This is a genomic window from Pseudomonas sp. FW305-96, from assembly GCF_058783825.1.
The window spans coordinates 1-109397 of the sequence record NZ_JBYSYW010000018.1 but is presented as its reverse complement, the minus strand read 5'-3'; the positions used below and the strand labels follow the sequence as shown (position 1 = coordinate 109397).

The window sequence follows — 109397 nt, the reverse complement described above, 5'->3', positions numbered from 1 at the left end:
ACCCCCACCAACCCGCTATCGTCAAGCAATTCATCCGATGACTGGACGTAAGCCCCCCGTGACCCCGCTCATCAAACGCAGCCTGGTAGAACAAGCCGTAGACCAGCTCCGCGCGCGCATCGCTCAGGGCACCTGGTCAGTAGGCCAGCGCCTGCCCACCGAACCAGAGCTGGCCAGCGACCTGGGCATAAGCCGCAACACCGTGCGTGAGGCCATGCGCGTTCTGGCTTTCAGCGGCCTGGTGGAAATCCGCCAGGGCGACGGCAGCTACCTGCGCACCGCCGTGGACCCGCTGCAGGCTGTGCAGGTGATGTCGCGCTGCGCCGTCGAACACGCCCGCGAGACCCGCCATATTCTTGAAACACAAGCCATCGGCCTGGCCGCGTCGCGCCGCACCGACGCCGACCTGCAGGCGCTGCGCGAAGCCCTGCAACACAGCGCGCAGCACTACCACGGCGATGTGGATGCCTATGTCGAATGCGACCTGGTCTTCCACCAGCGCCTGGTGGATGCCGCCCACAACCCCGCTTTGAGCGAGCTGTACCGCTACTTTTCCGGCGTGGTCGGCGCGGCCCTGCAGCACAACATGACGACCGTCCCCCGTTGCCAGGCCGTGTTCGACCTGCACGGGCAGATCCTCGACGCCCTCGAACAACGCGATCCGGAGCGGGCCAAGCACCTGAGCCGGACCCTTATCGAATCCTGACCACGAGAAGGCCATGGCCGAACAACTGACCCGCAACACCGCGCCCCGCGAGGCGGACCTCGAAGAACTGCTGATCGACGCCGAGGCCGACGATGAGCAAGTCCAGCAACAGCCCGTGGTGCTGCGCCGGCCCTGGCTGTTGCTGCTGGGCCTGGTGCTGGTGGCGCTGAACCTGCGCCCGGCGCTGTCGAGCATGTCGCCCGTACTTGGGCAGGTGTCCGAAGGGCTGGGGCTCAGTGCATCGCAGGCGGGGCTGCTGACCACCTTGCCGGTGCTGTGCCTGGGGCTTTTCGCGCCGCTGGCGCCGATCCTGGCACGACGCTTCGGCAGCGAACGGGTCATCCTCGGCATCTTGCTGACCCTGGCGCTGGGCATCCTGGTGCGCAGTGCCCTGGGGGCCACCGGCGTGTTCCTCGGCAGCCTGATGGCGGGTGCGAGCATCGGCATCATCGGCGTGCTGCTGCCTGGCATCGTCAAGCGCGATTTCCCACAACATGCAGGCACCCTGACCGGCGTCTACACCATGGCGCTGTGCCTGGGCGCGGCAATGGCCGCGGGTGCCACGGTGCCCTTGACCCGCCACTTCGATGACAGCTGGGCGCTGGGGCTGGGCTTCTGGGTGCTGCCGGCGTTGCTGGCGATGCTGGTGTGGCTACCCCAGTCCCACCAGGGGCATGGCGTGCACAAGGTGGCTTACCGGGTGCAAGGCTTGTGGCGTGATCCGCTGGCATGGCAGGTGACACTGTACATGGGCCTGCAGTCGTCGCTGGCCTACATCGTGTTCGGCTGGTTGCCGTCGATCCTGATCGGCCGTGGGCTGAGCCCCACCGAGGCAGGGCTGGTGCTGTCCGGCTCGGTGATCGTGCAACTGGTCAGTTCGCTGAGCGCGCCATGGCTGGCGACGCGCGGCAAGGATCAGCGCCTGGCCATCGTGGTGGTGATGCTGGTGACCCTGGGCGGGCTGTTCGGCTGCCTGTACGCGCCGCTGGAAGGGCTGTGGGGCTGGGCGATCCTGTTGGGGCTGGGCCAGGGCGGCACCTTTGCCCTGGCGTTGACCTTGATCGTGCTGCGCTCCAAGGACGCCCATGTGGCGGCCAATCTTTCGAGCATGGCCCAGGGGGTCGGCTACACCCTGGCCTCCATGGGGCCGTTCGCGGTGGGGCTGGTGCATGACCTGACCGGGGGCTGGGGCGCGGTGGGCTGGATCTTCGCGGTACTGGGGATCGGCGCCATTGCGTTCGGGCTGGGTGCCGGGCGTGCGTTGCATGTGGGTGTGGTCAGCGAGCGGGTCTGAGGTCTGCTGGCAGCTGGTTCGGGCTTCGGCACCATTCATGGCGCAAATGGCTGTGGCGCCAAAGCCGGGCCCGGACTATCTTGCGCTTCTCGAGCCCAAGCACGGATAACCGCCAATGAGCGATGCCAACAGCGCCCTGATCACCCGTTTCTACCAGGCCTTCCAGCGCCTGGACGCCGAGGCCATGGTGGCCTGCTACAGCGACGACATCGTTTTCAGCGATCCGGTCTTCGGCACCTTGCGCGGGCAGGATGCCGGGGACATGTGGCGCATGCTCACCCGCCGCGCCAAGGATTTCACCCTGACCTTCGACAATGTGCGCAGTGACGAACGCGGCGGCGGCGCGCATTGGGTGGCAACCTATCTGTTCAGCCAGACCGGGCGGGTGGTGGTCAACGATATCCAGGCGCGCTTCGTGATCCGTGACGGGCTGATCTGCCAGCACGACGATACCTTCGACCTGTGGCGCTGGTCGCGGCAGGCCCTGGGCATGCCGGGCGTGCTGCTGGGCTGGTCGCCGATGGTGCAGAACAAGGTGCGCCAGCAGGCGTTCAAGGGGCTTCGCGCATTCCAGCAGGCGCGCTGAGGCGTTAAGCTGGCGGCCTTCTTCCGTTGCACCGAACCGAGCCGTGAGCGAAACAGCGCCTTCCCCCGACTGCAAACCCTGGTACGTCTATCTGGTGCGTGCCGCCAATGGCTCGCTGTACTGCGGTATCAGCGACGATCCGCAGCGGCGCTTCATCAAGCACCAGAAAGGGCAGGGCGCGCGGTATTTCAAGACCAGCCCGGCGCAGGCGCTGGTGTATGTGGAGCAGTGGCCGGACAAAGGCGAGGCGCTGCGCCAGGAGCGTTTGGTGAAGAAGCTGCGCAAGGCGGCGAAGGAGGCGTTGGTGGCCTCCTATATTGGTGTCGCCACGGCCCCATGACACGTTGCGGCGCCTTGGCCATGCATACCCTTGGCGCCGCATAGCCTCGCGATATTTCTAGTGCTTCATGCCGAGTTCGGCATCATCCATCAGCGCCTTGGCCAGGGCGCTCAGGTAATACGACGCCCAGAGCAGCTGGGGCTTTTCTTCCATGATCCCGGTGATGGTCAGGTCGCGTACGCAGCCCATCAGTTCCGAGGCCTGGTCGCGGGCGTGCTGGCAGGGGATGCCGGGCTCGATGCAGAACAGCGGGTCGGTCATGCCTTCGCCCTGGTAGAACTTGGTCTTGCCGGCGGTGGTGGGGGTGTTGTCTGTGGTCATGGTTGTTCTCCCTGAAATGGTCGGTGCCTGTGCGGGCGCCATCGCGGGGCAAGCCCGCTCCCACGCCAGGACTTCGCAGTACTTGGCTGCGTGTGAGCGGGCTTGCCCCGCGATTGGGCTTAATGCAACGTTGGCGCTTGCGCCGGCATCTGTACCTGGATCAACGCCGCTTCGAGCAACACACGCAGCGACTCCATCTCATGCATCGACGCCATCATCAGCACGGCAGCCGGCGACCTGGGTTTTAGCTGCACGGCATGATGGGCCACGGTCAAGGCGCACAGGGCGTACTCGGTGGCCTGGATGAGGGTGTCTTCAAGGGAATGAGGGTTGTGGGGTGGATCGGGAACGATCTTAAGCATGGTCAAGGTCCTGTTCGTGGATAGGGACCACCACCGGTTGCTGTCAAACAAGAAGGTGGCAGCTGTACATGGGTTGACAGACCGGTGAACAAGACCAGAAACCGGCGCACACGAGGTGCCCCACGCACAGCCGCCATAAAGCAGCGCCATGCGGTTTTGTTCGGAGCGGCCTGTCAAAGCCGGTCGCTGAATGTGCAGCGACCGTCCGAGACTAGAGGCCAACCCAGAGCACCGCAATGGCTTGAAAGGGGTTGGAAGTATGTTTGGGAAATGGACTACAGGGAATGGGGAAAGTCTTATAAACAGACGATCTGTCCCAGGTCGCCGGAGGGCGCAATGCGCCCCCGACCCTGTCAGTCCTTGCGCCGTTTCAGCTGATCGATCAGCTGGGTCGGCAGGCCTTTGATGACCAGCGTCCCAGCTTCTTCGTCATACTCGACCTTCGAGCCGAGCAGGTGCGCCTCGAAGCTGATCGACAACCCCTCGGCACGCCCGGTGAAGCGGCGGAACTGGTTGAGGGTGCGTTTGTCGGCCGGGATCTCCGGCGACAGCCCATAGTCGCTGTTGCGGATATGGTCGAAGAACGCCTCGGGGCGGTCTTCGTCGATCAGGCTGGAGAGCTCTTCCAGCGTTACCGGCTCGCCCAGCTTGGTCTGGGTGGTGGCGTAGTCGACCAGGGTCTGGGTCTTCTCGCGGGCGGATTCTTCCGGCAGGTCCTCTTTCTCGACAAAGTCGCTGAAGGCCTTGAGCAGGGTGCGGGTCTCGCCCGGGCCATCCACGCCTTCCTGGCAGCCGATGAAATCGCGGAAGTAATCCGAGACTTTCTTGCCGTTCTTGCCCTTGATGAACGAGATGTACTGCTTGGAGTTCTGGTTGTTCTTCCACTCGGACAGGTTGACCCGCGCCGCCAGGTGTAGCTGGCCCAGGTCCAGGTGACGCGACGGCGTGACATCGAGTTCGGCGTTCACGGCCACGCCTTCACTGTGGTGCAGCAGGGCGATGGCCAGGTATTCGGTCATGCCTTGCTGGTAATGGGCGAACAACACGTGGCCGCCGGTGGACAGGTTGGACTCTTCCATCAGCTTCTGCAGGTGCTCGACGGCCACGCGGCTGAAGGTGGCGAAATCTTTCTCCTCGTCCTGGTACTGCTTGAGCCAGCCGCTGAACGGATAGGCCCCGGACTCGCCGTGGAAGAAGCCCCAGGCTTTGCCTTGCTTGGCGTTGTAGCTGTCGTTGAGGTCGGCCAGCAGGTTCTCGATGGCGTCGGAGGCCGCCAGTTCGCTGTCGCGAGCATGGAGCACGGCGGGGCTGCCATCGGGCTTCTTGTCGATCAGGTGAACGATGCAATGACGGATTGGCATGGAATTCTCGGTGATAGGAGCGGTGAAAAGCCGCGCTGCAAAAGGCGTTCAGTTTAACCCAGGGCGAGGGTGGTGCAGTGGCCAGATGTTGGCGTATATGTCGGTTGTTCGTTTTTTGTTCAAATATTTGCGATTTTTCTGAAAACCCCCGAAAAACCTGAACAAAAACGCGGTCGGCAGCGGATATTTATCGATTCCTGTGGTAGCTTTGCGCGGTCTTGCGCCCCTTGGGTGGCGCATTGCTGGCAGATCGCTTGCGCGGTGTCGAACCAAACGCCGATTTGCGTATCTACATACGCGATCGACGCGGCCTCTGGATTGTCCCGGGCTGGCCCGACCACCGACCAAGCACGCTGCACAACCACTGAATTTGATAGGGAAGGAACACCACCATGGCACTGACCAAAGACCAACTGATTGCCGATATCGCTGAAGCCATCGACGCGCCGAAAACCACCGCGCGTAACGCCCTGGAGCAACTGGGCCAGATCGTCGCCGACCAACTGGAAAACGGCGCCGAAATCACCCTGCCAGGCATCGGCAAACTGAAAGTCACCGAGCGTCCTGCCCGTACCGGCCGCAACCCTTCGACTGGCGCTGCCATCGAAATCGCTGCCAAGAAAGTCGTCAAGTTCGTTCCAGCCAAAGTGCTGACCGACTCGATCAACAAGTAATTGTTGATTTGACGAAACCGCGCCCGGCTTGCCCGGGCGCGGTTTTTTCATGCCCGTGATTTACGCAAGGCGTGCCATTGCTGGCGTGCGCCATCGTCCTGGAAGCTCCAGGCGACCATGCGGCTCTGCTTCTGCCCCTGGCCCATCTCGATGATGCGCAGGGCCTTCACCCCGGCCTTTTTCAAGGCTGCCTCGATACCCGGCAGGTTGCTGGCCTTGGACACCAGGCTGGTGAACCACAGCACCTGGGCCGCGTACTGCGCGCTTTCGGCGACCAACTGGGCGACGAAGCGGATCTCGCCACCTTCGCACCACAGCTCATTGTTCTGCCCGCCGAAATTCAGCACCGGCAGCTTGCGCTTGGGGTCCTGCTTGCCGAGGTTCTTCCATTTGCGCTGGCTGCCGCGGGTCGCTTCCTCGCGCGAGGCGTGGAAGGGCGGGTTGCACAGGGTCAGGTCGAAGCGCTCGTCGGCCTGCAGCAGGCCGCTGAGGATGTGCTTGCGATCCGCTTGCAGGCGCAGGCCGATGGCCTTGTCGAGCTTGTTGGCCTGGACGATGGCCTTGGCCGAGGCCAGTGCCACGCTGTCGATGTCGGAGCCGGTGAAGCGCCAGCGGTAGTCGCTGTGCCCGAGCAGGGGGTAGATGCAGTTGGCGCCGACGCCGATATCCAGGGCGTGCACCTGGGCGCCGCGGGGGATTTCGCCGCCGTTGTCTTCGCCCAGCAGGTCGGCCAGCACATGGATGTAGTCGGCGCGGCCGGGGATCGGCGGGCACAGGTAGTCGGCGGGGATGTCCCAGTGCTGGATGCCGTACTGGGCCTTGAGCAGGGCGCGGTTGAACACCCGCACGGCTTCAGGGTTGGCGAAGTCGATGCTGGGTTTGCCGTAGGGGTTGGTGATGGTGAAGCGGGCCAGGTCCGGATGCGCCTTGATCAGGGCGGGGAAGTCGTAGCGGCCCTGGTGGCGGTTGCGCGGATGCAGGGTGGGTTTCTGGGTCATGGTGGGGTCCTGAAAAAGCATCGCCGGCAAGCCGGCTCCCACAGGATAGTGCAGTACCTGTGGGAGCCGGCTTGCCGGCGATGGGCTGCGAAGCAGCCCCCTATGGCTTCACGTTTGAATTACAGCGCAGCAATCCGCGCATGCTGTTCGGTGAAGTTGGCCAGGGCCTGCTCCGATTCGGCCAGCTTGGCGCGTTCCTTCTCGATCACCGCAGGCGGGGCCTTGTCGACGAAGGCGGCGTTGGACAGCTTGCCGCCGACGCGCTGGACTTCACCTTGCAAGCGCTGGATCTCCTTGCTCAGGCGCGCAAGCTCGGCGTCCTTGTCGATCAGACCGGCCATCGGCACCAGCACTTGCAGGTCACCCACCAGGGCGGTGGCCGACAGCGGTGCTTCGTCCTGCTCGCCGAGCACGGTGAACGACTCGACCTTGGCCAGCTTCTTCAGCAGCGCTTCGTTTTCCTGCAGACGACGCTGGTCGTCGGCGTTGGCGTTTTTCAGGAACAGCGGCAGCGGCTTGCCCGGGCCGATGTTCATCTCGGCGCGGATGTTGCGCAGGCCGACCATCAGTTCCTTGAGCCACTCGATGTCGCCTTCGGCGGCGGCGTCGATGCGGCTCTCGTTCGCTTCAGGCCATGGCTGCAGCATGATGGTCTTGCCGTCGATGCCGGCCAGCGGCGCGATGCGCTGCCAGATCTCTTCGGTGATGAACGGCATGAACGGGTGGGCCAGGCGCAGCGCCACTTCCAGCACGCGCACCAGGGTGCGACGGGTGCCACGGGCGCGCTCGACCGGGGCGTTCTCGTCCCACAGCACCGGCTTGGACAGCTCCAGGTACCAGTCGCAGTACTGGTTCCAGATGAACTCGTACAGCGCCTGGCTGGCCAGGTCGAAGCGGAACTGCTCGAGCTGGCGGGTCACCTCGGCTTCGGTACGCTGCAGCTGCGAGATGATCCAGCGGTCGGCCAGCGACAGCTCGTAGGCCTCGCCGTTCTGGCCGCAGTCCTCGCCCTTGTCCAGCACGTAGCGGGCGGCGTTCCAGATCTTGTTGCAGAAGTTGCGGTAGCCTTCGACGCGGCCCATGTCGAACTTGATGTCACGACCGGTGGAAGCCAGCGAGCAGAAGGTGAAGCGCAGGGCGTCGGTGCCGTAGCTGGCGATGCCTTCGGGGAACTCGGCCTTGGTCTGCTTGGCGATCTTCTCGGCGAGCTTGGGCTGCATCATGCCGCTGGTGCGTTTTTCCAGCAGGGCGTCGAGGGTGATGCCGTCGACGATGTCCAGCGGGTCGAGGACGTTGCCCTTGGACTTGGACATCTTCTGCCCCTGGCCATCACGCACCAGGCCGTGCACGTAGACGGTCTTGAACGGTACCTGCGGGGTGCCGTCCTCGTTCTTGATCAGGTGCATGGTCAGCATGATCATCCGGGCGACCCAGAAGAAGATGATGTCAAAGCCTGTGACCAGCACGTCGGTGGAGTGGAACTTCTTCAGGAACTCGGTCTGTTCCGGCCAGCCCAGGGTGGAGAAGGTCCACAGGCCCGAGCTGAACCAGGTGTCGAGCACGTCGTCGTCCTGGCGCAGCTTCACATCGCTGCCCAGGTTGTGCTTGGCGCGCACTTCGGCCTCGTCGCGGCCAACATAGACCTGGCCGGCCTCGTCGTACCAGGCCGGGATGCGGTGGCCCCACCACAGCTGGCGGCTGATGCACCAGTCCTGGATGTCGCGCATCCAGGAGAAGTACATGTTCTCGTACTGCTTGGGCACGAACTGGATGCGGCCGTCTTCGACGGCGGCGATGGCAGGCTCGGCCAGCGGCTTGGTGGAGACGTACCACTGGTCGGTCAGCCATGGCTCGATGACGGTGCCGGAGCGGTCGCCTTTCGGCACCTTCAGGGCGTGGTCGTCGATGCTGACCAGCAGGCCTTGGGCGTCCAGGTCGGCAACCATCTGCTTGCGCGCGACGAAGCGGTCGAGGCCGGCGTACTGGGCTGGCAGCGAGGTGTCGAGCTGCTCGTTGACGCTGCCATCGAGGTTGAACGCCTGCACCGCAGCCAGCACGGTGGCGTTCTTGTCGAAGATGTTCAGCAGCGGCAGGTTGTGGCGCTTGCCCACTTCGTAGTCGTTGAAGTCGTGGGCCGGGGTGATCTTTACGCAGCCGGTGCCGAATTCGGGGTCGCAGTAGTCATCGGCGACGATCGGGATGAGGCGGCCGACCAGCGGCAGTTTGACGAACTTGCCGATCAGGGCCTGGTAGCGCTCGTCGGTCGGATTGACGGCAACGGCGACGTCGCCGAGCAGGGTTTCCGGACGGGTGGTGGCAACCACCAGGTGGTCCTTGCCGTCGGCGGTCTTGGCGCCGTCGGCCAGCGGATAGCGCAGGTTCCACAGGTGGCCCTTCTCGTCGTGGTTTTCCACTTCGAGGTCGGAGATCGCCGTGTGCAGCTTGGTGTCCCAGTTGACCAGGCGCTTGCCGCGGTAGATCAGGCCGTCTTCGTGCAGGCGCACGAAGGCTTCCTTGACCGCCTCGGACAGGCCGTCGTCCATGGTGAAGCGCTCGCGGCTCCAGTCCACCGACGAGCCCAGGCGGCGGATCTGGCGGCTGATGTTGCCGCCCGACTGGTCCTTCCACTCCCAGACTTTCTCCAGGAATTGCTCACGACCCAGGTCATGGCGGTTCTGGCCCTTGGCCTCGAGCTGGCGCTCGACCAGCATCTGGGTGGCGATACCGGCGTGGTCGGTGCCCGGCTGCCACAGGGTGTCGCGCCCTTGCATGCGGCGGAAACGGATCAGGGCGTCCATGATCGCGTTGTTGAAGCCGTGGCCCATGTGCAGGCTGCCGGTCACGTTCGGCGGCGGGATCATGATGGTGTAGGACTCGCCTGCACCTTGTGGGGCGAAATAGTTCTCGGACTCCCAGGTGTTGTACCAGGAAGTTTCGATGGCGTGCGGCTGGTAGGTCTTATCCATGCGCGGCGGGACCCTTAGGCATTAATTCGGGAAAGCCGGGAAGTATAACCAAGCTGCGCGTTTCAAGACAGGTGTAGCGGGCAAGCCCGCTGGTGGGAGCGGGCTTGCCCCGCGATGCGGACGAAGGGTTACTCGGAACGCTTGAGCAACCGCTCCAGCCGCGCGTCGAGGCGGCGCTTGATCTCGGTCTCGATGTGCGGGGTGAAGTCGTTGATCACGTCTTGCATGATCGACTGCGCCGCGGCGCGCAGTTCGGCGTCCAGGTGCAGCAAGGTGTCCTGTCGGCGGGTCTGGGCATCCTCTTCAGGTGCCGGAGTCGGTGCCGGCGCTGCGGCGGCGACGGGCGCTGTGGCGCTCGGCTCGTCGAGCAGCAGGGGGATCTGCTCCACGGTTTCGGTGAGCAGGGGCGGTTGCAGGTCGGCGTCGCCCAGCAGCTCGCGGATCGACTCCAGGTCGTCGAGCAGGTGGGCGGAATGGGTGAGGGAGTTCAGCTGCTTGTCCATCGTCGTCAGAGTCGCTGTAAGCGGTGGTCTTGCAGAGCATAGCCCTGTTCGCGGTAGAAACGGAACCGTTCACGAGCGGCCAGGCGGATGGCCGGCTCCTCGACGACGATTTCGGCAACCCGTTCGAACTGGCCGACGAAGGCCGGGACGTCGCCGCCCAGGTTGATCAGCAGGTCACGGTGTTGGCCAGCATCGGCGCCGACACCCAGCGCGACAACGGCGTCCGGGTGCTGTTCGGCATGGTCGTGGGGCAAGAAGGCCTCGCCCTTGAACTGCCACAGGCGCAGGTCGAGTTCGCTGCGCTGCGCCTCGTCCTGGCAGTGCAGATAGACCCGGTGGCCGAGGCGCCAGGCCTTTTCGCACAGCTTGCAGGCGAAATCCAGGCGCACCGACAGCGAGTCGCTGGGCAGGATGTAGAAATCGACTTTGCTCATGGTTTCAGTGCCGGCCGGTGGCGCGGGGGCGCCACCGGCCATGCGCCATCAGGCGCCGGCGCGGTCCAGCAGGTACTGGGTGAGCAGCGGTACCGGGCGGCCCGAGGCGCCCTTGTCCTTGCCGCCGCTGATCCAGGCGGTGCCGGCGATGTCCAGGTGCGCCCAGTGGTAGGCCTTGGCGAAGCGCGACAGGAAGCAGCCGGCGGTGATGGTGCCGGCCTTCGGGCCACCGATGTTGGCGATGTCGGCGAACGGGCTGTCCAGCTGCTCCTGGTACTCATCGAACAGCGGCAGTTGCCAGGCGCGGTCGTCGGCGCGCTTGCCTGCATCGAGCAGTTGGCCGACCAGCGCGTCGTCATTGCCCATCAGGCCGGAGGTGTGGCTGCCCAGGGCGACGATGCAGGCGCCGGTCAGGGTGGCGATGTCGATCACCGCCTGCGGCTTGAAGCGTTCGGCGTAGGTGAGGGTGTCGCACAGCACCAGACGGCCTTCGGCGTCGGTATTGAGGATCTCGACGGTCTGCCCGCTCATGGTGGTGACGATGTCGCCGGGGCGGGTGGCGCCGCCGCTCGGCATGTTCTCGGCGCAGGCCAGCAGGCACACCAGGTTGATCGGCAGCTGCAGCTCGAGCACGGCGCGCAGGGTGCCGAACACGCTGGCGGCGCCGCACATGTCGTACTTCATCTCGTCCATGCCGGCACCGGGTTTGAGGCTGATGCCGCCGGTGTCGAAGGTGATGCCCTTGCCGACCAGCACGAACGGTTTTTCGCTCTTCTTGCCGCCCTGGTAGTTGAGCACGATCAGCCGCGGTGGCTGGTCGCTGCCCTGGCCCACGGCGTAGAACGCGCCCATGCCCAGGTCCTTGATCTTCTTCTCGTCCAGCACCTCGACCTTGAGGCCCTTGTGCGCCTTGCCCAGGTCCTTGGCCTGTTCGGCGAGGAAGCTCGGGTGGCAGACATTCGGCGGCAGGTTGCCCAGGTCGCGGGTGAAGGCCATGCCGGTGGCGATGGCGCTGGCATGCTTGACGGCGCGCTCGGCTTCGGGCTGGCCGGCCTTGGCGGTGAGCAGGGTGACTTTCTTCAGGGCGCGCGGTTCGGCCTTCTGGCTCTTGTAACGGTCGAACACGTAGTTGCCGTCGAGCAGGGTCTCGGCCAGCAGGCGGTATTTGCCGTAGTGGCCATCGCGGCCGGTAACGGCGATGTCGTCCAGGGCCAGCACGGCGTCGCCGCCACCCAGGCCTTTGAGCACGCCGGCGATGCTGGCCACCAGCTTGCGCCAGGCGCGGTCGCCGAGGGCTTCGTCCTTGCCGCTGCCGACCAGCAGCACGCGCTCGGCCTTCAGGCCCGGCAGGCTGTGCAGGAGCAGGGTCTGGCCCGGCTTGCCGGCCAGGTCGCCGCGCTTGAGCAGCGCGCTGATGGCGCCTTCGGTGGCCTGGTCGACGGCCTTGGCGGTGGCGCCGAGCTTGCGGCCTTCACCGACGGGTACGACCAACGTCGCGGTCTTGACGGATACAGCGGCTACGCTTTTTACAACCAATTCCATGTCTGGGGTCCCCGAATGATCTGTCTGTCAGTGGGCGCTGTCTTTCGCAGGCGCTCGGAATTCGCGGCTGACGGGCGCTGCCTGTCAGCGGAAAAGCTGCCAGTTTGAGCCCGCCGCGACCACGATGACAACCCCGATATGTGCCATGCTGCGCGGCCAAGTGACAGGCGCCGTCAATCACAGGATAATGCGCGCACTTTTACATGGAGGTTCGCCTTGGCGAACCGGCATTGGTCTTGGCTGTCCGAATCGTTCGTCTGGCTTTGAGCCCCTGACAACCCAGGAGTGTCTGGTTTGATCGTCTTTCGTTATCTGTCCCGCGAGGTCCTTGTGACCTTGAGCGCCGTCAGCGCTGTGCTGCTGGTGATCATCATGAGCGGGCGCTTCATCAAGTACCTGGCCCAGGCGGCCCAAGGCATGCTCGACCCGGGCGTGCTGTTCATGATCATGGGGTTCCGCCTGCCGGGCTTCCTGCAACTGATCCTGCCGCTGGGGCTGTTCCTCGGTATTCTGCTTGCCTATGGCCGGTTGTATCTCGAAAGCGAGATGACCGTGCTCTCGGCCACTGGCATGAGCCAGCAGCGCCTGCTGGCCGTGACCATGGTGCCGGCGGCACTGGTCGCCTTGCTGGTGGCCTGGCTGAGCCTGAGCCTGGCCCCCCTGGGGGTTGCCCAGGTGCAGAAGATCATCGCCCAGCAAGACACCCTGACCGAGTTCGACACCCTGGTGCCGGGCCGTTTCCAGACCCTGCGCGATGGCTCGCGGGTGACCTACACCGAGCAGCTGTCCGATGACCGTATCAACCTGGCGGGCGTGTTCATCTCCGAGAAGCGCTTCAACCAGGACAAGACCAAGGACCGCGCGCCTTCGGTCCTGGTCGCCGAGAAGGGCCACCAGGAAGTGCAGGCCGACGGCAACCGCTACCTGGTGCTGCAGAACGGTTACCGCTACGACGGCAATCCCGGCCAGGCCGACTACCGTGCCATCAAGTACGACACCTATGGCGTGCTACTGCCAAAGCCGGAGGTCGCCGAGGAGGTGACCGAGCGCGAGGCCATCCCGACCTCCGACCTGTTCGGGCATCAGGGGCTGCGTGAGCGTGCCGAGCTGCAATGGCGCCTGTCGTTGCCGCTGCTGGTGTTCGTGGTCACCTTGCTGGCGGTGCCGCTGTCGCGCGTCAACCCGCGCCAGGGCCGCTTCCTCAAGCTGCTGCCGGCGATTCTCCTGTACATGGCCTATCTGACAATGCTGATTTCCGTGCGTGGCGCCCTGGAGAAGGGCAAGTTGCCTCTCTCGCTGGGTATCTGGTGGGTCCATGGCCTGTTCCTGCTCATCGGCCTGGCGCTGATGTACTGGGAGCCGCTGCGTCTCAAGCGCGCCGCTCGCCGTGCGGAGGTGGCCCGTGGTTAAACTGGATCGCTACATCGGCCAGAGCGTGCTGCTGGCCATTCTCGCCGTGCTGGGCATCATCCTCGGCCTGGCCTCGTTGTTCGCCTTCATCGATGAGATGGGCGACCTGAGCGACACCTACACGGTCATGGACGCCAGCAGCTTCGTGCTGCTCACCGCGCCGCGCCGGCTCTACGACATGCTGCCGATGGCGGCGCTGATCGGCTGCCTGATCGGCCTGGGCAGCCTGGCCAGCAGCAGCGAGCTGACCATCATGCGCGCCGCCGGCGTGTCCATCGGTCGCATCGTCTGGGCGGTGATGAAGCCGATGCTGGTGCTGATGCTGGTCGGCTTGCTGATCGGCGAATACGTGGCCCCGGTGACCGAGAACAAGGCCCAGGCTGACCGTTCGCTGGCCCAGGGCGGAGGCGAGGCGCAAAGCTCCAAGCGCGGCATGTGGCACCGCCAGGGCGAGGAATTCGTGCACATCAACTCGGTGCAGCCCAATGGCCTGCTGCTGGGTGTGACCCGCTACCGGTTCGACAGCGAGCGCAAGATCCAGACCTCCAGCTTCGCCCGCCGGGCGCAGTACGTCGATGGCAAATGGATGCTCAACGACGTGGCCACCACCTACTTCCGCGGTGACCATACCGAAGTGGTCAAGAGCCCCGAAGAGGTGTGGGACGTGTCGGTGACCCCTGAGCTGCTCAACACCGTGGTGCTGGCACCGGAGTCGCTGTCGATCACCGGGCTGTGGGACTACATCCACTACCTGTCCGATCAGGGGCTGAACAACGCGCGCTACTGGCTGGCGTTCTGGACCAAGGTCCTGCAGCCAGTGGTCACCGCAGCACTGGTGCTGATGGCGATTTCGTTCATCTTCGGTCCGCTGCGTTCGGTCACCCTGGGCCAGCGCGTGTTCACTGGTGTGCTGGTGGGCTTCGTGTTCCGCATTGCCGGGGAGCTGTTGGGCCCATCGAGCCAGGTGTTTGGCTTCCCGCCGTTGCTGGCGGTGGTGATCCCGGCCGGCATCTGTGCGCTGGCGGGCTTGTGGTTGATGCGCCGGGCGGGTTGATGGCCTGAGCTGCATAAAGAAGCCGACCCTTGGGTCGGCTTTTTTGCGGGTGCTTTTCGCAAGCCTGATGCCCGCGCAGCTCACTTCTTGCGCTTGGGCAGGCGTACCAGCTGGGTCTCGGAATAGATGTCGTGCCAGCTGCGTTTACGTTTGTCGAACAACGACCAGATGAAACCCAGCCCCAGGCACAGCCACGACGCGATCGACACCACGAAACGCAGCAACGCCTGCCAGAGGCTGATGGCGCTGCCATCGGCGTTCTGCACGCGCATGCCCCACACCTGCATGCCGAGGGTCTGGCCGCCATGGGTCCAGAACTTGGCGAAGAAGCCGAACAGGGCGAACAGCAGGATCGTCGACAGCAGTGGGTCGCCGTCCAGGGCGCCGGCCTCGGTCAGCTCGCGCATGCGCGCCTCGCCGATGATCGCCATCTGGATCATCTTGTACGCGCCGGCAGTCACTATCAGCAGGGCAGTGCACAGCAGGAAGTCGTAGAACATCGCGGCCAGGCGACGGCCCAGGCCGACCGGCGGGAAATCACCCTGGGGGTTGAGCAATGGCTTGGACATGCATGACAGCTCCAGATGGCAAAGGCCCATTCTATGGAATTGCGCGCACAAAAAAGCCCCTGTGCGTCAACACAGGGGCTTTTTATCGGAAGATCAGCCTTCGGCCTGGACTTCGTCAGCCTGCATGCCTTTCTGGCCCTGGACGGCCACGAAGGTCACTTTCTGGCCTTCTTTCAGGCTCTTGAAGCCGTTGCCTTGGATGGCGCGGAAGTGCACGAACAGATCCGGACCGCTTTCTGGGGTGATGAAGCCGTAACCTTTTTCGTCATTGAACCACTTGACGGTACCGTTCTGACGCTCAGCCATTGTCTTATTTCCTATGAAGCTTAAATATTGATGACAGTTTCTTTCACACTTTTTGTAAGTGAAAGACTACTGGGCTGGGTTGCAGGAAAGTAAGAGACGTCGAACGGGTTGTAGCAGATTGCGGCTACTGGCCCAGGTCACGAACTGTTGCGACCCATGCAAACACAGTGCAGTGACTCTACGCCAACTGCCGAACGAAAAACAAGCCCTCGCGACGGGTGAAAATCAGGCTTTTCCCGATCACCGAACGATTTGTCGGAAACGCCGTGGCGCCTGGCCTGGCGCTATGTTCAGAAGTTATTGGACAGGTTCGAAAACGAATATGTCGAACCCGTCCAACCCACTCATTCAGCCACGGTAGTAACGTTGCGCCACGAAAGGCATTTTGCTGACTTTCATGGCAACTTGCTTGCCGCGCACCATTGCAAACAGCGCAGTGTCCAGGGTGGCGTGTTCGTTATCGACATAGCCCATTGTGACCGGCGCGCCGAGCGTCGGGCCGAAGCCGCCGCTGCACACCTCGCCGACCACCTTGCCTGCCGCGTCGACGATCTGCGCGCCTTCACGCACCGGGGTGCGCTCCTGGGGCAGCAGGCCGACACGCTTGCGTGCCACGCCTGCCTGTTGCTGGGCAAACACGGTCTCGGCGCCCGGGAAACCACCGGCACGCGCGCCGTCGGCCCGACGCACCTTGGAAATGGCCCACAGCAGGCTGGCCTCGATCGGCGTGGTGGTGGTGTCCATGTCGTGACCGTACAGGCACAGGCCGGCTTCCAGGCGCAGTGAGTCGCGTGCGCCAAGGCCGATTGGCTGTACCTCTGGCTCGGCCAGCAGACCGCGCGCCAGCGCTTCGGCCTTGTCGGCCGGCACGGAGATCTCGAATCCGTCCTCACCGGTGTAGCCCGAGCGGCTGACATAGCAGTCGGCACCGAGCAGTTGAACAGGCTGGAACTGCATGAATGTCATCTTCGACACCGCAGGTGCCAGGCGCTCCAGCACCTTGACCGCAGCCGGGCCTTGCAGGGCCAGCAGGGCGCGTTCCTCGAACAGCGGCTGGATCTCGCAGCGGCTGCCGATGTGCTGGCGCAGGTGGGCCAGGTCTTGGTCCTTGCAGGCGGCGTTCACCACCAGGAACAGGGTGTCGTTGCCGAGGTTGGCGACCATCAGGTCGTCGAGAATGCCGCCCTCGGCATTGGTGAACATGGCATAGCGCTGCATGCCTACCGGCAGGTCGATGATGTCCACCGGCACCAGGGTTTCCAGGGCCTTGGCGGCGTCGTTGCCGCGCAGGATGATCTGGCCCATGTGCGAAACGTCGAACAGGCCGGCCTGCTCGCGGGTGTGCAGGTGCTCCTTGAGCACGCCCAAGGGGTATTGCACGGGCATGTCGTAGCCGGCGAACGGCACCATGCGCGCGCCCAGTTCCAGGTGCAGGGCGTGCAGCGGGGTCTTGTGCAGTGTTTCGGACATCGGTGACTCCTCGGTTTTTATTCGGGTCAACATTCGATGATGTTGACGGCCAGACCGCCGCGGGCGGTCTCTTTGTATTTGCTTTTCATGTCGGCGCCGGTCTGGCGCATGGTACGGATGACCTTGTCGAGGGAAACGTAGTGCTGCCCGTCGCCGCGCAGGGCCATGCGCACCGCGTTGATCGCCTTTACCGAGCCCATGGCGTTGCGCTCGATGCAGGGCACCTGGACCAGCCCGCCAATGGGGTCGCAGGTCAGGCCCAGGTTGTGTTCCATGCCGATCTCGGCGGCGTTCTCCACTTGCTGCGGGGTACCGCCCATCACTTCGCACAGGGCGCCTGCGGCCATGGAGCAGGCCACGCCGACCTCCCCCTGGCAGCCCACCTCGGCCCCGGAGATCGATGCGTTCTCCTTGTAGAGAATGCCGATCGCCGCGGCAGTGAGCAGGAAGCGCACCACCCCGTCCTCGTTGGCGCCGGGCACGAAGCGCATGTAGTAGTGCAGCACCGCGGGGACAATGCCGGCCGCGCCATTGGTCGGTGCCGTGACCACGCGACCGCCGTAGGCGTTTTCCTCGTTCACCGCCAGGGCGTACAGGTTGACCCAGTCGAGCACCGACAGCGCATCACGCAGGCTGGCTTCCGGATGCCGGCTGAGCTGGCGGTACAACGCCGGAGCCCGGCGCTTGACCTTCAGCCCGCCAGGCAGGATGCCTTCGTGCCGGCAACCGGCCTCCACACAGTCCTGCATCACCTGCCAGATGCGCAGCAAGCCGGCACGGGTCTCGGCTTCGGGGCGCCAGGCGGCCTCGTTGGCCAGCATCACCTGGCTGAACGGCAGGTGCTGCGCGGTGCAGTGGCCGAGCAATTCCTTGCCGGTCTTGAAAGGGTAGGGCAGTACGGTGCTGTCCTCGACGATGCGGTCATGGCCCGCCGCATCCTCGTCGACCACGAAGCCACCGCCCACCGAGTAGTACTCGCGGCTGCGGATCTGCAGGCCGGCGGCATCGAAGGCGCGGAAGATCATGCCGTTGGGGTGGTAGGCCAGCGGTTTGCGGATCATCGCCAGGTGCTGCTTTTCGACGAAGGCGATGTCGTGCTCACCGAGCAGGCTGAGCCGACCGCTTTCACGAATGGCTTGCAGGCGTGCGGGGATGGCTTCGGTATCGACGGTGTCCGGATGCTCGCCTTCCAGGCCAAGCAGCACGGCCTTGTCGCTGCCGTGGCCCTTGCCGGTGGCACCGAGCGAGCCATACAGCTCGGCCTTGACCGTGGCCGTGCTGGCCAGCAGGCCATCACGACGCAAGCCTTCGGCGAAGCGCGCGGCGGCACGCATCGGGCCGACCGTGTGCGAGCTGGAGGGGCCGATGCCGATCTTGAACAGGTCGAAGACGCTCAAAGACATGCTGCTTCCTCCTGATGATGGCCAGTAAGCCCATTGGGGCTGCTACGCAGCCCATCGCCGGCAAGCCGGCTCCCACAGATTAGCGCTGAACCTGTGGGAGCCGGCTTGCCGGCGATGGGGCGCGCAGCGGCCCCACCCGATCAGACGTCCTGGTAGCTCTCGATCGACGGGCAGGCGCAGACCAGGTTGCGGTCGCCGAACACGTTGTCGACCCGGCCAACCGGCGGCCAATACTTGCCTTCCACCAGGCTCGGCAGTGGGTACACCGCCTGCTCGCGGCTGTAGCCATGGACCCATTCGCCGGCCAGCTCCGCCGCGGTGTGCGGGGCGTTCTTCAGCGGGTTGTCGTCCTTGTCCAGGCTGCCGTTCTCGACCGCGCGAATCTCTTCACGGATCTGGATCATGGCGTTGCAGAAGCGATCCAGTTCCTCTTTCGACTCGCTTTCGGTCGGTTCGATCATCAGCGTGCCGGCCACCGGGAAGGACATGGTCGGGGCATGGAAGCCGAAGTCGATCAGGCGCTTGGCGACATCGTCGACACTGATGCCGCTGGTGTCCTTGAGCGGACGCAGGTCGAGGATGCACTCGTGCGCCACCAGGCCGTTGCCGCCGGTGTACAGCACAGGATAGTGCTCTTCCAGGCGGCGGGCGATGTAGTTGGCGTTGAGGATCGCCATCTGCGAGGCGCGCTTGAGGCCCGCGCCACCCATCATGCGAATGTACATCCAGGTGATCGGCAGGATGCTGGCGCTGCCGAACGGTGCGGCGCATACCGCGCCCTGGGTGTTTTCCAGCTGGGCATGGCCCGGCAGGAACGGCGCCAGGTGCGCCTTGACGCCGATCGGGCCGACGCCCGGGCCGCCACCGCCGTGGGGGATGCAGAAGGTCTTGTGCAGGTTCAGGTGCGAGACGTCGCCGCCGAACTTGCCGGGGGCGCACAGGCCGACCATGGCGTTCATGTTGGCGCCGTCGATGTACACCTGGCCGCCGTTGTCGTGGATGATCGCGCAGATCTCGCCGATGGCTTCCTCGAACACGCCGTGGGTCGACGGGTAGGTGATCATGATCGCTGCCAGGCGTTCGCGGTGTTCGATGGCCTTGGCGCGCAGGTCGTCGATATCGACGTTGCCGCGTGCGTCGCAGGCGGTCACCACCACGCGCATGCCGGCCATGTGCGCGGTGGCCGGGTTGGTGCCGTGGGCCGAGGACGGGATCAGGCAGATGTCGCGGTGGCTGTCGCCACGGCTGCGGTGGTAGGCGCGGATCGCCAGGAGGCCTGCGTACTCGCCTTGGGAACCGGCGTTGGGCTGCAGCGACACGGCGTCATAGCCGGTGGCGGCGCAGAGCATGGCTTCCAGCTCGCTGGTCATCTGCAGGTAGCCCTGGCTTTGCGCGGCCGGGGCGAACGGGTGCAGGTTGCCGAACTCGGCCCAGGTCACCGGGATCATCTCGCTGGCGGCGTTGAGCTTCATGGTGCACGAGCCCAGCGGGATCATGCTGCGATCCAGGGCCAGGTCCTTGTCGGCCAGGCGGCGCAGGTAGCGCATCAGCTCGGTTTCGCTGTGGTAGCGGTTGAACACCGGGTGCTCGAGGATCGCCGACTGGCGCAGCAGGCCGGCCGGCAGGCGCACGGCGACCGTGTTGGCCAGGGCGGTGAAGTCAGGGCTGGCCTGGCCGTTGGCGAACAGCTGCCACAGGGCCTCGACATCGGCCTGGGTGCTGGTTTCGTCCAGCGACAGGCCCAGCTGGGCGGCGTCGACCTGGCGCAGGTTGATGCCCTGGGCGCGGGCCTTGTCGTGCAGCGCGCCGGTGCTGTCACCGGTGGCCAGGGTCAGGGTGTCGAAGAAATCACCGGTGACGACCTTGATGCCCAGCTTGATCAGGCCGGTAGCGAGGATCGCGGTCAGCGCATGGGTGCGCTCGGCAATGCGCTTGAGGCCGGCAGGGCCGTGGTACACGGCGTACATGCTGGCGATGTTGGCCAGCAGCACCTGGGCGGTGCAGATGTTGCTGGTGGCCTTCTCGCGGCGGATGTGCTGCTCGCGGGTCTGCATGGCCAAGCGCAGGGCTGGCTTGCCGAAGCGGTCGATCGATACCCCGACCAGACGGCCCGGCATGTCGCGCTTGAAGGCGTCGCGGGTGGCGAAGTAGGCCGCGTGCGGGCCACCGAAGCCCAGCGGCACGCCGAAGCGCTGGGCGCTGCCGATGGCCACGTCGGCGTCGAACTCGCCCGGCGGGGTGAGCAGGGTCAGGGCCAGCAGGTCGGCGGCCACGGCCACCAGGGCGCCTGCGCCGTGCAAGCGCTGCACCACCTCGCGGTAGTCGAACACGTCACCGTTGCTGGCCGGGTACTGCAGCAGGGCGCCAAAGAAGGCGCTGACGTCGCCCAGTTCGCGCTCGTCGCCCACCACCACCTCGATGCCCAGGGGTTCTGCGCGGGTGCGCAGCACGTCGAGGGTCTGCGGGTGGCAGTGCACGGAGGCGAAGAAGGCATGGCTGGCCTTGTTCTTCGACAGGCGCTTGCAGAAGGTCATGGCTTCTGCGGCGGCGGTGGCTTCGTCGAGCAGGGAGGCGTTGGCGATCGGCAGGCCGGTGAGGTCGCTGATCAGGGTCTGGAAGTTCAGCAGCGCTTCCAGGCGGCCTTGGGAAATCTCCGGCTGGTACGGGGTGTAGGCGGTGTACCAGGCCGGGTTCTCCAGCAGGTTGCGCAGGATCGGTGCCGGGGTGTGGGTGTTGTAGTACCCCTGGCCGATGTAGCTCTTGAACAGCTGGTTCTTGCCGGCGATGGCTTTCAATGCGGCGAGGGCATCGGCCTCGCTCTGCCCGTCGTGGCTGCCCAGCACGCTAGTGCCCTTGATGCTGTCGGGGATGACCGCGGCGGTCATGGCTTCCAGCGAGTCGAAGCCCAGGGTCGTGAGCATGGCCTGCTCGTCAGCGGCGCGTGGGCCGATGTGGCGGGCGATGAATTCGTTGGCGGTGCCGAGGTTGATGGTCATGGTGATTCCTCAGGCGTCGTCGTTGGCTTTGAGCAGGCGGTCGTAGGCATTCTGGTCGAGCAGGGCTTCGACTTCAGCCATGTCGGCAGGCTTGAAGCGGAAGAACCAGCCTTCGCCCAGCGGGTCTTCGTTGACCAGCTCGGGGCTATCGTTGAGGCCTTCGTTGACCGCGACCACTTCACCGGTCAGTGGCATGTATACGCCGCTGGCGGCCTTGACCGACTCCACGGTGGAGGCTTCGGCGCCCTTGTCGTACTGCTGCAGCTCCGGCAGTTGCACATAGACCACATCACCCAAGGCGTTCTGGGCGTAGGCGGTGATGCCCACGGTGACGCTGCCATCGGCTTCGACGCGCAGCCATTCGTGATCTTCGGTGAAACGCAACTCGCTCATGGGAATTCCTCGGGAAGCAGGGGCGTTGGGCGCGGTAGGTTCCGCGCTCTTAAGGTTGGAATTCCCTTAGCAATAATACGGCCAGTCTTAAAAATCCTTATAAATCAATTAGTTAGTTTGTGAATGCAATCGATTTGTCATTTCTGTGGAATGAAATCGATACAGGAGGAGGGTGATTCAAAAGCATTGTGGGATCAAACCCTTGTGCACAGGCACCCAGATGGATGTGTAGCGAATTCGGTACAATGTAATGATTTCAATACGATCTGCTTCCGGGGGCAAGACTGGTCCGGCGAAGCGGCATCAGGCCTTGTTTGGAATACCGTACTTGCGCAAGCGCTGGGCTATCGCGGTATGCGAGGTTTGCAAGCGCCCCGCCAACTGCCGCGTCGAGGGATAGCTGGCATACAGGCGTTGCAGCAACTCCCGCTCGAAATCCCCCACTGCCTGTTCCAGGCTCGCTACCTCGCCATCCTGCCCCCGTGCCACCGAGGTGCCGGCAATGTCCAGATCGCCGATATCCACCACATTGCTTTCACAGATGGCCGCGGCGCGGAAGATCACGTTCTGCAACTGGCGCACGTTGCCAGGCCAAGGGTTGGCCAGTAATGCCGGGTGTGTAGCGGGTGCGAGCCGGCAGGGCGGGCGCTGGATCTGGGTGCAGGCCTGCTGCATGAAAAATTGCGCCAGCGACAGGATGTCCTGGCCGCGCTCGCGCAGTGGCGGCACCTGCAGGTTGAGCACGTTGAGGCGGTAGAACAGGTCTTCACGGAAGGTGCCTTCGGCGACCATGCGCTCGAGGTCGCGGTGGGTGGCGCTGATGATGCGCACATCCACCTTCACCTCGCGGTCGCCGCCGACGCGGCGGAAGCTGCCGTCGCTGAGGAAGCGCAGCAGCTTGGCCTGCAGGTACGGCGACATCTCGCCGATCTCGTCGAGGAACACCGTGCCCTGGTTGGCCAGCTCCATCAGCCCGGGCTTGCCGCCGCGCTGCGCGCCGGTGAAGGCGCCGGGGGCGTAGCCGAACAGCTCGCTCTCGGCCAGGCTCTCGGGCAGTGCCGCGCAGTTGAGGGCGAGAAACGGCGCGGCATGGCGGCTGCTGATGGCGTGGCAGGCGCGCGCCACCAGCTCTTTGCCGGTGCCGGTTTCGCCATTGACCAGCAGCGGCGCGTCGAGGGCCGCCACGCGCAGGGCGCGGGCCTTGAGGGTGCGGATCGCCGGGGAGTCGCCGAGCATGGCGTCGAAGCCTTCGGCGTGGTCGTGGTGCAGGGCCGACAGGCGCTCGCCCATACGGTTGGGCGGGTACAGCGTCAGCAGGCCGCCGGCATGGGTGATTGGCGTGGCGTCGAGCAGCAGGCTCTGGCCGTTCAACTGCATTTCGCGCATGGGCAGGTGGAAATTGTTGTCCAGCAGGGCCTGGAGCAGGTCGGGGTCGCCGAACAGCTCGCCCACCGAACGCCCGGCGGACTCACGCCCGCACAGGGCGATCAGCGCCGGGTTGGCCAGCAGCACCTTGCCGGCACTGTCCACCGCCAGCACCGGGTCGCTCATGGCGGCGAGCAGGGCGTCGAGTTGCAGGTGCCGGCGTTGGCCGGGGAGGATGTCGACCACTTCCACCGATTGCACGCCGCGTACCTCGAACAGCGCGTCGTGCAGCTCTTCGAGCACGGCGGGGCTCAGGGTCGGGGCGTCGATGTAGACGTTCGGCGGGACCATCTCCACGGCATCGAGGTTGAGGTTGCGGGCGCCGAGCAGGGCCAGGACTTCCTGGGTGATGCCGACGCGGTCGATGAAGCTGACGTGGATGCGCATGGGGAGATCGGGGCAGTGGCCAAGCGAGTGCGCCAGTATGCCTTGGGAAGGGCGCTAAACCCAATCGCGGGCAAGCCCGCTGCCACGAAGCCCCGCGATTGGACTCAGCCCAGATGCTCAGGCTTGATCGAATCGCCTGATTTCACATCGAGCTTCTGGCGAATGTCTTCGAACATGTAGTCGTAGAGCTTGTGTGGCGAACCGAGACTCTCGAACTTCTTCGGCGCTGGCAGGTACGACTGGGCCTTGCGGCTCAACTGCATCAGAAAGCTGGGCAGCACCTGGTCCTTGGCCAGGAAGAACTTCTCATCGACGGGCTTGCCCTCGATGTGGCCATGCATGCGGAACTGGATGCCGCGGCCTTCGCTGGGATCCGACACGGCCTCGTAGTCGATGCACAGGTCGTAGCTGTGGTCGTTGGTGTTCAGCGCGGTGCGCTCGATATGCACGTGACCGGGTTGATACTGGGCCATGGCGAGGTCCTCCGGAAGGTTGAAAACGGCCGGTGCCAGGCACCGGCCAACTGCGTTCAACGGTAGCTGATTCCCGGCTTGGCGGTGGAAACGCGGGTACCGGCGGTGCCTTTGACGATGTCCTCGATGTTCTCCAGCGAGCTGATGACCGCGACCTTGCCGGTATGCCGGGCGAAATCGCAGGCGGCCTGCACCTTCGGCCCCATGGAGCCGGCGGCAAAGCCCAGCTTCTCGAGCTCGTCGGGGTGCGCCTGGGCGATGGCTTTTTGTGTCGGCTTGCCAAAATCGATGTACGCCGCATCGACGTCGGTGGCGATGATCAGCAGGTCGGCTTCCAGCTGTTCGGCCAGCAGCGCCGAGCACAGGTCCTTGTCGATCACCGCCTCGATGCCCTTGAGCTTGCGGTTTTCGTCGTACATGGTGGGGATGCCGCCGCCGCCGGCGCAGATCACGATGCTGCTTTTTTCCAGCAGCCACTTGATCGGGCGGATCTCGAAGATGCGCTTGGGTTTCGGACTGGCCACCACCCGGCGGTACTTGTCGCCGTCGGGCTTGACCACCCAGCCTTTGTCCTTGGCCAGGCGCTCGGCCTCGTCCTTGGCGTACACGGGGCCGATGAACTTGGTCGGGTCCTTGAACGCCGGGTCGTTGGCGTCCACTTCAACCTGGGTGAGCAGCGTGGCGAACGGCACCTCGAAGTCCAGCAGGTTGCCCAGTTCCTGTTCGATCATATAGCCGATCATGCCTTCGGTCTCGGCACCGAGGACGTCCAGCGGGTAGGCTTCGTCCGGCTTGTACGACAGCCCCTGCAACGACAGCAGGCCGACCTGCGGCCCGTTGCCGTGGGCAATGACCAGTTCGTTGCCGGGATGGATCTTGGCGATCTGTTCGGTGGCGGTGCGGATATTGGCGCGCTGGTTGTCGGCGGTCATCGGCTCGCCGCGGCGCAGTAGGGCGTTGCCGCCCAATGCAACAACGATACGCATGGGGAATGTCCTTTGCGATTTAGGGTGAGCGCCTCATTCCTTTGTGGGAGCCGGCAAGCCGGCTCCCACAGAGTCAAGGCCGCTGTCAGAGATCAGCCAGGGTCGACACCAGGATCGCCTTGATCGTATGCATGCGGTTTTCCGCCTGCTCGAAGGCGATGCACGCCGGCGACTCGAACACGTCATCGGTCACTTCGATGCCGTTGGCCAGGTGCGGGTACTGTTCGGCGATCTGCTTGCCGACCTTGGTGTCGGAGTTGTGGAACGCCGGCAGGCAGTGCATGAACTTGGTGCGCGGGTTGCCGGTGGACTTCATCAGCTCCTTGTTCACCTGGTAGGGCAGCAGTTGCTGGATACGCTCGCCCCAGGCCTCGACCGGCTCACCCATCGATACCCACACGTCGGTGTGGACAAAGTCGACGCCCTTGACCGCAGCTTTCGGGTCTTCGGTCAGGGTGATGCGCGCGCCGCTTTCTTCTGCGTACTTTTTGCAACGCTCGACCAGGTCGTCATGCGGCCACAGCGCCTTGGGCGCGGCGATGCGCACGTCCATGCCGAGCTTGGCGCCGATCAGCAGCAGCGAGTTGCCCATGTTGTTGCGGGCATCGCCCAGGTAGGCGTAGCTGATGTCGTGCAGCGGCTTGTCGCTGTTTTCGCGCATGGTCAGCACGTCGGCGATCATCTGGGTCGGGTGATACTCGTCGGTCAGGCCGTTGAATACCGGCACGCCGGCGAACTTGGCCAGTTCCTCGACGATCTCCTGCTTGAAGCCGCGATACTCGATGGCGTCGTACATGCGCCCGAGCACGCGGGCGGTGTCCTTCATGCTCTCCTTGTGGCCGATCTGCGAGGAGTTGGGGTCGATGTAGGTGACGTTGGCGCCCTGGTCGTAGGCGGCGACTTCGAAGGCGCAACGGGTGCGGGTCGAGGTCTTCTCGAAGATCAGGGCGATGTTGTTGCCCTTCAGGTGCTGCTGCTCGGTGCCGGTGTACTTGGCGCGCTTGAGGTCGCGGGACAGGTCCAGCAGGTAACGCAGCTCGCGGGTGGTGTGGTGTTCGAGGCTGAGCAGGTTACGGTTGTGGATGTTGAACGCCATGATGATTCTCCTTGAGTTCGGTAATCCCCCGGCCGCTGCTGGGTGAGCACGGGCCGGGGTGATGGACGTTTAGTAGTCGATAGGGTCGCGCACGATCGGGCAGGTCATGCAGTGACCGCCGCCGCGCCCCCGGCCCAGCTCGCCGGCACTGATGGTGATGACTTCGACCCCGGCCTTGCGCAGCAGGGTGTTGGTGTAGGTGTTGCGGTCGTAGCCGATGACCACGCCAGGCTCCACGGCCACCACGTTGTTACCGTCATCCCACTGTTCGCGCTCGGCGGCGAAGCTGTTGCCGCCGGTCTCGACCACGCGCAGCTTCTTGAGGTTGAGCGATTCGGCCACTACCTCGATGAACGATTTGTTCTCGCGACGCACGTCCATGCCGTAAGGCTTGCTGCTATCCGGACGAATCACGAACGGCACGATTTCCTTGACCACTTCGGGGAAGACGGTGACCAGGTCGCGGTCGCAGAAGCTGAACACGGTGTCCAGGTGCATGGCGGCGCGGGATTTCGGCAGCCCGGCGACCACCACCTTCTCCACCGCGCCCTTGGCGAACAGCGATTGCGCCAGTTGGCCGATCGCCTGGCGCGAGCTGCGCTCACCCATGCCGATCAGTACGACACCATTGCCGATCGGCATCACATCGCCACCTTCAAGGGTGGCCTTGCCATGTTCCTTGTCCGGGTCGCCGTACCAGACTTCGAAGTCGGCATGGGTGAACTCTGGGTGGAACTTGTAGATGGCGCTGGTCAGCAGCGTTTCCTGGCGTCGCGCCGGCCAGTACATCGGGTTGAGGGTGACGCCACCATAGATCCAGCAAGTGGTGTCACGCGTGAACTGGGTATTGGGCAGCGGATCGAGCAGGAAACTGGAGTGGCCGAGGTAGTCGCGGTACATCTTGATCACGCTCGCGCCTTCGCTGTCGGGCAGGTCTTCGCCTGCCACGCCGCCGATCAGATACTCGGCCAGCTTGCGTGGCTCAAGCCCTTCGAGCCAGCTGCGCACTTCGTTCTTCAGGCCGATGCCAACAGTGTCGTCGGTGATCTTGCGGTCGAGGATCCATTTCAGCGCTTCGGGGTTCTGCACGGTCTCGGTCAGCAGGTTGTGCATTTCCAGGACCTCGATGCCGCGTTCACGCATCTTGGTGACGAAGTCGAAATGGTCGCGCTTGGCCTGGTTGACCCAGATGACGTCGTCGAACAGCAGCTCGTCGCAATTGCTTGGGGTCAGCCGTTGGTGCGCCAGGCCCGGGCTGCAGACCATCACTTTGCGCAGCTTGCCGGCTTCGGAATGTACGCCGTATTTCTGTTTCTCAGTGGACATGGTGAATCCTCCTGTAATGCGAAGACATGGGTTCAGAGCGTCAGGAAGCCGTCATACAAGCCGTAGGCAGCCACCAGGGCGCCCGCGACCACGGCGGCGAAGATCAGTTTTTCCACGCTGGTGAAGATTGGCTGGCCGACCTCGCGTTTGGCCTTGGCGAACAGGATCGCGCCAGGGGCATAGAGCAGCGCCGAGAGCAGCAGGTACTTGACGCCACCGGCGTACAGCAGCCAGATCGCGTAGAGCAGGGCGATGCCGCCGATGATCAGGTCTTTCTTGCGTTCGGCCAGGGCCTGTTCGTAGGTTTCGTTGCGCCAGGCGAGCAGGAAGGCATAGGCCGCCGACCACAGGTAAGGCACCAGGATCATCGAGGTGGCGAGGTAGATCAGCGACAGGTAGGTGCTGTTGGAGAACAGGGTGATGACCAGGAAGATCTGCACCATGGCGTTGGTCAGCCACAGGGCGTTGGCCGGTACATGGTTGGCGTTCTCGCGGCGCAGGAACTCCGGCATGGTGTGGTCCTTGGCGGCGGCGAACATGATCTCGGCGCACAGCAGCACCCACGACAGCAGGGCGCCGAGCAGCGAGATGATCAGGCCGACGCTGATCAGCACCGCGCCCCAGTGGCCCACCACATGTTCAAGCACGGCGGCCATCGACGGGTTCTGCAGCTTGGCCAGCTCGGGTTGGGTCATCACGCCCAGCGACAGCACGTTGACCAGCACCAGGAACAGCAGCACGGTGACGAAGCCGATGACCGTGGCCTTGCCGACGTCGGAGCGTTTTTCCGCACGGGACGAGAAGATGCTCGCGCCCTCGATGCCGATGAACACCCACACCGTGACCAGCATCATGTTGCGCACCTGGTTCATCACGCTGCCCAGCTCCGGTGTGCCCACGGCCCAGATATCCGCGGTGAACACATCGAGCTTGAAGGCGAACAGGCAGATCAGGGCGAACAGGGCCAGCGGCACGACCTTGGCCACGGTGGTGACCAGGTTGATGAACGCGGCTTCCTTGATGCCGCGCAGCACCAGGAAGTGCACGGCCCACAGCAGGACCGAGGCGCCGATCACTGCCGCCGGGGTGTTGCCCTCGCCGAAGATTGGGAAGAAATAGCCCAGGGTGCTGAACAGCAGCACGAAGTAGCCGACGTTGCCCAGCCAGGCGCTGATCCAGTAGCCCCAGGCCGAGGAAAAGCCCATGTAGTCACCGAAACCGGCCTTGGCGTAGGCGTACACACCGCCGTCGAGGTCGGGTTTGCGGTTGGCCAGGGTCTGGAACACGAAGGCGAGGGTGAGCATGCCCACCGCGGTGATGGCCCAGCCGATCAGCACGGCGCCGACACCGGCGCTGGCGGCCATGTTTTGCGGTAACGAGAAGATCCCGCCACCGATCATCGAACCCACTACTAGTGCAACAAGCGCACCCAGTTTTAGTTTTCCGGGAGAATCAGACATTTATCGACTCCGTACCAGGAGAAAGTTGACCTCAGAATAAATCTGACGCCTGGATCATTCGCTGACTTAGATCAGTTCATGCCAGCATGAAGGTAAGAAAATTCCCTCATGCGTCTCCTGGAGGATGCCGACAGCTTCGTTGCAGGCCTTGTGCGCTGGCACCTCCATGTCCTTCTGGAGCAAACGCCCCGTTCTGCCTGCGAACCATGAAGTTAGTCTCTTTTGGGGGTTTCGCAAATTTTTCACAGTAAATAGCGACGCATTTAGGTGAGGGTTGAGAGAGTTCGCAACTGCCACTTTTATCGGTCGCGGGCTATAGACAGTCCGGTTATGAGTGCTATAGCTTTAATGGCTCGATTCAATAAGAAACTTGTAACATTCATGTTGCCAAATACGTTTACGCGCACCCGCGCACGAGGAGCCCCATGAGCGAACCGGGACAGAAGCTGCGCCTTGGCGCGCTGATCGCACTGGTGGTCGGTTCGATGATCGGCGGGGGGATCTTTTCGTTGCCGCAGAACATGGCGGCACGCGCCGATGTCGGGGCGGTGCTGATCGGCTGGGGCATCACCGCAGTGGGCATGCTGGCGCTGGCCTTCGTGTTCCAGACCCTGGCCAACCGCAAGCCGGAGCTGGACTCGGGGGTGTATGCCTACGCCAAGGCTGGTTTCGGCGACTACATGGGCTTTTCCTCGGCCTGGGGCTACTGGATCAGTGCCTGGCTGGGCAATGTCGGCTACTTCGTGCTGCTGTTCAGTACCCTTGGCTTCTACTTCCCGGTGTTCGGCCAGGGCAACACGCCTGTGGCCATCGGCTGCGCCTCGTTGCTGCTGTGGGCGGTGCACTTCCTGGTGCTGCGCGGCATCAAGGAGGCGGCGTTCATCAATCAGGTGACCACCGTGGCCAAGGTGGTGCCGTTGCTGATGTTCATCGTCATCGCCGCGTTCGCCTTTCGCGCCGATATCTTCACCCGCGACATCTGGGGGCTGAGCAATCCGCAGTTCGGCAGCGTGCTGGAGCAGGTACGCAACATGATGCTGGTCACAGTGTTCGTGTTCATCGGCATCGAGGGGGCGAGCGTCTATTCGGGGCGAGCGCTGCGCCGTTCGGACGTGGGCAAGGCCACGGTGATTGGCTTTCTCGGTGTGCTGGCGCTGCTGGTACTGGTCAATGTGTTGTCGTTGGGGGTGATGACCCAGCCGGAGCTGGCCGGCTTGCAGAACCCCTCTCTGGCCTCGGTGCTGGAGCATATCGTCGGGCCCTGGGGCGCCTTGCTGATCAGCATCGGCCTGGCGGTGTCGCTGATCGGGGCGTTGCTGTCGTGGGCGCTGCTGTGTGCCGAGATCCTCTTCGCCACCGCCCGCGACAAGACCATGCCGCGGTTCCTGGCGCGGGAAAACGCCAACCATGTGCCGGCCAACGCACTGTGGCTGACCAATGTGATGATCCAGGGCTTCCTGCTGATCACCCTGTTCTCGGCCGGGACCTATACCAGCCTGATCTACCTGGCGTCGTCGATGATCCTGGTGCCTTACTTCTGGTCGGCAGCCTATGCGGTGTTGCTGACCGTGCGTGGCGAGAGCTACCAGGGGCAGGCGGGGCTGCGGCGCAAGGACATGCTGGTCGCAGTGATCGCGCTGTTGTATGCGGTGTGGTTGCTGTATGCCGGTGGGCTCAAGTACATCCTGCTGTCGGCGTTGCTATACGCGCCGGGGGTGGTCCTGTTCGCCCGGGCCAAGCGTGAGCAGGGGCAGGTGCTGTTCACCACATGGGAGAAGCTGATTTTCGCGGCGGTGCTGGTGGGCGCCGGGCTGGCGGCGTATGCGCTGTATTCGGGGTTGCTTAGCCTCTGACGGCTCATGGCGGGCGCGATTGAATCAATTTTGCAGTTCGACGCTGCCTTGAGGAATAGGCCGTTCCGGGCGCGACCAGATCCACAGGTTGCCCAGCGCCATGCCGCCGATGGCGAGGAACACGGGCCAGTGGTGCTCGAGGACGATCAGCATGAGGCTCGCGCACAGCAGCATGCTGAGGGTCGCGCTGACCTTGGCGCGGCGCTGGATCACCTTGCCGTTGCGCCAGTTGAAAAGGATTGGGCCGAACAGCCGGTGGTTGTCCAGCCAGGCGGACAGGCGCGGCGAGCTGCGGGTGGCGGCCCAGGCGGCGAGGAGGACGAACTCGGTGGTGGGCAGCCCGGGAATGACGATGGCCACCAGGCCAATCCCCAGGCTGACGTAGGCCAGGATCGCGTAGAGCAGGCGGGATACTTTGGAGCGGGCGATTCGGGTCATGGTCTCACTGCAACGGTGCGGCCGCCCGCGGGCGGCCGGGTAAAGCGTGTCAGGCCAGCGCCGCGTCGGCGGCATAGGCATGCTTGAGCAGCTCGGTGAAGCGTTCGAAGGCGGCGACCGCGCCACGTTCGGCGGCGGCGTCTTCCTCGGGCGACAGGTCCAGGCTGTCGAGAATGCGGGTGAACTGTTTCCAGCCTTCGGCGCGACCACCCGCCGGTTCGCCCAGGTGACGGGCGCCGAAGGTTTCGGACAGTTCCAGGGCCACGGCGCGCTTGATCAGGAACGCGGCGCCCAGTTTGGAGCCTTCGGAGACGAAGATCCAGCCCAGGGCTTCGCCCAGGCTTGGCTTGCCCAGGGCGCCGGCGAAGGGCGCGGGCACTTCGGTGTCGAGGTCGGCCAGGTCCAGGCGGGCCTGCTCGGCGCGGCAGCGCTCGGCCAGATCCGGCACGATGGCGATCAGTTGCGGGTCGGTGTACAGCGCCTGCAGCTCGGACTGGAACAGGTACTGGGCGACCACGAAGCGGGCGAAGCTCTCGCGGCTGTCGAACGGCTTGTGCGACTTGACCAGGGCGTCCAGCTCGGTGTGCGGGGCGTGGGTGACCTGGTTCAGGCGCTGGGAGCGCAGGTTGGCGCGTTCGGTGGAAGGGGCGGTCATGGGGGGCATCCTTGGAAAATGGGGCGTCTAGTGACAAGACGAAACAGAAGACGCTGAACAGTAAAAAAACCTCACCTGCGAAGTGAAATCATTCGCACAGGGCTCGACGCAGCGCCGGGCAAGCCTGCTCCCTCAGGCGAGCTGGGGAACGGGCTTGTCCGGCGATGGCGATCTCGCCTCGTCAGATGTCCCACACCAGGTTGATGGCGAAGTTGCGACCCGGCGCCGTCAGGCGATCGAGGTTGGCCGGCTGGGTGGCGGCCGCTTCGCTTTGGCCATTGGGGCTGCCCACCATGGCGTACTTGCGCACATCGTCCCACTGCCAGTACTTCTTGTCGGCCAGGTTGTAGACGCCGCCGTTGATGGTCAGGTCGTCGGTGATCCGGTAGAACCCGGTGAGGTCGAGCACGCCGTAGCCTGGCGTGCGGAAGTCCGAGCTGGAGCCGTCCGGGGCGAAGAACTTGGTGTCGTCCACCCGGTTCTTGCGCTTGACCACGGTCCAGCTGAGCTGGCTGCCATAATCCGCTTGCTCGTAGCCGACCCCGAAGACGCCGGTCAGTGGGTTGACACTGTTCAGTGGCTGGCCGGTGTCGTCATTGCGGCCATAGGCATAGGCGATGGAGCCGATGCTGTAGAGGCCTTCCGGGGCGCCAAAGCGGTCCAGGTTCAGGCGGCCCTTGACCTCGGCGCCCTTGATGGTGGCGTGCTTGATGTTGCTGGTCTGGAAGGCGCTACCCAGGTTGGAGGACTTCACCGCCTCTTCGTTGATGAAATCTCGGTACTTGTTGTAGAAGACCGCCACATCGAAGCTGCCGGCATCGAAGTTGCCACGCAGGCCGGTTTCGTAGCTTTTGCTCTTTTCAGGTTGCAGGCCTGGGTTTGGCTCCACCACGTAGCCACCGACCGGGTTTTCGAAGCGGCCCCAGATGGCCTTGGCGCTGGGAGTACGGAAACCTTCGGCATACTGGCCGTACCAGGTGTAGTTGTCGTTGAAGGCATAGGTCACACCGAGCTTGGGCGATACCCGGTGCCACTTCTTGTTCTCGTCGTTGCGGCTGGTTTCCGGAGTCGGGCTGGTGTCCTGCGCGCCGCGCAGGTATTCGGCGGTCATCTTCGGATCGATGCGGGTGTAGTCGTAGCGCGCGCCCGGCAGGAAGGTCCAGTTGTTCCAGCGAATTTCGTCCTGGACGAACAGGCTGTAGGTGTCGATGGTCGGATCGGGGAAGTCGCTCACGGGCGCCTGGTAGTCAGCCGGGCTGTCCTGGCCCACGGCCCGGCAACTGCCGCCGACCACCAGGCAGGTTCCGCTACCGGTGCGCAGGCCCGTGACCTTCTCGTGCTTGAACGTTGTGCCGTAGGTCAGCAGATGGTCCGTGGCACCGATGCTGAAGGCTTTGTCCAACTGGGCGTCGAGTACCCATTGGCGGTCCTTGTAGGTGGTGTCGCGCTGGCGCTGGACGGTGCGGCTGAACGGGAAATAGATTTCCGAGGTGGCCTGGTCGGTCTTGGCGATCTGGTAGTTCAGGCTCCACTTCACGTGGTCGGCGACCAACGAATCCAGGCCGAACTCGTGATCGAGGCCGAAGCGTTCCCGGGTGACCGTGTCATTGCCGGTACGGCTGCGGTACATGCCCAGAGGCCGGCTGCCATCGAACGGCCCACCCACTGCGCTGAGGATGTTCTGGTCGCGGTCGTCCTTGTAGCGCTCGTAGGTGAAGCCCAGGCGAGAGTCGTCGGCGTAGTTCCAGCCAAGCTTGGCCAGGACGTTGCTGGTGCGCACGTCTTCGGGGTTGGCCTTGGTGCGATCGATGCCGGTACCGCCGTGCTCGCCGTAGGACTCGGTTTCGTGGCCGTTGCGCTGGCTCAGGTGCAGCAAGCCATCGAAATCACCGTGGCGCCCAGCGACCGTGGCGGAGGTCAGCCAGCTCTCATCGGCCGAGCTGTAGCCGGTCTTCAGGCGGGCACCGACATCCTTGCCCGGCTTGATGATGTCCTCGGGGTCGAGAGTGAAGTAGCTGACCGCCCCGCCGATGGCGTTGCTGCCATACAGCACCGAGGCCGGGCCTCGCAGGATCTCCACGCGTTTGACGACTTCGGGGTCGACGTAGTTGCGCTGGGTCTGGGCAAAGGGACCGTAGAAGAAGCTGTCGGGAATCGACACGCCGTCCACCTGGGTCAGTACCCGGTCGCCATCGATACCGCGGATGTTGTAGCCGTTCAGGCCACTGCGCTGGCCGGTGCCGGACACCGAGACGCCAGGCTCGTAACGTACCAGCTGCTTGATGTCGTTGACGTTCTGCCGGTCCAGTTGCTCGCGGGTCTGCACGCTGACGGTGCTCGGCACCTGGCTGACGTCCTGGGCGCTGCGGGTGGCGCTGACGGTCACCTGCTGCAGGGCGATGGCGTTGCCGGCGGCCTGGCGTTCCAGCACCACGTTGCCGTTGCCGATCTTGCGGTAGCCCAGGCCGGTGCTGCGCAGCAGGCGCTGCAGCGCCGCTTCCGGGGCCAGCGAGCCCTGTACGCCCGGCGAGGCCACGCCGTCGGCCAGCTCGGCGCTGAAGCCGACCTGCCAGCCGGTGACCTGGCTGAAGGCATTGATGGCCTCGACCAGCGGTTGCTGGGCGATGGCGAAGCGGTAGTCGCCCATGCGCGGGCTGCTCGCCTGGGCCGGTTCCACGGCCAGCGCGGGCAGGCTGCAGGCGCCGCTGGCGAGCAGGGCCAAGGTCAACAGGGACAATTGCCCGCGGCGGCGGGAAGAAGAGGACGGGCGGGTTTGACCTGTGGGCATCGAAAGCGCTCCCTGTCGCGCGTAAGTCATAGACAGTGTTTGTTCTCGTTTTCGAACGAGAATCAATCGTATTGGCTATAACGAGACGGGTGAGGCAGGGTGATCGCGTAAAAAAACTTGCAAGGTCAGTTGAGGATTACCACGGCCGGGTATTCATGCAGTTGCGCCGAGGTGATGTGGGCCAGGGCACGTAGCGTTTCCAGCGGCTGGTCGAGGCGGTAGTTGCCGGTGACCGCGACCTGCTCCAGGTGCGCGTTGCGGTTGATGATCCATCCCGGGTAGTAGCGGCGGACCTCGGCGAGCACCTGGCTCAGCGGGCAGTTCTCGAACACCAGGCGGCCTTCGATCCAGGCCAGGTCCTTGCTCATGTCGGGGCGCTGGCGCTGACCGAAGCCCGTGGGGCCGACGCTGATGCTGTCGCCGGCACTCAGGCGGATGCGTTGGTCGCTCGCGGCCTGCAGGTCGACGTCGCCGCGCTGCACCCGCACCTGGGCTTCGCCATCGAGGTAGCGCACGGCGAAATCGGTGTCGCGCACGCTGGCGCGCAGTGGGCCGGCCTGGACTTCAAGCGGCGGCTGGCTGGCGTTGGACACCTGGAAATACGCCTCGCCCTGCAACAGGCGGGCAACCTTGCGGCCATCGCGTTCGTCGCTGGCGAAGGCCGAATTGGTGTTGAGCAGCACCTTGGCGCCGTGGTCCAGCTCCAGGCGCTGGCGCTCGCCGACCACGGTCAGGTGGTCGGCCTGCAGGCGCACCGGCAGGTTGCCGAAAGTGAACAGCCCGACCAGCAGCACCGCGGCGGTGGCCAGCGGTTTCCAGTGGCTGCGCAGGCGCCCGGCAAGCGAGCGCTTGCGCCTGTGCTGCAATTGTCCGGCCACCTGGCGCAGCGATGCGCCGTTCCACATCGCCTCGGCTTCGACATAGGCCTCGGCGTTTTCCGGCTCGGCGCCCAGCCAGTGCTCGAAAGCGCGGGTGTCGTCTTCGCTGGCGCATTGCAGGCGGATCAACCAGTCCAGCGCCTCTTCGCGGGCACGGGCGCGGGCATCAGGCTCGGCGGGTGACGGGCGAGGGGTGGGGTGGTCGGTCACGGGGGATCCTTGCATCGGGCATTTTTTGCGCATGATCAGTGCAGACCTTGCCTATGGCAAGGGCTTTGCGCTGACCCGCGGCGAGCGGTCGCGTCACTGGTGACGATCGGCCACGCCCATGCAGATGGCCATGATCAGTTTCAGCTCCTTCTGCACGGTGCTGGCCGAGACGCTCAACTGCTCGGCGATTTCCAGGTAGCTGGCGCCGTGCAGGCGGCTGAGGATGAAGATGCGTTGCTGGCGTTCGCTCAACTGGCCGAGGCTGACGCTCAGGTGCTTGAGCAGTTGCTCGGCGTGGGCGGCGTCCTCGCTGCTCGCGGCAGGCGCCGCGACGTTATGCAGGACTTGCTCGGGCACGTCGTCCACCAGCGTGCGCGCCTGCACCCGGCGCGTGCGCAGGTGGTCCAGGGCAAGGTTGCGGGCGGTCTGGAACACGAAAGGTTCCAGGTGCTCGATCGGGCGCTCGCCCAGGGCGCGGGTGACCCGCAGGTAGGTTTCCTGCAGCAGGTCCTCGGCGGTGCTGGGGTTGCCCACCATGCGCTGCAGCGTGCGCAGCAGAGTGAGACGCTGGGTGAGGAACACTGAGTTGAACCGGGACTGACTCACGGGGGAACCTGGGCGCTTTGGGGTTAATGATAATGCGTATCATCACTAGCCAAGGTCAAGCATGGAAATGTCATGAAAGAGTAAAGCTTGTGGGAGCAGGGGGCCCGCTCCCACACAAGTCGAATGTCGCCTGGGCGTGTTCCCTGCCTCAGCGTGCGTTGAACAACGCCAGGCAGTTATCCAGCATGCGGTTGGAGAAACCCCACTCATTGTCGTACCAGGCCAGTACCTTGAGCATCCGCCCATTGGCACGGGTGTGGTTGGCGTCGAAGATCGACGACAGTGGGTTGTGGTTGAAGTCGCACGACACCAACGGCAGGGCGTTATAGCCCAGCACCCGGGAATGACGGCTGGCCTCGAGGAACAGCTGGTTGACTTCCTCGGCGCTGGTTTCGCGCTGCAGGTTGACGGTGAGGTCGACCAGCGACACGTTGATCACCGGCACTCGTACGGCCATGCCGGTGAGCTTGCCGGCCAGTTCCGGCAGTACCAGGCCGACGGCCTCGGCGGCGCCAGTCTTGCTCGGGATCATCGACTGGGTGGCCGAGCGGGCGCGGTACGGGTCGCTATGGTAGACGTCGGTGAGCACCTGGTCGTTGGTGTAGGCGTGGATGGTGGTCATCAGGCCTTGCTCGATGCCGAACTCGCGGTGCAGCACCTGGGCGATCGGTGCCAGGCAGTTGGTGGTGCACGAGGCGTTGGAGATGATCTGGTGCGAGGCGCGCAGCACATCGTGGTTGACCCCGTAGACCACGGTGGCGTCGACACCCTTGGCCGGGGCGCTGACAATCACCTTGCCGGCCCCGGCGCTCAGGTGCGCGGCGGCCTTGGCACGTTCGGTGAACAGCCCGGTGCATTCGAACACCACATCGATGGCCAAGGTCTTCCAGGGCAGCTCGGCAGGGTTGCGGATGGCGCTGACGGCGATGCGGTCGCCATTGACGGTGAGGCTTTCGTGGTCGGCCTCGACAGTGGCGTCAAAGGTACCGTGGACGCTGTCGTATTTGAGCAGGTGGGCATTCATCGCGCTGTCGCCCAGGTCGTTGATGGCGACGACCTGCAGGTCCTGGCGGTAGCCCTGCGTGTACAGTGCGCGCAGGACGTTGCGTCCGATGCGGCCGAATCCGTTGATGGCGATGCGTAGGGTCATGGTATTACCTCTGGCAGTCGGGTGAAGCCTGTGGCACAAAGGACAGCTTCACTGAAACGGTTTTGTTGTTGGAATTACAAGATTATTCACCGAGAGATAGAAAACAAGCCTTTTTGCTGGCAGTATTTTGTTTAAACATACAACGAGTGGTTGGGTTATCCCCCTGTCGAGCGGTCCATGCGCCTTTTCCTAGAGACTAGGTCGCAATCGTTTGGAGGGAAAATGCCCCAGTAAAGCCGCCCCACAGTTAGCCTGGAGTCCAGTACATGCATCCGCGCATCCTTGAGGTCACCGAACGGCTGATCGCCCGCAGCCGCCGTACCCGTGAACGCTACCTTGAGCTGATCCGTGGGGCGGCCAGTGACGGACCCATGCGCGCCCAGTTGCAGTGCGCCAACTTCGCCCATGGCGTGGCTGGCTGCGGTGGGGACGACAAGCAGACCCTGCGGCTGATGGACGCGGCCAACGTGGCCATTGTCTCGGCCTACAACGACATGCTCTCGGCGCACCAGCCGTACCAGCACTTCCCCGAACAGATCAAACAGGCGCTGCGCGAAGTCGGTTCGGTCGGCCAGTTCGCCGGCGGTGTGCCGGCCATGTGCGACGGCGTCACCCAGGGCGAGCCGGGCATGGAGCTGGCCATCGCCAGCCGTGAAGTGATCGCCATGTCCACCGCCATCGCCCTGTCGCACAACATGTTCGATGCCGCGCTGATGCTGGGCATCTGCGACAAGATCGTCCCCGGGCTGATGATGGGCGCCTTGCGTTTCGGCCACCTGCCGACGATCTTCGTGCCGGGCGGGCCGATGGTCTCGGGCATCTCCAACAAGGAAAAGGCCGATGTGCGCCAGCGCTACGCCGAGGGCAAGGCCACCCGCGAGCAACTGCTCGAATCGGAAATGAAGAGCTACCACGGCCCCGGCACCTGCACTTTCTACGGCACCGCCAACACCAACCAGCTGGTGATGGAGGTCATGGGCCTGCACCTGCCGGGCGCCTCGTTCGTCAACCCCTACACGCCGCTGCGCGATGCCCTCACCGCCGAGGCCGCGCGCCAGGTCACGCGCATGACCAAGGCCAGTGGCAGCTTCATGCCCATTGGCCAGATCGTCGACGAAAAGGCGCTGGTCAACTCGATTGTCGCCCTGCACGCCACAGGCGGCTCGACCAACCACACCCTGCATATCCCGGCCATCGCCCAGGCCGCCGGCATCCAGCTGACCTGGCAGGACATGGCCGATCTGTCCGAGGTGGTGCCGACGCTGTCCCACGTCTATCCCAACGGCAAGGCCGACATCAACCACTTCCAGGCCTCCGGTGGCATGGCCTTCCTCATTCGCGAGCTGCTCGACGCGGGCCTGCTGCACGAGGACGTTAACACCGTGGCCGGGCATGGCCTGCGCCGCTACACCCAGGAGCCGTTCCTGGAGGATGGCCGCCTGGTCTGGCGCGAGGGGCCGCAGCACAGCCTCGACGAAAGCATCCTGCGCCCGGTGGCGCGGCCGTTCTCCGCCGAGGGCGGTTTGCGGGTGATGGAAGGCAACCTTGGCCGTGGCGTGATGAAGGTTTCCGCCGTGGCGCCCGAGCACCGGGTGGTCGAGGCGCCTGCCCGGGTGTTCCACGACCAGCAGTCGCTGGCCGATGCATTCAAGGCCGGCGAGCTGGAGCGGGACTTCGTCGCCGTGGTGCGCTTCCAGGGGCCGCGCTGCAACGGCATGCCCGAGTTGCACAAGCTGACGCCGTTCCTCGGCGTGCTGCAGGATCGCGGCTTCAAGGTGGCGCTGGTCACCGACGGGCGCATGTCCGGTGCCTCGGGCAAGATCCCGGCGGCTATCCACGTCTGCCCGGAGGCTTTTGATGGTGGCCCGCTGGCGCGGGTGCGCGATGGTGATATCGTGCGCGTCGATGGTGCCGAAGGCACGCTGCGGATCATGGTCTCGGCCGAGGAACTGGCCGACCGTGAACTGCCTGCGCCACCCAAGGGCAACGATCTGGGGTGCGGGCGTGAGCTGTTCGGCTTCATGCGTATGGCGTTCAGTTCCGCCGAGCAAGGCGCGAGCGCCTTCACCTCGGCCCTGGAGAACCTCGAATGAAGGCCTTGCTGGTCGGCGACATCGGTGGCACCAACGCGCGTTTTGCCGTGTGGCGCGACAATGAACTGCAGGCGGTGCAGGTGCTGGCCACCGCCGACTACACCAGCCCTGAACAGGCCATCGAGGCCTATCTGGCCGACCAGCGTATCGCCCGTGGCGGCCTGGCGGCGGTGTGCCTGGCGGTGGCAGGCCCGGTGGACGGCGACGAGTTTCGCTTTACCAACAACCACTGGCGCCTGAGCCGCAGCGCGTTCTGCCAGACGCTGCAGGTCGACCGCCTGCTGCTGATCAACGACTTTTCCGCGATGGCGCTGGGCATGACCCGCCTGCGCGCAGGCGAATTTCGTGAAGTCTGCGCAGGCCTCGCCGATCCATCGCGCCCGGCGCTGGTGATCGGCCCCGGCACAGGCCTGGGCGTGGGCAGCCTGCTGCGCCACGGTGAGCACTGGCTGGCGCTGCCGGGGGAGGGCGGGCATGTCGACCTGCCGGTGGGCAATGCCCGTGAGGCGGCGATCCACCAGGAAATCCACCGGCAGATCGGCCATGTCAGTGCCGAGACCGTGCTCAGTGGTGGTGGGCTGGTGCGCTTGTACCAGGCCATCTGTGCGCTCGATGGTGCTGCGCCGACGCACAAGACCCCGGCGCAGATCACCGACGCGGCGCTGGCCAACGAGCCACGGGCGCTGGCGGTGGTCGAGCAGTTCTGCCGGTTCCTCGGCCGGGTGGCGGGCAACAATGTGCTCACCCTCGGGGCGCGGGGTGGCGTCTACATTGTCGGTGGCGTGATCCCACGTTTCGCTGAATTGTTCCTGCGCAGCGGCTTTGCCGCGAGCTTCGCCGACAAAGGCTGCATGAGCGGCTACTTCGCCGGGGTGCCGGTATGGCTGGTGACGGCGGAGTTTTCCGGGTTGCTGGGGGCGGGGGTGGCGCTGCAGCAAGCGCTGGATCGGTGATCGTTGGGGCTGCTGCGCAGCCCCAAACAGCAGACACAAAGATCTGCGCATAACAAGAGGACTGACCATTGTGACCACTGCCGGCAAATCGATCCTGATGGTCGACGACGACCAGGACATCCGCGAACTGCTGCAGACCTACCTCGCCCGCTGCGGCCTGCAGGTGCACGCCGAACCTGACGGCCAGGGCTTTCGCCGCGCCCTGGACGCCAACCCCTACGACCTGGTGATCCTCGACGTGATGCTGCCCGACGAAGACGGTTTCAGCCTGTGTCGCTGGGTTCGCCAGCACCCGCGCCAGGCGCGGGTGCCGATCATCATGCTCACCGCCAGTTCCGATGAAGCCGATCGGGTCATCGGCCTGGAGCTGGGCGCCGACGACTACCTCGGCAAACCCTTCAGCCCGCGAGAGCTGCAGGCACGGATCAAGGCCTTGTTGCGCCGTGCCGATTTCGGCCAGGCGACGCTGGCCAGTGCGGTGCTGGCCTTCGATGACTGGCGCCTGGACACGATCAGCCACCGTCTGTTCCACCGCGACGGCGAAGAAGTGATCCTCTCCGGCGCCGACTTCGCCCTGCTCAAACTGTTTCTCGATCACCCGCAGCAGATCCTCGACCGCGACACCATCGGCAACGCCACCCGTGGTCGCGAACCGATGCCGCTGGACCGTATCGTCGACATGGCGGTCAGTCGCCTGCGCCAGCGCCTGCGCGACACGGAAAAACCACCCCGGCTGATCCGCACCGTGCGTGGCAGCGGCTACCTGCTGGCGGCCAATGTCTGCCCGGCCTGACGAGCGTCGCTGGCGCCTGCTGCCGCGCTCGCTGTTGGGGCGCATGCTGCTGCTTACCTTGCTGGTGGTATTGCTGGCTCAGGGCCTGTCCAGCGTGATCTGGGTCGCGCAATTGCGCGCCAGTCAGCTGCAGGGCTTGCGCGCCAGCGCCAGCAGCCTCGCGCACTCGATGAGTGCCAGTGTCAGCTACTTCCGCTCGCTGCCGGTGGCCTACCGGCCCATGGTATTGGATCAGTTGCGCAGCATGGGCGGCACGCGCTTCTTCGTCTCGCTCAACGTCAAGCCTCTGGAAATGCCGGTGTTGCCGATCACCCCGCGCAAGCAGGCGGTGATCGACGTATTCCAGGAGGTGCTGCACGAGCGTCTTGGCCAGCAGATGGAGATTTCCGTGGAGTTCGTCAGCCCCGACGATCTGCGCATCTTCAACAGCGGCCTGAAACTCGATGAGCTGCCCCGCTCGTGGGCGCACTATTCGTTGACCCTCGAGCCGCTCAATCCGCCGGTGCTGGTGACCCAGATCCGCCTCGGCGAAGGCGAGTGGCTGTACATCGCCTCGCTGCTGCCCGAGCCCTACACCAGCCTTGAGGCCGAACGCTTGCCGCGTCAGCAGATCGGCTTCATTGCCCTGACCACCGTGCTGTTGCTGCTGTTCATCGGTCTGTTGGTGCACTGGCAGAGCCGGCCGCTCAAGCGCCTGGCACGGGCGGCGCGGGAAATGTCGCTGGGGGCGGACGTCGCCCCGGTGGCCGAAGGCGGCGGTAGCGAAGTGGTCGAGGTGGGGCGGGCGTTCAACAACATGCGTGATCGGATAAGCCGTTACCTGACCGAGCGTTCCCAGCTGTTCAGCGCCATTTCCCATGACCTGCGCACACCGATCACGCGCCTGCGCCTGCGAGTGGAGCTGCTCGAGGACGAGAAGCTGCAGGCCAAGTTCAGCCGCGATCTCGATGAGCTGGAGCTGCTGGTCAAGGGGGCGCTGCAATGTGTCAAGGACACCGATATCCACGAGAATATCGAGCCGATCGACCTCAATCAGGTGCTGGAGCTGCTGGCCGAGCCTTATCTCGGCGATGGGCGCATCACCCTCGAGGGTCAGGCGTTGGCACCGTACCCCGGCAAATCGCTGGCCTTGCGCCGCTGCATCGGCAACCTGATCGATAACGCCATCAAGTATGGCGAGCGGGCGCAGCTGCGCATCATCGATACCGCCGAGAGCTTCGTGCTGCAGGTGGACGACCAGGGGCCGGGGGTGCCGGAGCAACGCCTGGAGCAGGTGTTCGAGCCGCACTTCCGCCTGGCCGGGCAGCAGCAGGGGTATGGGCTGGGGCTGGGCATCGCGCGCAACATCGCCCATAGCCATGGCGGCGAGGTGAGCCTGTTAAACCTGCGCGAGGGTGGGTTGCGGGTGACCTTGTACCTGCCGCGTACAGCCGAATGAGCCCTTGCCCCGCGATAAGCGCTTCGATGTAACGATGCGGTGACAATCGAGCCGGGCTTCGTGACATGCCAGCCAGGATGGCTGACTAGAATCGGCTGACAACAACAAGGAAGGTGCACCCATGGCCATCAGCTGGCTCGACTCCCCGACACACCATGCCTGGCTCGACGCCGAGGCTCTGCGCCTGCTCGCCTTCGCCAGGGCTTCGCGCCTGCCCCAGGGGTTCGGCAACCTCGATGACGAAGGCCGCCTGCCCCGTTGCGCCCTGGCCGAGACCATGAACACCGCGCGCATGACCCACAGTTTCGCCTTGGCGCATATCCAGGGCGTTCCGGGTTGCCGCGAGCTGGTCGAGCATGGCGTCGGCGCCCTGCAAGGCCCGTTGCGCGACCAGGAACATGACGGCTGGTACGCGCAGCCCGAAGGTCATGGCGACACCGGCAAGGCCGCCTACCTGCACGCCTTCGTCGCCCTCGCCGCCAGCTCGGCGGTGGTGGCGGGCATCAGCCAGGCGTCGGCGTTGCTGGAGGCGGTAACCCAGGTCATCGCGCAGCGCTTCTGGTGCGAAGAGGAGGGCGCCCTGCGCGAGTCGTTCTCCCGCGACTGGCGGCAGGCGGAGGCCTACCGGGGCGCCAACAGCAACATGCACGGCGTCGAAGCCTTCCTCGCCGTGGCTGACGTGACCGGCGACACACAGTGGTTGCTGCGCGCCCAACGGATCGTCGAGCGCTTGATCCTGACCCACGCCGCCGCCGACGGTATGCGCGTCACGGAACATTTCGATGCGCAGTGGCAGGCGCTCCCCGACTACAACCGCGACAACCCCGCCGATGGCTTCCGTCCTTACGGGACCACGCCCGGCCACGCCTTCGAATGGGCGCGCCTGGTGCTGCACCTGGAGGCGGCCCTGCAAAGGGCGCAACTACCTGTGCCCGAGTCCTTGCTGCCCGCCGCCCGGAGCCTGTTCGACAGCGCCTGTCGCCACGCCTGGCAGGCAGACGGCGCGCCGGGGCTGGTCTACACCCTGGACTGGCACGACCGCCCGGTGGTGCGCGAGCGCCTGCACTGGGTGCATGCCGAGGCCTGTGCCACTGCCGCGGCGCTGTTGCGACGTACCGGTGAAGCCCAGTACGAACACTGGTACCGCTGCTTCTGGGACTTCATTGCCAGCCACTTCATCGACCGCGCCCATGGCAGCTGGCACCACGAGCTCGACCCGGCACTGCTGCCCAGTGCGCGCATCTGGGGCGGCAAGCCTGACCTCTACCACGCCTACCAGGCCCTGCTGCTGCCACGCCTGCCGCTGGCGCCGAGCCTGGCCACGGCCCTGGCTTTGTAACCAGACGATGACATTCGCGCATCCGTTCGTTACCTGGCGCGGGGCGCGACCTCCCTACACTCCATGCCATGCAAGCGACAGTCTTGCCTCGCATAACAACAAGAAAGGTAATCCCATGCATCCGACGCTTCGTCTCGCCGCCGCGATCTCCTTCGCCTCCCTGTTCTCCCTCAGTGCCCAGGCCGCCGACTCCAAAGGCAGCGTGGAAGTCGTCCATTGGTGGACCTCCGGCGGCGAGAAGGCCGCGGTCGACGTGCTCAAGGCGCAGGTCGAGAAGGACGGCTTCACCTGGAAGGACGGCGCCGTGGCTGGCGGTGGTGGCGCCACCGCCATGACCGTGCTCAAGAGCCGCGCCGTGGCTGGCAACCCGCCCGGGGTCGCGCAGATCAAGGGCCCGGATATCCAGGACTGGGCCGCTACCGGGTTGCTCGATCCCGACGTGCTCAAGGACGTGGCCAAGGACGAGAAATGGGACGGCCTGCTCGACAAGAAGGTCGCCGACACCGTGAAGTACGACGGCGACTACGTGGCCGTGCCGGTGAACATCCACCGTATCAACTGGCTGTGGATCAACCCGCAAGTGTTCAAGAAGGCCGGTATCGACAAGGCCCCGACTACCCTCGATGAATTCTACGCCGCTGCCGACAAGCTCAAGGCCGCCGGCTTCATCCCGCTGGCCCACGGTGGCCAGCCGTGGCAGGACAGCACTGTGTTCGAGAATGTGGTGCTCTCGGTGATGGGCGTCGAGGGCTACAAGAAGGCCCTGGTCGAGCTGGATGAAAAGGCCCTGACCGGCCCCGAGATGGTCAAGGCGCTCACCGAACTGAAGAAAGTCGCCACCTACATGGACCCTGACGGCAAGGGCCAGGACTGGAACCTGGAGGCGGCCAAGGTCATCAACGGCAAGGCCGGCATGCAGATCATGGGCGACTGGGCCAAGAGCGAATGGACCCTGGCGAAGAAAACCGCTGGCAAGGACTACCAGTGCGTGGCCTTCCCCGGCACCGACCAGGCGTTCCTCTACAACATCGACTCGCTGGTGGTGTTCAAGCAGAAGGACAAGGGTACCGCGGCAGGCCAGCAGGACATCGCCCGCAAGGTGCTGGGCGAAGACTTCCAGAAGGTCTTCAGCATCAACAAGGGCTCGATCCCGGTGCGTAACGACATGCTTGCCGACATGGGCAAGTACGGCTTCGACAGTTGCGCCCAGACGGCGGCCCAGGACTTCCTGGCCGATGCCAAAAACGGCGGCCTGCAACCGAGCATGGCGCACAACATGGCCACCACCCTGGCGGTACAGGGGGCGTTCTTCGATGTGGTGACCAACTACATCAACGATCCCAAGGCCGATCCGGCCGACGCGGCGAAGAAGCTGAACGCAGCTGTCAAAGCGGCCAAGTAAGGGGCTGACGGCCCTATCGCCGGCAAGTCGCGGCGGCGAACCGCGGCTCCCACAGGTACAGCGATCAGCCTGAGCACACCTGTACCTGTGGGAGCTGGCTTGCCAGCGATAAGGCCCGCGCAGGCAATCTCGTATCGGGAACCCAGATCATGACTACAGCAACCGCCCGCCTGCGGGCCTCACCCCTGGACGCGCTGCAGCGCTGGCTGCCCAAGCTGGTGCTGGCGCCGAGCATGCTCATCGTCCTGGTGGGCTTCTACGGCTACATCCTGTGGACCTTCGTCCTCTCGTTCACCACCTCGACCTTCCTGCCCACCTACAAGTGGGCGGGCCTGGCCCAGTACGCCCGGCTGTTCGACAACGACCGCTGGTGGGTGGCGAGCAAGAACCTGCTGCTGTTCGGCGGGCTGTTCATCGGCATCACCCTGGCCATCGGCGTGTTCCTTGCCGTGCTGCTCGACCAGCGCATCCGCCGCGAAGGCTTCATCCGCACCATCTACCTGTACCCCATGGCGCTGTCGATGATCGTTACCGGTACCGCCTGGAAGTGGCTGCTCAACCCTGGCATGGGCCTGGACAAGCTGCTGCGTGACTGGGGCTGGGAAGGCTTTCGTCTGGACTGGCTGATCGATCCCGACCGGGTGGTCTATTGCCTGGTGATCGCTGCCGTGTGGCAGGCCTCGGGCTTCATCATGGCGATGTTCCTCGCCGGCCTGCGCGGCGTCGACCAGTCGATCATCCGCGCCGCCCAGCTCGATGGCGCCAGCCTGCCGCGCATCTACTGGACCGTGGTCCTGCCCAGTCTGCGCCCGGTGTTCTTCAGCTCGCTGATGATCCTCGCGCACATCGCGATCAAGAGCTTCGACCTGGTCGCGGCGATGACCGCGGGCGGGCCGGGCTACTCCTCGGACCTGCCGGCGATGTTCATGTACTCGTTCACTTTCAGCCGTGGGCAGATGGGCATGGGCTCGGCCAGCGCGATCCTCATGCTGGGCGCGATCCTGGCGATCATCGTCCCCTACCTGTACTCCGAACTGCGGGGCAAACGCCATGACTAGTCCTGTCGACAAACCCGCGCTGAACCTCAGCCGCATCGCCATCCACGCGGTGCTGCTGCTGGCGGTGTTGCTGTACCTGGTGCCACTGGTGGTCATGCTGCTGACCAGCTTCAAGACCCCCGAGGACATCAGCACCGGCAACCTGCTGAGCTGGCCTGCGGTGTTCACCGGCATTGGCTGGGCCAAGGCCTGGGCCACGGTCAACGGCTACTTCCTCAACTCGATCCTGATCACCGTGCCGGCGGTGCTGATCTCCACGGCCATCGGCGCGCTCAACGGCTACGTGCTGTCGATGTGGCGCTTCCGTGGCTCGCAGTTGTTCTTCGGCCTGCTGCTGTTCGGCTGCTTCCTGCCGTTCCAGACCGTGCTGCTGCCGGCCTCGTTCACCCTCGGCAAGCTGGGCCTGGCCAGCACCACCGGTGGCCTGGTGCTGGTGCATGTGGTGTACGGCCTGGCCTTCACCACATTGTTCTTCCGCAACTACTACGTGAGCATCCCCGAGGCGCTGGTCAAGGCGGCGCGCCTGGACGGCGCCGGGTTCTTCACCATCTTCGGGCGGATCATCCTGCCGATGTCGACGCCGATCATCATGGTCTGCCTGATCTGGCAGTTCACCCAGATCTGGAACGACTTCCTGTTCGGCGTGGTGTTCTCCAGCGGCGACTCGCAACCGATCACCGTGGCCCTGAACAACCTGGTCAACACCAGCACCGGGGCCAAGGAATACAACGTCGACATGGCCGCGGCGATGATCGCCGGGCTGCCGACGCTGCTGGTCTACGTGATTGCGGGCAAGTATTTCGTGCGCGGGCTGACCGCCGGCGCGGTCAAGGGGTAAGTCATGGCAACACTCGAACTTCGCAATGTGCACAAGACCTATGGCGCGGGCCTGCCGGACACGCTCAAGGACATCCAGCTGGCGATCAAGGACGGCGAGTTCCTGATCCTGGTCGGGCCCTCGGGCTGCGGCAAGTCGACGCTGATGAACTGCATCGCCGGCCTGGAAAGCATCAGCGGCGGGGCGATCCTCATCGACGACGAGGATGTCAGCGGCATGAGCCCCAAGGATCGCGACATCGCCATGGTGTTCCAGTCCTACGCGCTGTACCCGACCATGAACGTGCGCGACAACATCGCCTTTGGCCTGAAGATCCGCAAGATGTCCCAGGCCGCCATCGACGAGGAGGTGGCGCGGGTCGCCAAGCTGCTGCAGATCGAGCACCTGCTGGGGCGCAAGCCCGGACAGCTGTCCGGCGGCCAGCAGCAGCGCGTGGCCATGGGCCGGGCGCTGGCGCGGCGGCCGAAGATCTACCTGTTCGATGAACCGCTGTCGAACCTCGACGCCAAGCTGCGGGTGGAGATGCGCACCGAGATCAAGCTGATGCACCAGCGCCTGAAGACCACCACGGTGTATGTCACCCATGACCAGATCGAGGCCATGACCCTGGGCGACAAGGTGGCGGTGATGAAGGACGGCATCATTCAGCAGTTCGGCACCCCGCAACAGATCTACAACGACCCGGCCAATCTGTTCGTCGCCAGTTTCATCGGCTCGCCGCCGATGAATTTCATTCCCGTGCGCCTGATGAAGCAGGACGGGCGGGTGCTGGCGCTGCTCGACAGCGGCCAGGCGCGCTGCGAGCTGCCGCTGGGCGTGGCGGCGGACGAGCTGGAAGGGCGCGAGATCATCCTCGGCGTGCGCCCTGAACAAATCTCGCTGGGGGCCGCCGAGGGCAACGGCATGCCCGCCATCCGCGCCGAAGTGCAGGTCACCGAGCCCACCGGCCCGGACCTGCTGGTGTTCGTCACCCTCAACCAGACCAAGGTCTGCTGCCGCCTGGCGCCGGATGTGGCGTGCCGGGTGGGCGACAGCCTCAACCTGCAGTTCGACCCGGCGCGGGTGCTGCTGTTCGACGCCGGCAGCGGCGAACGTCTCGACCTCGCCGCCAGCGGCACTGCCATCAAGGACAACGTGACTCGCTTCAAAGGCCGTTGAATCGTCTAGAACAATGCATAACAAGAAAAGAGGACGCAAAGGGATGGAACATCGCAATCGCATCAAGACCCTGGGATCGCTCGCCTTGCTGGCGCTGGTCGGCAGCAGCGGGGCCCAGGCCGCCGAGGCTTTCTCGTCGGAATCGAAATGGATGACCGGCGACTGGGGCGGCACCCGTACCGAGCTGCTGGAGAAGGGCTACGACTTCACCCTCGACTACGTTGGCGAAGTGGCCGGCAACCTGCACGGTGGCTACAACGACGACAAGACCGCGCGCTACAGCGACCAGTTCGCCCTGGGCGCGCACCTGGACCTGGAGAAGATCTTCGGCTGGAAGGACACCGAGTTCAAGCTGGCGATCACCGAGCGTAGCGGCCGCAACCTGTCCAACGACCGCATCAGCGACCCGCGTGCCGGGCAGTTCAGCTCGGTGCAGGAGGTCTGGGGGCGCGGCCAGACCTGGCGCCTGACGCAGATGTGGGTCAAGCAGAAGTACTTCGACGGCGCGCTGGACGTGAAATTCGGCCGCTTCGGCGAGGGCGAGGACTTCAACAGCTTCCCCTGCGACTTCCAGAACCTGGCCTTCTGCGGCTCGCAAGTGGGCAACTGGGTCGGCGGCATCTGGTACAACTGGCCGGTCAGCCAGTGGGCGCTGCGGGTCAAGTACAACATCACCCCGGAATTCTTCGTCCAGGTCGGCGCCTACGAGCAGAACCCGTCGAACCTGGAGACCGGCAACGGCTTCAAACTCAGCGGCAGCGGCACCAAGGGTGCGATCCTGCCGGTGGAGGCGGTCTGGTCGCCGAAGGTCAACGGCCTGCCGGGCGAGTACCGCCTGGGCTACTACTACAGCACCGCCAAGGCCGACGACGTCTACGACGACATCAACGGCAACCCGCAGGCGCTGACCGGCGCGGCGTTCAAGTCGCACTCCAGCAAGCACGGCTGGTGGGTCGTGGCCCAGCAGCAGGTCACTGCCCATGCCGGCGACGTCAACCGCGGCCTGAGCCTGTTCGCCAACTTCACCGTGCACGACAAGGCCACCAACGTGGTCGACAACTACCAGCAGGTCGGCCTGGTCTACAAGGGCGCCTTCGACGCCCGGCCCAAGGACGACATCGGCTTCGGCATCGCCCGCATCCACGTCAATGACGATGTGAAGAAGCGTGCCGAGCTGTTCAATGCCCAGTCCGGCATCAACGACTATGACAACCCAGGCTTCGCGCCGCTGCAGCGCACCGAGTACAACGCCGAGCTCTACTACGGCTTCCACGTCACCAACTGGCTGACCGTGCGCCCGAACCTGCAGTACATCAAGAGCCCGGGCGGTGTGGACGAAGTGGACAACGCGCTGGTCGCGGGGTTGAAGATTCAGTCGTCATTCTGAGAAAAATTGTTGTAAATTTACGCCATCCATTTCGGCCTTCCCGCTAACCACTGGTCTGCAGTGGTTAGCGGGCACGGGCTGAGACAGCGCTATCTCGAACAACAAAAGAGCTTGGAACCATGCCCGAACATCCGCTACATCGCTTCTTCACCTCGCAACGGCCCAGGCCGACCTTCGAGTGGGAGCGTTACCAGCAGCGCGATGTGCTGATTATCGACCACCCTCGCTGCCAGGCGGTGTTCAGCCGCCAGGGCGGTCAGCTCCTGCACTTTCAACCTGCGGGTGAGAAGCCCTGGTTGTGGTGCGCCGAGCAGTGGCCCCAGGTAGGGGCCATTCGTGGCGGCGTGCCGGTGTGCTGGCCCTGGTATGGCCGTCATCCCAGCGAAGACCTGTGGCCGGCCCATGGCTGGGCGCGCCTGCTGGACTGGAAGCTGGTGGACAGCCGCGAGGACGAGGAGGGGGTGACCCTGAAATGGCGCCTGGACCTGTGCGACTGGCAGGTCGACCTGCATGCCCGGCTCGGGGCGAGCATGGAACTGAGCCTGAGCACCGAGCACCAGGACAGCGAACCGTGCCAGTTGAGCCATGCGCTGCTGGCCTACTGGCGGATCAGCGACGTGTCGAAGATAGCGCTGTCTGGGCTGGAGGACATCGACGGCTACGACCGTCTCAATCGCCAGGCCTGCCGCGAAGACGGCGCGCTGACCCTCAAGGGCGGTTGCCAGCGGGTCTATCCCGGTACGCCGCGGGTGCAATTGCAGGACCCGGCCTGGCAGCGCGAACTGTGCATCGACACCGGCGACAGCGACGACACTGTGGTCTGGCACCCTGGCAACCGGCCGTTGATGGGCGTGAGCGGGCGCGAGTGCCAAGGCTTCGTCTGCGTCGAGGCGGCCAGCGGCAGTGGCGAGGGTCTGAGCCTGGCGCCGGGCGAGCGGGCGCACCTGCGTTTGCAGGCGCACCGGCTCAGTTGAGGTCGTCGTCCTCGATCGGGTAGCGACTGGCGTTGAGGCTTTCCTTGATCTTGCGCAGGTGCGGCTGGAAGTCCACGCCACGGCGCAGGGTCATGCCGGTGGCGAGCACATCGAGCACGGTGAGCTGGATGATCCGCGAGGTCATCGGCATGTAGATGTCGGTGTCTTCCGGCAGCGGGATATGCAGGCTCAGGCTGCAGGCCTGGGCCAGGGGCGAGCCGGCGGCGGTCAGGCCGAGCACCGAGGCGCCGTTTTCCCGCGCCAGGCGCGCCACCTCGACCAGTTCGCGGGTGCGCCCGGTGTAGGAAATGATCACGAACAGGTCGCCGGTGTGGGCCACCGAAGCCAGCATGCGCTGCATCAGCACATCGGCGTGGGCCGACACGGCGAGATTGAAGCGGAAGAACTTGTGCTGCGCATCGAGGGCCACCGGGGCCGAGGCGCCGAGGCCGAAGAAGTGGATCTGTCGGGCTTGGATCATCATGTCCACGGCGCGGCTGACCTGCTGCGGGTCGAGCGCCTGGCAGGCGCTGTCGAGCGAGGCAATGGCGCTGCCGAAGATCTTCTGGGTGTAGGCGGCCGGATCGTCGTCGGCCTCCACCGCGCGGCTGACATAGGCGGCGCCGCTGGCCAGGCTCTGCGCCAGTTGCAGCTTGAGCTCGGGGTAGCCGCTGACGCCGAACGAGCGGCAGAAGCGGTTGACCGTCGGTTCGCTGACACTGGCCGCCTGGGCCAGGGCGGCAATGCTGAAGCGGGTGGCTTGCTGCGGGTTGAGCAGGATGACTTCGGCGACCTTGCGTTCGGCCTTGTTCAGCTCGTCGAGGCGGCCCTGGATCTGTTCCAGGAGGTTTCGCACGCGGTCCATGGTGTGTCCTTGGGTCGGGAAGCAGGCTTTTTGCGCTGGTGTGTATCCTACTGTCGGTAAGATTGTCACACCACTTGTCTGTAATGGCTGTATTGGATGTTGTGGTTTTTACTACATTACCCCTTGAAAAGCAGGGTTGAAACCGGTATTCCTAGTCCAACATTTATAAAAGAACCAACATCATGGCCGCGATCAGTGTCGAACCCTGCACCTTCGCCCTCTTTGGCGCCCTAGGCGACCTGGCATTGCGCAAGCTGTTCCCCGCGCTCTACCAGCTCGACCGCGCCGACCTCCTGCACCCCGACACCCGCCTGCTGGCCCTGGCCCGCGAGCCGGGCAGCGTGCAGGAACATCTGAACAACATCGAAGCCCATCTGCGCCGCTACGTGCCGGAGGCCGAGATCGATGCCGCCTCCCTGGGGCGCTTCCTGGCGCGCCTGAGCTACCTGCACCTGGACTTTGTCGAGCCCGAGGGCTACCAGGCCTTGGCTGAGCAGGCACCGAGCGGGCAGCCGCTGATCGCCTACTTCGCCACGGCGGCGGCGGTCTACGGCGCGATCTGCGAGAACCTCGACAAGGCCGGCCTGGCGTCGCGCACCCGGGTGGTGCTGGAAAAGCCCATCGGCCACGACCTGGAGTCGTCGCGCCGGGTCAACGACGCCGTGGCGCGGTTCTTCCCCGAGAGCCGTGTCTACCGTATCGACCACTACCTGGGCAAGGAGACGGTGCAGAACCTGATCGCCCTGCGCTTCGCCAACAGCCTGTTCGAAACCCAGTGGAACCAGAATTCCATCTCCCACGTGGAGATCACCGTTGCCGAGAAGGTCGGCATCGAGGGCCGCTGGGGCTACTTCGACAAGGCCGGCCAGCTGCGCGACATGATCCAGAACCACCTGCTGCAGCTGCTCTGCCTGATCGCCATGGACCCGCCCAGCGACCTTTCGGCCGACAGCATCCGCGACGAGAAGGTCAAGGTGCTCAAGGCACTGGCGCCGATCACCGGCGAGGGCTTGAGCACCCATGTGGTGCGTGGGCAGTACATCGCCGGTTTCAGTGACGGCAAGCCGGTGCCGGGTTACCTCGAAGAGGACAACTCCAACGCCCAGAGCGACACCGAGACCTTCGTCGCCCTGCGTGCCGATATCCGCAACTGGCGCTGGTCGGGCGTGCCGTTCTACCTGCGCACCGGCAAGCGCATGCCGCAGAAGCTGTCGCAGATCGTCATCCATTTCAAGGAAACCCCGCACTACATCTTCGCCCCGGAACAGCGTTTGCAGATCGGCAACAAGCTGATCATTCGCCTACAGCCGGACGAGGGCATTTCGCTGCGGGTGATGACCAAGGAGCAGGGCCTGGACAAGGGCATGCAACTGCGCAGCGGCCCGCTGCAGCTGAATTTCTCCGACACCTGGCGCAGCGCGCGGATCCCGGATGCCTATGAGCGGTTGTTGCTGGAAGTGATGCGCGGCAACCAGAACCTGTTCGTGCGCAAGGACGAGATCGAATACGCCTGGAAATGGTGCGACCAGCTGATTGCAGGCTGGAAGACCAGCGGTGACGCGCCAAAGCCCTATGCGGCCGGATCCTGGGGGCCGATGAGCTCGATTGCATTGATTACACGTGATGGGAGGGCCTGGTATGGCGATATCTGAACTGCAACTGCCGGCGACCGTGAAGGTTCATCAGCTGGCCGACCCGAAAACCTTGGCGGCGACCCAGGCCCATGATGTGGCCGAGCGCCTGCGCCAGGCGATCGCCAGCAAGGGGCAGGCTTGCCTGGTGCTGTCTGGCGGGCGTAGCCCGGTGCCCTTCCTCGAGAAGCTGGCTGGCGAGGCGCTGGACTGGTCCCGGGTCACCGTGAGCCTGGCCGATGAGCGCTGGGTGCCGGTGGCGCACGACGACAGCAACGCCGGCCTGCTGGCTCGTCACCTGTTCAAGGGGCCGGCGGCCAAGGCGCGCTTTATCGGGCTCTACCAACCCGCCGCTACCCTCGAAGCCGCTGCCGAGCAGGCCGACCAGGTGCTGGCCGACCTGCCACCGATCGATGTGCTGGTGCTGGGCATGGGCGACGATGGCCATACAGCCTCGCTGTTCCCGGCCAGCCCCAACCTGCGCCAGGGCCTGGCCAAGGTCGGTGAGCGCCGCTGCCTGCCGATGTTGGCGCCCAGCGTGCCGCACCAGCGCCTGAGCATGACCCGCGCGCTGCTGGCCACTGCCGGCCTGACCCTGTTGTCGGTGCAGGGCGCGGGCAAGCTTGCCACCCTGCGCACCGCGCTGGCGGCCGAAGACCCAACCGAAATGCCGATTCGCGCCTTTCTTCACGACCCCCTGGACATCTACTGGTGCCCATGAGCCAAGGATCCATTGTCATGACCACCCTCGAACGCCCACAGCCTTTGCTCTCGATGGCCGACAAAGCCGCGCGGATCGACGCGATCTGCAACAAGGCGCGCATCCTGCCGGTGATCACCATCGCCCGTGAGGAAGACATCCTGCCCCTGGCCGATGCCCTGGCCGCTGGCGGCATCCGCACCCTGGAAGTGACCCTGCGCTCGCAACACGGCCTGAAGGCCATCCAGGTGCTGCGCGAGCAGCGCCCGGAGCTGTGCGTCGGCGCCGGTACCGTGCTCGATCGCGGCATGTTCGCCGCCGTCGAGGCGGCGGGCGCGCAGTTCGTTGTTACCCCGGGCATCACCCAGGACATTCTCGAAGCGGGCGTGGACAGCGACATTCCGCTGTTGCCAGGCATCAGCACGCCGTCGGAGATCATGATGGGCTATGCCCTGGGCTACCGCCGCTTCAAGTTGTTCCCGGCCGAGATCAGTGGCGGCGTGGCGGCGATCAAGGCGTTCGGCGGCCCGTTCGGCGACATTCGCTTCTGCCCCACTGGCGGGGTCAACCCGGCCAACGTGCGCAACTACATGGCCCTGCCCAATGTGATGTGCGTGGGCGGTACCTGGATGCTCGATAGCAGTTGGATCAAGAACGGCGACTGGGCGCGGATCGAGGCGTGCAGCGCCGAGGCGATGGCGTTGCTGGACTGACAGATTTCGTTGTGTGCTACACGGCTTGTGGGGCGCTTGGTCGGCGCCCCTTTTTTTGCCTGTAATTTGGGTACAACCGGTTCTGGCCCTATCGCGGGGCAAGCCCGCTCCCACGAGCCCGCGATAGCGTCGGAAAACCAACAAAAAAGCCCGCATCGAGGATGCGGGCTTCGGTCATCAGCGATGGCTTACGCCGCCTTGGCCTGCTGCTGGCTCAGCGACCGGTTCAGTGCGCTGAACAGCGCCTTGAAGCTGGCGGTGGTGATGTTCTCGTCGATGCCCACGCCGTGCACCGGACGCCCGCCGGCCACGCGCAGCTCGATGTAGGCCGCGGCCTTGGCATTGGTGCCGGCGCCGATGGCGTGTTCGTTGTAATCCATGATCTCCACGGCGATCGGCAGGCCGGCCACCAGTGCTTCGAGGGCGCCGTTGCCCTTGCCGTGCCAGTGCAGGGTGGTTTCGCCTTCACCGGAGACTTCCACTTGCACGTGGCTGCTGCCGTTTTCTTCCTGCAGGCGGTGGCTGACCAGGGCATATGGCGCGTTGGCCTGGAGGTATTCCTTCTGCAGCAGCTTGTAGATCTGCTCGGCGGTCATTTCCAGGCCGAGACGGTCGGTCTCGCCCTGTACCACTTGGCTGAACTCGATCTGCATGCGGCGCGGCAGGCTGATGCCATATTCCTGCTCGAGCAGGTAGGTGATGCCGCCCTTGCCCGACTGGCTGTTGACACGGATCACCGCCTCGTAGCTGCGGCCGATGTCGGCCGGGTCGATCGGCAGGTACGGCACTTCCCAGAGCTCGCCGTCCTGCTGCTTGGCGAAGCCCTTGCGGATGGCGTCCTGGTGCGAGCCGGAGAAGGCGGTGTGGACCAGGTCGCCAACGTACGGGTGACGTGGGTGCACCGGCAACTGGTTGCACTCCTCGACGACCTTGCGCACGCCATCGATGTCGGAGAAGTCCAGCTGCGGGTCGATGCCCTGGGTGTAGAGGTTCAGTGCCAGGGTCACCAGGTCGACGTTGCCGGTGCGCTCGCCGTTGCCGAACAGGCAGCCTTCGGCACGGTCGGCGCCAGCCATCAGGCCCAGCTCGGTGGCGGCGATGCCGGTGCCACGGTCGTTGTGGGTGTGCAGGCTGATGATCACGCTGTCGCGGCGGTTGACGTTACGGCAGAACCACTCGATCTGGTCGGCGTAGACGTTCGGCGTGGCGACTTCGACGGTGGCCGGCAGGTTGAGGATGATCTTGTGCTCGGGGGTCGGGTTCCACACCTCGATTACCGCGTCGCACACTTCCTTGGCGAATTCCAGTTCGGTGGCGCTGAAGGTTTCGGGCGAGTACTGGAAGGTCCACTGGGTTTGCGGCTGCTGCGCCGCGTACTTGACGAACAGCTTGGCGGCGTTGACCGCGATGTCCTTGACGCCCTGCTTGTCCTGGTTGAAGACGATGCGGCGGAACGACGGGCAGGTGGCGTTGTACAGGTGAACGATGGCCTTCTTGGCGCCGCGCAGGGATTCGAAGGTACGGGCGATCAGGTCTTCACGGGCCTGGGTGAGCACCTGGATGGTGGTGTCGTCCGGGATATGGCCGTCTTCGATCAGGGTACGCACGAAGTCGAAGTCGGTCTGCGATGCGGACGGGAACGACGCTTCGATTTCCTTCACGCCTACTTGCACCAAGGTCTTCCAGAAACGCAGCTTCTTCTCGGCATCCATCGGCTCGATCAGCGACTGGTTGCCATCACGCAGGTCGGAACTGCACCAGATCGGCGCCTGGGTGATGGCCTTCGACGGCCAGGTACGGTCAGGCAGGTCGATGGTCGGGAAGGCGCGGTACTTCTTCGATGGGTCTTTGAGCATGGTCATGGAAGCAATCCTTTTATGTGCGGCCGTGATCGGGCCTGCCGAACGTGTACGAGATGAAAAGGCGAGGCGACGCGATTCACCCTGGTAGTCGGGCGCTGACCAGGCAGAGGCTGCGGTGTTGTTGGAGGAGGGTGCTGAAGATGTTCATAGGCTCAACCCTAACCAGTGGGTTGGGGGATGGCAAGTATTGCGGGAAAATTGAGATAAATGCTTAAAAAAACGATTTTACAGAGTTTTCATGGCCATTAATTTCGGTTTGTTGCGATTTTATTGCTTTAAGCTTTTTCATTGCGCAAATCGCGGGGCCAGCGTTGGCTGCGTGGGAGCGGGCTTGCCCCGCGATTGCGATTTCAGGGCTGGAACGCGCCGATGAAGATCGCCGGATCCACCCGCGCATCGTTCAGGCTGACGTTCCAGTGCATGTGCGGCCCGGTAGCCCGGCCGGTCGAACCTACGCGGCCCACCACCTCGCCACGGCGCAGCGCCTGGCCCGGCTTCACGTCGATCTTCGACATGTGGCAGAACATGCTGATGAACCCTTGCCCATGGTCGACGAACACCGTACGGCCATTGAAGAAGTAGTCGCCCACCAGGATCACCTTGCCATTGGCCGGGGTCTTGATCGGCGTGCCGGCGGGCACGGCGAAGTCCAGGCCGGCATGGGGGTTGCGCTCCTCGCCATTGAAGAAGCGGCGCACGCCGAACTTGCTCGACAGTGGGCCGTTGACCGGCTTGTCGAGGATCAGGTTGCTCGGAAGCACGGGGCTGAAACTGCGATAGGCCTTGATCTGCTCGGCCAGTTCGCGGTCGATGCGCTTGAGGTCCTGCGGCTCAGGGTTGACCTGGCGCTTGTTTTTCAGGGTGATGTGCTGCTCGGGGTACTTCTTGCTGCCGACACTGAAAGGAATGCTGCGCCCACCCTGGGTCAGCACGGCACTGCCGGGTTTTTGCGTCAGCGGAATACCGACGATGGCCAGCCAGTTGTCCTGCTCCCTGACCACCAGTACCGGTTTGCCATCGAAGCGCGCGGTCGGGGCGCTGGCGCCTGGGCCCAGGTCGATCACCGCCACGCCGCCGGGCACGGGCTTGTTGAGAGCGCGGGTGATGTAGCTGGCGTGGGCGGCCGTGACCGGCAGCAGCAGGGCGAGGGCAAGCAGGGGCGCGAACAGGCGTGGCATGTGTCAGTCCAGTAGCGAGAGGGTGACCGGGGTCTGGTGGTTGTCCTCGACCCGCACCTTGAGCTCGCCTTCGTTGAGGCGGGCGGTCAGGCGTTGGCCGTTGTGGGTTTGCGCGGCGCTGCGGATGGCCTGGCCGCGCTCATCCAGGAGGATGCTGTAGCCGCGGGCGAGGGTGGCCAGCGGGCTGACCACCTGCAGGGTCTGTAGTTGTGCCTGGAAGCGCTGGCGGCGGTCCTTGAGCACCTCGCGCATGGCCCGCGGCAGGCGCTCGGCGAGGCTGTCCAGGCGCTGCTTGAGCAGTTTCAGGCTGCGTCCCGGATGTTGCGCGGCCAGGCGCGTGTCGAGGCGGCCGAGGCGTTGCTGGCGCTGGTTCATGTCGAGCATGAAGGCGCGACGCAGGCGCATGTCCAGATCGTCCAGGCGCTGGGCCTGCTGGCGCAGGCGTTCGCCGGGGTGGCGCAGGCGTCGGGCCAGCCCGTCGAGGCGCAGGCGGTCGTGGGCCAGGCGGTTCTGCATGCGCAGCAGCAGGCGCCGTTGCAGGCTGTCGAGGCGCTGCTGCAGGCCGCTGCTGTCGGGGGCGAGCAGCTCGGCGGCGGCGGATGGCGTGGGGGCGCGCACATCGGCGACGAAATCGCTGATCGACACGTCGGTCTCATGCCCCACGGCGCTGACGATGGGCGTGACGCAGGCGGCCACGGCGCGGGCCACGGCCTCTTCGTTGAAGCACCAGAGGTCTTCCAGCGAGCCACCGCCACGGGCCAGGATCAGCGCGTCGAAGCCTTGCCGATCGGCCATCTGCAGGGCGCGGACGATCTGGTTGATCGCCTCGCGGCCCTGCACCGCGGTGGGGATCAGGTTCAACTCGACCTGCGGCGCACGGCGGCCGAACACACTGATGATGTCGCGAATCACCGCGCCGGTGGGCGAGGTGATGATGCCGATGCGTTGCGGGTGCGCCGGTAGCGGCTTCTTGCGTTCGGTGCTGAACAGCCCCTCGGCGCCGAGCTTTTCCTTCAGCGCCTCGAACGCCAGGCGCAGGGCGCCGTCGCCGGCCGGCTCGACCGTATCGAGGATCAGCTGGTAGTCGCCACGCCCTTCGAACAGCGAGACCTTGCCGCGCACCCGTACCGCCAGGCCGTCGCGCAGGGCCTGGCGCACCCGGGCGGCGTTCTGCCGGAACAGCGCGCAGCGGATCTGCGCGCCGCTGTCCTTGAGGGTGAAGTACATATGGCCGGAGGCCGGGCGGGCGAGGTTGGAAATCTCGCCTTCCACCCAGACGCTGCGGAACACGTCCTCAAGCAGCACGCGGGCGCGGCCGTTGAGCTGGCTGACGGTGAGGACCTCGCGGTCCAGGCCGAGTCGTTCGAAAGGGTCTCTGATCATGGCGGGCATCATAAATGAGCGAAGGCCCGGTTGTCTGTGCCGGCCTCTATCGCGGGGCAAGCCCGCTCCCACGTTCTGGACTGTCCCCAAGAAGCGGGACACCAATCCAATGCTTGGAGGCAGTCCATTTTTCGTCGGTAGGTGCGTGGGAGCGGGCTTGCCCCGCGATGAGGCCTTCAGCCTTGCATGATCGCCACGAACTGGCGCACCAGTTCCCCGGCATCCCGCCGGCAAGCCAGCGCCACGGTACTTTGGCATGCCTCGTCCAGCGGCACGAAATGCACCGCCGGCGGGGCAATCTCGCGCATGCTCGCCGGCAACAACGCCACGCCGAACCCGGCCTGGATCAGTTGCAGTTGTGTGGTCTTGCGCGATACCACCTGTGCTGCCTGCGGAAAGAACCCCGCATTCATGCACAGCGACGCCGACAGGTAGCTCAGGCCGCCGCGCTGGCGATGGGGGATGGAAATGAAGCGTTCCTCGCGCAGTTGGTCCAGTCGAACACTGCTTGCCGTGGCCATTGGGTGGCCCGCCGCCACTGCCAGCAGCAGGGGTTCGTCGAACAGCGCATGCAGCTCCACACCTTCATGCTGGCGTAGCACCGGCAGGCGCAACAGGCCGATCTCCAGGCGGCCTTCGGCGATGTCCTCCAGTTGCGCCTCCGACGATTGCTGAGCGATCTCCAGGGAAACGCCGGGGTTGTCCTTGAGGTAGCCGCCTAGGCGCTGCAGCAAATGGCCGGTCAGCGGCACGGTGCTGGAGTGGTTCAGCCGCAGGCTGCCGCGCAGGCCCTGGCCGATTTCCCGGGCCAGGCGCTCGGCCTTGTCCAGGTCGGCCAGCAGATGGCGGGCGCGCTCGAGAAAGGCCTGACCGGCCACGGTCAGGCGTGGCAGGCGCGCAGTGCGTTCGAACAGGATGGTGCCCAGCTGAAGCTCAAGCTCCTTGATCTGCCGGCTGAGGGCCGACTGGGCAATGTACAACCGCTCGGCGGCGGCGCTGAAGCTGCCGGCCTCGGCGATTTCGACGAAGTAACGCAGTTGGCGGATAGAAGTCATGTCATGCCTTTTCGAGATGGCTTGCGGCGAAAAGACATATTAGTCGGCATGGCTTGTGGCTGGCTAATCTTCAGTGGACTTCCAAGGAACTGCCGCGATGCTCGCTCAATTGTCGTTTTCCACGTCCGACTGGCTGCCCATCCTGCTGGGAGTGGGGGTGGCCTATATCGTCTTCGGTATTGCCGGTTTCGGCACCGCGCTGGTCGCCGGCCCCGTGCTGATCCATTTCATGCCGTTGTCACGGATCATTCCGCTGCTGGTGCTGCTGGATTTCGTCGCCGCCTTCGGCAACCTGCTGCCGTCGCGGCGCGATGTGGTGCGCGGCGAGTTGCTGCGCCTGCTGCCGTTCATGGCCGTGGGTTGCACCCTGGGCGTGGTGTTTCTGCTGCGGCTCAAGTCCGATCTGCTGCTGTTGCTGATGGGCATCTTCGTGACCGCCTATGCGGTCTATGGCCTGGCGGTCAAGGTGCGCCCGGCTAACCTGTCGGGCGCCTGGGCGGTGCCCATGGGCACGGTGGGCGGATTGTTCGGCGCCTTGTTCGGCAGTGGTGGATTCCTCTACGCGATCTACCTCAGCGCCCGCCTGGAGGCCAAGGAACAGGTGCGTGCGACGCAGGTCGCCCTGATCAGTTGCAGCACGGTGGTGCGCCTGTCGCTGTTCCTGATCGCCGGGGTGTATGCCGATAGCAGCTTGCTGCTGCTCGCCGCCTGCCTGCTGCCGGTGATGTTCGTCGGCACCTGGCTGGGGCGGCGACTGACCTTGAAACTGTCCCGCGAGGCCTTCATCCGCCTGGTCACCTGGTTGGTCCTGGCCAGCGGCCTGGCGTTGATCGGCCGCTACCTGAGCGCCTGAGCAGGCGCTAGAATTGCGCCATTACCGCAGTCCCCAGGCCCGCCGCACGCATGAATACCCAGAGCATCATCGTCCCCAAACTGTCCACCGTGCCCGTCCATGAGGCCCGCGCCCGCGCCATCCTGCGCTGGCTGGTGCGCGAAAAAATCGTCGAGGAACAGTTGAGCACCTGTGGGCGCACCGGCAACCGCATGGGCCATGCCCTGGCGGAGGGGGCGCGCAAGGTGGCCCTGCATCCCGAGAGGTTGCCGTTCGGCGAGCAGGTCAACGGCCTGGAAGTGATGCTCAAACGCTGCATCTACACCCCCACCGACGGTTTTCTCGAAGAAGCCGGTTGCCCGGAGTGCCGGCGCGAGGTCGGCGAGCCGCTGTTCGAGAGCCTGGAGGAGTGGATGCCGGGGGTGAGCGATAACTTCACCTGCCCGCTGTGCGGCTTCGAAGACGACATCAATGGCTTTCTCTATTTGCAGCCGTGTGCCTTTTCCAACCTGGGGTTCATCTTCAATAACTGGGGCGAGGCCGGGTTTACCCAGGCCTTCCTCGACAGCTTCGCCGACTGGCTGGACCAGCCGGTGGCGGTGGTGCAGGTAAAACTGCCGCAAGGCTGACCGAAGGCCCTTATTTTGCATTGAGCGGCGCGCCATGGATGGGTATAATGGCGCGCTTCCATTTTTCCCTCCCGGGAGCCCCCGCGATGCTGCGTATCAGCCAAGAAGCCCTGACCTTCGACGATATCCTCCTTGTACCTGGCTACTCCGAGGTACTGCCCAATGAAGTCAGTCTCAAGACCCGTTTGACTCGTGGCATCGAGCTGAACATTCCCCTGGTCTCCGCCGCCATGGATACCGTGACCGAAGCGCGCCTGGCCATTGCCATGGCCCAGGAAGGCGGCATCGGCATCATCCACAAGAACATGACCATCGAGCAGCAGGCCGGCGAAGTACGCAAGGTCAAGAAGTTCGAGGCTGGCGTGGTCAAGGACCCGATCACCATCGACGCCGACGCCACCGTGCGCGACCTGTTCGACCTGACCCGCCTGAACAACATCTCCGGTGTTCCGGTGCTGGAAAACGGTGACCTGGTCGGCATCGTCACCTCCCGCGACGTGCGCTTCGAAACCCGCCTGGACGCCAAGGTCCGCGACGTGATGACCCCCAAAGAGCGTCTGGTCACCGTCCGCGAAGGCGCCGACAAGAACGAAGTCCGCGAGCTGCTGCACAAGCACCGCCTGGAAAAAGTCCTGATCGTCGACGACAAGTTCGCCCTCAAGGGCATGATGACCGTCAAGGACATCGAGAAGGCCAAGGCCTACCCGCTGGCCAGCAAGGACGACCAGGGTCGCCTGCGCGTCGGCGCCGCGGTCGGCACCGGCAAGGACACCGGCGAGCGTGTTGCCGCCCTGGTAGCCGCCGGCGTTGACGTGGTTGTCGTCGACACCGCCCACGGTCACTCCAAAGGCGTGATCGACCGCGTGCGTTGGGTGAAAGAAACCTACCCGCAAGTGCAGGTGATCGGCGGCAACATCGCTACCGGCGCCGCCGCCAAGGCCCTGGCAGAAGCCGGCGCCGACGCGGTCAAGGTCGGTATCGGCCCAGGCTCGATCTGCACCACCCGTATCGTCGCCGGTGTCGGCGTGCCGCAGATCAGCGCCATCGCCAACGTCGCCGCCGCACTGGAAGGCACTGGCGTGCCACTGATCGCCGACGGCGGCATCCGTTTCTCGGGTGACCTGTCCAAGGCCATCGTCGCCGGTGCGTCCTGCGTGATGATGGGCTCGATGTTCGCCGGTACCGAAGAAGCGCCGGGCGAAGTCGAACTGTTCCAGGGCCGTTCCTACAAGGCCTACCGTGGCATGGGCTCGCTGGGTGCCATGGCACAGGCGCAAGGCTCGTCCGACCGTTACTTCCAGGACTCCTCGGCCGGCGCCGAGAAGCTGGTGCCGGAAGGTATCGAAGGTCGCGTGCCGTACAAGGGCGCCCTGGCCGCGATCATCCACCAGCTGATGGGCGGCCTGCGTTCGTCCATGGGCTACACCGGCAGCGCGACCATCGAAGAGATGCGTACCAAGCCGGAGTTCGTGCGCATCACCGGTGCCGGCATGGCCGAGTCCCACGTGCATGACGTGCAGATCACCAAGGAAGCCCCTAACTACCGCGTAGGCTAAGGCTTCCAGCAATTACCGAACGGGGCTGTCATACACAGCCCCGCGTCGTTTCCGATTTCCACTGACGAGATTGAGTCATGGCCCTCGACATTCACGCTCACCGTATCCTGATCCTCGATTTCGGTTCCCAGTACACCCAGCTGATCGCCCGCCGCGTGCGCGAGATCGGTGTGTATTGCGAGCTGCACCCGTTCGACATGGACGATGAAGCGATCCGCGAATTCAACCCGCGCGGCATCATCCTGGCCGGTGGCCCCGAGTCGGTCCACGAAGCCAACAGCCCACGCGCGCCGCAGGCCGTGTTCGACCTGAAAGTACCCGTGCTGGGCATCTGCTACGGCATGCAGACCATGGCCGAGCAGATGGGCGGCAAGGTCGAAGGTTCCGACCTGCGCGAGTTCGGTTACGCCCGCGTCGACGTGGTCGGCAAGAGCCGCCTGCTCGACGGCATCGAAGACCATGTCGACGATGACGGCGTGCTGGGCCTGGACGTGTGGATGAGCCACGGCGACAAGGTCACCCAGATGCCAGGCAACTTCAGCGTGCTGGCCAGCACTCCGAGCTGCCCGATCGCCGGCATGTACGACGATGCCCTGGGCTACTACGGCGTGCAGTTCCACCCGGAAGTGACCCACACCAAGCAAGGCGGTCGCATCCTGTCGCGCTTCGTCCAGGACATCTGCGGCTGTGAAGCGCTGTGGACTGCCTCGAACATCGTCGAGGACGCCATCGCCCAGGTCCGTGCACAGGTCGGTTCGGCCAACGTCCTGCTGGGCCTGTCCGGCGGCGTCGACAGCTCGGTTGTTGCCGCGCTGCTGCACCGCGCCATCGGCGACCAGCTGACCTGCGTGTTCGTCGACAACGGCCTGCTGCGCCTGCACGAAGGCGACCAGGTGATGGCCATGTTCAAGGAGAACATGGGCGTCAAGGTGATCCGCGCCGATGCCGAGAAGCAGTTCCTCGACAACCTGGAAGGCGAAGCGGACCCTGAGAAGAAGCGCAAGATCATCGGCCGCACCTTCATCGACGTGTTCGATGCCGAGGCCAGCAAGCTGGAGAACATCCAGTTCCTCGCCCAGGGCACCATCTACCCCGACGTGATCGAGTCGGCCGGCGCCAAGAGCGGCAAGGCCCACGTGATCAAGTCGCACCACAACGTCGGCGGCCTGCCGGAGGAAATGAACCTCAAGCTGGTCGAGCCACTGCGTGAGCTGTTCAAGGACGAAGTACGCAAGATTGGCCTCGAGCTGGGCCTGCCGTACGACATGGTCTACCGCCACCCGTTCCCGGGCCCAGGCCTGGGCGTGCGCATCCTCGGTGAAGTGAAGAAGGAATACGCCGACATCCTGCGTCGCGCCGACCACATCTTCATCGAAGAACTGCGCAAGGCCGACTGGTACCACAAGACCAGCCAGGCCTTCGTGGTGTTCCAGCCGGTCAAGTCTGTCGGCGTCGTCGGCGACGGCCGTCGCTACGCCTGGGTCGTGGCCCTGCGTGCCGTCGAGACCGTGGACTTCATGACCGCGCGCTGGGCGCACCTGCCGTACGAGCTGCTGGAAACCGTCAGCGGCCGTATCATCAACGAAATCGACGGTATCTCCCGCGTCACCTACGACGTGTCGAGCAAGCCGCCGGCCACTATCGAGTGGGAATGAGTTGAGCCACAAGGGCGCCGCAAGGCGCCCTTGTCGTATCTGGGGGGAGGCTCAGGTCTCGCGCTGGTGAGCGGGAAGGCGTGTAGGGCTTGCTCGCGAAGCAGGCCAGCGACTCCTGCAGGTGTACCGCCCCATCGCTTCGGCAACGAACAGCCCTGCGACAAGACTTCACTTAATATTTCGCAAATGCAGGTGTATCGTATTCGCCCTTCATCGCCAGCCCTGCTGGCAGCTTGATCGCGCAGAAACGAGGTACCCGCACCGATGTCCTTTACCCGTCGACAAATGCTCAAGGGCCTGACCGGCCTTGTGGTGGTAGGCCTGGGCGCCGGTGGCGCGGCGCGTTACTGGCTGGGCAAGGTCGAGGACGACAACGCCGGGCACGACTACGAGCTGATCGCCGCACCGCTGGACGTCGAGCTGGTGCCGGGGTTCAAGACCGAGGCCTGGGCCTTCGGCCCGTCGGCGCCGGGGACCGAGCTGCGGGTGCGCCAGGGTACGTGGCTGCGGGTGCGCTTCATCAACCACTTGCCGGTGGAAACCACCATTCACTGGCATGGCATCCGCCTGCCGCTGGAAATGGACGGCGTGCCGTACGTGTCGCAGTTGCCGGTCAAGCCCGGTGAATATTTCGACTACAAGTTCCGTGTGCCGGATGCCGGCAGTTACTGGTACCACCCCCATGTAAGCAGCTCCGAGGAACTGGGGCGCGGGCTGGTTGGCCCACTGATCGTCGAAGAGCGCGAGCCGACCGGTTTCAAGCACGAACGCACGCTGAGCCTGAAGAACTGGCACGTGGACGAGCAGGGCGCCTGGCTGCCGTTCAGCATCCCCCGCGAGGCGGCGCGCAACGGCACGGCCGGGCGGCTGATCACTATCAATGGCCAGGCCGAGTCGGTTACGGAGCTGCCGGCCGGGCAGGTGGTGCGGGTGCGTCTGTTGAACCTGGACAACACCTGGACCTATCGCTTGAACCTCAAGGGCAACTGCGAGGCGATGATCTACGCCCTCGATGGCAACCCGGTGACCCCGCGTCCGCTGGACGACGAGTACTGGCTTGGGCCGGGCATGCGCATCTGCCTGGCGATCCGCATCCCCGAGGCGGGCGAGGAAGTCTCTTTACGAGACGGCTTCGTGCGCCTGGGCACCTTGCGCTCGGTGGCCAGCAGCGATACTCCCGGCGACTGGCCCAAGGCGCTGCCGCCGAACCCGGTTGCCGAGCCGGACCTGGAGAATGCCGAGAAGCTCAACTTCAATTTCGAATGGGTCGGCAAGGTTTCGGTGAATACCGAGAACGGCAAGCCGCCGAGTCTGTGGCAGATCAACGGCCAGGCCTGGGACATCACCGACAAAACCTGTGCCGACCGGCCCATCGCTACGCTGCAGAAGGGCAAGAGCTATATCCTCGAGCTGAAGAACATGACCCAGTACCAGCACCCGATCCACCTGCACGGCATGAGTTTCAAGGTGATCGCCTCCAATCGGCGCAAGATCGTCGAGCCGTGGTTCACCGATACCTACCTGCTGGGCAAGAACGAGCGGGCGCAGGTGGCGCTGGTGGCGGATAACCCGGGCACCTGGATGTTCCACTGCCATGTCATCGACCACATGGAAACCGGCCTGATGGCCGCGATAGCGGTGGTCTGATGCGTCCGCAGATTATCGATCGCAGCCGCGATCAGGAATTCATGCGCCTGGCCCTCGAACTGGCGGCCCAGGGCGCGGCCCTGGGCGAGGTGCCGGTGGGCGCGGTGCTGGTGCAGCACGGCCAGGTGCTCGGCCAGGGCTTCAACCGGCCGATCCTCGACAGCGACCCCAGCGCCCACGCCGAGATGGTGGCGATCCGCGCTGCGGCCAAGTCCGCCAGCAACTACCGCCTGCCGGGCAGCACCCTGTACGTGACGCTGGAACCGTGCAGCATGTGCGCGGGGCTGATCGTCCATTCGCGGGTGGCGCGGGTGGTGTATGGGGCGCTGGAGCCCAAGGCGGGGATCGTGCAGAGCCAGGGGCAGTTCTTCACCCAGGGTTTTCTCAACCATCGGGTGATGTACGAGGGGGGAGTGCTGGCCGAGGAATGTGGCGCGATCCTCAGCGAGTTTTTCAAGGCTCGGCGGGCCAAGGGCTAACCCGCGCCGGCCTCATCGCTGGCAAGCCAGCTCCCACAGGATGGTGCTCGGCTTTAGAAGGGCGATTGGGGGGGGCTGGCTTGCCGGTGAAGTGGCCTTGAAGACTCACATCGGCGCCGCTTGCTCCGCTGGCTTGTCCTTGTTCACCGCAGGCACATGCAGGTTGCCCTCGGCCACCTGGCCTTCGAGCTGCGGCTGCGTGACCCAGGTGAGGATGTCGTAGTAGCGGCGGATGTTGGCGACGAAATGCACCGGCTCGCCGCCCCGGGCATAACCGTACTTGGTCTTGCTGTACCACTGCTTCTGCGACAGGCGCGGCAGCATCTTCTTCACGTCCAGCCACTTGTTCGGGTTCAGGCCTTCGCGCCTGGCCAGGGTGCGGGCGTCTTCGAGGTGGCCGCTGCCGACGTTGTAGGCCGCCAGGGCGAACCAGGTGCGGTCCGGCTCCTTGATGCTGTCGTCGAGCTGGTCCTTGACCAGCATGAAGTACTTGGCGCCGCCCTGGATGCTCTGCCGGGGGTCCAGGCGGTTGGACACGCCCATGGCCTGGGCGGTGCGCTGGGTCAGCATCATCAGGCCGCGCACACCGGTCTTGGAGGTGACTTCCGGCTGCCACATCGATTCCTGGTAGCCGATCGCCGCCAGCAGCCGCCAGTCCACCTGTTCGACCTTGGAGCTGGTCTTGAAGTGTTTCTCGTACTTGGGCAGGCGTTGCTGCAGGTGCTGGGCGAAGGTGTAGGCACCGACGTAGCCCAACACATCGACATGGCCGTAGTAGCGGTCCTTCAGGCGTTGAAGCGTGCCGTTCTTCTGCGACTTGTCGAGAAATTCGTTGATCTCGTTGAGCAGGCTGTTGTCTTCGCCAGCGGCCACCGCCCAGCGCTGGTCACGGGTGTCGCCCAGGTCGAAGGCCACGCGCACGTTGGGGAAGTAGACCTGGTTCATGGCCAGCTCGTTGGAGTCGACCAGGGTCAGGTCGATCTGGCCTTCGTCGACCATGCGCAGCAGGTCGACCACTTCGACGGCGTCGGATTCTTCGTATTCCAGCCCCGGATTCTGCTTTTTCAGCTCGGCCAGCTGGTCGGCGTGGCTGCTGCCCTTGAGCACCATGATCTTCTTGCCCACCAAGCCCTTGGCATTGGTCGGGCGCGAGCGGCCGTTGCGGTAGATGACTTGCGGGGTCACCTCGAGATATGGGTGGGAGAACTTCGCCTGGCTGGCGCGGCGGTCGCTGCTGACCAGGCCGGCGGCGGCCAGTACCGGGCCGGAGGGCTTGCCCAACTGGTCGAACAATTGGTCGAGGTTGTCGGCGGTCTCGATCTCGAGCTTCACCCCCAGGTCATCGGCGAAGCGCTTGACCAGTTCGTACTCGAAACCGGTTTCGCCGTTGCGGTCCTGGAAGTAGGTGGCCGGGCTGTTGCGGGTAATCACGCGCAATACGCCATCCTCCTTGACGCGCTCGAGGGTGCTGGGTTTTTCAACGCAGGCACCGAGCATCAGGAAGAGTCCGGTTGCGAAGAGCCATTTGGCGCAACGCTGGCGCAAAGCAGTGTGGGCGAACATAGGGTGCAGTATACGCAAAGGACTGCCGGCGCCATATCTCGACAATGGTTGGCAGGTCTGCTAGCTGATACGAGCCGCAAGCCATAAGCCTCAAGCTGCAAGCAAAAGCAGGCGGCGCGCGGCTGGCTTTTTCTTGCAGCTTGAGGCTTACAGCTTGCAGCTGCTTTTTTGACCCCGGAGTCCGGTTCCACCGCCCGGCAGCATTGGCTTAGAGCGGGTGCCGAAAGCCTGCGAATTAGGCTAGAATGCACGGCCTCTAAGCACACCCCTTCCTGAGGCTGTCCCGACGATGTTGATCCTGCGCGGCGCTCCTGCCCTTTCTGCCTTTCGCCACGGTAAATTACTCGAGCAACTGAGCCAGAAAGTCCCCGCTGTTACTGGTTTGTATGCCGAATTCGCCCACTTCGCCGACGTCGACGGCGAGCTGACCGCCGACCAGCAGCAGGTGCTGGGCCGTCTGCTCAAGTACGGCCCGAGCGTGCCGGTACAGGAGCCGACCGGCCGCCTGTTCCTGGTCGTGCCGCGCCTGGGCACCATCTCGCCCTGGGCATCCAAGGCCAGCGACATCGCCCACAACTGCGGCCTGCAGTCGATCCAGCGCCTGGAGCGCGGTATCGCCTACTACGTCGCCGGTAACATCAATGACGCCGACGCCCAGGCCATCGCCGCCGAGCTGCACGACCGCATGACCCAGCGCGTGCTGGGCAAGCTGGAAGACGCCGCCGACCTGTTCAGCCACGCCCAGCCCAAGCCGATGACCTCGGTCGACATCCTGGCCGGTGGCCGCGCCGCCCTGGCCCAGGCCAACATCGACCTGGGCCTGGCCCTGGCCGAAGACGAGATCGACTACCTGGTCGCCGCCTTCCAGGGCCTTGCGCGCAACCCGAACGACATCGAACTGATGATGTTCGCCCAGGCCAACTCCGAGCACTGCCGCCACAAGATCTTCAACGCCAGCTGGGACATCGACGGCCAGGCGCAAGAGAAGAGCCTGTTCGGCATGATCAAGAACACCTACCAGATGCATAACGAAGGCGTGCTGTCGGCCTACAAGGACAACGCCTCGGTGATCGTCGGTTCGGTGGCCGGGCGCTTCTTCCCGAACCCTGAGACCCGTCAGTACGGCGCGGTACAGGAGCCGGTGCACATCCTGATGAAGGTCGAGACGCACAACCACCCGACCGCCATCGCTCCGTTCTCCGGCGCCTCCACCGGCTCTGGCGGCGAAATCCGCGACGAAGGCGCCACCGGCCGTGGTGCCAAGCCCAAGGCCGGCCTGACCGGTTTCACCGTCTCCAACCTGCGCATCCCCGGTTTCGAGCAGCCTTGGGAAAAGCCGTACGGCAAGCCCGAGCGCATCGTCGACGCCCTCGACATCATGATCGAAGGCCCGCTGGGCGGCGCCGCGTTCAACAACGAATTCGGTCGCCCGGCCCTGACCGGCTATTTCCGTACCTTCGAGCAGGGCATCAACACCCCGCACGGCGAAGAGGTGCGCGGCTACCACAAGCCGATCATGCTGGCCGGCGGCATGGGCAACATCCGTGAAGACCACGTGCAGAAGGGCGAGATCACCGTCGGCGCCAAGCTGATCGTGCTTGGCGGCCCGGCCATGCTGATCGGCCTGGGTGGCGGCGCCGCTTCGTCGGTTGCCACCGGCGCCAGCTCCGCCGACCTGGACTTCGCCTCGGTGCAGCGCGAGAACCCGGAAATGGAGCGTCGTTGCCAGGAGGTCATCGACCGCTGCTGGCAGCTGGGTGACAAGAACCCCATCGCCTTTATCCACGACGTCGGCGCTGGTGGCATTTCCAACGCCTTCCCCGAGCTGGTCAACGACGGTGGCCGTGGTGGTCGCTTCGAGCTGCGCAACGTGCCCAACGACGAGCCGGGCATGGCCCCGCACGAAATCTGGTCCAACGAATCGCAGGAGCGCTACGTGCTGGCGGTCAGCGCCGAGGACTTCGAGCGCTTCCAGGCCATCTGCGAGCGCGAGCGTTGCCCGTTCGCGGTGGTCGGCGAGGCCACCGAAGAGCCGCACCTGACCGTCACCGACAGCCACTTCGACAACACCCCGGTGGACATGCCGCTGGACGTGCTGCTGGGCAAGCCGCCGCGCATGCACCGTTCGGTCACTCGCGAAGCGGAGCTGGGCGATGAGTTCGACCCGAGCACGCTGGACCTGACCGACTCGGTCGAGCGCGTGCTGCGTCACCCGGCCGTGGCCAGCAAGAGCTTCCTGATCACCATCGGCGACCGCACCATCACCGGCCTCGTGGCCCGCGACCAGATGGTCGGCCCGTGGCAGGTACCGGTGGCCGACTGCGCCGTCACCGCCACCAGCTTCGACGTCTACACCGGCGAAGCCATGGCCATGGGCGAGCGTACCCCGCTGGCCCTGCTCGATGCCCCGGCGTCCGGGCGCATGGCAATTGGCGAAACCCTCACCAACCTGGCTGCCTCGCGCATCGAGAAGCTGTCCGACATCAAACTGTCGGCCAACTGGATGTCCGCCGCCGGCCACCCGGGCGAAGACGCCCGCCTGTACGACACCGTCAAGGCCGTCGGCATGGAGCTGTGCCCGGAACTGGGCATCACCATCCCGGTCGGTAAAGACTCGATGTCGATGAAGACCCAGTGGAGCGAAGCGGGCGAGCAGAAGAGCGTTACCTCGCCGATGTCGCTGATCATCACCGGCTTCGCCCCGGTCACCGATATCCGCAAGACCCTGACCCCGCAGCTGCGCATGGACAAGGGCGAGACCGACCTGATCCTGATCGACCTGGGCCGTGGCAAGAACCGCATGGGCGCCTCGATCCTGGCGCAGACCCACGGCAAGCTGGCTGCCCAGGCGCCGGACGTCGACGACGCCGAGGACCTCAAGGCGTTCTTCGCGGTGATCCAGGGCCTGAACGAAGACGGCCACCTGCTGGCCTACCACGACCGTTCCGACGGTGGCCTGCTGACCACCGTGCTGGAGATGGCCTTCGCCGGCCACTGCGGCCTGGATGTGGAGCTGGGCACCCTGACCAGCAAGCGCGAGAAAGTCGCGGCCATCCTCTTCAACGAAGAACTGGGCGCGGTGATCCAGGTCCGTCAGGACGCCACGCCGGATGTGCTGGCGCAGTTCAGCGCCGCAGGCCTGGGCGAGGATTGCGTCGCGGTGATCGGCCAGCCGATCAACAACGGTGAAGTGCTGATCAAGTTCGAAGGCGAAGAGCTGTTCAAGGGCGACCGTCGCCTGCTGCAGCGCCAGTGGGCCGAGACCAGCTACCAGGTTCAGCGCCTGCGCGACAACGCCGACTGCGCCGACCAGGAGTTCGACGCGCTGCTCGAGGAAGACAACCCAGGCCTCTCGGTCAAGCTCGGCTATGACGTCAACGAAGACATCGCCGCCCCGTACATCAAGAAAGGCGTGCGCCCGCAAGTGGCGATCCTGCGCGAGCAGGGCGTCAACGGCCAGGTCGAGATGGCCGCGGCCTTCGACCGCGCCGGCTTCGCCGCCGTCGACGTGCACATGAGCGACATCCTGTCGGGTCGTGTCGATTTCGAAGCGTTCAAGGGCCTGGTGGCCTGCGGCGGCTTCTCCTACGGCGACGTGCTCGGTGCCGGTGAGGGTTGGGCCAAGTCGGCGCTGTTCAACGCCCGTGCCCGCGATGCCTTCCAGGCCTTCTTCGAGCGTACCGACAGCTTCGCCCTGGGCGTGTGCAACGGTTGCCAGATGATGTCCAACCTGCACGAGCTGATCCCGGGCACCGAGTACTGGCCGCACTTCGTGCGCAACCGCTCGGAGCAGTTCGAAGCCCGTGTGGCCATGGTCGAGGTGCAGAAGTCCAACTCGATCTTCCTGCAGGGCATGGCCGGTTCGCGCATGCCGATCGCCATCGCCCACGGTGAAGGCCATGCCGAGTTCGCCAACGAAGAGGCACTGCTGGAAGCCGACCTGTCCGGTTGCGTGGCCCTGCGCTACGTCGACAACCACGGCAAGGTCACCGAAGCCTACCCGGCCAACCCGAACGGCTCGCCGCGCGGGATCACCGGCCTGACCAGCCGCGACGGCCGCGTGACCATCATGATGCCGCACCCGGAGCGTATGTTCCGCGCCGTGCAGAACTCCTGGCGCCCGGATGAGTGGCAGGAAGACGCAGCCCTGATGCGCATGTTCCGCAATGCACGTGTGTGGGTGAACTAAGGCGTGTACAAGCTCGCCTTCTTCGTCCCCGACAGCCATGTCGAAGTGGTCAAGGCCGCCGTGTTCGCCGCTGGAGGCGGGCGCATTGGCGACTATGACCACTGCGCCTGGCAGACCCTCGGCCAGGGCCAGTTCCGCCCGTTGCACGGCAGCCAGCCGTACCTCGGGCAGACCGGTCAGGTCGAGGTGGTCGAGGAGTGGAAGGTGGAGCTGGTGGTGGCTGATGCGCTGATCGCCCAGGTGGTCGCTGCGCTCAAGCAGAGCCACCCGTATGAAACACCTGCCTATGAGGTCTGGCCGCTGGCCGATTTCTAGGAAAACGTTGAATGACATCGCGGGGCAAGTCGCATCGGCGCACCGCCGCTCTCACGAAGCAAATTCGTGGGAGCGGCGGTGCGCCGATGCGACTTGCCCCGCGATGCTTTTCAGCCTTGCAAGGCGGCGCCCAGCGCAGGCGCCTTGCCACCTACCAGCAGATGCCACACGCCACCCGCCTGCGGACTCACTCCCAGGCATCCCAAGGCGGCCAGGTGATCCTGTGCCACCTTGCTCTCATCCCTGACTTGCACCCGCACCCGGCTCGAGGCCACGCACCGCGCTTCCAGCAGATTGTCGCGCCCGCCCAGGGCCTGCAGCCATTCATCCACGACGACCGCCTCGGTGACCACGGCGGTCTTCTCGGCCACCGGTGCCGTCACCCGCGCATGGGGTAGCTCACCACGGATCTCATCGGCCAGCGCATCAGCCATCGGCCCCACCACCACTTGGAGGCTGCCGCCGCTGCCAGGCCGTACCACCGCCATGGCGCCGAGGGCTTTCAAGGCCTGGTCCTGGGCCAGGCCGCGATCGGCCAGTACCAGGCGCAGGCGCGTGGTGCAGGCGTCCACCCCTTGCAGGTTGGCGGCGCCGCCCAGTGCGTCGATATAGCGCCGGGCCCTGGGCACCTCCACGCCGGCCGCCGCTTCGTTGCCGGGTTGCTCCTCGCGCCCTGGTGTCTTGAGGTCGAAGCGGCGGATACAGAAGTCGAACACGAAGTAGTAGACCACCGCATACAGCAGGCCTACAGGGAACACCAGCCAACCGTTGCTGGAGCGCCCCCAGCCCAGGGCCATGTCGATGGCGCCGCCGGAGAAGGTGAAGCCCAGGCGGATGCCCAGCAGGTCGCAGACCGCCATGGACACTCCGGTGAGCAGCGCGTGGATCAGGTACAGCAGCGGCGCGAGGAACATGAAGGCGAACTCGATCGGCTCGGTCACCCCGGTCAGCGCCGAGGTCAGTGCCATCGACAACAGCACGCCACCGATCAGCTTGCGCCGGGCTGGCAGGGCGTGGCGGTACATGGCCAGGCACGCGGCGGGCAGGCCGAAGATCATCACCGGGAACATGCCGGCCATGAACTGCCCGGCGTTCGGGTCACCGGCGAAGAAGCGCGCCAGGTCGCCGGTCACCACCTGGCCGCTGGCCGCCTGGAAGCTGCCGAAGACGAACCACACCAGGTTGTTGAGGATGTGGTGCAGGCCGGTGATGATCAGCAGGCGGTTGAGCACACCGAAGAAGAACGCGCCGATGCTGCCGCTCTCCAGCATCAGTTGGCCAAGGTCGTTGATGCCATGCTGGATCGGTGGCCAGATCAGTCCGAACAGCAGCCCGAGGAACACCGCCGACACCCCGGTGGCAATCGGCACGAAGCGCCGGCCGCCGAAGAACGCCAGGTAGTCCGGCAGCTGGATGTCCTTGAAGCGGTTGTACAGGCCACCGCCGAGCAGACCGCAGATGATTCCGGCGAGCATGCCCATGTCGATCTTCGCATCGATCACCTTCAGCGTCGCCACCAGCACCAGGTAGCCGATGGCCCCGGCCAGGCCGGCGGTGCCGTTGTTGTCGCGGGCGAAGCCCACGGCGATGCCGACGGCGAAGATCAGCGCCAGGTTGGCGAAGATCGCTTGCCCTGCGTCATGCACCAGGGCGATGTCGAGCAGGTCGGTGTCGCCCAGGCGCAGCAACAGGCCGGCGATGGGCAGGATGGCGATGGGCAGCATCAAGGCGCGGCCGAGCCGTTGCAGGCCCTGGATGAAGTGCTGGTACATGGTGCGCTCCGATTATTGTTGTAGGGCCGCGGCGGCGGCCGGTTGGGCGTGGGACTGGGCGGTGAAGTCGCGGCAGGCCTGGCGCACCGCGGCGGCGTTGGACAAGCCCAGCAGGCCTTGGCTGAAGCGGCGGCAGGCGGTGGCATCGAGCTGGCGCACCTGCGCCTTGATCTCGCCGATCTGCGGCGCGCTGACCGACAGCTCGGCCACCCCAAGCCCGACCAGCACCGGCGTGGCCAGCGGGTCGGAGGCCAGCGCGCCGCACACGCCGACCCAGCGCCCGTGCTTCGCCGCGCCCTGGCAGGTCAGCTCGATCAGGCGCAGCAAGGCGGGGTGCAAGGCATCCACCCGCGCAGCCAGGCCGGCGTGGTCGCGGTCCATGGCCAAGGTGTACTGGGACAGGTCGTTGGTGCCGATGGAGAAGAAATCGGCATGTTCGGCCAGGCGCTCGGCGAGCAGCGCCGCGGCGGGGACTTCGATCATCACCCCCAGCTCGGCGCGTTGCGCGATGCCCAGCTCGCCGGCCAGCCGGTCCAGGCGCTGGCGGATGGCGATCAGCTCGTCGACTTCGGTCACCATCGGCAGCATGATCCGGCAACGCTGTTGCGGGCTGACTTGCAGCAGCGCGCGCAACTGCTGGTCAAGCAACTCCGGGCGCACCTGGCCCAGGCGGATGCCGCGCAGGCCCAGTACCGGGTTGGCCTCGGCCGGCAGGGGCAGGTAGTCGAGCTGCTTGTCGCCGCCTACATCAATGGTACGGATGATCACCGGACGCTCGCCCATGGCATCGAGCACGGCCTGGTAGGCGCTGCGCTGCTGCGTCTCGTCCGGCGCGGTGGGGCGGTCGATGAACAGGAACTCGCTGCGCAGCAGGCCGATGCCGTCGGCGCCTTGGGCCAAGGCCTCGGCGGCCTCCTCGGCACTGGCGACATTGGCGGCGACCTCGATCACTTGGCCATCACGGGTGCGGGCGCTCTGCTGGGCGGTGGCCTGCTGGCGCTGGCGGGTTTCGCGGCGCTGTTGCACATGACGCTGCACCTCGGCCAGGCGCTGCGCATCAGCCTCGGTTTCCAGGCGGCCCTGGTCGGCGTCCAGCACCAGCGGCGTGCCGGCGGGCAACTCCAGCAGCGCTTCGCCGACGGCCACCAGGCACGGCAGGCCGCGGGCGCGGGCAAGGATGGCGACGTGCGAGGTGGCGCCGCCGGCGGCCATGCACAGCCCGGCGACCTCATGGCGGGCCAGTAGCAGCAGGTCGGAGGGCGTCAGTTCATGGGCGACGACAATGGCCGAGGGCGGCAGGCGCAGTTGCCGGGTTTCACCAAGCAAGGCCCGCAGAACACGCTGCTGCAGGTCGTACAGGTCGTTGGCGCGCTCGGCCAGCAATGGGTTGCCCAGGCTGCGCAGGATCTGGCACTGGGTATCGATGGCACGGCTCCAGGCATGGCTGGCGGCGACGCCGTTGGCGATATGCTGGCGGGCGTCGCCGAGCAGGGCCGGATCGTCGAGCAAGGCCAGGTGGGCCTCGAGGATCGCGGCCGCGTCCTCCTGGCCGCGCGGCAGGTGACGCCAGTCGCGGTCGATGGCATGGCGCACTTCGGCCAAGGCCGTGTTCAACGCCTGGTGCTGTGCGGCGGGGTCGTTGTCGCCGTTGTCGGGCGGCAGGCTGACCCCGTCCAGCCGGGCCAGTGGCCCTTGGGCCAAGCCGGGGGCGGCGCAGACACCGGTTAGCATGCCGGGCCCGGCAGCGGGCTTGGGCATGGCGGTGCCGGTCGGCGCGTGCGTGGCATGGCGCTCACCGACCGAGGCCGTCTGCACGGCGGCGATCAACGCCTGCAGTGCGACCTGGCTGTCCGGCCCGGTGCAGATCAGTTCGACTTCGGCACCTTCGCCAACACCCAGGCCCATGACCGCCACCAGGCTGTCGAGGTCGGCCTCGCGCTCGGCGAAGCGCAGCATGGCTCGGCTCTGGAAGCCTTGCGCAGTCTGGCGCAGCAAGGCGGCGGGGCGGGCGTGCAGGCCGCCGTGATGAGCGACCCGGGCATGACCGCGCGCGCTTTCATGGCTGACCGGCCGGGCATTCGCTTCACGACCCGTGGCCTCGACCTCCAGCAGCGCCGCGCCAAGTTGCGCATTACCTGCCTCCAGTCGCCTCAGGCCAAAGCCAGGGCCATTGCTGATCAGCATCACCGTAACCAGGCTGACACAGTGCTGCGCCACTTGGTCCATGTCGAAGCGCACCAGCGGCTGGCCTTGGCTGACCTGGTCGCCCAGCGCCACCAACGGCGAGAAACCACGGCCCTGCAGTTGCACGGTGTCGACACCGATATGCAGGAGGATTTCCGCGCCGTTGGTTGCGCGCAGGGTCAGCGCGTGGCCGGTGCGGGCCAGTTGCACCACCTCGCCGGCACACGGGGCGTGCAGCACGTCGTTGAGTGGGTCGATGGCGACGCCGTCACCGAGGGTGGCGCTGCTGAACACCGGGTCTGGCACTTGCTCCAGCGGCACCAGCGGCCCGGCGAGCGGGGCATGGAGGATGATCTTGTTATTGTCGGGCATGCGCTGTTCCTCGCGGCTTCACTGCGTGCAGGTCACTTTGCTCAGGTGGCGCGGCTGATCGGGGTCGAGGCCACGGGCCTCGGCCAGGGCCGCGGCCATGACGTAGAAGCTCTGGATTGCCAGCAGCGGGTCCAGGGCCGGGTGTTCGGCGCAGCTCAGGGTGAGGTCGCGCCCGGCGATATCGGCCGGCGCCGCCAGCAGCACATGAGCGCCGCGCTGGCGCATGTCGGCGGCCAGTTGCAGCAGGCCGGCCTGCTCGACGCCGCGCGGGGCGAACACCAGCAGCGGGTACTGGGCGTCGATCAGCGCCATGGGGCCGTGGCGCACCTCGGCGCTGCTGAAGGCCTCGGCCTGGATCACCGAGGTTTCCTTGAGCTTGAGCGCCGCTTCCTGGGCGATGGCAAAGCCGGCGCCACGGCCGATCACCATCAGCCGTTCGGCATCGCGCAAGGTGGCGAGGGCCGGGCTCCAGTCCTGGGCGGCGGCTTCACGCAATTGCGCGGGCAGGGCAAGGCCGGCTGCCAGCAGGGCGCGGTCCTGGCCCCAATGGGCGACCAGGCGGGCGCTGGCGCTCAGGGTGGCGACGAAGCTCTTGGTCGCCGCCACCGACAGCTCGGGGCCGGCGCCCAGCGGCAGGTGGTGCTGGCAGGCCTGCTCCAGCGGCGAGCCCTCGGCATTGACCAGCGACACGGTGGTCGCGCCGCACTGGTTCAGGCGACGCAGGCTGTCGACCAGGTCCGGGCTCTGCCCCGACTGCGAGAAGCCCAGCGCCACCTGGCCGCGCACCCGCAGCGGCGCCTGCTGCAAGGTCACCACCGACATCGGCAGCGAGGCCACTGGCAGGCCGAGTTGCTGCATGGCGACATAGGCGAAGTAACTGGCGGCGTGATCCGAACTGCCGCGGGCCACGGTCAGCGCCACTTGCGGGTCGAGCCGGCGCAGCTGTTCGCTCAGGGTTTCCAGGCGCGGGTCCAGCGCCTGGTTCTGTCGTTCGACGACATCGGCGCAGCTGCGGGCTTCTTCGAGCATCCTTGAGCTCATGCGGTTTCTCCTTCGACCATCACGGCGGTCAGGTTCAGTTGGCGATCGAGCAGCACCGCGTCGGCCCAGGCGCCTGGTTGCAGGCGGCCACGGTCTGCGATACCGAGGTAATCGGCGGGGTAGCGGGACAGGCGCGCGGAGGCCTCGGCCAGGGGCAGGCCGATCTTCACCAGGTTGCGCAGGGCCTGGTCCATGGTCAGGGTGCTGCCGGCCAGGGTGCCGTCGGGCAGGCGCACGCCGCCCAGGCACTTGGTCACGGTGTGGCTGCCCAGGCGGTATTCGCCGTCGGGCATGCCGGCGGCGGCAGTGGAGTCGGTGACGCAGTACAGGCACGGGATCGCGCGCAGGGCCACCTTGATCGCCCCGGGGTGCACGTGCAGCAGGTCGGGGATCAGCTCGGCGTAGCGGGCGTGGGCCAGGGCCGCGCCGACGATGCCCGGCTCGCGGTGGTGCAGCGGGCTCATGGCGTTGTACAGGTGGGTGAAGCTGCTGGCGCCGGCTTCCAGCGCCGCCACGCCTTCCTCGTAGCTGCCCAGGGTGTGGCCGATCTGCAGGCGGATGCCGCGCTGGCTCAAGGCCTGGATCAGCGGCAGGTGCCCGGCGATTTCCGGGGCGATGGTGATGACCTTGATCGGTGCCAGGGCCAGGTATTCCTCGACCTCGTCGAGTAGCGCCTGGTGGGCGAAGTTCGGCTGTGCGCCGAGCTTGCCGGGATTGATGTACGGGCCTTCCAGATGCACGCCGAGAATGCGCGCGCCCTGGCGCGGTTGCTTGAGGTGCGCGCCCAGTTCGCCCAGCACGCTGGCCAGTTCCTCGCGTGGTGCGGTCATGGTAGTGGCCAGCAGCGAGGTGGTGCCGAAGCGCCGATGGGTGCGGGCGATGGTGGCGAAGGCCTCACCGCCTTGCATGATGTCGCTGCCCCCGCCGCCGTGCACATGCAGGTCGATGAAACCGGGCAACAGGTAGGGCAGGTCGTTGGTCAGCGGGTCGCACGGCGTGCCCTCGATGGCCTGTATGCGGCCGTTTTCGAGGTGCAGTTGTCCGCGCACCCAGCCGTCGGGGGTGAGGATGTTGGCGATGTCCATGGGGGCTCCGGTCAGCGTCGCAGTTCGGCGACGAAGTCGTAGTAGTCGTTGCGGCAGTAGGTGTCGGTCAGCTCGATGGCGGTGTTGTCGTCGAGGTAGCCGATGCGGGTCATCAGCAGCATGGCGGTGCCGGGGGCGATGCCCACCTGGGCGGCCAGTTCGTCGCTGGCGTTGATCGCGCGGATATGTTGCAGGGCGCGGACCACCGGGCGGCCGAGTTGGTCGAGGTGCTGGTACAGCGAATCGCCGATGGCCTGCGGGTCGCCGAGCAGGCGGGCGGGCAGGGTGCTGACCTCCACCGCCATGACGATGTCGTCGGCCTTGCGCAGGCGCTTGAGGTGGGCCACCTGGTCGGTGGGCGACAGGCCGAGGCGGATCAGTTCGTCGCTGCTCGGCGTGCCGATGCTGCGCTCCAGCCACTGCGAGCTGGGCACGAAGCCTTTCATGCGCAGCATTTCGCTGAAGCTCGACAGGCGTGACAGGGGTTGTTCGAGGCGTGGCGTGATGAAGGTACCGGAGCCCTGGATGCGCTGGATCAGGCCTTGTTCGAGCAGGACTTCCAGGGCCTTGCGCGCGGTGACCCGGGAGATGTCCAGGGTTTCGCTGAGGGTGCGCTCCGAGGGCAGGGCCTGGTCGGCGGTCCACTGGCCGGCATGGATGGCCTGCTCCAGGTTGCGTGCCAGCTGCAGGTAGAGCGGGGTGGCGCTGGTGTCGTCGGGGCGCAGGGCGGTTAGAGGACGCATGGGCGGTGTCCGGTATTGTTGTGGGATGAAAATTAATACCACTTTAATACCAGGTCAATACCACTGGTCTGGATTGGTGTACCTGATCAGATGGCTGGGGCCGCTTCACGACCCTTTCGTCGCGGTTCGTCGCCACGACAAGCCGGCTGTCCCAGAGTCAACCCCAGCTTGCTTTTTGTGGGAGCCGGCTTGCCGGCGAAAGGGCTGCTTAGCAGCCCCAGCGTCCTGTCAGATATTTCCGAACCTGAAACCAAATGCTTCAGCCAGAAAAGCTTGGGAACTATCCTACGTGCTTGCCGGAAGCTGCTGCGTTGTCGGGGAAAGACCCCGGGGATAACTTCACCGGGTCGCCAGATTTGGTGACCAGGGCGTGAGAATCCTGGAGTACAAGTTTTTCGGCAGTCCCTTCATGGCAGCCGTGCACGGGCAGACTTCGGTCTGACCGGGTTTCTTGTGCCCCGGATTCTCACCCCGTTCATGGCTGCCACCTTAATCGGGCGTGAGAGTCCGTATAACGAAGATCGCTGCTCTGCCATGGCAGCCGTAGGCGGGCAGGCCTTGCCTGATCGGTTTTCTTCGTGACCGGTTCTCACTCCGAGTACGGCTGCCACCCGACCAAGTAATGGCTCCTGCCTTTTACTCCGCCCGCCGCACCAACCCACACGCCAGCAATCCCACCTCGAACAGCACCCACATCGGCACCGCCAGCATGGTCTGGGAAAACACATCCGGCGGCGTCAGGATCATCCCCACCACGAAGCAGCCGACGATCACATAAGGCCGGCTGCGTCGCAGCGTGGCCACGTCGGTCAGCCCCGCCCAGACCACGATGAAGGTCGCCACCGGGATCTCGAAGGCCAGGCCGAACGCCAAAAACAGCGCCAGGATGAAGTCCAGGTACAGGCCGATGTCGGTCATCATCGCCACCCCGTCCGGGGTCACGCTGGCGAAGAAACCGAACATCATCGGGAACACCAGGAAGAACGCGAACGCCATGCCGCCGTAGAACAGCACGATGCTCGACACCAGCAGGGGCAGGGCGATGCGCCGTTCACGGCGGTACAGCCCCGGGGCGATGAAGCCCCAGGCCTGGTGCAGCAGCAGCGGCATGGCGACGAACAGCGCGCACATCGCCGTCAGCTTGAACGGCGCAAGAAACGGCGAGGTGACGCTGGTGGCGATCATGCTGGCGCCTTCGGGGAGGTAACGGCGCAGCGGTTCGGAAATGTGCGTGTACAGCGTCTGGGCAAAGGGGAACAGCCCGCAGAACACCAGCGCGATCACCAGCAGGCAGCGCACCAGGCGCTTGCGCAGGTCGCGCAGGTGATCGGTCAGTGGCATGCGCGTCGCCTGGTCGAGAGCGAGGGGCATCAAGCGCTCTCCTTGGCATGGGCGACTGGTGTCGGGTCATTGGCCGGCGTCGCGTCGAGCTGGATGCCCTGGCGCAGCTCCTGCTCCAGGCGCTGCAACGGCGCGGCATCCAGGGCGGGCATGTCGATCTCCCGTTCCACCTGCGCCTTCAACGCATTCAGTGCCCGACGGGCCTGGCCCAGCCCACGGCCCAGGGTCCGCGCCGCCACCGGCAGGCGCTCGGGGCCGAGCACCAGCAGCGCGACGATGCCCACCAACAGCAGTTCGGTGAAGCCGATCTCGAACATCAGGCCTGACGATCCGTTTGCGTCTGCTGCACCGGCTGATTGTTCAGCACCTGCGGCTTTTGCTCGACAGTGTTGTCGGCAGTGCCGCCCATGGACTTGCGAAAGCCCTGGATCGCCTCGCCGACATCACCGCCCAGCCCCTTGAGACGCTTGGTGCCGAACAGCAGGAAGACGATCAACAGCACGATCACCAATTGCCAGATTCCAATGCCACCCATGTAAGACCACTCCTGTCAGGTCAAAGAAAAAGGAAGGCCAATCCTGCCCTGCGCAGATGACGGGCACATGACTGCCATCTGCCTGCAACAACTGGCGTGTTGACTGGCGCTTTTCAGCGGCCACGGGAAGACAGGGATGGGGCGCAGGCGACAACAGGGCGCGGCACTGCTGATGGTGCTGGTGGTACTGGCGATGCTCGCAGCGGGGCTGGCCTGGCTGGTGGAGGATGGCCGGCGCCAGGTGGACGCGGTGCGGCTGCTGCACCAGCGGGTGCAGGTGCGGGCCATGGAGCAGGCGGGGCTGGCCTACGCCTCCCAGGCCCTGCGTGATCCGGCCTGGCGCGCCAGCCCGCTGTTCTGGCAGGCCCTGCGTGGGCAGCCGCTGGCCTATGATTCTGGTGCCGGCAAGGCACAGTTGCGGGTGATCGACCAGCACAGCTGCTTCAACGTCAACGCCCTGCTGGGGGAGGATGGCCCACGGGCCGAGCGCCAGTTGCGCCAGCTGTTGGGCGATGACATGGCTGCAGAACGGCTGGTCGATGCCCTGGCCGACTGGCTGGATGCCGACAGCGATGCCCGCCTGCAGGGCGCCGAGAGCGCCCAGTACCTGCGCCAGCAACCACCGCGACTGGCGGCCAACCAGCCGATGCTCGACACCAGTGAGCTCAACCTGCTGCTGGAGCCGGACAGTGGTCGGCAAGGCCGCTATCGAATGCTCTGCGCGCTGCCGTCGACCAGCGGCTGGCGGCTCAATGCCAATGCCCTGGGGTTGGAGCATCTGCCGTTGCTGGAGGCGATGTACGAAGGACGGTTTTCCCGTTCGATGCTCAGCCGTGTGATCAGTGGCCGCCCGGCGGCCGGGTATGTCGATGCCGCGGCCTTGCGCCAGGCGCTGGGGGCGGTGGATGACGAGACCTTCGCCCGGCTAAGCGAAGGGTTGCTGCTCAACAGCGGCCATTTCGTCCTGCAGCTGTCGTTCGAGGAAGAGGGGCGCACGCTGCGCAGCCAGTTCCAGATCGAGGCGCTGGGCGTGGTGCAATGGCATGCGCGGGTGCCGGCGCAGCAGGTGCGGGTCAGGGGCAGGGAGGCGGTGGCCTGGTAGAAAAAATCGCGGGGCAAGTCGCATCGGCGTACCGATGCGACTTGTCCCGCGATTGAGGTGAAAGCTGATCGATCAGACGGTGCCGATCTCCCCGCCATCATTACGCTGGATCACCACCGTCGAAGCCCGTGGCCGCACCGAGGTGCCGGCCGGCGTGACGTCGGTGGCCTTGTCGGTGCTTGGCCAGTTGTCCGGGTGCTGGATGTTGACGAACATGGTCTTGTTGTCCGGGGTGAAGGCAATCCCCGTCACCTCGCAGCCATTCGGCCCGACGAAGAAGCGGCGCAGGTCCACCTGGTTGGTGGCGTTGACCGGGACCTGCTTGCCGTTGGCGTCCACCAGGTCGGTGGGGATCACTGCCAGCACCTGGTCGTTGGTGTAGCTGGTCAGGGTGGCTTCGCCGTTGTCGGTCTCGAACCACAGTACGCCGCGGCTATCGAAGCTCATGCCGTCGGGGCTGGCGAACTGGTTCAGTTCGGTCAGGCCCGAGCGGTTGATGTCTGGCGCACCGGCGGCGTTGGCGCCGAACACGAAGATGTCCCAGGTGAAGGTCTTGTGGTCGTCGCTGTCGTGCCAGCGGATGATGTGGCCGTGGCGGTTCGGCCCGCGCGGGTTGGCCGCGTCGACCTTGGCCGCGGTGCGCGCGCTGTTGTTGGTCAGGGTCAGGTAGACATCGCCGTTGAGCGGGTTGACGGCGGTCCACTCGGGGCGGTCCATGGGCGTGGCGCCCACGGCGTCGGCAGCGCCACGGGTGTTGAGGATGATGCCCGGCAGGTCGCCGAACTGCGCGCCCAGGGTGCTGCCGGCGGTGGTGGGGGTGGCCACGTCGAGCAGCAGCCAGGCGCCGGTGCCGTTGGCATCGAAGCGGGCGACATACAGCTTGCCTTTGTCCATGTACTTGGCGCCGGTGGCCAGGCGGTCGGCCGGATTGGCGTCGGCCGGGTCCCACAGCGCGTCGGAGACGAACTTGTACAGGTATTCGTTGTTGGAGTCGTCGCCGGTGTACCAGACCAGCGGCTTGCCGGCCACCGGCAGGCCCGGGCAGCAGCCTTCGTGGCGGAAGCGGCCCAGGGCGGTGCGCTTCACCGCCAGGGTGTTGTTGGTGTACGGGTCGATCTCGACAATGTAGCCATAGGTGCTGGCTTCGTTGCGGAAGTCGTCGGTGGCGCTGGCGCCGCTGGGGGTGATGTTGAAGCGGGCGAATTCGCCGGCCACTTCGCTGGCATCACCCGCCGCGGTTTCCCACTTGTACTGGCCGCTGCTCGAAGAGACGCCGATACGCACCTGGTCGGCCGGGCGCACACCCTTGTTGACGAAGATGCCGGGCCAGTTCTCCTCGCAGGTCAGGTAGGTGCCCCACGGGGTGTAGCCGTTGCCGCAGTTGTTGTTGGTGCCGCGGCACTGGGTGCCGGTGGGCGAGAACTTGGTCTTGACGTGGTCGGTGCCGCGCATCGGGCCTGCGATATCCATCAGCGAGACGGTGGTGAAGCGGCGGTTGAGCGGGTCGTTGTCGACCACCTGCCAGCGCCCGGCGACCTTGCTGATGCGCACCACGCCGGCGCCATGGGCGTTGATTTCCTTGCGCACCTCTTCGACCGGGCGCTTGCCGGCGACGGTGGTGGGGCCGGCCGGGTGCAGGGCGGCGGTGTCGATGTATTCAAAGTTGATCGCCAGCAGGCCATCGCTGGAGCTGCCGTTGATGGGGAAGAAGTGCATGCCGTCGTGGTGCATGCCCATGGCGTTGGCCTGGTCGGTGGAGGTGTTGCTGCCGTCGGCCTTCCATGGGTTGGCGGTGGCGTTCAGCGGCGTGCCCCAAGGGGCCAGCACGTAGGCGCTGTAGCCGGCGGCGACCACGCAGGCGTCGGTGCGCGAGCCGGCGATGGAGTTGAAGCCCAGCTTGAGTTTGGGTTTCTCCGGCTGCGGCGCTGGATCGTCGTGATCCGAGCCGCCGCCGCTGTCGAAGCAACCGGTCAGGCCGGCACCGGCGATCATGGCGATGGCCGCGCCGAGGCTGCCGCGCACCACGGAGCGACGGCTCAGGTAAGTGTCCATGACACTGGCCATCGGCAGGTTGCCGCTCTGGTTGCGGTCCAGGTTATCGCCGGTATCTCGACTCATCAGGGTGTCCTTTTTTTGGCTGAGTTGAAGGAAACCGCGACTGTAGAGGGCAAGTATGATGATTGATTGTCAGATTTGTTAAAGAGCCTTTAAAACTCACCGCTATTACTAAAGCGTTAACTTGCGTTGTTTTGGAATTAACGTCGGTTTTCTGCCATCAAACTGTCACGCAAGCGCCGCAATATCCGGAGCCCTACGTGAACAGGGATGGCGGAATCGATGGCGAGCAGGCGCGAAGTGATCAGCTGGATGGGTGTCGGTGCCCTGGCACCGTTGCTCGGCGCCTGCTCGGCTTTGCCCCTGCCGCGTGGCGGGGCCGATCGGGCGCTGGACCTGTTGTATGTCGCCGACACCCTCGACGCCCGCCAACCGGGCCAGGCCGTTGTGCCGGCCACACGCCTGGGCCCGGTCAGCCACCTGGGCCGTGCACCCTGGATGAGCGGGCCGAATGCCAGCGCCGGGCAGCCGGCGCTGGCGCCGTTGCTCGATGCTGGCCTTGCCGGCCAGGCCCAGACTGGAGGCTATGCAGTATTGGCCGCGCTGCTCGAACAACTGCGGCGCGAGGCCGGCAGCGAACAATGCCTGACCCTGGAGAACGGCCAATGCTGGAACGGCAGCGGCCTGGCCTACCTCACCCAGGGCGAAAGTGGTGTGCAGGGCAGCCAACTGCTGGGCAGCGAGGTGCGGGTCAGCAGTGATGAGCGTGTGCTGTGGCCGCAGCGCAGTGCCGGGCTCTATCAGCAGTCCTCCTCGATTACCCTCGGCGCCGGGCTGGCCGATGCCCAGGGCAAGGCGCTGGGCGTCAAGGGGCTGCAGGTGTTCCAGCGTGGCGGTGTGCGCATCGCAGTGGTCGGCGTCACCGACCCCTACGCCCAGGACCAGAAAGCCTCCCTGAAACAGTGGTACCAATCCTTGCAACCGAGCTTCCAGCAAGCCCGGCGCGAGGCCGACCTGGTGGTGGCGCTGGCGGATGTCGGCACCGGCCCGGGCTTGTGGTTGGCCGAGCGCATACCCGAGGTGGATGTGCTGCTGTGTGCCCGTGGCCAGGACCTGTGGCCGGCGCCGGTGCTGGCCACCCAAGCCAGCGGCCGCCGGGTACCGGTGCTGTTCGCCGGTTGCCGGGCCAGTGGCGCGTTTCGCCTGCGCTGCCGCCAGGCAGGCGGCCAATGGCAGTTCGAGGCGCGGTTCTTCTCGGCCTTCGAGCACAGCCTCGCACCGCAGGCCCTGGCCCGTGCCAGCCAATTGCGCAGCGAACTGCAACGCCAGCGCAGCGGTCATGCCGCCTGGCTTGACCAGCCGCTGGCGCGTGCCCCTGAAGCATTGTGGCGCCGCGATACCCGTGGCGGCAGCTGGGACCGCCTGTTGCACCATGCCCTGGCCGATGATTCGAGCATGCCGGTGCTGCTGCCCGGCCTGCGCTACGACTACCCGCTGACAGCGGGCGAGTCGATCACCCGTGAGCACCTCATAAGCCTGACCGGTGGTTACGCCGCACCGGTGGTCGAGGCCCCGGCGCGCCAGGTCGAGCAGGTGCTGGAGAACGCCGCCGAGCAGCTGTTCGGCGACCCGTTGCTGCTGGACAACAGCCAGGACCTGCCACGCTGGCAAAGCCAGGACTGGCAGGTCAGCTACAGCCCCAACGGCAAGCGCATTATCGGCCTGCAACCCGTCGAGGGCCTCTGTCGCACCTTTGGCCTGCACTTCGATGCCCAGGCCGGCGCGCCCTTGTGGCAGACCCTCGAAGCCTGGCTGACCCGCCAGGCGCCGGGCTGGGCCCTGGCTCCCTTGCAACTGCCGGCCGTGCGCTACGTGCAGGGCCACCCTGGCTGGCACCCGCACCAGGTGGCCGCGTGATCTCGCGTCTTTTCAGCTTCGCGTTGCTGACCCTCGCCGGCTGGCTGGCGGCGCAGTGCGTGCTCCTGCTCAGCCGCCAGCCGCAACCGGCCAATGCGCCGGTGCCGGCGCCGGCACCGTTGCCAGGCTTGTTGGCCGAGCACTGGCAGACGCCTGTCGATGACGGGCGCATCCCGCTCACCCGCCTGCCCCTGGCCTACCTGGGCGGGCTCAAGGCCCAGCCGCTGTCGGCCAGCGTGGTGGTACTGCGCCATGGCCAACAAGTGCGCACCCTCGGCCGTGGCCAGCGCCTGGCACCGGGCATCGTGCTGCAGGACATCGACGCCGATGGCCTGATCTTCGACAACAACGGGCGGCGCGAGCGCCTGCCCTGGCCACCACGCCCCGCCGTGACCGGCTTCAAGCGCCAAGGATGAATGATGATCGCAAGGTACTGTCTGGCCGGGCTGCTGATGCTTGGCATGTCCCTGGCCCGGGCCGAAGAGGCGGAAGTCTTCGCCGACGACGGCACGCCGCTGTACGAGGTGAACTTCGTCGATACCGAGCTCGGTGAGTTCATCGACAGCGTGTCGCGCATCACCGGCACCACCTTCATCGTCGACCCCCGGGTGCAGGGCAAGGTCACCGTGCGCACGGTCGATCGCCACGACGCCGACGCCATCTACGACATCTTCCTTGCCCAGTTGCGCGCCCAGGGCTTCGCGGCCGTGGACCTGCCCAACGGCAGCGTGAAGATCGTGCCCGACCAGGCCGCGCGCCTGGAGCCGGTGCCGGTGGAAACCGCGGGCAAGAAGGCCGAAGGCAGCGACGGCGTGGCCACCCGCGTGTTCAATGTGCGCAACGCCGCCAGTGAGCAGATGCTCGGCATTCTCAAGCCGCTGATCGACCCACGGGTCGGGGTGATCACCCCGTATCCGGCGGCCAACCTGCTGGTGGTCACCGACTGGCGCAGTAACCTGGAGCGCATCGACAGCCTGCTGCGCCAGCTCGACCAGGTCAGCGACGAGCCGTTGCAGGTGATGCCGCTCAAGCATGCCAGCGCTGCCGACACCGCTGGCCTGGTGACCCGCCTGCTGGCCCGCGAGCAGGGCGCCGACAGCGCCCAGGTGGTTGCCGACCCGCGCAGCAATGCGCTGCTGGTGCGCGGCAGCGCCGACAGCCGGGAGCGGGTGCGGGCGCTGCTGGTGCAGCTCGACCGGCCCAGCGACAGTCTGCGCAGCAGCAACACCCAGGTCATCTATCTGCGCCACGCCAACGCCGCCGAGGTGGTCAAGGTGCTGCGCGGCCTGAGCCAGGCTGGCACGGTGCCGGCGGCGGAGGGCGAGGGCAAGGATACGCCGGTGCCGGCGGCCAGCGACTCGGGCATTCGCCTGGAGTACGAGGAGGGCACCAACGCCGTGGTGATGGTCGGCCCGGACAGCGAACTGGCCGCCTACCGCAGTATCGTCGAGAAGTTGGACATTCGCCGGGCGCAGGTGGTGGTCGAGGCGATCATCGCCGAGGTCTCCGACAGCAGCGCCCAGGAACTGGGCGTGCAGTGGCTGTTCGCCGACGAGAAGTTCGGCGCCGGCATCGTCAATTTCGGCGGCAACGGGGTGAACATCGCCAGCATCGCCGGGGCCGCCAGCAGCGGCGACAACGAGAAACTCGGCAAGCTGCTGTCGGCCACCACCGGCGCCACCGCCGGCATCGGCCATATCGGTGGTGGCTTCAACTTCGCCATGCTGGTCAACGCACTCAAGGGCAAGAGCGGTTTCAACCTGCTGTCCACGCCGACCCTGCTGACCCTGGACAATGCCGAGGCGTCGATCCTGGTGGGCCAGGAGGTGCCGTTCGTCACCGGCTCCGTCACCCAGAACAACGCCAACCCCTACCAGACCATCGAGCGCAAGGAAGTCGGGGTGAAGCTGCGCATCAAGCCGCAGATCAGCATCGACGACAGCGTGCGCCTGGACATCGTCCAGGAGGTGTCGTCGATCGCCGACTCCAGCGCCGCCAGTGACGTGATCACCAACAAGCGCGAGATCAAGACCAAGGTCATGGTCGAGGACAACGGTCTGGTGATCCTCGGCGGGCTGATCAGCGACGAAATGGCCACCAGCAACCAGCGCGTGCCGCTGCTCGGCGATATTCCCTACCTGGGCCGGCTGTTCCGCTCCGACGCCAGCAAGAACACCAAGCAGAACCTGATGGTGTTCATCCGTCCGCGCATCCTGCGCGATGGCGAGAGCCTGGCCGGACTGAGCCAGCAGAAGTACCAGAGCCTTCAGCAAAACACTCCGCTCAAGCTGCCGGCGCTGGCCGAGGGCCTGCCGTTGCTGCAAGTGTTCCCCGCCAGCCGGGCACGGCTGGAAGGCGGTGACTGGTGATACTGCCCTATCGCCTGGCGCGGCAGAGCGGGGTGGCCATGGCACCAGCTGAAAACGGCTGGCAGTTGTGGCTGCGCGGCGACGCCGACAGTGACCAATTGCAGGAACTGCTGCGCGTGCATGGCCAGCCGGTGGCCGTCGAGCAGCTCGACAGTGCGAGCTTCGACGAGCGTCTCGGCCAGCTTTACCAGGCTGGCGAGGCGGCGAACCAGGCCTTGATCGAAGGCATCGGCGAGCAGGTCGACCTGGACAGCCTGATGAGCGAGATGCCGCGCATCGAGGACCTGCTGGAAAGCGATGACGAAGCACCGGTGATCCGCCTGATCAACGGCCTGTTCGGCCAGGCCCTGCGTCTGCGCGCCTCTGACATCCATATCGAGACCTTCGAGCAGAGCCTGGTGGTGCGCCTGCGCATCGACGGCCACCTGCGCGAGGTGCTGCGCCCGCCACGGGCGTTGTCGGCGATGCTGGTGTCGCGGATCAAGGTCATGGCGCGGCTCGATATCGCCGAGAAGCGCCAGCCCCAGGATGGCCGCATCACTCTGCGCGCCGCCGGGCGCGAGGTGGATGTGCGGGTCTCGACCTTGCCCGGTATCCATGGCGAGCGGGTGGTGATGCGCGTGCTCGACAAGCAGGTCAGCCTGCTGGCGCTGGACAACCTGGGCATGCCTGCCACGGTGCTGCGTGGCTTGCGTGGTTGCCTGGCGCGGCCCAATGGCATCGTGCTGTCCACCGGCCCCACCGGTTCGGGCAAGACCACCACGCTGTACGCCAGCCTCAACAGCCTGAATGACGGCAGCCGCAATATCCTCACCGTCGAGGACCCGGTGGAATACGCCATCGCCGGCATCGGCCAGACCGCCATCAACCCGCGTGCCGGGCTGACCTTCGCCAGTGGCTTGCGCGCCATCCTGCGCCAGGACCCGGACGTGATCATGCTGGGCGAGATCCGCGACCAGGAGACCGCGCAGATCGCCGTGCAGGCCAGCCTTACCGGGCATCTGGTGCTGTCGACCCTGCACACCAACAGTGCCGTCGGTGCGGTGACCCGCCTGCGTGACATGGGCATCGAGCCGTTCCTGATTGCCTCGTGCCTGCGTGGCGTGCTGGCCCAGCGCCTGGTGCGGCGCTTGTGCACCTGCGCGGTGGCGCAGCCGCTGCAAAGCGCCGAGCGTGAACTGTGGCCGGAGCTGGGCAGCCTGCGCGAAAGCTATCACCCGGTCGGCTGCGAGCACTGCCAGGGCAGCGGCTATGTCGGCCGGCTGGGGCTGTACGAATTCATCGAGTTGGACGCCGGGCTGGTTGCCTTGCTCTACGACGGCGAGAGCGAACTGGCCATGCAGGCCTACCTGGATGGACGCCGGCAGAGCCTGGTGGCTGAGGCCCGCGATTGCCTGGCCCGGGGCGAGACCAGCCTGGCCGAAGTGCTGCGCGTGGTGCAGGGCTAGCCATGCCGACCTATCGCTACCAGGCCGTGGATCTTGCCGGCAAGGCGCACAAGGCCAGCGTGCAGGCCGACAGCGAGCGCCATGCGCGGCAATTGCTGCGCGAGCAGGGGCTGTTCACCCGGCACTTGCAACGCCATGACAGCGCACAGCCACGTCGTCAGCGCCTGACCCGCGCCCAACTGTGCGAGCTGACCCGCCAATTGGCGACCTTGGTTGGCGCTGGCATCCCCCTGGTCGATGCCCTTGCCACACTGGAGCGGCAACTGCGCCAACCGGCCTTGCACGCGGTGCTGGTGGCCTTGCGCGGCTCCCTCGCCGAGGGCCTGGGGCTGGCGCGTAGCCTGGCGCGACAGGGCGCGCCGTTCACCGGCTTGTATTGCGCGCTGGTCGAGGCCGGCGAGCGCTCCGGACGCCTTGGCCAGGTGCTGAGCCGTCTGGCCGACCACCTCGAACAAGTGCAGCGCCAGCGCCACAAGGCGCGCACCGCGCTGATCTACCCGGCGGTGCTGATGGGCGTGTCGCTGGCCGTGGTGGTCGGCCTGATGACCTTCGTGGTGCCCAAGCTCACCGAGCAGTTCGCCCACTCCGGGCAGAGCCTGCCGTTCATCACGTCGCTACTGATCGGCTTGAGCCAGGGGCTGGTGCAGGCCGGCCCCTATCTGCTGGCACTGGCGATCCTGGCCGCGCTGTTGGGCGGCTGGCTGCTGCGCAAGCCGCACTGGTGCCTGCGCCGCGACGATCTGCTGCTGCGCCTGCCGCGTATGGGTGTGCTGCTGCAAGTGCTGGAGAGCGCGCGCCTGGCACGCAGCCTGGCGATCCTCTGCGGCAGCGGCGTGGCCCTGCTCGAAGCCCTGCAGGTGGCCACCGAGACAGTCGGCAACCGGCGCATCCGCGCAGCCATGGAGCAGGTACGCCAGCAGGTGCAGGGCGGCACCAGCCTGCACCGGGCGCTGGATAACGCCGGGGAATTTCCGCCGCTGCTGGTAAACATGGTCGGCAGCGGCGAGGCCAGCGGCACCCTGGCCGACATGCTCGAGCGGGTGGCCGATGACCAGGAGCGCGGCTTCGCCCGCCAGGTGGACACTGCCATGGCGCTGTTCGAACCGCTGATGATCCTGGTAATGGGCGCCGTGGTGCTGTTCATCGTGCTGGCGGTGCTGCTGCCGATCATGCAGCTCAACCAGGGATTGCAACTGTGACAAGGAGAACTTCGATGCCGCAACGACGTAACCGCCAGCGGGGCTTCACGCTGATGGAAATCATGGTGGTGATCTTCATCATCGGCCTGCTGATCGCCGTGGTCGCGCCCAGCGTGCTGGGCAACCAGGACAAGGCCATGAAGCAGAAAGTCATGGCCGACCTCGCGACCCTGGAACAGGCGCTGGACATGTACCACCTGGACAACCTGCGCTTCCCCAGCACCGAACAGGGCCTGGCGGCGCTGGCGAAGAAGCCGACCCAGGAGCCGCTGCCGCGCAGTTGGCGCAGTGACGGTTATATCCGCCGCCTGCCGGAAGACCCGTGGGGCACCCCGTACCAGTACCGCATACCCGGCGAGCATGGCCGGGTCGATGTGTATTCGCTGGGCGCCGATGGCGTGCCGGGCGGCGAAGGGCTGGATGCCGACCTGGGCAACTGGGCGCTTTAAGTTGATCAAGCCTATGGCCCACCCCCTCCAGCGTGGTTTCAGCCTGCTCGAATTGCTGGTGGTGCTTGCCATTGCCGCCTTGATGACCAGCCTGGCCGTGGCCTGGCTCGACAGCGGCAGAAGCAGCATCGACCAGGCGCTCGATCGCCTGGCCGCCGCCACCGTGGCCCAGGCCGACCTGGCGCGCCATGCCGGGCAGTTGCGCGGTCTGCGCTGGAACGGTCAACGCCCCGAGTTCGTCCGTCGGCAAGGCGAGCACTGGCAGGTGGAAACCGTGGCGCTCGGCGATTGGCCCAAAGGCCTGCGCCCGGACTGGCCAGTCAGCCAGGCGCCAGCGCTGCTGTTTACCCCCGATGGCTGGTCGCGTCCGGGCACTGTGCGCTGGCGCTGGGCCGAGGGCGGTCAACGCTGGGACTGGGACCGCGGCGGGCAATTGCGCGTGAGCGCGATGCCATGAAGCGCCGGCAACGCGGCTTCACCCTGTTGGAGGTGAGCGTGGCCCTGGGCATCGCCGCCGTCCTGGCGGTGATCACCAGCCAGGTCCTGCGCCAGCGCCTGGCGGTGCAGGACACCGTGCAGCAGCATCGCCTGGGCCTGCTGTGCGCCCGTGAGCTGCAGGCACGCTTCGTGGTCGAGCAGTATTGGCCGGTGACCAACCAGGACAACGGTGTGCTGGTGGAGGGCGGGCAGGCCTGTCATTGGCAGTTGCAACTGCGCCGCACCGGTGTGCGCGACCTGCGCCGTGGCGAACTGCTATTGCATGCCGATCGTGACCAGCGCCTGCCGCTGGGGCAGTTCACTGTGTTCCTGGAGCGGCCATGAAACGGCGCCAGGCGGGCATGACCCTGATCGAACTGCTGGTGGCCCTGGCCCTCACGGCCTTGCTCGGGGTGATGCTGTCGGCGCTGGTCAACGGCTGGCTGAAGGTGCGCGAGCGGCTCGATGAACAGGTGAGCGAAACCGGCGTAGTGGATTTTTGCCTGGCCCTGGAGCGGCGTTTCGACAGCCCGGTGCTGCGCCGCCTGTACGAGCAGCGTTTGCCGTTGGCGGCGCGCTGGCTCGACTGGCAGCCCGATCGTCAGCAACTGCTGTGGGTGGCCGCCGCCGCCTGGCCGCAGGCCGAAGGGGGATCGCGCCTGCAGCGCCAGCGCCTGCGCTTCGAGCCGCGTGAACAACGGCTGCTGCTGGAAACCTCGGCCGACCTGTACGCCGCCGCGGCCCCGGTTTGGGTGCTACGCGAACGGCTGGAGCGGGTCAGCGCGATGAATGTTCTCTACCACCAGACCGGCCGTTGGCTGGCCTGGCCTTCCGATCAACCGGCGCACCCCGGTAGGGGCGTGCGCGTGGAGCTAGTGCGTGATGGAGCACCTTATACCTGTACCTTCGTTCTGCCCTGGGGGCGCGCATGAAGCTTGAATGGCGCCGGCGGGCGCCGGCACAACCCTGGTTGCTGCTGCGCCCCGGCGAGGTCTGGGAGTGGCTGCTGGTCACCCAAGGCTGCCCGTTGCGCCAAGGCCAGGGCGAGCCACCGGCCGGGCTCGGGGCGCGGGTTGCCCTGATTGTCCCTGGTGAACATTGCAGTCATTTCCTGCTGCCCGCGCCGCCTGGGCTGAAACGCGAGGAATGGCCTTTGCTGCTCGAGGACCGCTTGCTGCAAGGCGACGATGACGTGCTGTGTGCCTGTATCGGGCGCCACGCAGGGCAGTTGCGTCTGCTGGTGGTGGCACGGGGCAGGCTCAAGGAATGGCGGGGGCAGTGCGCCAGCTGGGGGCTGACCGTGGAACGTTGCTGGGCTGAGTTCCAGCTGCTGCCAGACTGTGCGGCAGAAGCGGCTTGGCACTGGCGACGAGGAGCGATGAGCCTGTACAAGGGCCAGGCCCACTGGCTGGCCTGGCCGCAGGGGCTTGGCACGCCGCCCGCGCTTGCCTGGCTGCCTGGCGAGGTCGAGTGCATCGACGGCGACTGGCCCGATGTGCTGGCCCCGCTCGATGGCTTGCCCGGCTTGTTCGAGGCCCGCCGGCCACGCCAAGTTCTGCGCCTGGCAAAGGGGCAGGCGCGCCTGGCATTTGCCTGCCTGGCGTTGATGTTGGCGTGGGGCGGGTTGTGGAGCGCGCAACATTGGCGCCAGGCCCAGCTCTATCGCGCCCAGGTGCAGGCCGTTACCGGCGTCCAGCCGACGCCTCGCCAGGCTGCGCGGGTGTTGACGCAACTGCAGGACGAGGCGCGTGAAAGCCAGGTGCGCCTGCGCCAGCTCGAGGCATTGCAGACGCAAGTCCATGGATGGTTGAACGATCATCCCGGCTGGCGTCTGCAAGTGGTGCGCTTCGATGGCCAGCGTTGGCACCTTGAGTTGGTCGGAGAGGGTGCAGTGGCACCCTGGCAGGAAATGGCCACGGCAGCCGGCGTGCAGGTCCAGGTAGAAGACGAGGCGCGCCGCGTGGTGTTCGACCTGGGGAGCGCCGCATGAGCCGTGAATGGGTGCGACAGCATCGGCTATCGCTGGCCTGGGCCGTCGTCGCGCTGTTGCTGGGGTTGCTGGCGCTGCGCGAGGGCGTGGCCTTCTGGCAGGAACAGCGGCAATGGCAGGCATTGGCCGAATCGCTGGCGGCACAGCCACGCCAGCCTGCGCTGACCCTTGAGGCGCTGCACCAATCGGCCCAGGCCCGGCATATCGAATTGGCCGAGGTGCAGTCCGAGGACGAGGGCTGGCTGTTGCGCGGCAAGGTAGTCGATGCGCAAACCCTGCAGGGCTGGTTGCAGACCCTGCGCGATGACGGCGCGCAGCCGTTGCAATGGGGGCTGGAGCGAGATACTGAGGGGCTGCGTTTCACTGTGCGGCTTCGACCATGAGGCGGCTGGCGTACCTTTGGCTGGGCCTGGTGTTCTGCCTGACCCTGATGGCCGAACTGCCGGCGCGTTGGTTGGTGGCGGGGTTCGGGTTACCGGCGGAGGGGGTGGACGGCAGCCTGTGGCAAGGGCAGTTTGCCCGGCTGGGACCGGTGGGGCCCGTGCAATGGACATGGCGTCCATGGCAGCGCGACCTGCAGGTGCGCCTGGGCTTCCAGGGGCAGGGCTGGCAAGGCCGCCTGAGCGGTTGGCCGTGGCGTTGGCAGGCCGACCTCCAGGCTCTGGGCGCACAGCCAAGCGTCGGCGGCGACTATCGCCTGGCCGGGCAATGGCAGGGCAGTATCAAGCTGCAAGGTTCGGGGCAGGGTTGCCGGGCGGCCGCAGGCAGCATCACCGTGGCCGACCTGGCTTTGAACACGCCCTGGTCGCTGGTGCTGGGACAGGGCTCGCTGGCGATGGACTGCCGTCAGGGCTGGCGGTTGAGCGCAGGCCTGGTTCGCCAGGGCCAGCACCAGATGAGCCTGGAGGCCGACCTCGCGGCCCGGCAAGCGCAGGTCGATTTCGTGTTGCAGGCCGATGCCGGTTTGACGCCCGTGCTGCGCGGCGTGCAATGGCTGGGGCCCGAGGACACGGTCGGGCAGCGCCGGCTCAGGTGGTAGCCCACATGCCGGTCAGAGGGCGAGGGACCATTGCGCGACCCAGAAGCCTTGCTCCAGTGATTTGCGCGGGCGATCGCTGGCGTGCAGTGCGCGTTGGTAGTCCAGGCGCAACGTGCTGTGCGGCAGGTTCAGTTCGACCCCTGCCGAGGCTCCGACCAGGCGCTGCGACGGGCTGGTGCGCGCATAGCGGGCCCAGCCCAGGTCCACGCCGAAGGACGGGCGTAACGGTACCGGCAGGGGTAGCGGCTGGCTGAGGGTGTTGCGCCATGCCCCGGCGCTGGCGCCCGCGACATTGTGCTTGCGGAATCCGCGCACCGCTGAATGATCGCTCAGTTGCATCTGTTCGACGGCGGGCAGCACATGGGTGCTGTATTGCAGGGCCAGTTCGCTCTGCCAGCGCCAGGGCCATTGAGCCGGGCCCTGGCGCAGGTGCAGCAGGTTGGCGCGGTACTTGGTGAAGTCCGGACGTGGCGCCTGCTTGTGGGCGAACGGTCGGTCGGCGCCGAACCAGCGTACCCCTTGGCTTACGCCCAGGTAAGCGTTCCACAGTCCACCTTCGAGCCACAGCAGGTTCAGGCCAGCTTCGAGGGTGGCCAGGGTCGGGCTCTGCAGCGCCAGTACGGCGGGGCCGAAGCGGTTGAGCAATTGCTTGCGGTCCAGCCGGGCGCTGGCGCTGAGCATGCCTTGCTGGTTGCGCCACAGCACGCGCTCGGCGCCGACGCCGTAGAACTCGCTGCGGCCACTGCTGGCGTAGCGGGTGTTTGGGATCGGCGCTCGGTAGCGCATCTGGCTGGCATTCAGGGTGAAGGTCCAGCGGCCATGGGGAATGCTGTAGTACAGGCTGACGCCTTCGCTTTGGCCAGGCGCGTCGAACACCACCGAACTCAGCGACAGGCGCAGGTCGTCGTTCAGGCCCAGCGGGCTGTCCAGGCCAAGCCCCAGGTTGAGGCGGTGGCGGCCGGTCAGTTCCCCGCCGCGGTTGTCGAGCAGGGCGTCCAGGTGGGCGCGTGAAGCGACGCGCCGCGGTTCGAGCACGACGCGGGTGCCGCCTTGCATCTCGCCCGGCAGCAAGGCCATTTGCAGGTCATAGGCACGCAGCCGGTTGAGTTGGTCCAGGCCTTGCTCGAGATCCGGCAGGTGCAGGGGAAGGCCGAGCGTGCCCGGAAATGCGCCTTGCAGCGACAGGGGCAGGTCGGCGCCAGCCAGTTCGATCGATTCGATGAAGCCTTCGACGATGACGATGTCCAGCGGGGCGCCGTGCTCAGGGGCGCGGGCCACATAGGGGCGGCTGGTGGGATATCCGGCTTGCACGTAGTGCCGGGTCAGTTGTTTGAGTAGCTGGTCAATTTCGGCGACACCCATGCAAGTGGACGACAGCGCACGCACGATCGGCTGCAGTTGCCGGGTATCGAGCATGCGGTTGCCGGCCAGGCGTACCCCGCTGATCGCCCAGCAGTGCTGGTCGGGGTCGAGCATTGCAGTATCGCTGTCTTCAGTGGCGTTGGCGGGTTGCCTGCGCTGCCAGCGTTCGAGCCGCTGCTGCTGCTCCAGTTGCCGCACGGCTTGTTGCTGATCCCGCAACTGCTGGCTGGCCGGGTCGACCGTGGCGATGGCGTTGGCCGATAGCGTCATGATGAGGCAAGCCAGCAGGACTGTGGCGATGTGGCGTATGCCTGCGCTTGATGGGCGGAAAGTATGGGAGGAAAAGATCGGTGCGTTCATGGGGTTCGGTCCGATGCCCCTGTGGGAACGGGTGTGCCCGCTCCCGCAGAATCCGTGTGGGAGGCGCAGCGACCCACAGGCCGCTGCCTGGCAAGCGTCAGCGCTGGCGGCTCTCCTTTATCTGCGAGACATACTCGCTAGTGCGGTCGTGACCGGTGTTGCTGTACGCCTTGTGTTCGTCAGCCTTGTCGGTGCTGCCGGTGAACAGGTTCGAGAGGTACGAATAGGCGGTACTGGCAAGGCCAGCCGTGGACAAATCGACGTTGACCTTCACATCCTTGGCGTAGTCCCGACCGCTCAGGTTGTCGCGGGAGACCGCGCCGCCACCGAGTTCGACCTGGCCATCGGCCGCCTGCAGCGTGGCGCCGACCAGGCGGGTGTCGCCAGCTACCTGCAGATCGATGCCTTGCGTGCCGGACAGGAGCGTCTGCTGGCTGACGGTGTCGTTGTTGCGCTTGGCATAGTCCATCTTGACCGACGGGGTAAATTTCGCGGTGACTTTGTTCCACAGCGCCCCGGCGATTTCCGTGATGTTGCCGCCCTCGAAAACGCTCGCCAGCGAGGCCGGGGCTTCAGTCTCGGATGCTGCCGGTTGCTTCTGGGCGAGACTGGCGTCGACCTCTAGCTTTAGGCTGTCGACCTGGTCCTGACGGCTGGCCACCCGCAGGTTGCCGTCGATCTTGCCTTCGATTGCCTGCGCCTCAAGCTGTGCGCCTTCGATGCGGGTATCGCCCTGGCTGCGCAAGTCGATCAGGTCGGCGCGCAGCTTGCTGTCATGCCAGGTGGTGTTGTCGCGTTTATCCAGGCCGACCTTGACCTGGGCGTTGATGCCCCCAATGTCCATGGCATCGACCTTCAGGCCGCCACCAATGGTAACGTCGAGGTTGTCGTGGCGCTCGGTGTTGCTGGCTGCCTCGACCAGCAGGCCGCCATTGCGGGCGTCCAGGCCTATCCGTTTGGCGTTGGCTTGCAGCCCTTGTACCTGCAGCGCGGTATCGTCATGGGCGAAGCTGGTAATCTGCACCGACCCCTTGCTGTCGAACTGCGCACCAATGGCTGTTCTGGCCTGCTCATCGACCCAGCCGAAGGTGCCTTTGCCACCCAAGCCACCACCGGTAGTGCTGCCGTCGACATTCAGCTTGCCGCCCCAGGTCTTGCCCAGGCTCTGGCGGGTATCGCTGGCGGCTGTCACGCTCAGCCTGCCTTCGCTGTGCAGGGTAATGTCGCCGGTGCCCGCACGGCTGCCGATGCGCGTGCCTTCAAGGCGCATATCACCGCCACTGGTCAGTTCCACGGCACCTTTGCCATCAATCTGTGCGACCCGTGCCTGGCTGTGCTGCGTGTCCAGGCTGTGGCGCTTGAGATTACCGTCCAGGCCGCCGTTGGGGCCGAGCAGGCCGGTGCCGGCCTTGACCGCCAATCCGGCGTCCAGCGTGGTGGTGTGTTCAGTGTTGTGATCATGGGCTGCTGCGAGTGTCAGGTCGCCGCCACTGCGCAGGCTGACCGCGCCGTTGCCGCCGTCGAAGCGGGCACCCTCATAGTGACCACTACGTTCGAGTTCTACCTGGACCCCCTGGCTGCCCTGCAAGCTGCCGACTCGAGCTGTGGCTGCCTGCTTTAGCTGGTTCAACGTGTTGCCATGACCTTCAAGTCTTGCGTTGACATCCGTTCCTGTGGTCGTGCTCACACGCAGGCTGCCGCCACCCGTGGTGTCGCGTATTTCGCTGCTGCTCTGATCCCGGGCAGCCAGCATCTGGTGTTCTCCAGCCTCGATGCGCAGACTCCCAGCCCTGGCTTTGTAGGCGCTACCTTCATCCATGAGCTGATCGGCCCGCATGGAGATGTTGCCACCGTCGAAGTTCGTGACCTGCGCGGTGCTGTTGGTGTCCTTGTGCACGCGCGAGGTGTGCTGGAGCGAGAGTTGAGCGCCAGCGTTTGGTGAGGCCGCTTCGTCTTCGGCTTTCTTGCCAGTGAACAAGCGCTTGACGTGATCGCTGAGGTACTTGTAGTCGATGCCTACGCTCAGGCCGCCGTCCCAGTTGGTGAGTGTGGTTTCACGGACCTTGGTGTCGGCTGCCGCACGGTTGTCGATGCGCTCGGCGTCCACTTTCAAGGTGCGTCCCGCATTCAGCTGAGCAGCGGTGGTGGTGAGTTGCGCGGTGTCGATGTGCAGATCGCCGCTTGCTGACAGATGGCTTCGTCGAGTCGTGGCTTCGCGTTCGAGCACGGCAGCCGGGCCATGATAGCCGTCGATGCCAAGGCCTACGCGGTCGGAACCGCCGGTGACGCTCAGCGCGGCACCTGTACGGGTATCGAGGGTATGCCTGGCCTGGGTGTCGTAGGCTGCCGCCAGTTCGACTTCGCTGGCGGTCAGCATGAGGTCTTTCCTTGCCTGCACGTTCGAAGCACTGAGTGTCAGTTTCCGATCACTGCGCAGCGAGACGGAATCCGCGCTGATGCTGCTGGCGATCTGGCGTGTCGCGGTGGTCTGCTCGTCGCTGTGAAGTTTTTCGTAGCCGATCTTGGCCGTGTACTGCTCCGAGTCAGGGGCGTTCTTGCCGGCGCTGGCCACGAATTCACGCTTGCCTGTGGTGCGCTGGGCATGGTCGTTTTCCACGGCGCTTTCGATCCGCAGATCGCCCTTGGCGTCGAGTTCGACCTGCTTGCGCGCCTCGAGGCGGGCGCCGGAAATCTGCATGTCGCCCTCGGCGCTGGCGATGAGGGTACCGCCCTTGAGGGTGCTGGCCCTGACTTGCTCGGTGTGTGTCTGGCTGTCGGTATCGGTACGGTCCAGGTAGCGACTGTAGGTGGATTGCTCGGCGATATCGAGCGTGTCCACGCCAGCGCCGATCGTCATCTGGCCACTGCTGCGCAATTGCAGGGCGTTGTCCGCTTCCAGATGCGCGGCCGTCAGGTGCAGGTCGCTGCCGGCCGTCAGGTTCAGGCTGTCCTCGGCCACCAGGCGGCTACCCAGTTGCTGGCGACTGGTTTGCGTGGTCTTGCCGTCATGGCTTTCGGTGGGGATGAACAGCCATTGCTTCGCCCAGTTGACCGGATCGTCCGTCACCTTTTCGCGGGTGGCGGTGTCCAGGGTCAGTTTTTTACCGGCGTGTACCTCGATCTGCCTGGCCTTGCCATGAGCATGGGTAAGTTGCAGGTCGCCATCGGCCTTCAGGTCCAGCTTGCCGGTCTTGCTTACGAGGCTGGCCTGGCGTTTGTCATTGCCCTGTACCTTAAGGTCGCCCGCGGAATGGATGATCAAATCGCGATCCGCGCGCAGCTCCTTGTCGCCGACCTGCACGCCGGCGCCTTCGGCGGTGCTGACGATGCGGATGCGCCCGGCCTGCATGGCGCCAAGCAGGTTGGCATCGATGGAGGTGGCGGCGGGGAGGTGTTCGAGCACCTCGCGACTGCTGGCGTCGACAAGGTTGTGGCCGATGGTCATGTTCAGCTGCCCTTTGGCGAACAGGTGCCCAGTGGTGTCGATACGCGGCGCGATGAGGTCCAGGGCGCCTGCGCCGTTGCTCTGGCCGCGGCCCAACACATTCAGCGTGCCGCTGGCGTCACGGCTGTCGAGGTGTCTGATCTGCCCGTCGTGAATGTCCGCCTTGCCGACCAGGAAGCCGGCGCGGGTGGTATTGATGAAGCTGCCGCCGTTGAGGGTGATGCCGTTGGGGTTGGCGAGCAGGTAATCGGCTTTCTGGCCGAAGATCTCCTGAGCCCCTTCGATCCGCGAGGCGTTCTGGCCGACTACCTCGTTGAGGATGGTCGAGGCGGCGTGGCCCTGGAATTGCGAGTTGGCGCCCAACTGGCCGGCCAGCTGCGACTGCCCGGCCTGCAGGGCATTGTTCAGCACCAGGCCTGGCTTGCCGACGTTGTAGTCGAGGAACTGGTTGTGTGACAGGCCGCTGGTATTGGGCGCGACGATGTCGATGACCGGGACGCCATGGCTGTTGTCGATGATCGGGGTGCCGCCAGGGCCCGGTGTCGGTGTCAGGGCGCCTTGCGCCTGAACCTGGGTGCTGCCCAGCAGGGCAAGGAAGACAGCCCAGCGCAGGGGGTCGGGTCTGGTCTTGGAGACAGGATTTTGCATGAAAACCTCGCAAGTGATGTACGAAATCGTGAAATCAGCTGCGGGAATTCTAAGAATGTCAGTGATGGCATTTATGTGGCTCAACGCCACTATGTCGCGGGGAATGAGGCGATTCTAACTGTAGGAAAAGTGAGCGGTGGTGTAGCGAAAGGGGGCGGGCACTAAAAAAGAAAGGCCTGTCACGCGTGAGCAGGACAGGCCTTTGGTGCCACCGGTGAGCGCTCAGGGGCGGATTTCGATCAGCGTGCCGTCCTTGACCATGCTCCATACTTCGCGCATGTCGTCATTGCGCATGGCGATGCAGCCCTCGGTCCAGTCGAGGGTATGGAAATACCACTCGGGGTACTCCTCGTTGATCGGCGTGCCGTGGATCATGATCATGCTGCCAGCGGCAACACCTTCGCTGCGCGCCTTGGCGGCATCGGTGATATTCGGGTAGGAGATGTGCATGGCCAGGTTGTAGCGGTCGCTGACCTTGCGCCAGTCGAGCCAGTACAGGCCTTCCGGGGTTTTCTTGTCGCCTTCGCGGGCCTTGGCCCCCTTGGGTTGCTTGCCCAGGGAGATGCGGTAGGTCTTGAGCGGCTCGCCACGGCTGATCAGTTGCAGGCGGCGCTCGGACTTGATCACCAGCACCTTGTCGATCAGCCGCTCTTGCTGGGTGCCAGTGGTGGCGGGTTGGACCGGCGACGGCGCGGCCGACGGCGTCTTGCGGATGATAGTCTCGGTGAAGGCGGCTTGCGACACCGAGGCGACACTGAGGCAGAAGAGGGCAAGCAGCCAGCGCATGAAACCATATCCCTGAAAACTTAGGTGGTGGACGACGTGACGTTCATCGGCGGCAGGTATTCATGGCCAATCGGATAGTGCTGCCTGACGCGGTCGCGATAATAGCATTCTAGTGTGCGTGTGACGGTGCGGAAAGCCAGCTCGCGCCAGGGGATCTCGTGCTCTTCGAACAAGCGTACTTCAAGGCTCTCGATGCCCACTGCAAAGTCCAGGTCGGCCAGTTCGGCGCGGAAAAACACGTGCACCTGGTTGATGTGCGGCAGGTCGAACAACTGGTACAGGCAGGTTTCGCCGACCCGCGCGCACGCTTCCTCGACGGTTTCGCGACGCGCGGCGGCATCGAGGGTCTCGCCGTTTTCCATGAAGCCGGCGGGCAGCGTCCAGAACCCTCGGCGCGGTTCTATCGCCCGGCGGCACAGCAGTACCTGGGAGCCCCAGGTAGGCAAGACCCCTGCGACGATATTGGGGTTCTGGTAGTGGATCGTCTGGCAATGATCGCAGACATACCGCAGGCGGCTGTCGCCTTCGGGGATCCGCTGGGTGACCGGTTGGCCGCACGCGCTGCAGAATTTCATGCTTTCATTCATTCCAGTGGGGTCGGACTATCTTGGCGCGCCCGGCCCGCTTATCGCAAGCGGCCTGCGGGCGGGGCTTGGGTGCCTTGCGGCTTTGGTGCATCATGCAGGGCAGGCCTTGGACACGAGAGTGCGTAATGCTGGACGAGCTTCTTCGCCGAATGAGCAAACATACCCCCGCATCACCGGAGACGGACCGCCGTTTCCCCGAAGCGGCGGTGTTGCTGCCCATTACCCGCAGCGAGGAGCCGGAGCTGGTGCTGACCCTGCGCGCCAAGGGCTTGTCCACCCATGGTGGTGAAGTCGCCTTCCCGGGCGGGCGGCGCGACCCTGAGGACCCAGACCTGGTGTTCACGGCCCTGCGCGAAGCCGAGGAGGAAATCGGCCTGCCGCCGGGGCTGGTCGAGGTCATCGGCCCGCTCAGCCCGCTGATCTCGCTGCACGGCCTGAAGGTGACGCCGTTCGTCGGTTTGATCCCGGACTATGTCGAGTACCGCGCCAACGACGCGGAAATTGCCGCCGTGTTCAGTGTGCCGCTGGCGTTTTTCCGCCAGGACCCCCGCGAGCACACCCACCGCATCGACTACCAGGGCCGCAGCTGGTACGTGCCCAGCTACCGCTACGGCGACTACAAGATCTGGGGGCTCTCGGCGATCATGATCGTCGAACTGGTCAACCTGCTGTTCGACGCGGGCATCAGCTTGCACCAGCCCCCCGAGCGTTTCATCGAGAACTGAGCGGGGCACACCCCGCCACTGGCGTTCAACCGTGAGGAGCGACACATGAAATACCGCCTGGGCGACCTGCGCGTCGAAGCCCATCCCGAGAGCTGGGCCGCGCCCACTGCCACGCTGATCGGCAAGGTGCGCCTGCAGGCCCGGGCCAGCGTGTGGTTCGGCGCGGTGCTGCGCGGCGACAACGAGTTGATCGACATCGGCGAGGACAGCAACGTCCAGGACGGCACGGTGATGCACACCGACATGGGCTCGCCGCTGACCCTCGGTCGCGGCGTAACCATCGGCCACAACGCCATGTTGCATGGCTGCTCGGTCGGCGACTACAGCCTGGTCGGCATCAATGCGGTGATCCTCAACGGGGCGCGTATCGGCAAGCACTGCATCATCGGCGCCAACGCCCTGATCCCCGAGGGCAAGGAGATTCCCGACGGCTCGCTGGTGATGGGGTCGCCGGGCAAGGTGGTGCGCGAGTTGACCGAGCAGCAGAAACGCATGCTCGAGGCCAGCGCCGCCCATTATGTGCACAATGCCCAGCGCTATGCCCGTGACCTGGTGAGCGACGATGAGTGACGAGCGGCCCGTGGCCTCGCCCTGTGTCAATGTCTGCGCGCTGGACGAGCAGGATATCTGCACCGGGTGCCAGCGTACGGTGAGCGAGATCACTCGTTGGGGGCGCATGGACAATGCCGAGCGGCGCGTGGTGTTGCAGCGCTGCCATGAGCGGGCGCTGGCGGCCGGGTTGATCATCGGTCTGTAGCACCTGTCGGACAGCCGTGGGAGCGGGCTTGCCCCGCGAAGGGGGCGACGCTAATCTGTCCGGCTTGCCCAATCCGAACACCCATCATGTTCTATCTCATCGCCTATATCAGCAGCGTGGTGCTGATCAACTTTGCCTTCTCCAGTGCGCCGCATCTGGACGTGATCTGGTCCGCCTGGGGCGGGTTGGTGTTCATCCTGCGCGACATGGTGCAGACCCGCTACGGCCATGGCGCGTTGCTGGCCATGCTGGTGGCGCTGGTGCTGTCCTATATCACCTCCGAGCCTGCCATCGCCCTGGCCAGCGCGACCGCGTTCTTCGTCTCCGAACTGATCGACTGGCTGGTGTTCAGCGTTACCCGGCGCCCCCTGCGCGACCGCCTGTGGCTGAGCTCGGCGCTGAGCATCCCGGTGGACACCTTCATCTTCTTCGGCATGATCGGTGCCTTGACGCCTGCAGTGATCGGCACGGCGATGGCCTCGAAGTTCGCCGGGGTCACCGCGGTGTGGTTGATCATGGCCTGGCGGGCACGGCGCGCGGTGGCCACATCCTGATGTAGAATACCGGTCCATTTTTCAGCGGGCGGCAGCCAGCGTGGCGCGGCCCCGGACGCCTTCGAGGACCTGAAATGACCCGTATCGGAACCCCACTGTCGCCCACCGCGACCCGTGTATTGCTGTGCGGCTGCGGCGAGCTGGGCAAGGAAGTGGTGATCGAGCTGCAGCGCCTGGGCGTCGAAGTGATCGCCGTGGACCGCTACGCCAATGCGCCGGCGATGCAGGTCGCGCACCGCAGCCATGTGATCAACATGCTCGATGGCGTGGCCCTGCGCGCAGTGATCGAGGCGGAAAAACCGCATTACATCGTCCCCGAGATCGAAGCCATTGCCACCGCCACGCTGGTCGAGCTCGAGAGCGAAGGCTTCAACGTCGTCCCCACCGCCCGCGCCACCCAGCTGACCATGAACCGCGAAGGCATTCGTCGCCTGGCTGCCGAAGAGCTGGACCTGCCGACCTCGCCGTACCATTTCGCCGACACCTTCGAGGATTACAGCAAGGCGGTGGCCGACCTGGGCTACCCGTGCGTGGTCAAGCCGGTGATGAGCTCGTCCGGCAAGGGCCAGAGCCTGCTGCGTAGCGCCGATGACCTGCAGAAAGCCTGGGACTATGCCCAGGAAGGCGGCCGTGCCGGCAAGGGGCGGGTGATCATCGAAGGCTTCATCGACTTCGAATACGAGATCACCCTGCTCACTGTGCGCCATGTCGGTGGCACGACCTTCCTCGCGCCGGTCGGCCACCGACAGGAAAAAGGCGACTATCAGGAGTCCTGGCAGCCCCAGGCCATGAGCCCGAAGGCATTGGCCGAGTCGCAGCGCGTGGCCCAGGCGGTCACCGACGCGCTGGGCGGCCGTGGCCTGTTCGGTGTGGAACTGTTCGTCAAGGGCGACCAGGTGTGGTTCAGCGAAGTGTCGCCACGCCCGCACGACACGGGCCTTGTGACCCTGATTTCCCAGGACCTGTCGCAGTTCGCCCTGCACGCGCGGGCCATCCTCGGCCTGCCCATCCCGGTGGTGCGCCAGGTCGGCCCGTCGGCGTCGGCGGTGATCCTGCCTGAAGGTCAGTCGCAGCAGACCAGCTTCGCCAACCTGGGCGCGGCGCTGAGCGAGCCGGATACCGCCATCCGCCTGTTCGGCAAGCCAGAGATCAATGGTACTCGGCGCATGGGCGTGTGCCTGGCGCGTGACGAATCGGTCGAGGCGGCGCGGGCCAAGGCGACCCGGGCTTCGCAGGCGGTCAAGGTCGAGTTCTGATCTGAAACGATCGCGGGGCGAGCGCGCTACCACGCCAGTATCAGTCTGGCGTGGTAGCGGGCTTGCCCCGCGATTGATTCAAAGCTCGGTATTGCGCGTCTCTTTCAGGCACAGCACGGCAATCAGACTGATCAGCGCCGCCGCCGACACATAGCCTCCCACCCAGCTCAATCCCCCCATGCTCACCAGTTTCTGGGCAAAGAACGGTGCCGCCGAGGCGCCGACGATGCCGCCCAGGTTGTAGGCCGCCGAAGCGCCGGTGTAGCGCACATGGGTCGGGAACAGCTCCGGCAGCAGCGCGCCCATCGGGGCAAAGGTCACACCCATCAGGAACAGTTCGATGGCCAGGAACAGCGCCACGCCTGCGGTCGAGCCCGAGGTCAGCAGCGGTTCCATGGCAAAGCCCGAGGCAATGGCCAGCAGCGCGCCGGCGATCAGCACCGGCTTGCGCCCATGACGGTCGCTCAACCAGGCCGACAGGGGCGTGGCCAGGGCCATGAACACCACGGCGAAGCACAGCAGGCCGAGGAAGGTTTCACGGCTGTAGCCCAGTGTGGACACGCCATAGCTCAACGAGAACACCGTGGAGATGTAGAACAGCGCGTAGCACACCACCATCGCCGCAGCCCCCAGCAGGGTCGGCAGCCAGTACTGGGAAAACAGCTCGAGCACAGGCATCTTGACCCGCTCCTGGCGGGCCACGGCCTTGGCGAACACCGGGCTTTCCTCGAGTTTCAGGCGCACATAGAGACCGACCAGCACCAATGCGGCGCTGAGCAGGAACGGAATGCGCCAGCCCCATTCGCGGAACTGCTCGTCGCTGAGCACCAGGGCCAGGGTAAGGAACAGGCCGTTGGCGGCGAGGAAGCCGATCGACGGGCCCAACTGCGGGAACATGCCGAACCACGCGCGTTTGCCCTCAGGGGCGTTTTCAGTGGCCAGCAATGCCGCGCCGCCCCATTCGCCGCCCAGCCCCAGGCCTTGGCCGAAGCGCAGCACACAGAGCATGATCGGTGCCCATACGCCGATGCTGTCATACCCGGGCAGCACGCCGATCAGGGTAGTCGAGACGCCCATCAGCAGCAGCGAGGCGACCAGCGTCGACTTGCGCCCGATGCGGTCGCCGAAGTGGCCGAACAGCGCCGATCCCAGTGGCCGGGCGAGGAAGGCGATACCGAAGGTAAGGAAGGCCGCCAGCATTTGCGCGGTGCCGGAACCGGACGGGAAGAACACCGGCCCGATCACCAGCGCGGCGGCGGTGGCGTAGACGTAGAAATCGTAGAACTCGATGGCGGTGCCGATGAAGCTGGCGGTGGCCACCCGGGCAGGCGAGTTGACCGGGGCCGCCGAGGCAGGTTCGGCGTAGGTGGTGCTGGTAGTCATGCGAAGGTCCCTGACAGTCATGCTCCATGGGGCACGGCCCATGTGGCGGGCACACGGGAGCCGGAGCGTATTGTTGTTGGTCGCCGACTGACGATAGCCCAGGGGATAGGCGGTGAGCGGTGGCTGATCGGGGTGCTGAGCAGGACCGCGGGGCGTGTCAGTGGGGCGGACTGGCCGTCGGACGCCGGGTGCGGGTAGCGGGCGGGACGGCAGGGCTGGGTAAGCGTGACCCGAGTATAGCTATCGGGCCAGTGTCCAGACCAGTACCTTGCTCGCGCAATTGTCCTCGGTTTCGAGGATTTCCAGCCGATATCTGCCAATTTTCAGGCAGACAGCGCTTTCTGGAATGCTTTCAAGTGCTTCGGTGACCAGACCGTTCAGGGTTTTCGGCCCGCCGTCGCAGGGCAGGTGCCAGCCCAGGGTACGGTTGATCTCGCGCAGCGAAGCCGTCCCTTCGATGACGAAGCGGCCATCAGGCTGAGGGTGGACATGCGGGTTGTCCAGGTTCTGCTCGTCCTCGAACTCGCCAACGATCTCTTCGAGAATGTCTTCCAAAGTGACGATACCCAGTACTTCGCCATACTCGTCCACCACCACGCCCATGCGCCGCTGCTGCTTGTGGAAGTTCAGCAACTGCATCTGCAGCGGTGTGCTCTCGGGCACGAAGTAGGGCTCGTAGCAGGCGGCCTGGAGCTTCTCCTGGGTGAGCTCTGCCCGCGGCAGCAGGTGGCTGATCAGCTTGGTGTTGAGGACGGCTTCTACCTGGTTGATGTCGTTGTGATAGACCGGCAGGCGCGTGTGGCGGCTGATGATCAGTTGCTCGATGATCTGCTCGATGGGATCGTCGAGGTTGATGCCGTCTACTTCGTTGCGCGGTACCAGGATGTCGTTGACGGTGATCTTGTCCAGCGCCTGCAGGCCCTCCAGCAGGCCGTGCTGGCTGGTCTCGGCAGGTTCGTCTTCGTCGAATGCTTCGCCCTGCTGCGGGTGCAGTGCCACCGCAGTGGGTTGCACGCGGAACGGGCGCAGGATCACTTTGGCGCAGCCGTCGAGCAGGCAGCCCAGCGGCTGCAGCAACGTCAGCGGCAATTTCAGCAGGTTGCCGCCCAGGTCCAGGAAGGCTTGCGGGTTGCGGCGTGCCAGGCGGCGCGGCAGATAGTCGGCGAGCACCAGGAGGGTGAAACTGGCGCCAAGGCCGGCCAGCCAGAAGCCGTGTTCACCGCTGTAGCGCTGGCCAATCAGGCAGGCCAGGCCCAGTACCAGCAACTTGCCGAGGCTGGCGCCGAGCACCAGGCCCTGGGCGGGCAGGGTG

95 protein-coding genes are annotated in these 109397 nt (G+C 65.5%); 48 read left to right on the top strand and 47 right to left on the bottom strand.

Annotated elements, in window-relative coordinates:
* The first annotated feature begins 58 nt into the window (after positions 1-58).
* From AC3WL2_RS15500 to AC3WL2_RS15485, 4 genes are all read left to right on the top strand, one after another.
* Positions 59-706, top strand: a complete 648-nt coding sequence (locus tag AC3WL2_RS15500) for a FadR/GntR family transcriptional regulator (RefSeq protein WP_250888372.1) — start codon at positions 59-61, stop codon at positions 704-706.
* A 13-nt stretch (positions 707-719) separates the two neighbouring features.
* Positions 720-2000 carry a CynX/NimT family MFS transporter gene (locus AC3WL2_RS15495; protein WP_102685473.1) on the top strand — a complete coding sequence of 427 codons (1281 nt, stop codon included), beginning with the start codon at positions 720-722 and terminating at the stop codon, positions 1998-2000.
* A gap of 115 nt (positions 2001-2115) precedes the next feature.
* On the top strand, positions 2116-2586 hold the full coding sequence (locus AC3WL2_RS15490; RefSeq protein ID WP_102685472.1) for a nuclear transport factor 2 family protein: 471 nt from the start codon (positions 2116-2118) through the stop codon (positions 2584-2586).
* Positions 2587-2629: 43 nt separating this feature from the next.
* Positions 2630-2926, top strand: a complete 297-nt coding sequence (locus tag AC3WL2_RS15485) for a GIY-YIG nuclease family protein (protein ID WP_102685471.1) — start codon at positions 2630-2632, stop codon at positions 2924-2926.
* Between the two features lie 57 nt (positions 2927-2983).
* Here AC3WL2_RS15485 and AC3WL2_RS15480 read toward each other — a convergent pair whose 3' ends face one another.
* From AC3WL2_RS15480 to yejK, 3 genes are all read right to left on the bottom strand, one after another.
* Positions 2984-3247: a DUF3077 domain-containing protein gene (locus AC3WL2_RS15480; protein WP_102685470.1), complete on the bottom strand. Its 264-nt coding sequence runs from the start codon at positions 3245-3247 to the stop codon at positions 2984-2986.
* 119 nt (positions 3248-3366) lie between these two features.
* Entirely contained in the window at positions 3367-3609 is a 243-nt protein-coding gene (locus AC3WL2_RS15475; RefSeq protein ID WP_046854291.1) for a hypothetical protein, read from the bottom strand.
* Between the two features lie 353 nt (positions 3610-3962).
* Entirely contained in the window at positions 3963-4970 is a 1008-nt protein-coding gene (gene yejK, locus AC3WL2_RS15470) for a nucleoid-associated protein YejK (RefSeq protein WP_046854292.1), read from the bottom strand.
* A gap of 392 nt (positions 4971-5362) precedes the next feature.
* Between yejK and AC3WL2_RS15465 the strand changes: the two genes are divergently transcribed.
* The gene (locus tag AC3WL2_RS15465; RefSeq protein ID WP_004882926.1) at positions 5363-5644 is read left to right on the top strand and encodes an HU family DNA-binding protein; all 282 of its coding nucleotides are present in this window, start codon (positions 5363-5365) and stop codon (positions 5642-5644) included.
* A gap of 47 nt (positions 5645-5691) precedes the next feature.
* Here AC3WL2_RS15465 and rlmF read toward each other — a convergent pair whose 3' ends face one another.
* From rlmF to AC3WL2_RS15440, 5 genes are all read right to left on the bottom strand, one after another.
* The gene (rlmF, locus tag AC3WL2_RS15460; protein ID WP_102685469.1) at positions 5692-6642 is read right to left on the bottom strand and encodes a 23S rRNA (adenine(1618)-N(6))-methyltransferase RlmF; all 951 of its coding nucleotides are present in this window, start codon (positions 6640-6642) and stop codon (positions 5692-5694) included.
* A 119-nt stretch (positions 6643-6761) separates the two neighbouring features.
* On the bottom strand, positions 6762-9608 hold the full coding sequence (locus AC3WL2_RS15455) for a valine--tRNA ligase (RefSeq protein WP_102682970.1): 2847 nt from the start codon (positions 9606-9608) through the stop codon (positions 6762-6764).
* Positions 9609-9736: 128 nt separating this feature from the next.
* A complete protein-coding gene (locus AC3WL2_RS15450; RefSeq protein ID WP_102682969.1) occupies positions 9737-10111 on the bottom strand; it encodes a DNA polymerase III subunit chi in 375 nt (124 codons plus the stop codon).
* A gap of 5 nt (positions 10112-10116) precedes the next feature.
* Positions 10117-10545 carry a DNA polymerase III subunit chi gene (locus AC3WL2_RS15445; RefSeq protein WP_102682976.1) on the bottom strand — a complete coding sequence of 143 codons (429 nt, stop codon included), beginning with the start codon at positions 10543-10545 and terminating at the stop codon, positions 10117-10119.
* A 48-nt stretch (positions 10546-10593) separates the two neighbouring features.
* Positions 10594-12087 carry a leucyl aminopeptidase gene (locus AC3WL2_RS15440; RefSeq protein ID WP_102682968.1) on the bottom strand — a complete coding sequence of 498 codons (1494 nt, stop codon included), beginning with the start codon at positions 12085-12087 and terminating at the stop codon, positions 10594-10596.
* 294 nt (positions 12088-12381) lie between these two features.
* Between AC3WL2_RS15440 and lptF the strand changes: the two genes are divergently transcribed.
* Both lptF and lptG read left to right on the top strand, forming a co-directional pair.
* Positions 12382-13497 (top strand): LPS export ABC transporter permease LptF, encoded by a 1116-nt coding sequence (gene lptF, locus AC3WL2_RS15435; protein ID WP_102682966.1) that lies wholly within the window; start codon positions 12382-12384, stop codon positions 13495-13497.
* Positions 13490-14551 (top strand): LPS export ABC transporter permease LptG, encoded by a 1062-nt coding sequence (gene lptG, locus AC3WL2_RS15430; protein ID WP_023632477.1) that lies wholly within the window; start codon positions 13490-13492, stop codon positions 14549-14551. The genes lptF and lptG overlap by 8 nt, the downstream gene beginning before the upstream one ends.
* A gap of 80 nt (positions 14552-14631) precedes the next feature.
* Here the strand turns inward: lptG and AC3WL2_RS15425 are convergent, their stop codons facing one another.
* The 12 genes from AC3WL2_RS15425 to arcD (AC3WL2_RS15370) form a co-directional block, all read right to left on the bottom strand.
* The gene (locus AC3WL2_RS15425) at positions 14632-15120 is read right to left on the bottom strand and encodes an RDD family protein (protein ID WP_046854298.1); all 489 of its coding nucleotides are present in this window, start codon (positions 15118-15120) and stop codon (positions 14632-14634) included.
* 93 nt (positions 15121-15213) lie between these two features.
* A complete protein-coding gene (locus AC3WL2_RS15420; protein WP_046854299.1) occupies positions 15214-15426 on the bottom strand; it encodes a cold-shock protein in 213 nt (70 codons plus the stop codon).
* A 348-nt stretch (positions 15427-15774) separates the two neighbouring features.
* Positions 15775-16896 carry a glycine cleavage system aminomethyltransferase GcvT gene (gene gcvT, locus AC3WL2_RS15415; RefSeq protein ID WP_102682965.1) on the bottom strand — a complete coding sequence of 374 codons (1122 nt, stop codon included), beginning with the start codon at positions 16894-16896 and terminating at the stop codon, positions 15775-15777.
* Between the two features lie 26 nt (positions 16897-16922).
* Positions 16923-18299, bottom strand: a complete 1377-nt coding sequence (locus AC3WL2_RS15410) for an L-serine ammonia-lyase (RefSeq protein WP_102682964.1) — start codon at positions 18297-18299, stop codon at positions 16923-16925.
* A 140-nt stretch (positions 18300-18439) separates the two neighbouring features.
* A complete protein-coding gene (gene gcvP, locus AC3WL2_RS15405; RefSeq protein WP_102682963.1) occupies positions 18440-21295 on the bottom strand; it encodes an aminomethyl-transferring glycine dehydrogenase in 2856 nt (951 codons plus the stop codon).
* 9 nt (positions 21296-21304) lie between these two features.
* A complete protein-coding gene (gene gcvH / locus AC3WL2_RS15400) occupies positions 21305-21688 on the bottom strand; it encodes a glycine cleavage system protein GcvH (protein ID WP_102682962.1) in 384 nt (127 codons plus the stop codon).
* A gap of 303 nt (positions 21689-21991) precedes the next feature.
* A complete protein-coding gene (gene gcsR / locus AC3WL2_RS15395; RefSeq protein ID WP_102682961.1) occupies positions 21992-23500 on the bottom strand; it encodes a transcriptional regulator GcsR in 1509 nt (502 codons plus the stop codon).
* Positions 23501-23604: 104 nt separating this feature from the next.
* Positions 23605-23973: a DUF5064 family protein gene (locus tag AC3WL2_RS15390; protein WP_102682960.1), complete on the bottom strand. Its 369-nt coding sequence runs from the start codon at positions 23971-23973 to the stop codon at positions 23605-23607.
* A gap of 56 nt (positions 23974-24029) precedes the next feature.
* Positions 24030-24959, bottom strand: coding sequence for a carbamate kinase (gene arcC / locus AC3WL2_RS15385; RefSeq protein ID WP_102682959.1), 930 nt, complete (start codon positions 24957-24959; stop codon positions 24030-24032).
* An 85-nt stretch (positions 24960-25044) separates the two neighbouring features.
* Entirely contained in the window at positions 25045-26055 is a 1011-nt protein-coding gene (locus tag AC3WL2_RS15380; protein ID WP_046854307.1) for an ornithine carbamoyltransferase, read from the bottom strand.
* A 69-nt stretch (positions 26056-26124) separates the two neighbouring features.
* Positions 26125-27381, bottom strand: coding sequence for an arginine deiminase (arcA, locus tag AC3WL2_RS15375; protein ID WP_102682958.1), 1257 nt, complete (start codon positions 27379-27381; stop codon positions 26125-26127).
* Positions 27382-27413: 32 nt separating this feature from the next.
* Positions 27414-28841 (bottom strand): arginine-ornithine antiporter, encoded by a 1428-nt coding sequence (arcD, locus tag AC3WL2_RS15370; RefSeq protein ID WP_102682957.1) that lies wholly within the window; start codon positions 28839-28841, stop codon positions 27414-27416.
* Between the two features lie 425 nt (positions 28842-29266).
* Here arcD (AC3WL2_RS15370) and arcD (AC3WL2_RS15365) point away from each other — a divergent pair, with 425 nt between their 5' ends.
* A complete protein-coding gene (gene arcD / locus AC3WL2_RS15365) occupies positions 29267-30694 on the top strand; it encodes an arginine-ornithine antiporter (protein ID WP_102682956.1) in 1428 nt (475 codons plus the stop codon).
* A gap of 24 nt (positions 30695-30718) precedes the next feature.
* Here the strand turns inward: arcD (AC3WL2_RS15365) and AC3WL2_RS15360 are convergent, their stop codons facing one another.
* From AC3WL2_RS15360 to gap, 6 genes are all read right to left on the bottom strand, one after another.
* On the bottom strand, positions 30719-31132 hold the full coding sequence (locus AC3WL2_RS15360) for a YbaN family protein (protein ID WP_102682975.1): 414 nt from the start codon (positions 31130-31132) through the stop codon (positions 30719-30721).
* A 49-nt stretch (positions 31133-31181) separates the two neighbouring features.
* Complete coding sequence (locus AC3WL2_RS15355; protein WP_038706745.1) at positions 31182-31787, bottom strand: biliverdin-producing heme oxygenase; 606 nt, start codon at positions 31785-31787, stop codon at positions 31182-31184.
* 181 nt (positions 31788-31968) lie between these two features.
* Positions 31969-34575, bottom strand: a complete 2607-nt coding sequence (locus AC3WL2_RS15350) for a TonB-dependent receptor (RefSeq protein ID WP_102682955.1) — start codon at positions 34573-34575, stop codon at positions 31969-31971.
* Between the two features lie 125 nt (positions 34576-34700).
* Positions 34701-35663 (bottom strand): FecR family protein, encoded by a 963-nt coding sequence (locus AC3WL2_RS15345; protein ID WP_102682954.1) that lies wholly within the window; start codon positions 35661-35663, stop codon positions 34701-34703.
* Between the two features lie 93 nt (positions 35664-35756).
* Positions 35757-36269 (bottom strand): RNA polymerase sigma factor, encoded by a 513-nt coding sequence (locus AC3WL2_RS15340; RefSeq protein ID WP_023632569.1) that lies wholly within the window; start codon positions 36267-36269, stop codon positions 35757-35759.
* 148 nt (positions 36270-36417) lie between these two features.
* A complete protein-coding gene (gene gap, locus AC3WL2_RS15335; RefSeq protein WP_038706743.1) occupies positions 36418-37419 on the bottom strand; it encodes a type I glyceraldehyde-3-phosphate dehydrogenase in 1002 nt (333 codons plus the stop codon).
* Positions 37420-37685: 266 nt separating this feature from the next.
* Here gap and edd point away from each other — a divergent pair, with 266 nt between their 5' ends.
* The 11 genes from edd to AC3WL2_RS15280 all read left to right on the top strand — a co-directional run bounded on the left by edd (position 37686) and on the right by AC3WL2_RS15280 (position 50852).
* On the top strand, positions 37686-39512 hold the full coding sequence (gene edd, locus AC3WL2_RS15330; RefSeq protein WP_102682953.1) for a phosphogluconate dehydratase: 1827 nt from the start codon (positions 37686-37688) through the stop codon (positions 39510-39512).
* On the top strand, positions 39509-40465 hold the full coding sequence (locus AC3WL2_RS15325) for a glucokinase (protein WP_102682952.1): 957 nt from the start codon (positions 39509-39511) through the stop codon (positions 40463-40465). Before edd ends, AC3WL2_RS15325 begins: the two co-directional genes overlap by 4 nt.
* A gap of 97 nt (positions 40466-40562) precedes the next feature.
* Positions 40563-41258 carry a response regulator gene (locus tag AC3WL2_RS15320; protein WP_219730381.1) on the top strand — a complete coding sequence of 232 codons (696 nt, stop codon included), beginning with the start codon at positions 40563-40565 and terminating at the stop codon, positions 41256-41258.
* A complete protein-coding gene (locus AC3WL2_RS15315) occupies positions 41242-42696 on the top strand; it encodes an ATP-binding protein (protein ID WP_102682950.1) in 1455 nt (484 codons plus the stop codon). Before AC3WL2_RS15320 ends, AC3WL2_RS15315 begins: the two co-directional genes overlap by 17 nt.
* Positions 42697-42817: 121 nt before the next feature.
* Positions 42818-44035, top strand: coding sequence for a D-mannose isomerase (locus AC3WL2_RS15310; protein WP_102682949.1), 1218 nt, complete (start codon positions 42818-42820; stop codon positions 44033-44035).
* A gap of 115 nt (positions 44036-44150) precedes the next feature.
* Entirely contained in the window at positions 44151-45437 is a 1287-nt protein-coding gene (locus tag AC3WL2_RS15305; RefSeq protein WP_102682948.1) for an ABC transporter substrate-binding protein, read from the top strand.
* Between the two features lie 149 nt (positions 45438-45586).
* Positions 45587-46495 (top strand): carbohydrate ABC transporter permease, encoded by a 909-nt coding sequence (locus tag AC3WL2_RS15300; RefSeq protein WP_102682947.1) that lies wholly within the window; start codon positions 45587-45589, stop codon positions 46493-46495.
* Positions 46488-47333 (top strand): carbohydrate ABC transporter permease, encoded by an 846-nt coding sequence (locus AC3WL2_RS15295; RefSeq protein ID WP_102682946.1) that lies wholly within the window; start codon positions 46488-46490, stop codon positions 47331-47333. The genes AC3WL2_RS15300 and AC3WL2_RS15295 overlap by 8 nt, the downstream gene beginning before the upstream one ends.
* Positions 47334-47336: 3 nt before the next feature.
* Positions 47337-48491, top strand: a complete 1155-nt coding sequence (locus tag AC3WL2_RS15290; protein WP_038706737.1) for an ABC transporter ATP-binding protein — start codon at positions 47337-47339, stop codon at positions 48489-48491.
* Between the two features lie 13 nt (positions 48492-48504).
* A complete protein-coding gene (locus tag AC3WL2_RS15285; RefSeq protein ID WP_371918121.1) occupies positions 48505-49878 on the top strand; it encodes a carbohydrate porin in 1374 nt (457 codons plus the stop codon).
* Between the two features lie 119 nt (positions 49879-49997).
* Positions 49998-50852, top strand: a complete 855-nt coding sequence (locus AC3WL2_RS15280; protein WP_046854323.1) for a D-hexose-6-phosphate mutarotase — start codon at positions 49998-50000, stop codon at positions 50850-50852.
* On the opposite strand, the gene hexR is transcribed toward AC3WL2_RS15280, so the two are convergent.
* The gene (gene hexR, locus AC3WL2_RS15275) at positions 50845-51708 is read right to left on the bottom strand and encodes a DNA-binding transcriptional regulator HexR (RefSeq protein ID WP_172670918.1); all 864 of its coding nucleotides are present in this window, start codon (positions 51706-51708) and stop codon (positions 50845-50847) included. The genes AC3WL2_RS15280 and hexR overlap by 8 nt on opposite strands.
* A gap of 191 nt (positions 51709-51899) precedes the next feature.
* Here hexR and zwf point away from each other — a divergent pair, with 191 nt between their 5' ends.
* Genes zwf through AC3WL2_RS15260 form a run of 3 tightly spaced genes read left to right on the top strand, consistent with a single transcriptional unit; the run spans position 51900 to position 54761 of the window.
* Positions 51900-53369 carry a glucose-6-phosphate dehydrogenase gene (gene zwf / locus AC3WL2_RS15270; RefSeq protein ID WP_102682944.1) on the top strand — a complete coding sequence of 490 codons (1470 nt, stop codon included), beginning with the start codon at positions 51900-51902 and terminating at the stop codon, positions 53367-53369.
* Complete coding sequence (gene pgl / locus AC3WL2_RS15265; RefSeq protein ID WP_102682943.1) at positions 53356-54069, top strand: 6-phosphogluconolactonase; 714 nt, start codon at positions 53356-53358, stop codon at positions 54067-54069. Before zwf ends, pgl begins: the two co-directional genes overlap by 14 nt.
* 17 nt (positions 54070-54086) lie before the next feature.
* Positions 54087-54761 carry a bifunctional 4-hydroxy-2-oxoglutarate aldolase/2-dehydro-3-deoxy-phosphogluconate aldolase gene (locus tag AC3WL2_RS15260; RefSeq protein ID WP_046854326.1) on the top strand — a complete coding sequence of 225 codons (675 nt, stop codon included), beginning with the start codon at positions 54087-54089 and terminating at the stop codon, positions 54759-54761.
* A 188-nt stretch (positions 54762-54949) separates the two neighbouring features.
* Here the strand turns inward: AC3WL2_RS15260 and leuA are convergent, their stop codons facing one another.
* The 4 genes from leuA to AC3WL2_RS15240 form a co-directional block, all read right to left on the bottom strand.
* On the bottom strand, positions 54950-56623 hold the full coding sequence (gene leuA, locus AC3WL2_RS15255) for a 2-isopropylmalate synthase (RefSeq protein WP_102682942.1): 1674 nt from the start codon (positions 56621-56623) through the stop codon (positions 54950-54952).
* Between the two features lie 350 nt (positions 56624-56973).
* The gene (locus tag AC3WL2_RS15250) at positions 56974-57801 is read right to left on the bottom strand and encodes a M23 family metallopeptidase (protein ID WP_102682941.1); all 828 of its coding nucleotides are present in this window, start codon (positions 57799-57801) and stop codon (positions 56974-56976) included.
* Between the two features lie 3 nt (positions 57802-57804).
* The gene (gene xseA / locus AC3WL2_RS15245; RefSeq protein ID WP_102682974.1) at positions 57805-59184 is read right to left on the bottom strand and encodes an exodeoxyribonuclease VII large subunit; all 1380 of its coding nucleotides are present in this window, start codon (positions 59182-59184) and stop codon (positions 57805-57807) included.
* 176 nt (positions 59185-59360) lie between these two features.
* A complete protein-coding gene (locus tag AC3WL2_RS15240) occupies positions 59361-60239 on the bottom strand; it encodes a LysR family transcriptional regulator (RefSeq protein WP_102682940.1) in 879 nt (292 codons plus the stop codon).
* A gap of 97 nt (positions 60240-60336) precedes the next feature.
* Between AC3WL2_RS15240 and AC3WL2_RS15235 the strand changes: the two genes are divergently transcribed.
* From AC3WL2_RS15235 to tadA, 6 genes are all read left to right on the top strand, one after another.
* The gene (locus AC3WL2_RS15235; RefSeq protein ID WP_102682939.1) at positions 60337-61092 is read left to right on the top strand and encodes a sulfite exporter TauE/SafE family protein; all 756 of its coding nucleotides are present in this window, start codon (positions 60337-60339) and stop codon (positions 61090-61092) included.
* Positions 61093-61142: 50 nt separating this feature from the next.
* A complete protein-coding gene (locus AC3WL2_RS15230; RefSeq protein WP_102682938.1) occupies positions 61143-61700 on the top strand; it encodes a sugar ABC transporter ATPase in 558 nt (185 codons plus the stop codon).
* Positions 61701-61786: 86 nt separating this feature from the next.
* Complete coding sequence (gene guaB, locus AC3WL2_RS15225) at positions 61787-63256, top strand: IMP dehydrogenase (protein ID WP_023628475.1); 1470 nt, start codon at positions 61787-61789, stop codon at positions 63254-63256.
* Between the two features lie 77 nt (positions 63257-63333).
* The gene (gene guaA / locus AC3WL2_RS15220) at positions 63334-64911 is read left to right on the top strand and encodes a glutamine-hydrolyzing GMP synthase (protein ID WP_011535447.1); all 1578 of its coding nucleotides are present in this window, start codon (positions 63334-63336) and stop codon (positions 64909-64911) included.
* Positions 64912-65175: 264 nt separating this feature from the next.
* Complete coding sequence (locus AC3WL2_RS15215) at positions 65176-66558, top strand: multicopper oxidase family protein (protein ID WP_102682937.1); 1383 nt, start codon at positions 65176-65178, stop codon at positions 66556-66558.
* Positions 66558-67037 (top strand): tRNA adenosine(34) deaminase TadA, encoded by a 480-nt coding sequence (tadA, locus tag AC3WL2_RS15210; protein ID WP_046854335.1) that lies wholly within the window; start codon positions 66558-66560, stop codon positions 67035-67037. The genes AC3WL2_RS15215 and tadA overlap by 1 nt, the downstream gene beginning before the upstream one ends.
* A 105-nt stretch (positions 67038-67142) precedes the next feature.
* Here tadA and mltF read toward each other — a convergent pair whose 3' ends face one another.
* Complete coding sequence (gene mltF / locus AC3WL2_RS15205) at positions 67143-68600, bottom strand: membrane-bound lytic murein transglycosylase MltF (protein ID WP_102682936.1); 1458 nt, start codon at positions 68598-68600, stop codon at positions 67143-67145.
* 289 nt (positions 68601-68889) lie between these two features.
* On the opposite strand from mltF, the gene purL reads away from it, so the two are divergent.
* Complete coding sequence (gene purL, locus AC3WL2_RS15200) at positions 68890-72789, top strand: phosphoribosylformylglycinamidine synthase (RefSeq protein WP_102682935.1); 3900 nt, start codon at positions 68890-68892, stop codon at positions 72787-72789.
* A 3-nt stretch (positions 72790-72792) separates the two neighbouring features.
* On the top strand, positions 72793-73104 hold the full coding sequence (locus tag AC3WL2_RS15195) for a YqfO family protein (RefSeq protein ID WP_023632229.1): 312 nt from the start codon (positions 72793-72795) through the stop codon (positions 73102-73104).
* 110 nt (positions 73105-73214) lie between these two features.
* Here AC3WL2_RS15195 and nagE read toward each other — a convergent pair whose 3' ends face one another.
* From nagE to tatA, 8 genes are all read right to left on the bottom strand, one after another.
* The gene (gene nagE, locus AC3WL2_RS15190; protein WP_102682934.1) at positions 73215-74876 is read right to left on the bottom strand and encodes an N-acetylglucosamine-specific PTS transporter subunit IIBC; all 1662 of its coding nucleotides are present in this window, start codon (positions 74874-74876) and stop codon (positions 73215-73217) included.
* 12 nt (positions 74877-74888) lie between these two features.
* Complete coding sequence (gene ptsP, locus AC3WL2_RS15185; protein WP_102682933.1) at positions 74889-77432, bottom strand: phosphoenolpyruvate--protein phosphotransferase; 2544 nt, start codon at positions 77430-77432, stop codon at positions 74889-74891.
* Between the two features lie 18 nt (positions 77433-77450).
* A complete protein-coding gene (locus tag AC3WL2_RS15180; RefSeq protein ID WP_102682932.1) occupies positions 77451-78473 on the bottom strand; it encodes an SIS domain-containing protein in 1023 nt (340 codons plus the stop codon).
* On the bottom strand, positions 78470-79558 hold the full coding sequence (gene nagA / locus AC3WL2_RS15175; protein ID WP_102682931.1) for an N-acetylglucosamine-6-phosphate deacetylase: 1089 nt from the start codon (positions 79556-79558) through the stop codon (positions 78470-78472). The genes AC3WL2_RS15180 and nagA overlap by 4 nt, the downstream gene beginning before the upstream one ends.
* A gap of 11 nt (positions 79559-79569) precedes the next feature.
* Positions 79570-80301 carry a GntR family transcriptional regulator gene (locus tag AC3WL2_RS15170; RefSeq protein WP_038706720.1) on the bottom strand — a complete coding sequence of 244 codons (732 nt, stop codon included), beginning with the start codon at positions 80299-80301 and terminating at the stop codon, positions 79570-79572.
* A gap of 636 nt (positions 80302-80937) precedes the next feature.
* Positions 80938-81672, bottom strand: a complete 735-nt coding sequence (gene tatC, locus AC3WL2_RS15165; protein WP_102682930.1) for a twin-arginine translocase subunit TatC — start codon at positions 81670-81672, stop codon at positions 80938-80940.
* Positions 81672-81959: a Sec-independent protein translocase protein TatB gene (gene tatB, locus AC3WL2_RS15160; protein ID WP_046854344.1), complete on the bottom strand. Its 288-nt coding sequence runs from the start codon at positions 81957-81959 to the stop codon at positions 81672-81674. Before tatB ends, tatC begins: the two co-directional genes overlap by 1 nt.
* Positions 81959-82177, bottom strand: a complete 219-nt coding sequence (tatA, locus tag AC3WL2_RS15155; RefSeq protein WP_102682929.1) for a twin-arginine translocase TatA/TatE family subunit — start codon at positions 82175-82177, stop codon at positions 81959-81961. The genes tatB and tatA overlap by 1 nt, the downstream gene beginning before the upstream one ends.
* Before the next feature lie 136 nt (positions 82178-82313).
* Between tatA and gspK the strand changes: the two genes are divergently transcribed.
* A complete protein-coding gene (gene gspK, locus AC3WL2_RS15150; protein WP_102682928.1) occupies positions 82314-83279 on the top strand; it encodes a type II secretion system minor pseudopilin GspK in 966 nt (321 codons plus the stop codon).
* A 72-nt stretch (positions 83280-83351) separates the two neighbouring features.
* Here the strand turns inward: gspK and AC3WL2_RS15145 are convergent, their stop codons facing one another.
* Positions 83352-85397 carry a PhoX family protein gene (locus AC3WL2_RS15145; RefSeq protein ID WP_102682927.1) on the bottom strand — a complete coding sequence of 682 codons (2046 nt, stop codon included), beginning with the start codon at positions 85395-85397 and terminating at the stop codon, positions 83352-83354.
* A 207-nt stretch (positions 85398-85604) separates the two neighbouring features.
* Here AC3WL2_RS15145 and AC3WL2_RS15140 point away from each other — a divergent pair, with 207 nt between their 5' ends.
* Genes AC3WL2_RS15140 through AC3WL2_RS15085 form a run of 12 tightly spaced genes read left to right on the top strand, consistent with a single transcriptional unit; the run spans position 85605 to position 96222 of the window.
* Positions 85605-87251 (top strand): bifunctional UDP-sugar hydrolase/5'-nucleotidase, encoded by a 1647-nt coding sequence (locus AC3WL2_RS15140; protein WP_102682926.1) that lies wholly within the window; start codon positions 85605-85607, stop codon positions 87249-87251.
* The gene (locus AC3WL2_RS15135; RefSeq protein WP_102682925.1) at positions 87248-87667 is read left to right on the top strand and encodes a pilus assembly protein PilZ; all 420 of its coding nucleotides are present in this window, start codon (positions 87248-87250) and stop codon (positions 87665-87667) included. Before AC3WL2_RS15140 ends, AC3WL2_RS15135 begins: the two co-directional genes overlap by 4 nt.
* Positions 87668-87670: 3 nt before the next feature.
* Positions 87671-89620, top strand: a complete 1950-nt coding sequence (gene gspD / locus AC3WL2_RS15130; RefSeq protein WP_102682972.1) for a type II secretion system secretin GspD — start codon at positions 87671-87673, stop codon at positions 89618-89620.
* Positions 89620-91068, top strand: a complete 1449-nt coding sequence (locus tag AC3WL2_RS15125) for a GspE/PulE family protein (RefSeq protein WP_102682973.1) — start codon at positions 89620-89622, stop codon at positions 91066-91068. The genes gspD and AC3WL2_RS15125 overlap by 1 nt, the downstream gene beginning before the upstream one ends.
* Before the next feature lie 2 nt (positions 91069-91070).
* Positions 91071-92267, top strand: coding sequence for a type II secretion system inner membrane protein GspF (gspF, locus tag AC3WL2_RS15120; protein ID WP_102682924.1), 1197 nt, complete (start codon positions 91071-91073; stop codon positions 92265-92267).
* 14 nt (positions 92268-92281) lie between these two features.
* A complete protein-coding gene (gene gspG, locus AC3WL2_RS15115) occupies positions 92282-92716 on the top strand; it encodes a type II secretion system major pseudopilin GspG (RefSeq protein ID WP_102682923.1) in 435 nt (144 codons plus the stop codon).
* 13 nt (positions 92717-92729) lie between these two features.
* Positions 92730-93173, top strand: a complete 444-nt coding sequence (gspH, locus tag AC3WL2_RS15110; protein ID WP_102682971.1) for a type II secretion system minor pseudopilin GspH — start codon at positions 92730-92732, stop codon at positions 93171-93173.
* Positions 93170-93538 (top strand): type II secretion system protein, encoded by a 369-nt coding sequence (locus AC3WL2_RS15105; RefSeq protein ID WP_102682922.1) that lies wholly within the window; start codon positions 93170-93172, stop codon positions 93536-93538. Before gspH ends, AC3WL2_RS15105 begins: the two co-directional genes overlap by 4 nt.
* Positions 93535-94125 carry a prepilin-type N-terminal cleavage/methylation domain-containing protein gene (locus AC3WL2_RS15100; protein ID WP_102682921.1) on the top strand — a complete coding sequence of 197 codons (591 nt, stop codon included), beginning with the start codon at positions 93535-93537 and terminating at the stop codon, positions 94123-94125. The genes AC3WL2_RS15105 and AC3WL2_RS15100 overlap by 4 nt, the downstream gene beginning before the upstream one ends.
* Complete coding sequence (locus AC3WL2_RS15095) at positions 94122-95183, top strand: GspL/Epsl periplasmic domain-containing protein (RefSeq protein ID WP_102682920.1); 1062 nt, start codon at positions 94122-94124, stop codon at positions 95181-95183. The genes AC3WL2_RS15100 and AC3WL2_RS15095 overlap by 4 nt, the downstream gene beginning before the upstream one ends.
* Complete coding sequence (gene gspM / locus AC3WL2_RS15090) at positions 95180-95566, top strand: type II secretion system protein GspM (protein WP_102682919.1); 387 nt, start codon at positions 95180-95182, stop codon at positions 95564-95566. Before AC3WL2_RS15095 ends, gspM begins: the two co-directional genes overlap by 4 nt.
* Complete coding sequence (locus AC3WL2_RS15085) at positions 95563-96222, top strand: general secretion pathway protein GspN (protein ID WP_102682918.1); 660 nt, start codon at positions 95563-95565, stop codon at positions 96220-96222. The genes gspM and AC3WL2_RS15085 overlap by 4 nt, the downstream gene beginning before the upstream one ends.
* Positions 96223-96234: 12 nt before the next feature.
* On the opposite strand, the gene AC3WL2_RS15080 is transcribed toward AC3WL2_RS15085, so the two are convergent.
* From AC3WL2_RS15080 to AC3WL2_RS15065, 4 genes are all read right to left on the bottom strand, one after another.
* A complete protein-coding gene (locus AC3WL2_RS15080; protein ID WP_102682917.1) occupies positions 96235-97854 on the bottom strand; it encodes a ShlB/FhaC/HecB family hemolysin secretion/activation protein in 1620 nt (539 codons plus the stop codon).
* 187 nt (positions 97855-98041) lie between these two features.
* On the bottom strand, positions 98042-102037 hold the full coding sequence (locus tag AC3WL2_RS15075) for a hemagglutinin repeat-containing protein (protein WP_102682916.1): 3996 nt from the start codon (positions 102035-102037) through the stop codon (positions 98042-98044).
* Between the two features lie 222 nt (positions 102038-102259).
* Positions 102260-102823, bottom strand: coding sequence for a L,D-transpeptidase family protein (locus AC3WL2_RS15070; protein WP_102682915.1), 564 nt, complete (start codon positions 102821-102823; stop codon positions 102260-102262).
* Between the two features lie 20 nt (positions 102824-102843).
* Positions 102844-103398, bottom strand: coding sequence for an NUDIX hydrolase (locus AC3WL2_RS15065; RefSeq protein ID WP_102682914.1), 555 nt, complete (start codon positions 103396-103398; stop codon positions 102844-102846).
* A gap of 137 nt (positions 103399-103535) precedes the next feature.
* Between AC3WL2_RS15065 and AC3WL2_RS15060 the strand changes: the two genes are divergently transcribed.
* The 5 genes from AC3WL2_RS15060 (at position 103536) to purT (ending at position 106702) form a co-directional block, all read left to right on the top strand.
* Positions 103536-104135: a CoA pyrophosphatase gene (locus AC3WL2_RS15060; protein ID WP_102682913.1), complete on the top strand. Its 600-nt coding sequence runs from the start codon at positions 103536-103538 to the stop codon at positions 104133-104135.
* A 45-nt stretch (positions 104136-104180) separates the two neighbouring features.
* Positions 104181-104705, top strand: a complete 525-nt coding sequence (locus AC3WL2_RS15055) for a gamma carbonic anhydrase family protein (protein ID WP_102682912.1) — start codon at positions 104181-104183, stop codon at positions 104703-104705.
* On the top strand, positions 104698-104892 hold the full coding sequence (locus AC3WL2_RS15050) for a DUF1289 domain-containing protein (RefSeq protein WP_102682911.1): 195 nt from the start codon (positions 104698-104700) through the stop codon (positions 104890-104892). Before AC3WL2_RS15055 ends, AC3WL2_RS15050 begins: the two co-directional genes overlap by 8 nt.
* An 86-nt stretch (positions 104893-104978) precedes the next feature.
* Positions 104979-105446 (top strand): 7-cyano-7-deazaguanine/7-aminomethyl-7-deazaguanine transporter, encoded by a 468-nt coding sequence (locus AC3WL2_RS15045; protein WP_023629807.1) that lies wholly within the window; start codon positions 104979-104981, stop codon positions 105444-105446.
* 74 nt (positions 105447-105520) lie between these two features.
* Positions 105521-106702: a formate-dependent phosphoribosylglycinamide formyltransferase gene (gene purT / locus AC3WL2_RS15040; RefSeq protein ID WP_102682910.1), complete on the top strand. Its 1182-nt coding sequence runs from the start codon at positions 105521-105523 to the stop codon at positions 106700-106702.
* A 78-nt stretch (positions 106703-106780) separates the two neighbouring features.
* On the opposite strand, the gene AC3WL2_RS15035 is transcribed toward purT, so the two are convergent.
* Positions 106781-108085, bottom strand: coding sequence for an MFS transporter (locus AC3WL2_RS15035; protein ID WP_102682909.1), 1305 nt, complete (start codon positions 108083-108085; stop codon positions 106781-106783).
* Positions 108086-108325: 240 nt separating this feature from the next.
* Positions 108326-109397 (bottom strand): transporter associated domain-containing protein (locus AC3WL2_RS15030; protein ID WP_102703521.1); only part of this gene is annotated, 1072 nt, incomplete at its 5' end.

Excerpts from the sequence above, each read along its gene's own strand:
- gspK (WP_102682928.1), top strand. The coding sequence starts at position 82,314 with ATGGGGCGCAGGCGACAACAGGGCGCGGCACTGCTGATGGTGCTGGTG.
- AC3WL2_RS15230 (WP_102682938.1), top strand. The coding sequence starts at position 61,143 with ATGAATACCCAGAGCATCATCGTCCCCAAACTGTCCACCGTGCCCGTC.
- AC3WL2_RS15100 (WP_102682921.1), top strand. The coding sequence starts at position 93,535 with ATGAAACGGCGCCAGGCGGGCATGACCCTGATCGAACTGCTGGTGGCC.
- purL (WP_102682935.1), top strand. The coding sequence starts at position 68,890 with ATGTTGATCCTGCGCGGCGCTCCTGCCCTTTCTGCCTTTCGCCACGGT.
- guaB (WP_023628475.1), top strand. The coding sequence starts at position 61,787 with ATGCTGCGTATCAGCCAAGAAGCCCTGACCTTCGACGATATCCTCCTT.
- AC3WL2_RS15180 (WP_102682932.1), bottom strand. The coding sequence starts at position 78,473 with ATGAGCTCAAGGATGCTCGAAGAAGCCCGCAGCTGCGCCGATGTCGTC.
- AC3WL2_RS15145 (WP_102682927.1), bottom strand. The coding sequence starts at position 85,397 with ATGAGTCGAGATACCGGCGATAACCTGGACCGCAACCAGAGCGGCAAC.
- yejK (WP_046854292.1), bottom strand. The coding sequence starts at position 4,970 with ATGCCAATCCGTCATTGCATCGTTCACCTGATCGACAAGAAGCCCGAT.
- nagA (WP_102682931.1), bottom strand. The coding sequence starts at position 79,558 with ATGGACATCGCCAACATCCTCACCCCCGACGGCTGGGTGCGCGGACAA.
- xseA (WP_102682974.1), bottom strand. The coding sequence starts at position 59,184 with ATGATCAGAGACCCTTTCGAACGACTCGGCCTGGACCGCGAGGTCCTC.
- gcvP (WP_102682963.1), bottom strand. The coding sequence starts at position 21,295 with ATGACCATCAACCTCGGCACCGCCAACGAATTCATCGCCCGCCACATC.
- AC3WL2_RS15320 (WP_219730381.1), top strand. The coding sequence starts at position 40,563 with ATGGTCGACGACGACCAGGACATCCGCGAACTGCTGCAGACCTACCTC.
- AC3WL2_RS15310 (WP_102682949.1), top strand. The coding sequence starts at position 42,818 with ATGGCCATCAGCTGGCTCGACTCCCCGACACACCATGCCTGGCTCGAC.
- pgl (WP_102682943.1), top strand. The coding sequence starts at position 53,356 with ATGGCGATATCTGAACTGCAACTGCCGGCGACCGTGAAGGTTCATCAG.
- AC3WL2_RS15420 (WP_046854299.1), bottom strand. The coding sequence starts at position 15,426 with ATGGCTGAGCGTCAGAACGGTACCGTCAAGTGGTTCAATGACGAAAAA.
- AC3WL2_RS15425 (WP_046854298.1), bottom strand. The coding sequence starts at position 15,120 with ATGTCCAAGCCATTGCTCAACCCCCAGGGTGATTTCCCGCCGGTCGGC.
- AC3WL2_RS15080 (WP_102682917.1), bottom strand. The coding sequence starts at position 97,854 with ATGACGCTATCGGCCAACGCCATCGCCACGGTCGACCCGGCCAGCCAG.
- gspH (WP_102682971.1), top strand. The coding sequence starts at position 92,730 with ATGGCCCACCCCCTCCAGCGTGGTTTCAGCCTGCTCGAATTGCTGGTG.
- AC3WL2_RS15035 (WP_102682909.1), bottom strand. The coding sequence starts at position 108,085 with ATGACTACCAGCACCACCTACGCCGAACCTGCCTCGGCGGCCCCGGTC.
- mltF (WP_102682936.1), bottom strand. The coding sequence starts at position 68,600 with ATGTTCGCCCACACTGCTTTGCGCCAGCGTTGCGCCAAATGGCTCTTC.
- AC3WL2_RS15280 (WP_046854323.1), top strand. The coding sequence starts at position 49,998 with ATGCCCGAACATCCGCTACATCGCTTCTTCACCTCGCAACGGCCCAGG.
- gap (WP_038706743.1), bottom strand. The coding sequence starts at position 37,419 with ATGACCCTACGCATCGCCATCAACGGATTCGGCCGCATCGGACGCAAC.
- AC3WL2_RS15235 (WP_102682939.1), top strand. The coding sequence starts at position 60,337 with ATGCTCGCTCAATTGTCGTTTTCCACGTCCGACTGGCTGCCCATCCTG.
- AC3WL2_RS15390 (WP_102682960.1), bottom strand. The coding sequence starts at position 23,973 with ATGGCCCAGTATCAACCCGGTCACGTGCATATCGAGCGCACCGCGCTG.
- AC3WL2_RS15045 (WP_023629807.1), top strand. The coding sequence starts at position 104,979 with ATGTTCTATCTCATCGCCTATATCAGCAGCGTGGTGCTGATCAACTTT.
- AC3WL2_RS15455 (WP_102682970.1), bottom strand. The coding sequence starts at position 9,608 with ATGGATAAGACCTACCAGCCGCACGCCATCGAAACTTCCTGGTACAAC.
- AC3WL2_RS15410 (WP_102682964.1), bottom strand. The coding sequence starts at position 18,299 with ATGTCTTTGAGCGTCTTCGACCTGTTCAAGATCGGCATCGGCCCCTCC.
- AC3WL2_RS15295 (WP_102682946.1), top strand. The coding sequence starts at position 46,488 with ATGACTAGTCCTGTCGACAAACCCGCGCTGAACCTCAGCCGCATCGCC.
- arcD (WP_102682956.1), top strand. The coding sequence starts at position 29,267 with ATGAGCGAACCGGGACAGAAGCTGCGCCTTGGCGCGCTGATCGCACTG.
- AC3WL2_RS15290 (WP_038706737.1), top strand. The coding sequence starts at position 47,337 with ATGGCAACACTCGAACTTCGCAATGTGCACAAGACCTATGGCGCGGGC.
- gcvT (WP_102682965.1), bottom strand. The coding sequence starts at position 16,896 with ATGTCCGAAACACTGCACAAGACCCCGCTGCACGCCCTGCACCTGGAA.
- AC3WL2_RS15300 (WP_102682947.1), top strand. The coding sequence starts at position 45,587 with ATGACTACAGCAACCGCCCGCCTGCGGGCCTCACCCCTGGACGCGCTG.
- AC3WL2_RS15315 (WP_102682950.1), top strand. The coding sequence starts at position 41,242 with ATGTCTGCCCGGCCTGACGAGCGTCGCTGGCGCCTGCTGCCGCGCTCG.
- guaA (WP_011535447.1), top strand. The coding sequence starts at position 63,334 with ATGGCCCTCGACATTCACGCTCACCGTATCCTGATCCTCGATTTCGGT.
- edd (WP_102682953.1), top strand. The coding sequence starts at position 37,686 with ATGCATCCGCGCATCCTTGAGGTCACCGAACGGCTGATCGCCCGCAGC.
- tatB (WP_046854344.1), bottom strand. The coding sequence starts at position 81,959 with ATGTTCGAGATCGGCTTCACCGAACTGCTGTTGGTGGGCATCGTCGCG.
- AC3WL2_RS15440 (WP_102682968.1), bottom strand. The coding sequence starts at position 12,087 with ATGGAATTGGTTGTAAAAAGCGTAGCCGCTGTATCCGTCAAGACCGCG.
- AC3WL2_RS15065 (WP_102682914.1), bottom strand. The coding sequence starts at position 103,398 with ATGAAATTCTGCAGCGCGTGCGGCCAACCGGTCACCCAGCGGATCCCC.
- zwf (WP_102682944.1), top strand. The coding sequence starts at position 51,900 with ATGGCCGCGATCAGTGTCGAACCCTGCACCTTCGCCCTCTTTGGCGCC.
- AC3WL2_RS15050 (WP_102682911.1), top strand. The coding sequence starts at position 104,698 with ATGAGTGACGAGCGGCCCGTGGCCTCGCCCTGTGTCAATGTCTGCGCG.
- tadA (WP_046854335.1), top strand. The coding sequence starts at position 66,558 with ATGCGTCCGCAGATTATCGATCGCAGCCGCGATCAGGAATTCATGCGC.
- AC3WL2_RS15325 (WP_102682952.1), top strand. The coding sequence starts at position 39,509 with ATGAAGGCCTTGCTGGTCGGCGACATCGGTGGCACCAACGCGCGTTTT.
- AC3WL2_RS15215 (WP_102682937.1), top strand. The coding sequence starts at position 65,176 with ATGTCCTTTACCCGTCGACAAATGCTCAAGGGCCTGACCGGCCTTGTG.
- gspF (WP_102682924.1), top strand. The coding sequence starts at position 91,071 with ATGCCGACCTATCGCTACCAGGCCGTGGATCTTGCCGGCAAGGCGCAC.
- AC3WL2_RS15095 (WP_102682920.1), top strand. The coding sequence starts at position 94,122 with ATGAAGCTTGAATGGCGCCGGCGGGCGCCGGCACAACCCTGGTTGCTG.
- gspD (WP_102682972.1), top strand. The coding sequence starts at position 87,671 with ATGATCGCAAGGTACTGTCTGGCCGGGCTGCTGATGCTTGGCATGTCC.
- AC3WL2_RS15250 (WP_102682941.1), bottom strand. The coding sequence starts at position 57,801 with ATGCCACGCCTGTTCGCGCCCCTGCTTGCCCTCGCCCTGCTGCTGCCG.
- AC3WL2_RS15495 (WP_102685473.1), top strand. The coding sequence starts at position 720 with ATGGCCGAACAACTGACCCGCAACACCGCGCCCCGCGAGGCGGACCTC.
- AC3WL2_RS15055 (WP_102682912.1), top strand. The coding sequence starts at position 104,181 with ATGAAATACCGCCTGGGCGACCTGCGCGTCGAAGCCCATCCCGAGAGC.
- AC3WL2_RS15105 (WP_102682922.1), top strand. The coding sequence starts at position 93,170 with ATGAAGCGCCGGCAACGCGGCTTCACCCTGTTGGAGGTGAGCGTGGCC.
- leuA (WP_102682942.1), bottom strand. The coding sequence starts at position 56,623 with ATGACCATGCTCAAAGACCCATCGAAGAAGTACCGCGCCTTCCCGACC.
- AC3WL2_RS15060 (WP_102682913.1), top strand. The coding sequence starts at position 103,536 with ATGCTGGACGAGCTTCTTCGCCGAATGAGCAAACATACCCCCGCATCA.
- ptsP (WP_102682933.1), bottom strand. The coding sequence starts at position 77,432 with ATGCCCGACAATAACAAGATCATCCTCCATGCCCCGCTCGCCGGGCCG.
- AC3WL2_RS15465 (WP_004882926.1), top strand. The coding sequence starts at position 5,363 with ATGGCACTGACCAAAGACCAACTGATTGCCGATATCGCTGAAGCCATC.
- arcD (WP_102682957.1), bottom strand. The coding sequence starts at position 28,841 with ATGTCTGATTCTCCCGGAAAACTAAAACTGGGTGCGCTTGTTGCACTA.
- nagE (WP_102682934.1), bottom strand. The coding sequence starts at position 74,876 with ATGTACCAGCACTTCATCCAGGGCCTGCAACGGCTCGGCCGCGCCTTG.
- arcC (WP_102682959.1), bottom strand. The coding sequence starts at position 24,959 with ATGCGTATCGTTGTTGCATTGGGCGGCAACGCCCTACTGCGCCGCGGC.
- AC3WL2_RS15170 (WP_038706720.1), bottom strand. The coding sequence starts at position 80,301 with ATGCGTCCTCTAACCGCCCTGCGCCCCGACGACACCAGCGCCACCCCG.
- AC3WL2_RS15085 (WP_102682918.1), top strand. The coding sequence starts at position 95,563 with ATGAGGCGGCTGGCGTACCTTTGGCTGGGCCTGGTGTTCTGCCTGACC.
- AC3WL2_RS15360 (WP_102682975.1), bottom strand. The coding sequence starts at position 31,132 with ATGACCCGAATCGCCCGCTCCAAAGTATCCCGCCTGCTCTACGCGATC.
- gspM (WP_102682919.1), top strand. The coding sequence starts at position 95,180 with ATGAGCCGTGAATGGGTGCGACAGCATCGGCTATCGCTGGCCTGGGCC.
- purT (WP_102682910.1), top strand. The coding sequence starts at position 105,521 with ATGACCCGTATCGGAACCCCACTGTCGCCCACCGCGACCCGTGTATTG.
- AC3WL2_RS15285 (WP_371918121.1), top strand. The coding sequence starts at position 48,505 with ATGCATAACAAGAAAAGAGGACGCAAAGGGATGGAACATCGCAATCGC.
- gcsR (WP_102682961.1), bottom strand. The coding sequence starts at position 23,500 with ATGCGCATCCACGTCAGCTTCATCGACCGCGTCGGCATCACCCAGGAA.
- tatA (WP_102682929.1), bottom strand. The coding sequence starts at position 82,177 with ATGGGTGGCATTGGAATCTGGCAATTGGTGATCGTGCTGTTGATCGTC.
- AC3WL2_RS15445 (WP_102682976.1), bottom strand. The coding sequence starts at position 10,545 with ATGAGCAAAGTCGATTTCTACATCCTGCCCAGCGACTCGCTGTCGGTG.
- AC3WL2_RS15480 (WP_102685470.1), bottom strand. The coding sequence starts at position 3,247 with ATGACCACAGACAACACCCCCACCACCGCCGGCAAGACCAAGTTCTAC.
- AC3WL2_RS15450 (WP_102682969.1), bottom strand. The coding sequence starts at position 10,111 with ATGGACAAGCAGCTGAACTCCCTCACCCATTCCGCCCACCTGCTCGAC.
- AC3WL2_RS15070 (WP_102682915.1), bottom strand. The coding sequence starts at position 102,823 with ATGCGCTGGCTGCTTGCCCTCTTCTGCCTCAGTGTCGCCTCGGTGTCG.
- AC3WL2_RS15140 (WP_102682926.1), top strand. The coding sequence starts at position 85,605 with ATGGCGGAATCGATGGCGAGCAGGCGCGAAGTGATCAGCTGGATGGGT.
- gspG (WP_102682923.1), top strand. The coding sequence starts at position 92,282 with ATGCCGCAACGACGTAACCGCCAGCGGGGCTTCACGCTGATGGAAATC.
- AC3WL2_RS15380 (WP_046854307.1), bottom strand. The coding sequence starts at position 26,055 with ATGGCGTTCAACATCCACAACCGTAACCTGCTCAGCCTCGAACACCAC.
- rlmF (WP_102685469.1), bottom strand. The coding sequence starts at position 6,642 with ATGACCCAGAAACCCACCCTGCATCCGCGCAACCGCCACCAGGGCCGC.
- AC3WL2_RS15355 (WP_038706745.1), bottom strand. The coding sequence starts at position 31,787 with ATGACCGCCCCTTCCACCGAACGCGCCAACCTGCGCTCCCAGCGCCTG.
- tatC (WP_102682930.1), bottom strand. The coding sequence starts at position 81,672 with ATGCCCCTCGCTCTCGACCAGGCGACGCGCATGCCACTGACCGATCAC.
- AC3WL2_RS15075 (WP_102682916.1), bottom strand. The coding sequence starts at position 102,037 with ATGCAAAATCCTGTCTCCAAGACCAGACCCGACCCCCTGCGCTGGGCT.
- AC3WL2_RS15350 (WP_102682955.1), bottom strand. The coding sequence starts at position 34,575 with ATGCCCACAGGTCAAACCCGCCCGTCCTCTTCTTCCCGCCGCCGCGGG.
- AC3WL2_RS15240 (WP_102682940.1), bottom strand. The coding sequence starts at position 60,239 with ATGACTTCTATCCGCCAACTGCGTTACTTCGTCGAAATCGCCGAGGCC.
- AC3WL2_RS15490 (WP_102685472.1), top strand. The coding sequence starts at position 2,116 with ATGAGCGATGCCAACAGCGCCCTGATCACCCGTTTCTACCAGGCCTTC.
- AC3WL2_RS15305 (WP_102682948.1), top strand. The coding sequence starts at position 44,151 with ATGCATCCGACGCTTCGTCTCGCCGCCGCGATCTCCTTCGCCTCCCTG.
- AC3WL2_RS15260 (WP_046854326.1), top strand. The coding sequence starts at position 54,087 with ATGACCACCCTCGAACGCCCACAGCCTTTGCTCTCGATGGCCGACAAA.
- gcvH (WP_102682962.1), bottom strand. The coding sequence starts at position 21,688 with ATGAGCGAGTTGCGTTTCACCGAAGATCACGAATGGCTGCGCGTCGAA.
- AC3WL2_RS15475 (WP_046854291.1), bottom strand. The coding sequence starts at position 3,609 with ATGCTTAAGATCGTTCCCGATCCACCCCACAACCCTCATTCCCTTGAA.
- arcA (WP_102682958.1), bottom strand. The coding sequence starts at position 27,381 with ATGTCCACTGAGAAACAGAAATACGGCGTACATTCCGAAGCCGGCAAG.